Genomic DNA, 112159 nt, shown 5'->3' on the forward strand with positions numbered 1-112159 from the left:
CTGGCTCTGCGACCACAGCCGGTAGCACACGCCGGGCTGCAAGCGCCCTGCGCGCCCCGCACGCTGGGTGGCGGAGGCACGGGAAATGCGCTGGGTGTCGAGGCGGGTCATGCCGCTGGCGGGGTCGAAGCGCGGGACGCGCGCCAGACCGGCGTCCACCACCACACGCACACCGTCGATGGTCAGGCTGGTTTCGGCGATGTTGGTGGCCAGCACCACCTTGCGCTTGCCGGCAGGCGCCGGGTCGATGGCCGCACGCTGGGCGTCGAGGTCCAGCTCGCCATGCAGCGGGCAGAGCAGGATGTCGTCGCGCCCCGCCAGGACCTCGCCCAGTTGCTCGGCCACCCGGCGAATCTCCGCCTGCCCGGGCAGGAACACCAGCAGGCTGCCGGGCTCGTCGGCCAGTGCCTGCTGGACGGTCTGCAGCACCCGGGGTTCGATCCACTCGCCAGCCTGGAACGGCGCCCCCCAGCGGATATCCACCGGGAACATGCGGCCTTCGCTGCGCAGCACCGGGGCATCGCCCAGCAGGCTGGCCAGGCGCTCGCCCTCCAGCGTGGCGGACATCAGCAGCACCTTGAGCGGCGCCTCGCCGCTGTCTTGCGCACGGAACATGGCGCGGCCGTTGAGCGTCAGCGCCAGGGCCAGGTCGGCATCCAGGCTGCGTTCGTGGAACTCGTCGAAGATCACCAGGCCGACGCCTTCCAGCGCCGGATCGTCCTGCAGACGCCGGGCGAGAATACCTTCGGTGACCACCTCGATACGGGTGTTCGGCCCCACCTTGCTGTCCAGGCGGATGCGATACCCCACCGTCTCCCCAACGCGCTCGCCCAGCTCGCTGGCCAGGCGCTCGGCAGCCGCCCGCGCGGCCAGGCGACGCGGTTCGAGCATGACGATGGTCTGCCCGGCCAACCAGGGTGCATCGAGCAGGGCCAGGGGTACGCGGGTGGTCTTGCCGGCGCCGGGCGGGGCCTCCAGCACCACTTCGTGGCGGTCGCTCAGGGCCGCGCGCAAGGCAGGTAACAGGACGTCGATAGGCAGGGTGTTCATCATATCTCCACAGCGAGCCGGCGATTATAGAGCAGCTCGGCATGGCGAACCGCCGGCGCCCTGACCGGTCTCATTGGCAACCGCGTGCACGTCGCGGTTTTGCAATGGCGAACTGCTATAGTTGCGCCACTTTTTCTGGAGGTGCTCATGCGCACGAAATCCCGTGTCATCGCTGGCGTCGTCGCCGCGACCCTGCTGGCTCAACTGACGGCCTGCGGCTCGATCTTCTACCCGGATCGTCGCGGCCAGATCGAGGGCAGGATCGACCCCGTGATCGCCGGCGCCAACGCCATTGGCATCCTGTTCTACGTCATCCCCGGGCTGATCGCCTTCGCCGTGGACTTCGCCACCGGCGCCATCTACCTGCCGGAAGGGCAGACCGCTCAGGTCGACCCGCAACAGCTCAAGCAACTGGTCGGCGCTGACGGCCAGGTCGACCCGCTGGCGCTCAAGGCGCTGATCGAAACCAGCACCGGCCACCAGCTGCCGCTGGACGACCCGCGCCTGATCCAGCACAGCGGCAGCAGCGAACAGCTGGCCGCCTACGGCCTGCGCCCGGCGGCCTGAGTCCATGCACGATCCGCAGCACGCCAGGCTGATGCGCCTGGCCACCCGGGCGGCGCTCGCGGTGGCGCTGACTCTGGTGCTGGCCAAGGCCGTCGCCTGGTGGCTGAGTGGCTCGGTCAGCCTGCTGGCCGGCCTCACCGACTCGCTGCTCGACAGCGCCGCCTCGCTGATCAACCTGGTCGCCGTGCATTTCGCCCTGCGCCCTGCCGACGAGGACCATCGCTACGGTCACGGCAAGGCCGAGGCACTGGCCGGGCTCGGCCAGGCGCTGTTCATCGGCGTCAGCGCCATCCTCATCGGCATGCAGGGCCTCGAGCGCCTGCAGGCGCCGCAACCACTGGAAGCCGAAGGAGCCGGCATCGCCGTGATGCTGCTGGCCCTGGCGCTGACCATCGGCCTGCTGGCCTTCCAGCGCAAGGTGGTGCGCGAAACCGGCTCCACGGCGATCCACGCCGACTCCCTGCACTACCGCTCCGACATCCTGCTCAACGGCAGCATCCTCGTCGCCCTGCTCCTGACCCGCTTCGGCTGGCTGCAGATGGACGCCCTCTTCGCCATCGGCATCGCCCTCTACATCTTCTGGAGCGCCATCAGCATCGTTCGCGGCGCGGTGGCCGTGCTGATGGACGAGGAGCTGCCCGCCGACGTCAGCACGCAGATGCACGAACTGGCATGCGCCGTCCCCGGCGTACTCGGCGCGCATGACCTGCGCACCCGCGTTTCCGGCACGCGCTGGTTCGTCCAGCTGCACCTGGAGCTTCCCGGCGAGATGAGCCTGTCGCAGGCGCATGAGCATTGCGAAGCCGTGGAGAAGGCCATCCACGAGCGCTACCCGCGTGCCGAAGTGCTGGTGCATGCCGACCCGCAGGAAGTGGTCAAGCACTGATCCCCCACCAGCCCCTGCCAGACAGCGGGCAATAAAAAAGGGGCCTCGCGGCCCCCTCGGGAAATCTGTCCGGTGCTGGCGGTGTTGTCGCCGCTTTCGTCGCCCGCCTGGTTGGGCAGTGCGGACCCGGGTGCCGGTGCGATCCGGTAGGACCGTCGGCGCCGACTCACCTGGTTGGGCGATGCCGGTAGGACTTATCGTCCGGGCCGTGAAACTGAGAGAAAGCTTACGCCCATGGCGCCGAAATAAGATTGCTAAGATTGCTTACAAACTTATCGATTGCGCAATTTACAGCTAAAGGAGCACTATTTATCGCAATCCAATAATGAGCCAGTAGAAAAATGGACAAACTCGACCGTTACGACCTGAACATTCTCGCCGAATTGCAGCGCAACGCTGCCCTGTCCAACCAGGAACTCGCCGAACGCATCGGCCTGTCGCCCTCCCCCTGCTCGCGCCGGGTCAAGCAGCTGGAAGACGATGGCTACATCACCGGCCAGGTCGCCCTGCTGGATCGCAAGAAACTCGGCCTGAGCCTGACCGCCTACGTGCTGATCGGCATGGACCGGCATACGCCGGAGCGCTTCGAGCATTTCCAGGAGGAGATCCGCAAGTGCCCCGAGGTGCTGGAGTGCTGCCTGGTCACCGGGATGGATGCCGACTACCAGCTCAAGGTGGTGGTGCCGGACATGGATCACTATCAGAAGCTGCTACTGGGTACGCTGACCCGCATCGACGGGGTGTCCAGCGTGCGCTCGAGCTTCGTGCTGCAGCAGATCCTTTCCAGCACTCAGCTGCCGCTGCAACACCTGCGCGACTGAAGGTCGCAGGGAGTAAAGGATCACGACGCGCTCTGGATCAGGGCGCGTATAATGCCAGCCCCGCGTTTTCCATCCGAATCACGAGGCTCCATGGAAACCGAACAATTCGAAGCGCTGATGATGTACGTCCTGGTGGGCGGACTGATCCTGTTCATGTTCTTCATCATCTGGGACCTGGCCAAGAAGTCCAAGGCCGGCCGCCTGGGTACCGCCATTCTGTTCCTCGGCCTGGGACTGTGCCTGTTCGCCTTCCTGGCCAAGCCGATCATCACCTACATCATCGAGACCGCGCGCGGCATCCACGGCTGACGCCGGCGCCCGCCCCACACAATTTCTCACCGACCCCAAGCCGTCAGCAGAAACGGCCCGTTGTTAACAAGGAGTTCACATGAGCGCCGCCAATCTGGTGATGCAAAGCTATGGACGCTGCTGCGCCAGCCCAGATTTCTTCGACAGCTTCTACCGCCATTTCCTTGCGAGTTCACCACTGATCCGCGAGAAGTTCGTCGACACCGACATGACCGCGCAGAAACAGCTACTGCGCCAAGGCATCCTCAACCTGGTGATGCACGCCCGTGGCATGCCCGACACCAAGTTGCGCGCCCTCGGCGAGTCGCACTCGCGCCAGCATCTGGACATCCGCCCCGAACTCTACGACCTGTGGCTCGACGCATTGCTGTTGACCATCAGCGAACACGACAAGGAATGCGACGCCGACGTGCGTCAGGCCTGGCGTGAAGTGCTGAACAAAGGTATCGCCGTGATCAAGGCCGGTTATTGACTCAGATCATGTTCGCCGGCACCCGGGCGCTGCGACAAAACGCCTGAGTGTCACTCCAGCCTGGCCGCGACCTCGCGCCACTGGCCAGGCTGCAGCCCCTCCAGACGCCAGGGGCCGATGGCCACGCGCACCAGCCGTAGTGTGGGCAGGCCGACAGCGGCAGTCATGCGTCGCACCTGGCGATTGCGCCCTTCGCGAATCACCAACTCCAGCCAGGCGGTCGGCACGCTCTTGCGAAAACGTACCGGCGGGTTGCGCGGCCACAGCTCGGGCTCGGCCAGACGGCGGGCCTCGGCCGGCAGCGTCGGGCCATCGTTGAGCGTCACGCCGCTGCGCAGTTGCTGCAGCTGCTCGTCACTCGGTTCACCCTCCACCTGCACCCAGTAGGTCTTCGGCAGCTTGTGCCTGGGATCGGCGATGCGCGCCTGCAGGCGACCGTCATTGGTCAGCAGCAGCAGGCCCTCGCTGTCTCGATCCAGGCGCCCGGCCGGATACACGCCGGGCAGGTCGACGAAATCCTTCAGCGTGGTGCGCCCCTGGTCGTCGTTGAACTGGGTAAGCACGTCGAACGGCTTGTTCAGCAGCAGCAGGCGCGGTTGCGCGGGCGGCGCCTTGGCCACACGGCGTGGCGCAGCAGGACGAGACTTGGCAGGAGGACGAGGGCGCGACATGCAACGGGCTTCAGCGGAACAGGGTCGTGCAGTGTACCCCACGATAAGCGGCGCTGATGGTGCTTCCACAGCTTGGCACAGCGACTAAGCTGCTGATTCAACTTCAGCACTCAGGAGCCGTCCATGAGCAACAGCGCCGAACTCGCCACCTTCACCGGCTGGGCCGCCACCGCCCCAAAGGCGCCGCTGGAGCGCCTGAGCTACGACCCCGGGCCACTCGGCGCCGAAGAGGTCGAGGTCGCAGTGGAGTACTGCGGCATCTGCCACTCCGACCAGTCGATGATCGACAACGAATGGGGCAATGCCCGCTACCCCTTCATCCCCGGCCATGAAGTGGTCGGCCGCATCGTGCGCCTCGGCGAGCAGGTCCGCGGCCTCGAACTGGGTCAGCGCGTCGGCATCGGCTGGTACAAGGGCAGCTGCATGCACTGCGGCTCCTGCATGGAGGGTTCGCACCAGCTCTGCCGCTCGGTGAAGCCGACCATCGTCGGCAGCCACGGCGGCTTCGCCGACCGCCTGCGTGCGCACTGGGCCTGGGCGGTGCCGCTGCCCGCCGGACTCGACCCGGCGCTGGTCGGGCCGCTGTTCTGCGCCGGCTCCACGGTGTTCAGCCCGCTGCTGGAGTTCGACATCAAGCCCACCGATCGCGTCGGCGTCGTTGGCATCGGCGGCCTTGGCCACCTGGCGCTGCGTTTCCTCAATGCCTGGGGCTGCGAAGTGACGGCCTTCACCTCGTCGCTGAACAAGCAGGACGAGGCCAAGCGCCTGGGCGCTCACAAGGTGGTGGCCTCGACCGACAGCGCGGCGATGAAGGCGATTGCCGGCAGCCTGGACTTTCTCCTGGTCACGGCCAGCGCCGACCTCGACTGGATCGCCCTGCTCGGCACCCTGCGCGGCAAGGGCCGCCTGCACTTCGTCGGCATCGTGCCAAGCGCGATCCCGGTGCATGTGTTCAACCTGATCCCGCAACAGAAGAGCCTGTCCGGCTCGCCGGTGGGCTCGCCATCGAGCATGGCGAGCATGCTCGAGTTCTGCGCCCGCCATCAGATTCTGCCGCAGGTCGAGCACTTCCCCATGAGCCAGGTGAACGCCGCCATCGATCACCTGCGCAGCGGCAAGGCGCGCTACCGCGTGGTACTGGACGCCAGCCGGTGACAGCACGGGCGCAGAGCTGGCATGCTCTGCGCCCTGTTTTTCCCGTGAGCGGCGATCGCCATGCCCCTGACTCTCGACACCCCCACGCCCGATGACCTGCCCACCCTGGTGGAGATCTGGGAGGCGGCGGTACGTGCCACCCATCACTTTCTCCCGGAAAGCGATCTGCAGGTGATCAAGCCGCTGCTGCGCGAGCAGTATTTCCCCGCCGTACAGCTGACCTGCGCCCGCGATGAGGCCGGGCGGATACTTGGCTTCCTCGGTCATGCCGAGGACAGGGTGGAGATGCTCTTCGTCGATCCGCACAGCCACGGCCAGGGCGTGGGCAGACGCCTGATGCAGCATGCCATCGACGCGCTGGGTGCGACCCGGGTCGACGTCAACGAGCAGAATCCGCAGGCCGTTGGCTTCTATCAGCACCTGGGATTCGTGGTCACGGATCGCTCGCGCCTGGATGGCGGCGGCAGGCCGTTCCCGATCCTGCACATGGCCCTCAGCCGATAGGCCAGGCGGCCGAGATCCCCTCCAGCGCCTGCTTGAGCTGCGCCCGGCTGAGCGCAGCGGCAAGGCTCACGCGTACGGCGTGCCCCGGATTGGCCTCGACCGCGAACACCTCGGCGGGCACCACCTCCACGCCCTTCTGCCGACAGGCCTCGGCCAGCGCAACGGGCGGCTCGACGTCCAGCCACAGGTGCGGTGCCACCGCCCTGCCCTGCGGCATGCGCGCCCCCAGCACACGCGCGGCCAGGCGCCAGCGCTGCTGCATCTCGTCGATCTGCCAGGCCAGACGCTGCTCGGCGAGGCCGCTCTCGATCCATTCACAGGCCAGCGCCAGGCTCAGCGGCGCCACCGCCCAGCGCGTGGCCTGGGCTTCGCGATCGATACGCTCGAGCAACTGCGGCGCTCCGGCGATGAAGCCCAGACGCAGGCCCGGCGCCACGCTCTTGGACAGGCTGCTGATCAGCAGGCAGCGCTCGGGCAGTTGCACCGCCAGAGGTGCCTCACTGCCCAGCACGCCGTAGACATCATCCTCGACGAGCCACAGCCCACGCTGCCTGGCCACCTCGGCGATGGCGGCACGGCGCTCGCCATCCAGGCTGGCGCCGGTGGGATTCTGCAGGCAAGGGGTGAGCACCACCACGCGCGCCCCCGTGGCACGCGCCTGGCGGTCGAGGTCATCGGGCAGGACGCCGTGCCGATCCATCGCCACACCGTGCAGCGGCAGGCGCAGCTGGCGGGCAGCAGCCTTGATCCCAGGTGCGGTGTAGCGCTCCACCAGAATCGGCTCACCCGCCTCGCAGAGTGCCAGCAGGGCGGCCGAGACCCCCTGCTGGGCACCGGCACACAGCAGCAGGCCACCGGGTGCCAGCTCCAGGCCGCGTCGGCGCAGCCAGCTGGCGCCCGCCAGGTGCGCGCGCTCGACCAGTGCCGCCGAGGGGTAGGTCTGCAGCATATCCAGCTCGCCACGGGCCGCCAGCGCCGCGAGGCTGGTGGAAAGGTCGCGGTTGTCCGGGTCATGCACCGGGACGTTGGTCGACAGGTCGATCAGGTCCCCGGCTGCGGTCGGCTGCTTGAGACGGAAAAGGCTGGCCTCGCGGCTACCGGTGAGCACGTAGGTGCCTCGGCCGACCTCGCCGGAAACCAGGTGGCGCCGGGCCGCCTCGCGGTAAGCGAGCATCACCGTGCTCGGGTTGATGCCCAGCGTCCAGGCCAGGCGGCGCTGCGGCGGCAGACGCTCGCCAGGCTTGAGTTCGCCACGACCGATCGCCGTGGCGATGGCCTCGACCAATGCCAGGTAGGTGGGTAAGGCGCTGTCTTGCAGATCAGGGAGCCACATTGCTTGCCATGCAATATAAATATTTACCCATACAATGCGCCGCACTAGCATCCGAGTCAACGTCACCCGGAGCCCCTGCCATGTTCGACCTCACCCAACTGCGCCAGAGCGCCCAACTGGTCCACCGCCACATGACTCCCACGCCGCAGCTGAGCTGGCCGCTGCTGTGCGAGCGCAGCGGTTGCGAGGTGTGGGTCAAGCACGAGAACCATGCACCGACCGCGGCCTTCAAGGTGCGCGGCGGCCTGGTCTACATCGACGCACTGCTGCGCCGCGAGCCGCAGGTCCGTGGCCTGGTCACCGCCACCCGCGGCAACCATGGCCAGAGCCTGGCGCTGGCTGCCCGCGCGGCGGGACTGGCGATCCGCATCCTGGTGCCGCACGGCAATGCCCGCGAGAAGAACGCCGCGATGCGCGCCCTCGGCGCAGAAGTGATCGAGCATGGCCGCGACTTCGATGAGGCCCGCGCCGAGGCGGCACGCCTGGCCGAGCGCGACGGCCTGCACTGGGTGCCGTCACTGCACGAGGACCTGGTGCGCGGCGTCGCCACCTACGCCCTGGAACTGCTGGAGGCGGTGCCGAACCTGCGTCGGGTCTACGTGCCCATCGGCCTCGGCTCGGGCATCTGCGGGATGATCCGCACCCGCGACCTGCTCGGCCTCGACACCGAGATCGTCGGCGTGGTCGCCACTGGCGCCGATGCCTACGCGCAGAGCTTCGAACAGGGCTGTCTGGTGCAGACCGAACGCGCCGACACCCTGGCCGACGGCATGGCCTGTCGCCAACCGCAGCAGCTGGCGCTGGACATGATTCGTGCCGGCGCAGCGCGCATCGTGCGGGTCGACGACGACGAGATCCGCGACGCCATCCGCAGCTACCACGAAGACACCCACAACCTCGCCGAAGGCGCTGGTGCCGCCGCCCTGGCCGCGCTGATGCAGGAGCGCGAGCGCAACGCCGGGCAGCGCGTCGCCGTGGTGCTCAGCGGCGCCAACATCGACCGGGCGGTGCTCGCGGAGCTGCTCTGCGACGAGGCCGCCGCAGCCTGAGATCAGAGCTGCGCCAGCGGCTCGGCCGGCTGGCGCGCAGGCAACTGGCGCAGCCAGCGGGAGACGCCCCACTCCGCCGCGACCAGCGCCAGCAACAGGCCAAACTGGATCAGCAGGGCGATGTAGAACGGCTTGAAGACATGACCGATCTGCCGCTTGAGCAGGCCGAGCAGGAAGTCGGCCTGGAACAGTTGCCCGATACGCGCATCCAGCACCTGCGTCAGCACTTTCTCGTCGAGCCCGCTGTAGCGGGCCGTCTTCTCCACGGCCAGCTCGCCAATGGCCTTGCCCAGCAGGCTGGCGCGCAGACGGTCGAGCAGGTCCAGGGCAATCCGCTCGGCGGTCGACGCGTCGGCACGCAGCGCCGCCTCCGCCTGGCGCTCGCTGCGCAGGTAGTCCATCGCCAGTTGATCGAGCAGCGCCTGCACGCTGACATCACGCACCGCCAGCTGGCCCTGCTCGTCCTGGGTTTCGACATAAGCCTGGAAGTCGCTCCAGACCTCGTCGGCCAAGGTCTGCACCAGTGGCGCATAACTGTCGAGGTGGCGGTAGATCTGCTGCTGGCTGCCGTACAGCATCCCGCCCTGGAAACCGAGGAAGCCGCCGGCCAGCGGCAACAGCAGGAAATAGAGCTTGAGCAGCCAGTGGTGCCAGCGCTTGTTGCGTGCCAGCCAGCCCAGGCGCTGCAGCTTGAACGCCAGCAGCAGGCCGGCGCCCGCGCCGAGCAACAGGGCCAGGCCGGTGTAGAGGAAAAGACTGAGAAAACTGAAGGGCTCCCACAACGCGGTGAGCAGCAGACGCGCCTGTTCCATGCGTATTGCCTCGTTCATCCATGATGCGCGTCAGTCTAAGGCAAAGCGCGATGCGGCGTCGCCACTGCGTGGCCGGACTGTGCGCCAGGCCACGCAGGTACTCGTCAGCGGAACGGCGGCTCGTCGAAGCTGCGCAGCTTGCGCGAATGCAGCGAGTCGAGCTGGCTGCGCATCAGCTCCAGCGCGGCAATGCCGATGTGCAGGTGCTGGGTCACGGCGCGCTCGTAGAAGGCGCCAGCCGCACCGGGCAGCTTGATCTCGCTGTGCAGGGGTTTGTCCGATACGCACAGCAGCGTGCCGTAGGGCACCCGCAGGCGGTAGCCTTGCGCGGCGATGGTGCCGCTTTCCATGTCCACCGCCACCGCGCGCGACAGGTTGATCAGCGGTCGTTCCTGGGCCCAGCGCAGCTCCCAGTTGCGGTCGTCGTAGGTCAGCACGGTGCCGGTGCGCAGGCGCTTCTTCAGCTCGTCACCCTGCTCGCCGGTCACCAGCTTGGCCGCCTCCTGCAGCGCCTGCTGCACCTCGGCCAGCGCCGGCAGCGGGATATGCGGCGGCAGTACGCGATCGAGAATGCCGTCGCGGCGCATGTAGGCGTGCGCCAGCACGTAGTCGCCGATGGTCTGCGACTGACGCAGGCCGCCGCAGTGGCCGATCATCAGCCAGCAGTGCGGACGCAGCACGGCGAGGTGATCGGTGATGTTCTTGGCGTTGGACGGGCCGACGCCGATGTTGACCAGGGTCACACCGTGGCCATCCTCGGCCTGCAGGTGATAGGCCGGCATCTGGTAGCGGTGCCAGACCACGTTCTCGATGATCGCCTGCATCTCGCCTTCGGTCATGCCGCGACTGATCACCACGTTGCCCGGCAGCACCATGCGGCTGAAGCGCGAGTTGCCCACCAGCATGTCCAGGCCATGGCGGATGAACTGATCGACGTAGCGGTGATAGTTGGTCAGCAGGATCCACGGCTGCACATGGCGCCAGTCGCTGCCGGTGTAGTGCTGGATGCGCTTGAGGGAAAAGTCGGTGCGCGCCGCATCGAACAGCGCCAACGGCAGCGGGTCGATGTTTTCCCAGTCGTACAGGCCGTCGGCCGTGCCATCGGTGGCGGCGGACAGATCGGTGCTGGGGAACACCCGCGCCAGTTCTGCGGCGGTCACACCACTGCCGGCCAGCTCATCGCCGCCCTCGACCACGTAGGGATAGGGGATGTTCTGCTGGCTGCGGCCGACTTCCACGCGCAGGGTGAAATCGTTCATCAGCGGGCGCAGCTGCTCCAGCAGGTATTTGCGGAACGCTGCCGGCTGGGTCACGGTGATGGCGTAGGTTCCCGGCACCTGCACCTTGGCGTAGGCGCGCACGGTGGTCGGCACCTCGCCCTGGCACAGGTAGGTCAGGCGCAGCTCGGGGTAGCGGAACAGGCAGTGCTCGCTGGCGTCCGGACGGATGCGCTCCTTGAGATAACGCTTGAGCGCCTGGCTCAACGCACCAGTGGCCTCCTGGTGCAGGGCGGCGAGACGGTCCACCGCCTCCTCGGGGGTGTGAACAACGATGAAATCATCTGAGCAGGCTTTCACGATGCATCTTCCTGACTGAACGGACATCCCTATCTTGCCTGCATACGCCGACGAAAACATAGCGCGACGACGCTCGCGGCACGATGCCAGCAGCTAGGCTTGCAGCAATTGCCCAGAGGTCATCCCCATGCTTCGAGCACTCTGCCTGCTGCTGGCCGTCGCCGTGTGTCTCGGCGCCCGCGCCGGCGAACTCGATGGCCACTACCGGACGACGCTCGACGGTCAGCCCGCCGAGCTGATCCTGCACCAGCAGGGTGATCAGGTGGAGGGGCAATATGTGGAGAACCGCAGCCTGCGCCTGACCCTCAGGGGCCACTACGACGGCCAGCTGCTGCGCGCCGAGATCAGCGATCCACGCTCCGGCCTGCTGCTGGCGAACATGAATGCCACCTACGCCAACGCGATGCTCAACGCCTCGATCGCCGCACGCGACCCGCGCAACGGGCAGGTGCTGGAGCGCCAGGCCCTGTTCCAGCGCGAAGCGGCGCAGACCGAGCAGGCGCCTGCCGTCGCCGTCATTCACGACCCGGCACTGATCGGCACCTGGGTGCACGAGAAGATCGTCAACAGCGGCGGCGCCAGCTTCGCCTCGTTCAACAGCGTGATGACGCTGCAGCTGAACCCGGACGGCAGCGTCACGCAATGGAGCCGCTCCGCCGCAGGTGGTGCCGAGTGGAGCTACGACAGCCCGGGCGAGGTGCAGTACAGCGGTCACTGGCGCAGTCAGGACGGCCTGCTGATGGTGCGTCTGAGCGGCGCGCCCGACTATCGCCCGGCGGCCTACTACCGCTTCAGTGACCAGTACCTGGTCACCGAGAGCAATAGCGGCCAGATGATCTGGCAGCGCCGCCGCTGATCAGCGGAATCAGGCCGCCTGGTGCAGGCGCACGTTGAACAGTGGCCCCTGGCTGAAACGCGACAGCGTCTTGGCGGCTGCCAGCACGCCCAGGTCGATCAGCGGCTCGACCAGGATCACGCTCATGTAGGCCAGGCCGAAGCTGCCCACCGCCGCCAGGTTTTCGGCGGAGAAACCATGGCCATAGACGGCCCAGAATGCCACCCAGGCGACGATGCCACCCTGGTAGGCAGTCGACAGCGCCAGCGCCTGCTTGTAGGAGAGGTCCACGTAGGCGGTGCCCGGCGCGACGATGCGCTTGGCCAGCAGGCTGATGCCCCACAGCGGCAGCAGCAGCGTGGTGACGTTCATCCCGTACTGCGGCAGGTCGAAGGGCGCGAAAAACAGCCCTTGCAGCAGCAGGCCGGCGGCCAGGCCGATGGCGGCGGCGCCGGCGCCGAACAGCAGCAACAGGGTCGAGCCGAGGATCAGGTGCACCTCGGACACGCCCACAGCGTGGTGCGGGAAGACCTCGAAGAAGCAGAACACCAGCGCAGTGGTCAGCAGGCTGCGCAGTGCCAGTGCGGCGACGCCGCCGTTGTTGCGGATGCCGTCCAGGGCGAGCTTGGCGGTGAGGCCGAGAGCGCTGACGGCGGTTGCGTAGCTGAGCAGGATCTTGGCGCCTTCGACGACACCGGGTTCGATATGCATTGGGGTTCCTTGGCCGCGCCCACCGCGCGACGATTCGGATGGGAGAAAGGGCAATACGCCCGTGAGCGATGGCAGGTCTCCTGGCTCACGGCTTGCCACTTCACCCGCCTTCCCGACCATCGTCAGTGGCACAAGGGGTGTCGTTCGCCGCTTACAGTTGCGGGGGCAGCCAGGGCCTTGGCGAGAGTCGCCGCACCCTGTTCCCTTTTCATCCGCGTGACGCGTGCGCACGCAGAACCATCGGCCGCCAGATTACTCGCCTGTTGCGCCAAAAAACAGCGCATCAGGCGATCGATGCCTGAACCTCAGGCCAGGTGTGGCGTGCTGCGCGCCAGCAGTGCCTCGACATCGACGCCACGCGGCAAGGTCCCGTAGACCCGCCCTCGCCCTTCCAGACGGCTGGCGATGAAGGCATCGCTCACCAGGCTGTTGCCCGCCTCGAGCAGCAACTTGGCCTGCAGTGCCACGGCCATGTCCTCGGTGAGCTGGCGTGCGCGGTACTGGATGTCGGCGGTGTCACGGAAGTCCGCCTGCAGGCGCTGGATATGCGCCTTGAGGCGGGCATCACCATGGCCGTCACCCAGCTCGGCGAACAGCGCGTCGAGCACGCCGGGCTCCTTGGACAGCGCGCGCAGCACGTCCAGGCATTGCACGTTGCCCGAGCCTTCCCAGATCGAGTTGACCGGCGCTTCGCGGTACAGGCGCGGCATGATGGTTTCCTCGACGTAGCCGGCACCGCCCATGCATTCGCTGGCCTCGTAGATCATTTCCGGGGCGCGCTTGCAGATCCAGTACTTGCCCACGGCGGTGACCAGGCGAGCGAACTTGTCCTCCTGCTCGTCATGCTGATGGTCAAGCGCCCGGCCCATGCGCATGCACAGCGCCAGTGCCGCCTCGCTTTCCAGCGCCAGGTCGGCCAGCACGTTCTGCATCAGCGGCTGCTCGGCGAGCAGCTTGCCGCCGACCTGGCGATGCGCGCAGTGGTGCGCCGCATGGGTCAGGGCCTGGCGCATCAGGCTGCTGGAGCCGACCATGCAGTCGAAGCGGGTCATGGCCACCATCTCGATGATGGTCGGCACGCCGCGCCCCTCCTCACCCAGCATCCAGGCGAAGGCGCCACGGTATTCCACCTCGCTGGAGGCGTTGGCCCAGTTGCCCAGCTTGTTCTTCAGGCGCTGGACGTAGAACTCGTTGCGCGAGCCATCCGGGCGATGGCGCGGCAGGAGGAAGCAGGACAAGCCACGGTCGGTATAGGCCAGGGTCAGAAAGGCGTCGCACATCGGCGCCGAGCAGAACCACTTGTGGCCGACCAGCTCGTAGCCCTGCCCCGGCCCGCCGAGGCCGATGGGATAGGCGCGCGTGGTGTTGGCACGCACGTCGGTGCCGCCCTGTTTCTCGGTCATGGCCATGCCGATGGTGACGCCGCTCTTCTGCTCCATCGGCAGGTTGCGCGGGTCGTACTCGGTCGCGAGGATCTTCGGCAGCCACTGCTCGGCGACGTTGGCCTGCAGGCTGATGGCCGGCACGGCGGCGAAGGTCATGGTCAGCGGACAACCGCTGGCGGCCTCGGCCTGGCTGTGCAGGTAGGTGAGACCGGCACGGGCGACATGGGCGCCAGCCCGGGGATCGGTCCAGGGCAGCGACGGCAGGCCATGCTCGATGGCCGTGCGCATCAGCTCGTGATAGGCCGGGTGGAACTCGATCAGGTCGATGCGGTTGCCATAGCGGTCATGGCTCTTGAACACCGGCTTGTTCTCGTTGGCGAGGAACCCTGCCTGCATCAGCGCGCCACCGGCCAGGGCGCCGTATGCACTCAGGCGCTCGTCTGCCCAGCCGCCGTCGTAGCGCCGAATCCACTCCTGCAGCGGCAGGTCGAGGCGGTAGAGATTGGCGCCGTCCAGGCTCGGTACCTGGTTGAACACCTCGTGGGTTTCCGCGTGCAGGCTGGGTTTCATCGCGTGGGCTCCTCGGCGCCGACGGCGCGCAGACAGAAGGTGGCAAGGCCGGCGCTGACCTGCGCCAGTTCCAGTGTGGGTTGTCCGGCTTCGCGGGCGGCGCGAGCTGGCGGAGACAGCGGTCCGACCAGGGCTTCGGCGATGGCGCCAACCAGGCAGGCTGCCACCAGGCCGATCCGTTCGACGCGAAACTCGCCGACGCGAACGCCCTCTTCGAGCAGCTCGCTGAACAGCTCGGCATAGGCCTCGCGGTAGAGCAGGCGCTGCTCGTCGACTTCCGGGTCGACCGGTTCGGCGATCAGGGCAAAGGCCAGGCGCCGGCTGTGCCAGGCGCGGGCAGCGAACTGCTCGAGGCCGAGGCGCAGACGCTGCGTCGCGCTCCCCGTGCCGCGCAGGGCGCTGGCCAGGGCATCGACCTCGCGCTGACTGGCGCTGGCAAAGACTTCCGCGGCCAGCTCGCCCTTGCTGCGGAAATGGCGGTACAGGCTGCCGGTGGCGATACCGACATCCTCGGCCAGCGCCTGCATGGTCAGCGCGGCAAAACCACCGGCGCTGACCCGCTGCAGGGCACAGGCGAGGATGAGCTGGCGCTGCGCCTGGTCGCGGTCCAGTCGGGCTTCGGTGGTGCGATAGACCATGATCTGAATCCTGATTCACTTGTTGCCAGTGAATCAGGATTCAGACCATGGCTAAAGGGGCGATCCGGCCAAATCTGCGGACGAACCGGGAGTGAGGTGCGGCTCGTCAGCCCGGCAGACAGCAGCGCCTGCCGCGAGGAGAGGAACAGAGCGGGAGCACCCGCCTCACCAGGCGGCGCCGGACAGGACGGGCGCGGGTCAGGACGGCACCCGAGTGTCCCTCAGAGCGGCGCGGAGCCGCCGGAAACCACCGCCGGGCGGCACAGCACCCAGTCGTGCAGCAGCACGCGCAGTTCCTCGAACTTGACCGGCTTGGCCAGGTAGTCGCTCATGCCGGCGGCCAGGCAGCGTTCGCGATCGCCGCTGTGGCTGTGCGCGGTGATCGCCAGCACCGGTACCTCGGCGCAGCCAGGCAGGGCGCGGATCGCCCGGCAGGTGGCGAAGCCGTCCATGACCGGCATCTGGCAATCCAGCAGCACGGCATCCACGGACTCTTCGCGCAGCAGCGTCAAAGCCTCCGCGCCGTTGTCGGCCGTGCGCACGCGGTAGCCGAGCTTGAGCAGCATGCCGCGTGTCACCAGCTGGTTGATCGCGTTGTCCTCGACGATCAGCACCGTGCACTGCTGCGCCTGGCGCTGCAGCGTGCCACTCGACTGGCGCGGCGAACGGGCGACCGGCGTGACAGGCTGCTCGGGCAAGGTCAGCGGCACGTTGAGGCGAAAGCGGCTGCCAACGCCGGGTTGCGACTCGTGGCTGAGGCTGCCGCCGAGCAGGTCGACCAGGTGCCGGCAGATCGCCAGACCAATGCCGAGCCCGCCATATTTGCGGGTCATGGAGCCGTCGAGTTGGTGGAAACGCTGGTAGAGGTCCCCCTCGACATGGGCGAAGCCGATCCCGCTGTCGCTGACCACCACGCTGAGCGGCAGGTTGCTGCCAATGCTGCCGGCCCGGCCGACCTCCAGGGTCACACCGCCCTCGCTGGTGAACTTGATGGCGTTGTCCAGCAGGTAGCCCAGCGCCTGCGCCAGCTTGGCGGCGTCCCCTTCGAGGGTGTCCGGCAGGCTGTCATCCAGCTCCAGGGTGAAACTCAGCCCCTTGTCCTCGGCGCGGGGGGCGTACTGGGCGCACAGCCCGTCGAGCAGCCCGCGCAGGCTGAAGGCGTCGCGCCGGGGGTAGAGCTTGCCGGCCTGCAGTTCGGTGAGGGCGAGGATGTCGTTGACCATGCGCATCATGTCGCGCGCCGAGGCGGCAGCCGTCTTCTGGTACTGCTCCAGTTCGACGTCCATCTTCACCGTCTGCATCAGCTCCAGCGAGCCGATCACGCCATTCATCGGGGTACGCAGCTCATGGGTGACGGTGGCGAGGAATTCGTCCTTGAAGCGGTTGCTGTCCGCCAGCTCCTGGTTCAGCGCCTCCAGCTTGCGCCCGGCTTCCTGCAGGATGCGCGTGCGCTCTTCCTTCATCGCGTTGATGCGGTCGGCCAGCGCCAGCGACAACAGGCCGACCTCCAGCGCAGAGCCGATCTGGCTGGCGTACATGGTGAGAAAGACGTTGGGCACATAGCCCAGCACCATCAGGGTGTTGACGATGCCGCCGACGAGGAAGGCGGTCCAGGCGAAGATGAAGTAGCGCGCCACACGCATGCCGCGCAGCCAGGCCAGGATGCCGGCAGCGAAGATCACCACGGTGAACAGCAGGGCCAGGTAGGTGGCCAGGCGCAGGGCCGTGGCGTAGCTGATGCACAGCGCCAGGATCATGACTGCGGCACCACTGGCCATGAGTACCAGCAGCAGGCGGTCGACCCACGGGCTGTGCTCGGCGGTGTGCAGGAAACTGCGGGCGAACTGACAGCCGAACAGCGCGGCGGAGCCGATCAGAAATGGCGTCGCGGCATTCGCCCACCAGGGGCTGTCGGGCCAGAAGTACTCGATGCCGGCACCGTTGACCGAGATCTGGTACAGGCCGAACGAGGCGATGTAGAGGATGTAGTAGAGGTAGCTGGTGTCGCGCACGCTGAGGAAGATGAACAGGTTGTACACCAGCATCACCAGCAGCACGCCGTAGATGATGCCGAGCACGTAGATGCGCCCGGGCTGCTCTTCCAGATAGGCATTGGGCGACCACAGGGTCAGCGGCGCCTGGATCGAGCCCTGGCTCTCCAGGCGCAGGTAGATGCGCTTGGTCTGCCCCGGTTCGAGGCTCAGCTCGAACAGGTAGTTGTTCTGACGAATCTGCCGGCTGTCGAACGGCAGTGCGTCGCCGGTGCGCTGGGCCAGGGCGAAACTGCCGCTGTCGTCGGGCAGGTAGAGTTCCAGATGGTCGAGCGGCGGGTAGGCCAGCTCCAGCAGCCAGCTGCGCGCGCCCTGCTCCTGCCGGGGCAGGTACTGCAGGTCCAGGCGCAACCAGAACACCGAGCGCGAATAGCCGGCATTGAGCACGGGCTTGTCATGCAGGCGAAAACTGCCCTGCACCGCCTGCGAGGAAACGTCGTCGATGCTGGCATCACCGCGCACGTCTTCGAAGACGTACATGCTCTGCCCCAGCGGCAGGGCACGCACCTGTTCGTCGAAGGTGACAGCGCCCACGAGCGAGGAAAAAACGAGGCTCATGACGAGCGCGAGCAGCCGGGACATACGACTCCACTAACACCTGTCGAACGATATCGGACTCCCATCAGCCCATGATCGATATCGCCACGCAGGGCAGACTTATATTCGAATCGCCCTACTCTAGGGACTGTCGAGGCTATTTGCCAGATTCGGCAGGCAGTTTAAGCAATGTCCCACCGATGGATTCGGCCAGGTACTGCAGGGAAAACACCCCACCGTAGGTCCAGGTCGAGGGCATCGCGGCGAAGCGTCCGCCGCGCACGAAAGGCATCGCCTGCCACAGCGGCGACGCGAACAGTTGCGCCTCCTGGGCGAAGGGCTCGATGTGCAGGACCACGCCGCGCTCGATATGCCCCAGCGTGGTGATGGGCACCTGGGTGATGCCCCAGGGGCTGGGCTCCAGCTGCAGCGCCGGCTGCAGGCCGAGCAGCGTCAGCGCATGCTGCGGCATGGAATTGGGACCGTTGATGAAGGCGGCCGTCGGCGAGGAGAAGCGAATCACCGTCACCGCCGGCAGTTGCCCCGCGAAATGTGTCTGCAGCCGCTCACGCAGCTGCACCAGCTCGGCATCCATCGCCTGCAGGCGGCGCCTGGCCAGCGCCTCACGCCCAAGGACACGCGCCAGGTCGAGGAATGCTTCGCGCTGCGCCTGCTGGTTGTCGTGCTGCTGGCCGAAGCCCGGGTACAGCTGCACTGGCGCGATGCGTTCGAGCAACGGACGGATGTCTTCGAGCTGGGGGGCGATGACGATCAGCTGTGGCTGCAGCTCGGCCAGCAACTCGAGATTCGGCTCCAGACGCGAGCCGGCCGACGGCACGCCATCCGGCAGGGTCGGCCGTACCACCCAGGTGCGATAGTCGCCGGCATCGGCGACGGTCAGCGGCGTGACGTCGAGCATCAGCAGGTGCTCCGCCGCCTCCCAGCTCAGCGCCGCGACCCGCGGCGCATCCTGGGCCCACAGGGGCGTCAGCCAGAGCAGCAGCAGACCGAACAATCCGGCTCTCATGCCAGCCTCCCGCGAATCAGCAGGTACACGAAGTAAGCGCCGCACAGTACCGAGGCGACGATGCCCACCGGAATCTGCAACGGGAAGATCAGCGTGCGCCCGGCCCAGTCCGCCAGCAGCATCAGCACCGCGCCCAGCGCCGCCGCCAGCAGCAGTTGCGGCAGCACCCGCCGCGCCCCGAGCAGCACGGCGATGTGCGGCGCCAGCAGGCCGAGAAAGGCCACCGGCCCGAGCAGGCTGGTGACCAGCGCGCAGAGCAGCGCCACCAGGACCAGCAGCGCCAGGCGCACGCGCGGCACGTCCAGGCCACGGCTGGCCGCCACGCCATCGCCGATCCCGATCAGCGTCAAGGCGCGCTGGAACAGTGCGGCCAGGCCGCCCAGCAACAGCACACCCGCGCTCAGCCACAGCGCCTGCGCGGGCGTGGAGCGGTAGGTGGAGCCGGCCAGCCAGCCCAGCAGCGCGAAGGAGTCCCCCGAGCCCTTGGCCAGCACGAACTGCAGCGCGGCATTGAGCAGCGCACCGAGGGAGATGCCCAGCAGCGCCATCAACGCCGGGGAGTAGCGATGCCGTCGGCCGAGCAGCATCAGCACGATCAGCACCGCCAGGCTGCCGAGGAAGGCCGCCAGCGGGGCCACGGCGCCGAGCACACCGCCGCCGAACAGCATCAGCGCCACCATCACTGCCAGGGTGGCGCCGGCCGACAGCCCGAGGATGTCCGGGCTGGCCAGCGGGTTGCGCAGCAGGCGCTGCAGCAGCAGGCCGGATATCGCCAGGCCCGCCCCCGCCGACGCGGCGGTCAGCACACGCGGCCAGCGCAGCGACCAGACCAGCGCCGACGGCCACTGCAGACGCCAGCCGTCCAGGCCACGGGCCAGCCCCAGTGCCAGCGTCAGCGCCAGCAGGGCGAACGCCGCCACCCACAGCGCGCTGCGCCAGCCGAAGCGCTCGGCCCCGGCCGGCAACTGCAGGCCGTGCGGGTCTTCGGCCGCCAGGTGCCGACGGGCCATCCACAGCAACACCGGCGCCCCGATCAGCGCAGCAGCCGCACCGCTGGGCACCAGCTGGCCGCCGATATGATTGGCCAGCAGCGCCAGTACGTCGGTGGCGAGCAGCAACAAGGCGCCGAGCAAGGTGCTGTAGAGCAGTTCGTCGCGCGCACTGCGGGCGCCGAGCAGGCGCGCCAGGTTGGGCGTGAGCAGGCCGATGAAGCCGATCAGGCCGACCGCCGTGATCGACACCGAGCACAGCCACAGCGCCGCCAGGAACAGCGCCAGCATCACCGGCCACAGCGCCAGACCGCGCGCCTGGGCGGCGTCGCCACCCAGCTGCAGCAGGCTCAGCGGACGCGGCGCCAGGACCAGCACGGGCAGCGCCAGCAACAACTTGGGCCACAGCCATTGCACCCAGTGCCAGTCGATCTGCGCCAGGTCACCCGCGCCCCAGACGAACAGTCCCTGGGTGTACTGGTTGTTGATCAGCACCAGCCCCGCCGCCAGCGCCCCCAGCAGCAGGTTCATCGCCATGCCACCGAGCACCAGCGGCAGGCCGCCGATACCGCTGCGACCGGCGATCAGCAGCACCAGGCCGACGGCCACCAGGGCACCGCCGAGGGCCGCCCACTGCCCCTGCTCGGCGGCGAAGGCGGGCAGCAGCAGCGTGGCCAGGACCAGCCCCAGCCAGGCGCCGGACGAGGCGCCAATGGTCATCGGCGACACCAGGCGATTCTGCGTGATCTGCTGCAACAGGCTGCCGGACAGGCCCAGCGCGGCGCCCGTCAGCAACGCCATGCTCAGCCTGGGCAACGCCGACAGCTGCAACTGGAGGAACGCGAAGCTCTGCGCCGGCGCGCCCAGCAGCGCCCACAGCTCCAGCGGCGCGACCTCGGCCGCCAGCCACAGGTGCACCAGCATCAGCGGCAGCAGCGCGAGCAGTGTCAGAACGTGGCGTGCCGGCGCCGAGACTGCCGCCACGTTCAGGCCACCACGGCAATCTTGCGGGCGCCGCCGGGCTGCTCGATCAGTTCGATGTCGATGTCGTAGAGCTGGCTGAGCAGCGGCCCGTCGAGCAGCTCGTCCGGGCTGCCATCGAAGAAGATGCGTCCCTGCTTCAGCGCGATCACCCGGTCGGCATGCCGTGCGGTGAGGTTGATGTCATGCAGGATGGCGACGATGCCACGACCGCTGTCGCGGTTGAGCTGGCGCAGCAGGCCCATCAGCTCGTACTGGTGGGCCAGGTCCAGCGCCGAGGTCGGCTCGTCGAGCAGCAGCAGCGGCGAATGCTGGGCCAGCAGCATGGCGATCCAGGCCCGCTGCCGCTCGCCACCGGACAGGCCGTCGGCCAGCTGCTCGGCGTAGTGGGCGACATCGGTCTGCGCCAGTGCCTGATCGACCGCCGCATGGTCCTCGGCGCGCCAGCGGCCGAGCAGGCCGCGCCAGGGGAAGCGTCCCAGGCGCACCAGCTCGCGTACGGTCAGCCCGGCGACGTCCGGCAGGTGTTGCGGCAGGAACGCCACGCGCCGGGCGAAGTCACGGGCGGAGAAACGCGCCAGGGGCTGATCATCGAGCTGCAGGCTGCCACGCGTCGGCTCCAGCTGACGCGCCAGCAGGTTCATCAGGGTGGATTTGCCCGAGCCGTTGTGGCCGAGGATCACGGTAAAGCGATCACCCTCGAGGTGCAGCTCGTCCAGGGCCAGGGTCACCCGCTCGCCACGGCGGACTTCGATATCACGCAGCTTCAGCACGACGAGGTCCCCGCCAGGCTGCGCACGGTCACATCGAACAGGGGGTGAAGGTCGGGCATCGCGACGAATCCGGGCGACATGAGATAAAGAGGGGCGAATTTAATCATCGATACGCATATGCATCAAATTATCATTCGCCACTGAAGTCTCACGCCGTGCCGGGCTTGCGCACCAGCAAGGGGAACAGCGCAGCCGTCAGCACCAGGCCGGCCGCCCCCACCCAGAACGGCACGACCTGGCCGTAATGACTGACCAGCAGGCCGGCACCGTAGGCCGAGCCCATGTTGCCCAGGCACTGGAAGATGTTGATCTTGCTGAAATCCACCGCGTAGTGCTCCGGCGAGCTCAGCTCGAACAGCAGCGCATCGAGGCGCACCGTGACCTGATACAGCGCCCAGCCGAACAGCACCCGCCCGAGCAGGATCAGCCACTGGTCGGCGAAGCCCTGGATGAAGGTGGCGACGGCGCCCAGCAGCAGGCCGGCGAGGATGCCGTCACGGGTGTTGCCCTGCCGGGTCGCACGACGTCCCCACCACAGTGCCAGCACGGCCACCGCTCCCGGCAGCGAATAGACGAAGCCAGCGGCCATCTCGCTGTTCCAGTGCGCCACCTGCTGCCAGTAGACGGCGAAGAACGGTCGGGTGATGTAACCCACGCAGTAGAACAGCAGCATCACCACGCACAGCCGGTAGATGGCCGGCAGGCTGCGCGCCGTGTTGCGCACCGGTGCCTCGTCGCTCGCAGGCTGCTCGCCGGGCGCGGGCAGGTAGCCGCGCACCAGGTGCATGCAGATGGCCATCTGGATGAAATCGCCGGCCGCCATCACCAGGAACACGTCGCCGATGTTCATGACCTGCAGGACCAGGCCACCCAGCGCGGCACCGAGAATGGCGCCGAAGTGCACCACCACCGACAGCGTGCCGATGGTCTGCGTGTGGTTGTCCTGCTGCTGCAGGCTCATCACGTAGGGGTACATCAGCAGGTAGCTGCCCTTGAACAGCACCATCACCAGCGACACCACCCAGAACAGCGGCAGCGAGTCGATGAAGTAGCAGGCAGCGGTGAGGCTGCCTGCCATGAACTGCGCGCTGATCAGGATCCGCACCGGGTGCACGCGCTTGGCCAGGCGCGCCCAGAGCGGAAACACCGCCATCACCACCAGGCTGACCACGGCCAGGTAGAGGCCGACGTACTGTTCCGGCGGATTGCCGAAGCGCTCGGCGAAATACTGTGGGTAGAACGGGATGATCAGGTTATCGGTGATCACCGCCAGGGCGGTCATCATGATCAGGCAGGTACGCAGAGGCATCGGCAGCAATCGGGCAAGGCGGCAGGACCGCGCATGATGCCACTTCCAGGCAGGCGAACGCCAATACAGACGAGAATCAGAAAGGCTAACGCCAGGCATGCCGTGCAGCCGTCTGAGCCTGGTTAGTGATAAGCTCGCGCACCATGAAAACGCCAAACTCCCGCCCCGTAGTGCTCTGCATGTCCGGCCACGACCCCAGCGGTGGTGCCGGCCTGCAGGCCGATATCGAAGCCCTGCTCGCCCAGGGTTGCCACGCCGCCCCGACGGTAACCGCGCTGACCGTGCAGGACACGGTCAATGTCAGCGACTTCCGCGTGCTCGACCGCGACTGGGTGCTGGCCCAGGCCCGCGCCGTGATCGCCGACCTGCCGGTCGCGGCAGTCAAGCTGGGCATGCTCGGTTCGGTGGAGATGGTCGATACCGTGCTCGAGGTGATGAGCCAGCTGCCCGGCGTACCGCTGGTCTGCGACCCGGTGCTGCGTGCCGGCGGCGGCGGCTCGCTGGGCAGGGACGACGTCGGCTACGCCATGCGCGAGCGGCTGTTCGCCGTGTCCACCATCGCCACACCGAACCTGCCGGAAGCCCGTATCCTGGCCGAACTGCCAGACGGCAGCGCCGACGCGTGCGCCGACAAGCTGTTGCCCTTCATCGAACACCTGCTGATCACCGGCGGCCACGGCGACGAAGCCGAGGTGCACAACCGCCTGTACAGCCGCGATGGCAGCCGCCACACCTTCACCTGCGCCCGCCTGCCCGGCAGCTACCACGGTTCCGGCTGCACCCTGGCCAGCACGCTCGCGGGCCGCCTGGCCCTGGGCGAGGAACTGGTCAGCGCCGTGCGCAGCGCCCTCGACTACACCTGGCGCACCCTGCGCGACGCCGAACAACCGGGTCACGGCCAGTACGTGCCACGCCGCCTGCCCCTGGACTTCGGCGCATGACCTTGCACGGCCTTTACGCCATCACCGACACCCCGTTGCTGGCCGGCGGCAAGCTGCTGCCCTACGCCGAGGCGGCCTTGCGCGGTGGCGCGCGCCTGCTGCAGTACCGCGACAAGTCCGGCGACGACGCCCGCCGTTTCGATGAGGCCCAGGCGCTGGCCGAGCTGTGCCGGCACCACGGCGCCATGCTGATCATCAACGACGACCTGGAGCTGGCCGCACGCCTGGGCGTGGGCCTGCACCTGGGACAGGGCGACGGTTCGCTGGCTGCGGCACGTGCCCGCCTGGGCGGCGACTGTGTACTCGGCGGCACCTGCCATGCCCAACTGGAGCTGGCCGAGCGCGCCGTAGCCGAGGGCGCCAGCTACATCGCCTTCGGACGTTTCTTCAACTCCAACACCAAACCCGGTGCCCCTGCCGCCACCGTGGAGCTGCTGGATCAGGCCCGTGCGCGCTTCGACCGGCCCATCGTCGCCATTGGCGGCGTGAGCCTGGACACCGCCCCTGGCCTGATCGCCCGTGGTGCCAGCATGGTCGCCGTGATCCACGCCCTGTTCGCTGCGGACTCCGCCTCCGAGGTGGAAGACCGCGCCCGCGCCTTCGCGGCGCTGTTCGATTGACCCTTTTGCAGAGAGAACCCGTCATGTCCCGCTCCGAGATCCTCTTCGCCAACGCCCAGAAGCACATCCCCGGTGGCGTCAATTCGCCGGTACGCGCCTTCCGCAGCGTCGGCGGCACCCCGCTGTTCTTCAAGCATGCCGAAGGCGCGTACGTGGTCGATGAAGACGACAAGCGCTACGTCGACTACGTCGGCTCCTGGGGCCCGATGATCCTCGGCCACAGCCATCCCGAGGTGCTCGACTCGGTCCGTCGCCAGCTCGACCACGGCCTTTCCTACGGCGCACCGACCGCGCTCGAGACCGAGATGGCCGAGCTGGTCTGCGGCCTGGTGCCGTCGATGGAGATGGTGCGCATGGTCAGTTCCGGCACCGAGGCGACCATGAGCGCCATCCGCCTGGCCCGTGGCTACACCGGCCGCGACAGCATCATCAAGTTCGAAGGCTGCTACCACGGTCACTCCGACAGCCTGCTGGTCAAGGCCGGCTCCGGCGCCCTGACCCAGGGCGTGCCGAACTCCGCCGGCGTACCGGCGGCCTTCGCCAAGCACACCCTGACCCTGCCCTTCAACGACATCGACGCCGTGGCCGAGTGCCTGGCCCAGGTCGGCAACGAAGTGGCGTGCATCATCGTCGAGCCGGTGGCTGGCAACATGAACTGCGTACCGCCGGCGCCGGGCTTCCTCCAGGGCCTGCGCGAGCAGTGCGACAAGCACGGCGTGGTGCTGATCTTCGACGAAGTGATGACCGGCTTCCGCGTCGCCCTCGGCGGCGCCCAGGCGCACTACGGCGTCAATCCCGACCTGACCACCTTCGGCAAGATCATCGGCGGCGGCATGCCGGTCGGCTGCTTCGGCGGCAAGCGCGCGATCATGGAATGCATCGCCCCGCTCGGCCCGGTCTACCAGGCTGGCACACTGTCGGGTAACCCGCTGGCCATGGCCGCCGGCCTGACCACCCTCAAGCTGATCAGCCGCCCGGGCTTCCACGCCGAGCTGAGCGACTACACCTCGCGCATGCTCGCCGGCCTGCAGGAGCGCGCCGATGCCGCCGGCATTCCGTTCGTCACCACGCAGGCAGGCGCCATGTTCGGCCTGTACTTCAGCGGCGCCGACGACATCGTCACCTTCGCCGACGTGATGGCCAGCGACAGCGCGCGCTTCAACCGCTTCTTCCACCTCATGCTCGAGGGTGGCGTGTACCTGGCGCCAAGCGCCTTCGAAGCCGGCTTCACCTCGATCGCCCATGGCGACAAGGAACTGGAGATCACCTTCGCTGCGGCCGAACGCGCCTTCGCCGAACTGAAAAAAGCCTGATGCAGTACAGCACCGCCTGCAGCGATGCCCTGCTGGCCATCGCCTGCGCCACGTGCGCCTGGCTCATCGGCCGGGCCCGCGGGCGTCATGGCGAAGGCGATCAGCCGGCACTGTTCTGTGCACTGCTGGGCTTCCTGTTGCCGGCGGCGGCCGCCAGCGTCGGCGTGGTGCGCTACGGCTTCGACCCGAGCTGGCAAGGCGCACACCTGTGGCTGAGCCAGGCCAGTGCCTTCCTCGGTCTGCCACTGCTGGGCGCTGCGGCACTGGCGCTGGGCCGTGGCTGGGCCTGGAGCCGACCGAACTGGGGGCGCATCCTGCTTGGACTGTGCGCCTTCTTCGAGCTGTTCCGCCAGCTCGGCTACCTCGAGGACTACCGCCTGGCGCTGAATCTGCTCACCCTGGTGCTGATTCTCTATGCGGGCGCCATGCAATGGCCGCAGCGCCGCGCACTGCTCGCCGCCGTCGGTGTCGTGGGCCTGTTCCTGCTCGCCGGCATCGGAGTGGGCAGCACGGGCAAGATCGGCCCGCTGCTGCGCGTGGACCTGTTCCACGGGCTGCTCGCACTGGCCTATCCGCTGCTGGCCTGGTTGCTGCTGAGCCTGCCGGGAAGTGCGACGAAACAGGCTTTGTAACAAGCGGGCGGTTTATTCCATAATGCGCCGGTCGACACGCATCGCGTCGACCGGGCATGTCTCCCGCCCTGAACTGCCGAGGTCCCGTTATCCAGATGAACCGCACCGGCCGCACCCTGTCACTGGGCTGCCTGTTGCTTTTCCTCCCGCTGTTTGCATCCGCAGGCGGCAACTCCCTGCTGATTCCCGCAACCGGCAGTTGCGCCCTGAACGCCACCCCCGACGATATGCCCGATGCACTGGCGAGCTGCCAGGAGATGGCGCGTGGCGGCGATATGCAGGCGGCCTTCGAGCTCGGCGAGTACTACTACGATGGCAAGCGCACCCCGCGTGACCTCAAGCAGGCGCTGACCTGGTTCGAGCGGGCGTCGCTGCAGGGCCACGCCGAAGCGCAACTGCGCCTGGGCACCATGTTCTTCCGTGGCGAAGGCGTACCGGCCAACAACGTGCAGGCCTATATCGTCCTGAAGATGGCGTCGGTCAATGGCTCGGACGAAGCCATGGACAGCGCCGACCTGGTATCGGCGCAGATGCGTCGCGACGAGCTGGAAATCGCCAGCCAGGTGCTGGGGCAGATCTTCCGCAGCTACCTGCTGGAACTGCAGACCGCCGAAGGTCGCTCGCCCTTCTCGCCGCTGCCCTAGAAACGCAGCCGCAGGCGGCAAGTCCCAGGTAACAGCCACGCCTACACCGAACCCACTTGCAGCTTATGGCTTGCGGCCTTCTTGCCGTTACTTGTCCGGCATCGGCATGGGGAACGGCATCACGTTGCCGCCACCCTTGGCTTCGCTGATCTTCGCCGTGCCCAGGCGCTCCACCTCGTCGATGCGGATGATCGCGTGCATCGGCACGAAGCTGCGTACCACGCCCTCGAACTGCGCCTTGAGCTTCTCCTCGCTGGGATCGACCACCAGTTGGCTACGCTCGCCGAAGACGAACTCCTCCACCTCCAGAAAGCCCCACAGATCGCTCTGAAAGATCTGCTTGGCATACATCTCGTACACCTGGCCCTGGTTGAGGAAAATCACCTTGTAGATGGGGTCACGCTTGCTCATGGAGACTCGAAGTCAGGAAAAACGGGGCGCGCAGGATAGCACAAGGCCGAAAGTTGCAAGCTAACGCAGCCCGGATGCAATCCGGGGATGCAGTGCCCCAGGACATCCCGCCCCGGATTGCATCCGGGCTACCTGAGCCTCGGGAGTCATTCACCGCTTGTAGCCTGTTGCCTGCCTCTCCCCTATAATGCGCGGTCATTTTTTAACCAACCAGACAGTGCCATGACCAAGAAGCTCTATATCGAAACCCACGGTTGCCAGATGAACGAGTACGACAGCTCGCGCATGGTCGACCTGCTGGGCGAGCATCAGGCCCTGGAGGTTACGGAAAAGCCCGAAGAAGCCGACGTGATCCTGCTCAATACCTGCTCGATCCGTGAGAAGGCCCAGGACAAGGTGTTCTCCCAGCTCGGCCGCTGGCGCGAGCTGAAGCAGGCCAACCCGGACCTGGTGATCGGTGTCGGCGGCTGCGTCGCCAGCCAGGAAGGCGCCGCCATTCGCGACCGCGCGCCCTATGTCGACGTGGTGTTCGGCCCGCAGACCCTGCACCGCCTGCCGGAAATGATCGACGCCGCGCGCGTGACCAAGACCGCCCAGGTGGACATCAGCTTCCCCGAGATCGAGAAGTTCGACCGCCTGCCCGAGCCGCGCGTCGACGGCCCCAGCGCGTTCGTCTCGGTGATGGAAGGCTGCAGCAAGTACTGCACCTTCTGCGTGGTGCCCTACACCCGTGGCGAGGAAGTCAGCCGGCCACTGGCCGACGTGCTGCTGGAGATCACCCAGCTCACCGACAAGGGCGTCAAGGAAGTCACCCTGCTCGGGCAGAACGTCAACGGCTACCGCGGCGAGACGCCGGATGGTCGCATCGCCGACTTCGCCGAACTGCTGCACGCCGTGGCCGCACTCGACGGCATCGAGCGCATCCGCTACACCACCAGCCACCCGCTGGAGTTCTCCGACGCGATCATCCAGGCCCACGCCGAGATTCCGCAGCTGGTCAAATACCTGCACCTGCCGGTGCAGTCCGGCTCCGACCGCATCCTCGCGGCGATGAAGCGCAACCACACCGCGCTGGAGTACAAGTCGCGCATCCGCAAGCTGCGCGCAGCGGTGCCGGACATCCTGATCAGCTCGGACTTCATCGTCGGCTTCCCCGGCGAGACCGAGAAGGATTTCGAGCAGACCATGAAGCTGATCGATGACGTCGGCTTCGACTTCTCCTTCTCCTTCATCTACAGCTCGCGCCCCGGCACGCCGGCCGCCGACCTGCTCGACGACACCCCGGACGAGGTGAAGAAACAGCGCCTGGCCCTGCTCCAGCACCGCATCAGCCAGAACGGTTTCGAGAACAGCCGGCGCATGGTCGGCACGGTGCAGCGCATCCTGGTCAGCGACTACTCGAAGAAGGACCCGGGCATGCTCCAGGGCCGCACCGAGCAGAATCGTATCGTCAATTTCCGTTGCGACAATCCGCGCCTGATCGGCCAGTTCGTCGACGTGCACATCGACGATGCCCTGCCGCACTCGCTGCGTGGCACCCTGCTGGACGCCGAGACCCTCCACTAACGTCGCGTTCGCCCACACTTTGCGTTGTGGGCAGCCAGCGTTATGCTGCCTTCAACTACCCAGCCAAGTGACGATCACGACATCACCTTGAACGCCTCCCTAGAACCCCATCGCTTCACCCTCGAACCCTTCGAGGCCCGCCGTTTCGCCAATCTCTGCGGCCAGTTCGACGAGCACCTGCGCCTGATCGAGGAACGCCTCGGCCTGGAAATCCGCAACCGTGGCAACCAGTTCGAGATGCTCGGCAGCGCCGACAAGACCCTGGCCGCCGAAACCCTGCTGCGCAAGCTGTACCGCGAAACCAAGGCCACCGAGCTGTCGCCGGACCTGGTGCACCTGTACCTGCAGGAGTCCGGGGTCGAGGAGCTGGTCAACCCGAGCAACACCCCGCAGGTGACCCTGCGCACGCGCAAGGGCGTGATCAAGCCACGCGGCGCCAACCAGCAGCGCTACGTCAAGGCGATCCTCGACAACGACATCAACTTCGGCATCGGCCCCGCCGGTACCGGCAAGACCTACCTGGCCGTGGCCTGCGCGGTGGACGCGCTGGAGCGCGAGCAGGTGCGGCGCATCCTGCTGGTGCGCCCGGCGGTGGAAGCCGGCGAGAAGCTCGGCTTCCTGCCCGGCGATCTGGCGCAGAAGATCGACCCCTACCTGCGCCCGCTGTACGACGCCCTGTACGAGATGCTCGGCTTCGACCACGTGGCCAAGCTGATCGAAAAGCAGGTGATCGAGATCGCCCCGCTGGCTTACATGCGCGGGCGCACGCTCAACAATAGCTTCATCATTCTCGACGAAAGTCAGAACACCACCGTCGAGCAGATGAAGATGTTCCTCACCCGTATCGGTTTCGGCTCCACTGCCGTGATCACCGGCGACATCACCCAGGTCGACCTGCCGCGCGGCACCAGGAGTGGCCTGGCGCACGTGATCGAGGTGCTGCGCGACGTCCCCGGCATCAGCTTCACCCACTTCCTGCCCAAGGACGTGGTCCGCCACCCGCTGGTGCAGCGCATCGTCGAGGCCTACGAACGCCACGATGCCCGCCAGCAGAGCAAGACCGAGGGCAAGGATGCTTGAGCTGGATCTGCAGCTGGCCACAGACGGCCAGCATCCTGACGCGGCCCTGCTGCGACGCTGGTGCGAACTGGCGCTGCGCCAGCGCACGGCCGATTCCGAGCTGACCATCCGCCTGGTCGACGAGGCCGAGGGCCGCGAACTCAACCACACCTGGCGACACAAGGACTACGCCACCAACGTATTGTCCTTCCCCGCCGACGTGCCGGAAGGCATTCTCGACATCCCACTGCTGGGCGACCTGGTGATCTGCGTACCGGTGGTCGAGCGCGAAGCGGCCGAACAGGGCAAGACGCCGGAGGCACACTGGGCCCACCTGGTGATCCACGGCTGCCTGCACCTGCTGGGCTATGACCACATCGAGGAAGATGAAGCCCTCGAGATGGAAGATCTGGAACGACAATTGCTCGCCGAACTGGGTCATGCCGACCCGTATGCGGACGACGAATCTCCTATTGATAAGGATCCCGAGTAAAACGCCATGAGCGAAGACCGATCGAGCAACGAGCAGAAGTCCTGGTTCAACAAGCTGACCCAGGCTTTTGCTCATGAGCCGAGAAACCGCCAGGAACTGCTGGAAGTCCTGCGCGATGCCCACCAGAACAAATTGCTCGACAGCGAGGCGCTGACCATCGTCGAAGGCGCCATTCAGGTCGCCGACCTGCAGGTACGCGACATCATGGTGCCGCGCTCGCAGATGATCAGCATCAAGGCCAGCCAGACTCCCCGCGAATTCCTCCCCGCCATCATCGACGCCGCGCACTCGCGCTACCCGGTGATCGGCGAAAGCCTCGACGACGTCATCGGCATCCTGCTGGCCAAGGACCTGCTGCCGCTGATCCTGCAGGGCGAGCAGCCCAGCTTCAACATCAAGGACCTGCTGCGCCCGGCCACCTTCGTGCCCGAGTCCAAGCGCCTCAACGTGCTGCTGCGCGAGTTCCGCGCCAACCACAACCACATGGCCGTGGTGATCGACGAATACGGCGGCGTCGCCGGCCTGGTGACCATCGAGGACGTACTGGAACAGATCGTCGGCGACATCGAGGACGAGCATGACGTCGAAGAGGACGGCTACATCAAGCCACTGCCGTCCGGCGACTACCTGATCAAGGCCCTGACGCCCATCGACAGCTTCAACGAAACCTTCGACAGCGAGTTCTCCGACGACGAGTACGACACCGTCGGCGGCCTGGTGATGAACGCCTTCGGCCACCTGCCCAAGCGCAACGAAGTGACCGAGATCGGCGAGTTCCGCTTCCGCGTGCTCAACGCCGACAGCCGGCGCATCCACCTGCTGCGCCTGACCCCGGTCAGTCGCTGACGACTGCAAGCGGCTGACTGCCGGTCGTCCTGCGCGTCGCGGCGCGCAAGACTCCGACAATCCACCTCAAGCCGCGCTTAGTTGCAGCTTGAGGCTTGCCGCTTGCATCGCCCTCCCCCTACCCTTGCGCCACCCCGCATCCAAGGATCTGCTCATGTTGCAATGGATCACCCGTCCGGGCTGGCCCGGCCACCTGCTCGCCTGTGGCGCCGGCGCCCTGACCACCCTGGCTCTGGCGCCCTTCGATCTCTGGCCGCTGGCCGTGCTGTCCATCGCCCTGTTCTACCTGGGGCTGCGCCAGCTGAGCCCGAAGCAGGCGGCGCTGCGCGGCTGGGCCTACGGCTTCGGTCTGTTCGCCTCCGGCACCAGCTGGGTGTACGTCAGCATCCATGACTACGGCGCCGCCTCGCCTGCCCTGGCCGGCATCCTCACCCTGGGCTTCGTCGCCGGCCTGGGCCTGTTCTTCGCCCTGACCGCCGCACTCTGGGCGCGCTGGCTACGGCGCAGCGAGGCGCCACTGGCCGATGCCCTGGCATTCGCGGCACTGTGGGTCCTTCAGGAAGTGTTTCGCGGCTGGTTCCTCACCGGCTTCCCCTGGCTCTACGCAGGCTACAGCCAGCTCGACGGCCCGCTGAACGGCCTGGTCCCGGTCGGCGGCGTGTGGCTGGCGTCCTTCCTGATCGCGCTCTCCGCCGCCCTGATCGTCAACCTCGAGCGACTGCGCCCGCACAAGCCACGCTACATCGCCGCCCTGGCGCTGCTCATCGCGCCCTGGGTGGCCGGTCTGTCACTGCAGGGGCACAGCTGGACCTACCCCTCCGGCAACAGCCTCAGCGTGGCGGCCGTGCAGGGCAACGTCGAGCAGAACATGAAGTGGGACCCTGCCCAGCTCAATGCACAGCTGGCGCTGTATCGCGACCTCAGCTTCAGCGCGGAGCAGGTGGACCTGCTGGTCTGGCCGGAAACCGCCATCCCGGTCCTCAAGGACCTGGCCCAGGGCTACATCGGCGTGATGGATCGCTTCGCCCGTGATCGCCAGAGCGCGCTGATCACCGGCGTGCCGGTGCGCCAGTCCAACGAACGCGGCGAACAGCGCTACTACAACGCGATCACCAGCCTGGGCGACGCCCAGGGCACCTACCTGAAACAGAAACTGGTGCCGTTCGGCGAATACGTGCCACTGCAGGATCTGCTGCGCGGGCTGATCGCATTCTTCGACCTGCCCATGTCCGACTTCGCCCGCGGGCCGGCCGAGCAGCCACCGCTGCTGGCCAAGGGGTACAGCATCGCGCCGTTCATCTGCTACGAGGTGGTCTATCCGGAATTCGCGGCGGCACTGGCGGCGGACAGCGACATCCTGCTGACGGTGAGCAACGATGCCTGGTTCGGCACCTCCATCGGCCCGTTGCAGCACCTGCAGATGGCGCAGATGCGGGCGCTGGAGGCCGGGCGCTGGATGATCCGCGCCACCAACAACGGCATGACCGTGGTGATCGACCCGCAGGGCCGCATCCAGTTCAGCCTGCCGCAGTTCGAGCGCGGCGTGCTGTACGGCGAGGTCCTGCCGATGCGCGGGCTGACCCCGTACCTGCAATGGCGCATCTGGCCGCTGGCCATTCTCTGCGCCCTGCTGCTCGGCTGGGCGCTGCTGGCCAGCCGCATGGCCAAAACGCTGTAGAGACACTTCGCAGGAGCTCGCTTGCGGGCGATCAGTGCGGTCGAGGTGCTCGCAAGATCGCTGGCAAGCCGGCGCCGGCACACTCAGTCACGACCATGAGCCAGCGGATAGGCGAACAGGCCGATGGCCTCGTTGAGCAGCTGACTGCTCTGCGAGATCACGCGTGACTCGGGCAACCAGCCGCCCATTGGCCGGACGTAACCCGCGCTGAGATAGCCCATGGGCGCAGTGATCACCTCGAAGCCGGCCTGCTCGAAACACCAGCGCGCCCGTGGCATGTGCCAGGCCTGGGTCACCAGCACGACCCGGCGGACGCCCTGCGGCTGCAGCAGCTGCGCACTGAACAGCGCATTCTCCCAGGTGGTACGGCTTTCCTCCTCCAGCCAGCGGATGGTCAGGCCGTAATCGCGCGCCATCGAATCGGCCATCAACGCCGCCTCGCTGGGCGGCTGGCCATAGTGCAGACCACCGCTCGCGGCCAGCGGCAAGCCGGAGGCCCGGGCAAGGCGCGCGGCATAACGCAGACGCTCCAGCGCCATCAATCCCGGCTGGTCGGTACCGCCCCAGCCGGGATCGTTCTGCTCGCGCCCGGCGCCCAGGATGACGATGGCATCGGCGCGCTGCGCCAAGCCTGACCACTGCGCCTCGGCCAGCACGGGTTCACGCTCGAGCAGGCTGGCGCCCCACTGCATGACGGCGGGCAGGCTCATCAGCCAGAGCCCGCCAAAGCCGAACAGGAAGCACAGCGTCGCCAGGCGCGGGAACCTGCGGCGCAGCCACCAGGCGAGCAGGATCGCCAGCAGCAGCACGCCTGGCGGCATCAGCAATTGTTTGAGGATGTAGCGAATCGGCATCAGGCACCTCCGGGGCGCCCAAGCCTAGCAGGTCACTGAGATTCCAAGTGAGACGCACAGCGCTTGCGCGGTCGCGCCCAGGCAGCTGCTAGCGGGGGTTGCCGCTACGAAACAGCTTCGAGCCACAGGCCTGACACGCCTGCGCATCCTGCCCCCGATGCCAGCTCACCGGCGCACCGCAGAGCGCGCAGCACAGTGCCTGGCGGCGTTTCGCCATGGGCTTGAGCCTGCCCAGCGGCCTGCCGCCTGCGGACTTGGCGCTGCGCATGGGTTGCCGCTGGATCAGAGCCAGTTCCTCGGCCGCCGCATGCCAGCCACGCAGCCAGTGCAGGTCGCGGTTGAGGTAGGCACGGATCAATTCCAGTTCGGCCGGACTCAGGCCATCGAGTTCCAGCTCGCGCATCGGCTCGGCATGCAGACGACTGGCCGTGTCGGCCTCCTCCAGCGCCAGGGCGAGACGCTGCAGCAACCGTTCATAGAGACCGGCGCCCCGCTCCGTTTGCCGTGCATCAGCCATCGAACACCTCGCGAGCCCCACCGATTGCGGGCCTTTAACAAAGCTTAGCGAAGGCCATGCAAGCGGCGCGGTGCCGCGACAAACGGCGAGCACGGGACAATCTGGGTTTCCCTCGATAGACGGCGCTCATGTATGCTACGACGTTTTCCGAAAGTCCCTTTCCTTCAGCGCCAGAGCCATGCACGAACAGTACTCGCCCCGTGAAATAGAAGCCGCCGCGCAGTCCCACTGGGACGCGCAGAATTCCTTCGTCGTCAGCGAACAGCCCGGCAAGGACACCTTCTACTGCCTGTCGATGTTCCCTTACCCCAGCGGCAAGCTACACATGGGTCACGTGCGCAACTACACCATCGGTGACGTGATCGCCCGCTACCAGCGCATGCAGGGCAAGAACGTGCTGCAGCCGATGGGCTGGGACGCCTTCGGCATGCCGGCGGAAAACGCCGCGATGAAGAACCAGGTGGCGCCGGCCAAATGGACCTACGAGAACATCGCCTACATGAAGTCCCAGCTCAAGTCGCTGGGCCTGGCCATCGACTGGACGCGCGAAGTCACCACCTGCAAGCCGGACTACTACCGCTGGGAGCAGTGGCTGTTCACCCGCCTGTTCGAGAAGGGCGTGATCTACCGCAAGAACGGCACCGTCAACTGGGACCCGGTCGACCAGACCGTGCTGGCCAACGAGCAGGTCATCGACGGCCGCGGCTGGCGTTCGGGCGCGCTGATCGAGAAGCGCGAAATCCCGATGTACTACTTCAAGATCACCGCTTACGCCGAAGAGCTGCTGAGCAGCCTGGATGAGCTCGATGGCTGGCCCGAGCAGGTCAAGACCATGCAGCGCAACTGGATCGGCAAGAGCTTCGGTGCCGACATCGCCTTCGACTACGACGTCGACAGCATCGGCAGCGCTGGCCAGCTGAAAGTCTACTCGACCCGCCCCGACACCCTGATGGGCGCCACCTACGTGGCCGTGGCCGCCGAGCACCCGCTGGCGCAGCGCGCCGCCGAGAACAGTGCCGAGCTGCAGGCCTTCATCGCCGAGTGCAAGGCCGGCTCCGTGGCCGAGGCCGACATGGCCACCATGGAGAAGAAGGGCCTGGCCACCGGCCAGTTCGTCATCCACCCGCTGACCGGCGACAAGCTGCCGGTGTTCGTCGCCAACTACGTGCTGTGGGGCTATGGCGAAGGCGCGGTCATGGCCGTGCCGGCCCATGACGAGCGCGACTTCGAATTCGCCAACAAGTACGACCTGCCGATCCGTCAGGTGTACGCCGGCGAAGGCAAGGACTACGACGCCAGCACCTGGCAGGACTGGTACGGCGACAAGGCCGGCCTGACCACCATCAACTCCGGCAAGTACGACGGCAAGGACTTCAGCGCCGCCTTCGACGCCATCGTCGGCGACCTGGAAGCCAGCGCGCACGGTGCACGCAAGACCCAGTTCCGCCTGCGCGACTGGGGCATCAGCCGCCAGCGCTACTGGGGCTGCCCAATCCCGATCATCCACTGCGACACCTGCGGTGACGTACCGGTGCCGGAAGACCAGCTGCCCGTCGTGCTGCCCGAAGACGTGGTACCGGACGGCGCCGGCTCGCCTTTGGCGAAGATGCCCGAGTTCTACAGCTGCACCTGCCCGAAATGCGGTGCGCCGGCCAAGCGCGAAACCGACACCATGGACACCTTCGTGGAAAGCTCCTGGTACTTCGCCCGCTACGCCAGCCCGAACTACGAGGGCGGCATGGTCGACCCGGCCGCGGCCAATCACTGGCTGCCGGTGGATCAGTACATCGGCGGTATCGAACACGCCATCCTCCACCTGCTGTACGCGCGCTTCTTCCACAAGCTGATGCGCGACGAAGGCCTGGTCAGCTCCAACGAGCCGTTCAAGAACCTGCTGACCCAGGGCATGGTGGTCGCCGAGACCTACTACCGCACCCTGGAAAACGGCGGCAAGGACTGGTTCAACCCGGCCGATGTCGAGGTCGAGCGTGACGCCAAGGCCAAGGTCATCGGCGCCAAGCTGAAGAGCGACGGCCTGCCGGTGGAAATCGGCGGCACCGAGAAGATGTCCAAGTCGAAGAACAACGGTGTCGACCCGCAGGACATGATCGACCAGTACGGCGCCGACACCTGCCGCCTGTTCATGATGTTCGCCTCGCCGCCCGACCAGAGCTGCGAGTGGTCGGACGCCGGTGTCGAGGGTGCCAACCGCTTCCTGCGCCGCGTCTGGCGCCTGGCCCAGGCCCACGTCAGTGCCGGTTTGCCGGGCCAGCTGGATATCAGCGCCCTGAGCGACGAGCAGAAGGCCGTGCGCCGCGCCATTCACCTGGCGGTCAAGCAGGCCAGCAACGATATCGGCCAGCACCACAAGTTCAACACCGCCGTCGCCCAGGTGATGACCCTGATGAACGTGCTGGAAAAGGCTGCCACCGCGACCGAGCAGGATCGTGCCCTGGTGCAGGAAGGCCTGCAGGTCGTCACCCTGCTGCTGGCGCCGATCACCCCGCATATCAGCCACGAGCTGTGGCAGCGTCTCGGTCACGGCGATGCGGTGATCGATGCCCAGTGGCCGCAGGTCGACGAGGCTGCCCTGGTGCAGGACAGCCTGACCCTGGTGGTGCAGGTCAACGGCAAGCTGCGCGGACAGATCGAGGTGCCGGCCAGCGCCAGCCGCGAGGAGGTCGAGGCCGCCGCCCGCGCCAACGAGAACGTGCTGCGCTTCACCGAAGGCCTGAGCATCCGCAAGGTCATCGTGGTACCGGGCAAGCTGGTCAACATCGTCGCCAACTGATTAAGCTCGGCGCCAGACTTCGGCTGGCGCCCTGATCCGCCAAGGGGATATGAGAATGATGAAACGGAATCTGCTGATCATCGGCCTGGCCGGCCTGCTCAGCGCATGTGGCTTCCAGCTGCGCGGCACTGGCGACGTTCAGTTCGCCCTCAAGGAACTCGACGTCAGCGCACGCAACGCCTACGGCGAGACCGTGCAGGAACTGCGCGAGCTTCTGGAGAACAATGACGTCAACGTCCACCCAGGTGCGCCCTACAAGCTGATTCTCGTCAGAGAGTCCGAGAATCGTCGCACGGCCAGCTTCAGTGGCGGCGCCCGCAGCGCCGAGTACGAGCTGACCATGAAACTGGACTATGAGATCCGTGGCGCACGCAACCTGCTGCTCAGCAACGATCAGGTCGAAGTGCAGAACTACTACATGCAGGATGACAACAACCTGACCGGCTCGGACCAGGAAGCCCTGCAACTGCGCAACGAGCTGCGCCGCGAGCTGATCCAGCAGCTCAGCCTGCGCCTGCAACAGATCACTCCGGCTCAGCTGGACCAGCTGCAGCAGGCCGCCGAAGCCCGCGCCCAGGCAGAAGCCGAGGCGCTGGAAGCCGCGCGCAATGCCCGCGAAAGCCAGGTCGCGCCGCAGCAATCGCCCATCGAACTGCCGGCCCAGTAACGGCCCCGGGGCTGCGCCTGCAGCCCCCTGCCCTCCTGCCTCGATGACCTCAGTGCAATGAAGCTTGCCCCCGCCCAACTCGGCAAACACCTGCAGGGTTCACTCGCCCCTGTCTACGTGATCAGTGGCGACGAGCCGCTGCTCTGCCAGGAGGCTGCTGACGCCATCCGCCAGGCTTGCCGTCAGCAGGGTTTTGGCGAACGCCAGGTGTTCAACGCCGAAGCCAACTTCGACTGGGGCAACCTGCTGCAGGCTGGCGCCAGCCTGTCCCTGTTCGCGGAGAAGCGCCTGCTGGAGCTGCGCCTGCCCTCGGGCAAGCCCGGCGACAAGGGCGCCTCAGCCCTGCTCGAATACCTCGCCCGCCCACCGGAAGATACCGTGCTGCTGCTGAGCCTGCCCAAGCTCGATGGCAGCACGCAGAAAAGCAAATGGGCCAAGGCGCTGATCGACGGCCAGGCCTGCCAGTTCATCCAGATCTGGCCGGTGGATGCCAACCAGCTACCGCAGTGGGTGCGCCAGCGTCTGGCTCAGGCCGGGCTGAGCGCCAGTGCCGACGCGGTGGAAATGATCGCCGCGCGGGTGGAAGGCAACCTGCTGGCGGCTGCACAGGAAGTCGAGAAGCTCAAACTGCTTGCCGAAGGCAACCAGGTGGACGCCGAAACCGTCCAGGCCGCCGTCGCCGACAGCGCGCGCTTCGACGTCTTCGGCCTGATCGACTGCGCACTCGCCGGTGACGCCGCGCATGCCCTGCGCGTGCTCGAAGGGCTGCGCGGCGAAGGCGTCGAGCCCCCGGTGATCCTCTGGGCGCTAGCTCGCGAGATACGCCTGCTCGCCGGCATCGCCCACCAGCACAGCCAGGGCATTCCCCTGGACAAGGCCTTCTCCAGCGCCCGCCCACCGGTCTGGGACAAGCGCCGCCCACTGGTTTCCAAGGCCCTGCAGCGCCACAGCAGCAAGCGCTGGGGCCTGCTGCTGCAACAGGCCCAGCAGATCGACGCGCAGATCAAGGGCCAGGCGCCCGGCGATCCCTGGAGCAACCTGGCGCTGCTGAGCCTGCAACTGGCTGGCCAGCGCCTGAGCCTGTAACCCGGGATACCGCCCTCCTCATCTGGACATTCTCTGTACAGCGGCGCATAGTCCGCGCCGTCTGCATCGGCGCAGACGAGTCAGGAGAAATACAGCATGAGCAAGAAGAACGGCAAACGGCCGAACAAGGCCAAATCCATCGTCGCCCAGCCCCTGTTCCGCTCCCGTCAGGAGCGACCGCTGAAGGGCAAAGGCAGTTACCGCCGCGAAGCCTCCCAGAATTGGGAGGCTTCTTGCTTTATGGGGTTGTTCAGCTCATGGATAGCCCAGCCTGCGGCCCGAGCATGCTAAGGTAACGGCCTGCCTATATGCCCTGAGATAGACATGCCACACCAGTTTCCACGTCGCGCCCTGGCCCTGCTTCCTCTCCTGCTACTGGCCGCCTGCGCCCAGGCTCCAGCCGAAAATCTCCCGACCGCCCTCACCCCGAGCACCGCTCAGACCCGCAGCGAAAGCCTGGTTCCGAGCTTCGCCGACTGGCGCCAGGCACTGCGTAGCGAAGCACTGGCCGCCGGCATCGATGCGGCCTTGTTCGACCGGGTGTTCGCGGACATCACCCCCGACCCGGCGGTACTCAAGGCCGACAGCAGCCAGCCGGAGTTCACCCGCCCGGTGTGGGAGTATCTCGATGGCGCCGTGTCCTCGAGCCGCATCGGTCGCGGCCGCGTCCTGCTGGCGCAACACAACCTGGTCCTGCAGCGCATCGAGCAACAGTACGGTGTCGACGCGCGGATACTGGTGGCCATCTGGGGCCTGGAAAGCAACTTCGGCAACAATATCGGCAGCCACAGCGTGATCCGCTCCCTGGCGACACTGGCCTATGACGGGCGACGCCAGGGCTTCTGGCGCGTCCAGTTGCTGGCCGCCCTGCAGATCCTGCAGAACGGCGACATCTCCGGCGAGCGCATGATCGGCTCCTGGGCCGGCGCCATGGGCCAGACCCAGTTCATGCCGACGACCTACAACCAGCACGCCGTGGACTTCGACAAGGACGGCAAGCGCGACCTGTGGAACTCCTCGACCGATGCCTTGGCCTCGGCCGCACATTACCTGCAGGCCTCCGGCTGGCAGCGCGGGCAGCCCTGGGGGTTCGAGGTCAACCTGCCGGCCGGCTTCGACTATGCCCTGGCCGATCCGGAGCAGCGCCGCACCCTCGCCGAATGGGCCGAGCTGGGCGTACGCCCGCTGTCGGCCACCGGTGCCGCCGCCAACGCGCGTGCCAGCCTGCAACTGCCGGCCGGCCACAGCGGCCCGGCGTTCCTCCTGCTGGACAACTTCCGCAGCATTCTCAAGTACAACAACTCCACCTCCTATGCCCTGGCCATCGGCCTGCTCGCGGACAACCTGCTGCGCCCCAGCGACGTCCAGGGACAGTGGCCCCGAGGCGAACGCCAGCTCGGCCGCAGCGAACGCATCGAGCTGCAGGAACTGCTGGCCAAGGCCGGTTTCGATCCGGGGCCGGCGGACGGCATCATCGGCGCCAACACGCGCAAGGCGATTCGTGCCCTGCAACTGCAGCTGAAATGGCCGGCCGACGGCTATCCCAACACCCAGCTGCTGCAACAGCTGCGCGCACGCTGAGCGCAGCGCCAGCCGTGGCGCGACAGGGCACTTTGTCGACAGACGGCCCCGGCGTCTGCATACAGCTTCTGTGATAGACTGGCGGGCGGCCAAAAGCCACCCGCCCCACGGAGCCTCTACCGGAGCCCAGATTTCCGATGTCCGATACCTCCTCGCCCAAATCCGTCGCCAGTGGCGAAAAATTCCGCACTGCCCAAGGCATCACCGCGATCAAGGATGGTCAGAAGCGCCGTGCCTCGGCCGAACCCCAGGTCTTCGAGCCCAAGCCCAAGTGGCTGCGGGTCAAGGCGCCGGGCGGCAGCCGCTTCGAGGCGGTCAAGCGCAACGTCGGCGAACATCGCCTGAGCACCGTGTGCCAGGAATCGCACTGCCCGAACATGGGCGAGTGCTGGTCCAACGGCACCGCCACCATCATGCTGATGGGCTCGGTGTGCACCCGTGCCTGCCGCTTCTGTGCGGTGGATACCGGTAACCCCAACGGCTGGCTGGATCTGGAAGAACCCCAGAACACGGCCAAGTCGGTCGAGCTCATGGCACTGCGCTACATCGTCCTGACGTCGGTGGACCGTGACGACCTCGACGATGGCGGCGCCGGTCACTACGCGGCCTGCGTGCGGGCGATCAAGGCCAATACCCCGCAGGTGGTGGTCGAAGCCCTGACGCCGGATTTCGATGGCGATCACCAGGCGATCGAACGCGTCGTGGATTCCGGCCTGGAAGTGTTCGCGCAGAACGTCGAGACGGTCAAACGCCTGACGCACGTGGTGCGTGACCCGCGCGCCGGCTACGAGAAGACCCTCAAGGTCCTCGAGCACGCCAAGAAGCACCGCCCGGACGTACTGACCAAGACCAGCCTGATGCTCGGCCTGGGCGAGACCGACGAGGAAGTGCTGGAAACCATGGACGACCTGCGCGCCATCGGCGTGGACATCCTCACCCTCGGCCAGTACCTGCAGCCGACCCGCAACCACCTCAAGGTGCAGCGCTGGGTCAGCCCGGAGGAGTTCAATCGCCTGCGCGACATCGGCCTGGAGAAGGGCTTCATGGAAGTCGCCGCCGGCCCGCTGGTGCGCTCCAGCTACCGCGCCGACCGGGTGTTCGAGAAGAACAACCTGGGCCTGGCCGCTCCCGTTCCGGTACCGGGTCAGCAAGTCGACAGCAGCCTGATTCCGGCGCTCAATCTGAACTGAGCGATCCACACGAAAGAAAAAGGGACGCCGCGGCGTCCCTTTTTCATGCCTGACCGAGCGCTACGCGGCGTAGCCCAGGCGCTTGCGCAGCACCTGTTCCAGTCGCTGCGCGACCTCGTCGAACGCCGGCGGGGTAGCCAGCAGATCGCGCATCTGCACCATCTTCAACCCGGCATAACCACAGGGGTTGATGCGCAGGAACGGCGCCATGTCCATGTCGACGTTCAGCGCCAGGCCGTGGAACGAACAACCACGACTGACCCGCAGGCCCAGTGAGGCGATCTTGTCACCGGCGACGTAGACACCCGGGGCATCGGCCTTGGGCGCGGCCTCGATGGCGTAGCCGGCCAGCAGCTCGACCAGGCTCTGCTCCATCGCCGTGACCAGCTCGCGCACGCCCAGATCGAGGCGGCGCAGGTCGAGCATCAGGTAGGCGACCAGTTGCCCCGGACCATGGTAGGTCACCTGCCCGCCGCGCTCGACCTGCACCACCGGGATATCCCCCGGTGCCAGCAGATGCTCGGCCTTGCCGGCCTGGCCCTGGGTGAACACCTGGGGATGTTGCAGCAGCCAGATCTCATCCGCCGTGTGCTCATCGCGCTCACGGGTCAACTGGCGCATGGCCTCCAGCGTCGGCTGATACTCGACCAGCCCCAGGTGACGCACAACGAGTTCAGGCATGGAGGTCAGAGCACCATGTGCACACGGCCGGTCGCACGCAGGTCGACATGGATCGCCTGCAACTGCTCGACGCTGGTCGCGGTGATCAGCACCTGCACGGAGAGGAAATTGCCGTTGCGGCTGTCGCGCATCACCAGGGTGGACGCATCCAGGTCCGGGGCATGGCGCTGGATGACCTCGATCACCAGATCGGCGAAACCATCGCCTGCGGTGCCGATCACCTTGATCGGGTAGCGCTCGCAGGGGAATTCGATTTTTGGCGGTTGAACGTCGGTATCGGTCATGGCATCAGCGGGCTCGCGGCCCGTCCAGAAAAGGGCCGCCCATGGGGGCGGCCGGAGCTATCAGTTGAACAGGCCGAAGAAGAACAGGCGGATGCTGTCCCACAGGCGACCGAACAGGCCAGCCTCCTCGACCGATTGCAGAGCCACCAGATCGGCGCTGTGCACGACCTCGTCACCCAGCTTGACCTCCACCTTGCCGATCACGTCACCCTGCTGGATCGGGGCGATCAGCTGCGGGTTGAGGGTCATGCTGGCTTGCAGTTTCTCCAGCTGGCCCTTGGGCATGGTCAGCGCCAGGTCCTGGGCAAGACCGGCCTTGACCTGGCTGGCCTGGCCTTTCCAGACGGTGGCCTGGGCCAACTCGGCGCCCTTCTGGTAGAAGGTGCGGCTCTCGAAGAAGCGGAAACCATAGGTCAGCAGCTTCTGGGTTTCGGCGGCACGCGCCTGCTCGCTGGTGGTGCCGAACACGGAGGTGATCATGCGCGCACCGTCACGCACGGCGGAGGACACCAGGCAGTAGCCGGCCTCGTTGGTGTGGCCGGTCTTCAGGCCGTCGACGGTCTTGTCGCGCCACAGCAGCAGGTTGCGGTTGGGCTGCTTGATGTTGTTCCAGAGGAATTCCTTCTGCGAGTAGATCGCATAATGGTCAGCGTCCTCGTTGATGATCGCGCGGGCCAGGATCGCCATGTCGTGGGCACTGGAGTAGTGCTGCGGGTCCGGCAAGCCGGTGGCGTTCATGAAGTGGCTGTTCTTCATGCCGAGGCGCTCGGCGGTGGCGTTCATCATGTCGGCGAAGGCATCTTCGCTGCCGGCGATGTACTCGGCCAGGGCGATGCTGGCGTCGTTGCCGGACTGGATGATGATGCCGTGCAGCAGGTCGTCGACACTGGCCTGGCTGTTGACCGGCAGGAACATGGTCGAACCGCCCGAACCGGCACCACCGGTACGCCAGGCGTGTTCGCTGATGGTGACCATGTCCTTCTCGCCGATCTTGCCGTTGCGAATTTCCAGGGTGGCGATGTAGGCGGTCATCAGTTTGGTCAGGCTGGCGGGCGGCAGGCGCTGGTCACCGTTCTCGCCCACCAGTACCTGGCCGGTGGCGGCATCCATCAGCACATAGGCGCTGGCCGCCAGTTGCGGCGGTGCAGGTACGACCTGCGGGCTGGCCCAGACCAGTGGCGAAACCAACAGGGTCATGAGGAGAAAGGCACGTTGCGCGAAGCTGGTGATGTTCATCCGTCTCTCGAAAATCGTTGCGTGGATTGTGAAACAGCCCCCGAAGGGGCCTTTCCCCGGCCGCCAATCATGACAGCACGTGGGTTAGTCCGGCCAATGCCGGTTTAGTGCCCCTGGGCCCGGAAAGAATTGCGCTTGCGCCTGCCGTGGCCCTGCGGGGTCGAATCAGTCGCCGCGTACCAGCGTCGGTTGGCCGAGGTTGGCGACCCGGACGCTGCTCTGCAGCTGCTCAGCCTCGCCCTGGTTGCTGATCGGCCCCAGGCGAACCCGGTGCAGAATCTGCTGGTCGCGCACCACTGAGCTGATGAACACCGGCACACTGGTGGTCTGGCTCAGCTTGTCCTTGAGCAGCTCCGCAGCGTCCGGATTGGCGAAGGCTCCAACCTGGAGATACAGGCCAGAGGCTCCGAGTGAATCGTTTTTTTTTGCGTCGATCTGCACAGGCACCACGGCCGCTGCGTGCTGCGCAGGAGGCGGTGCGTACTGTTCGACGACCGGAGCGGGCTTGGCCAGCGCTGGCGCGACGGCGGCCTTGGCCGGCTGGTTGTTGGCCAGCACCATCGGCACCGGACGGCCCTGCTGCGCCCACCACTCGTGCGGGTCGATCCCCTCGACCTTGACCCGCGCGGTGCCTTTCTCGGCATAACCGAGCTTCTTCGCCGCGGCAAAGGACAGGTCGATGATGCGGTCGGAGTAGAACGGTCCACGGTCGTTGACCCGCAGGATCACGCTCTTGCCATTCTCCAGGTTGGTGACGCGCACGTAGCTCGGCAGCGGCAGGGTCTTGTGCGCGGCGGTCATGCCGTACAGGTCGTAGGTCTCGCCGTTGGCGGTGGCCTGCCCATGGAACTTGGTGCCGTACCAGGATGCCGGACCGACGGCCTGGTAGCGGCGCGCGTCCTGGATCGGGTAGTACTGCTTGCCGAACACCGTATAGGGCGCCGCCTTGACCGGGCCGTAGTGCGGCATGGGGATCGCATCGGGAATACGCGAGACGTCGACGTCCCACCAGGGCGCGCCGTCCTTGTGCGGACGGTTGAAGTCGTCCGGCCCGGACAGGCCGGCCGATTGCCCCGGCGCGGTGCCTGGCTGCGGCGCTCGATTGGAAGAACAGCTGGCCAACAACAGGGCTGCGCTCATGCACGCAGCCAGTGGCAGCAGTTTGGACAGATTCATCAGTTACCCCGCGCTTCGACCAGCAACTCGGCCAGTTGGTTGACCGCCATGGCGTACATCACGCTGCGATTGTAGCGGGTGATGGTGTAGAAGTTGGGTAAACCGAACCAGTATTCGTCGCCTGCGGCGCCTTCCAGACGAAATGCGGTGACCGGTACGTCCTCGGCAAGCGCGTCCTGGCTGGTCCAGCCCAGCTCGCGCAGCTCGGCGACGTTCTTCACCGGATCGAGCCCCTGGGTCATGCCCTCCTCGACGCGCTCACCCGAGACTTCGACGCGGCTGGCCACCTGGCCACCGGCCTGCCAGCCATGGCGCTTGAAGTAGCTGGCAACGCTGCCGATGGCATCGGTCGGATTGCTCCAGATGTTGATATGGCCGTCGCCATCGAAATCCACCGCGTAGGCGCGGAAGCTGCTCGGCATGAACTGCGGCAGGCCCATCGCGCCGGCATAGGAACCTTTCAGCGAGATCGGATCGACCTGCTCCTCACGGGTCAGCATGAGGAACTCGCGCAGCTCCTTGCGGAAGAACGGTGCACGCGGCGGGTAATCGAAGGCCAGGGTCGACAGCGCGTCCATCACCCGCCAGTTGCCGGTGTTGCCGCCATAGAAGGTTTCCACGCCGATGATGGCGACGATGAACTGCGCCGGCACCCCGTACTCGGCCTCGGCTTTCTCCAGCGCGGCCTGGTTCTGCTTCCAGAAGGCCACGCCCTGGGCGATGCGCTTGTCGGTGATGAAGATCGGCCGGTATTCCTTCCACGGCTTGACCTTCTCGGCGGGCCGCGAGATCGCGTCGAGGATCGCCTGCTTGCGCTCGACCTCGGCGAACAGGCTCACCAGTTGCTCCCCGGCGAAGCCATAATCGCGGGTCATTTCCTCGATGAACTCGGCCACCTGGGGCGAGCCGTCGTAATCGGCCGCGAGCACCTGAGACGTCGCGCCGAGCAGACCTACCATACCGGCCCCGATGAACGTCCGAGCTGCCCAACTGCGCAGTGAATGCATTGAATCCAAACTCCCAATCAAACCTGAGCGATCCACTTTCGATGCGTGTGAATCGCCATCAATATCCCGAAGCCTGACAACAAGGTGACCAGATGGGTTCCGCCGTAGCTAATGAAGGGCAGCGGCACCCCAACCACCGGCAGCAAGCCACTGACCATGCCGATGTTGACGAATACGTAGACGAAGAAGGTCATGGTCAGCGCCCCCGCCAGCAGCTTGCCGAACAGCGTCTGCGCCTGGGCGGTGATCACCAGGCCGCGCGCGAGCAGCAGCAGATACAACAGCAGCAGGATGCAGACGCCCACCAGACCGAACTCTTCGGCAAGCACGGCAATGATAAAGTCCGTGTGACTTTCCGGCAAAAAATCCAGGTGCGACTGGGTGCCCAGCAACCAGCCCTTGCCCAGCACGCCACCGGAACCGATGGCGGCCTTGGACTGGATGATGTTCCAGCCCGAGCCCAGCGGGTCGCTCTCCGGATTGAGGAAGGTCAGCACGCGGCGCTTCTGGTAGTCGTGCATGACGAAGAACCACATGCCTACCGCGATCGGCACCACCGCTGCTGCCGCGCCGATGATCCAGCGCCATTGCAGACCGGCCATGAACACCACGAAGGCACCCGAGGCCAGGATCAGCAGCGAGGTGCCGAGGTCGGGCTGCTTGGCGATCAGAACCACCGGCACGCCGATCATCGCCAGGCTGACGAGCAGATGCTTGAAGCGCGGCGGCAGGTTGTGACGCGCCAGGTACCAGGCGATGGTCATCGGCATGATGATCTTCATCAGCTCCGACGGCTGGAAGCGAATCACCCCGGGGATGTTGATCCAGCGCGTGGCCCCCATCGCGGTATGCCCCATCAGTTCCACCACCAGCAGCAGGCCGACGCCCACCACGTAGGCCAGCGGTACCCAGCGCGCCATGAAGCGCGGGTCGAACTGGGCGATGACCACCACGGCGAGCATGCCGATGCCGAACGAGGACGCCTGCTTGATCAGCAGGTCGATGTTCTTGCCGCTGGCCGAATAGAGGATGAACAGGCTGCCGGTACCGAGGATCAGCAGCAACAGCAACAGCCAGCCATCGATATGCAGGCGCTGCAGCAAGCTGGCGCGGCGGCGCAGCACGTCCTCGTCGGAAAGCGTACGGTCGAAGTTACCGATCATCGTTGACTGTGACCTCAGCACTCTGCGGCGATGCGAATTCGGCCTTGAGCTGGCCGGTCTGCGGGTCCAGCAACCAGGCATCCATGACCTGCTTGAGCACGGGGGCGGCCACACCGGAACCCGACTCACCGTTCTCCACCATCACCGCGACGGCGATCTGCGGGTTCTCCACCGGCGCGAAGCCGATGAACAGGGCGTGGTCGCGATGGCGCTCCTGAATCTTGTTGCGGTCGTAGCGCTCGCCCTGCTTGATCGCCACCACCTGCGCCGTACCGCTCTTGCCGGCGATGCGGTAGACGGCACTGTCGCCGACCTTGCGCGCGGTCCCCCGGGCGCCGTGCAGCACCTCTTCCATGCCATGAATGCTGTAGTCCCAGAACTTGGGGTCACGCAGCTGGATATCCGGCATCGGATTGGGGTCCACCGGCTGCCGTCCATCGATGCTCTTGGCCAGGTGCGGGCGAATCCACTTGCCACGCGTGGCCATCAGCGTGGTGGCCTGGGCCAGCTGCAGCGGCGTGGTCTGCATGTAGCCCTGGCCGATGCCTAGGATCAGCGTCTCGCCGGGATACCAGGGCTGGCGGAAGCGCGCACGCTTCCAGTCGCGCGACGGCATCAGGCCAGCGGTTTCCTCGAACATGTCCAGCGCCACACGCTGACCGATACCGAAGCGGCTCATGTAGTCATGCAGACGGTCGATGCCCATCTTGTGCGCCAGGTCGTAGAAGTAGGTGTCGTTGGAGCGGGCGATGGCCAGGTTGAGATCGATCCAGCCGTCGCCATTGCGGTTCCAGTTGCGGTACTTGTGGCTGTTGTTGGGCAACTGGTAGAAGCCCGGGTCGAACACCCGCGTGGTCGGCGTGATCACGCCGGCATCCAGCCCCGACACCGCGACCATCGGCTTGATGGTCGAGCCCGGCGGATAGAGGCCGCGCAACACCCGGTTGTACAGCGGCTGGTCGATGGAGTCACGCAACTCGCCGTAGGCCTTGAAGCTGATCCCGGTGACGAAGGGGTTGGGGTCGAAGCTCGGCTGGCTGACCATCGCCAGGACCTCGCCGGTCTTCGGCTGGATCGCGACCACCGCCCCGCGACGCCCGCCGAGGGCATTCTCGGCAGCTTCCTGCAGGCGCGAGTCGAGGCTCAGGACGATGTCCTTGCCCGGCTTCGGGTCGATACGGTTGAGCACCCGCAGCACGCGGCCACGGGCATTGGTCTCGACCTCTTCGTAGCCGACCTCGCCGTGCAGCTCCTCTTCGTAGAAGCGCTCGATACCGGTCTTGCCGATATGGTGGGTACCGGCATATTCGGTCGGGTCCAGGCGCTTGAGTTCCTGCTCGTTGATCCGCCCCACGTACCCCACCGAGTGGGCGAAGTGCTCCTGCAGGGGGTAGTGGCGCACCAGCTGCGCGGCGACCTCGACCCCGGGCAGGCGGAACTGGTTGACCGCCACGCGCGCGATCTGCTCCTCGCTCAGCTCGAACAGGATCGGCACCGGCTCGAACGGCCGCCGCCCCTGGCGCACACGACGCTCGAACAGCGCGCGGTCCTCGTCGCTCAGTTCGAGCACCTCGACCACCGTATCCAGCACCTGCAGCCAGTCGCCAGCACGCTCGCGGGTCACCGTCAGGCTGAAGCTGGGCCGGTTGTCGGCGATGATCACGCCGTTGCGGTCATAGATCAGGCCACGGGTCGGCGGAATGGGCTGAACGTGGATGCGGTTGTTTTCCGCCAGGGTGCTGTGATGCTCGTACTGCACGACCTGCAGGTAGTACATGCGCACGACCAGCACGCAGGTCAGGAGGATGATGACCGCACCACCGACGAGCACGCGGCGCTTGACCAGGCGAGCGTCCTTTTCGTGATCCTTGAGGCGAATCGGCTGCGGCATCGGTTACGGCTGACTATTTGTGGTAGGGGTGGCCGGACAGCACGGTCCAGGCCCGATAGATCTGCTCGCCGAGCAGGATACGCACCAGCGGATGCGGCAGGGTCAACGGCGACAGCGACCAGCGCTGCTCGCTGCGCGCGCAGACCTCGGGGGCGAGGCCCTCGGGGCCACCGACCATGAGGTTGACGTTGCGCGCATCGAGGCGCCAGCGATCCAGCTCCGCCGCCAGCTGTTCGGTGCTCCACGGCTTGCCATGGACCTCGAGCGTGACGATACGTTCGCCGGGCTGCACCTTGCTCAGCATGGCCTCGCCCTCCTGACGGATCAGGCGGGCGACATCGGCGTTCTTGCCACGGGTGTTGAGCGGAATCTCCACCAGCTCCAGCGGCAATTCGGCCGGCAGGCGCTTGACGTATTCCTGCCAGCCCTCCTCGACCCAGCGCGGCATGCGCGAACCGACGGCGATCAGCTTGATCCGCATTACTCGGCGCTATGCTGCGCGCGGCTCTGCTCGGCACCCTGCCACAGGCGCTCCAGATCGTAGAACTGACGCGCGGTCGGCAGCATGACGTGAACGACGATGTCGCCCAGGTCGAGCAGCGCCCACTCGCCGCCGTCCAGACCCTCGCTGCCGATCGGGCGCACGCCCTGTTCCTTGACCTTCTCCAGCACGTTCTCCACCAGCGACTTGACCTGACGGCTGGAGCTACCGCTGGCGATCACCATGAAATCGGTGATGCTGGTCTTTTCCTTGACGTCGATCACGGTGATGTCGGTCGCCTTGATCTCTTCCAGCGCCGCCACGGCGATCTTGACCAGCTCGTCGCTGGGCATGTTCTGCTTGCTCATAAATGACTCGTTTGCCTCGTGTAATGGACGCCTGCGCAGGTGCACGGCGTATCAAGCATGCGGCGCACGGTACAGATCGTGCGCCTGGATATAGGCCAGTACCGCATCCGGCAAGAGAAAACGCGCGGAACGGCCGGTTGCCAACAAGTGGCGGATCTGCGTGGCGGAAATCGCCAGCGGAGTCTGCCAGATGAAACTGATTTGCCCGCCTGCGCCCTCCAGGCTCAGCGGGTCGCTGACACTGCGCGCCGCCAGCAGATCGCGCAGCGCCTCCGGCGCCTCGCTGTCGGCATCGGGGCGCTGCAGCACCAGCAGGTGGCTGTGCAGCAGCAACTCCTCCCAGCGGTGCCAGCTGGGCAGGCTGCAGAAGGCGTCCCAGCCCAGCAGCAGAAACAGCTGATCGCTCGGCGCCAGCTCGGCCCGTACCGACTCCAGCGTGTCCACCGTGTACGACGGCTTGTCGCGCTTCAGCTCGCGGTCATCGACCTTGAGCCGCGTCTCGCCGGCCACCGCCAGCTCGACCATGGCCAGGCGCTGCTCCGCCGTCGCCTGTGGCGTATCACGATGCGGCGGCCTGGCACTGGGAATCAAGCGCAGCTCGTCCAGCGCCATGAATTCGGCCACTTCCAGCGCCGCACGCAGATGCCCGATGTGCACCGGGTTGAAGGTACCGCCGAGCAGGCCGATACGTCGGGCGCCGAGTCCGTTCATTTATGTGCGAATGTGTCCGTCGCCGAAGACCACGTACTTCTCGCTGGTCAGGCCTTCCAGGCCGACCGGGCCACGGGCGTGCAGCTTGTCGGTGGAGATGCCGATCTCCGCACCGAGGCCGTACTCGAAGCCATCGGCGAAACGCGTGGAGGCGTTGATCATCACCGAGGCGGAGTCCACCTCGGTGAGGAAGCGCCGCGCATCGCTGAAGTTCTCGGTGATGATCGAGTCGGTGTGCTGCGAGCCATAGTGATTGATGTGCTCGATCGCGGCGCCCAGCGAGTCGACGATGCGAATCGCCAGGATCGGCGCGTTGTACTCGGCGAACCAGTCGTCCTCGCTGGCCTCCAGCACGTCGCTGCCAAGCAGCGCACGCGTCGCGGCATCGCCACGCAGCTCCACGCCCTTGTCGCGGTAGATGGCGGCCAGCGGCGGCAGCACACGGGCAGCAATGCCCTCGTGCACCAGCAGGGTCTCCATGGCGTTGCACGGCGAGTAGCGCTGGGTCTTGGCGTTGTCGCAGACGCGGATGGCCTTGTCGAGATCGGCGGCGATGTCGACATAGACGTGGCAGACACCGTCCAGGTGCTTGATCACCGGCACCTTGGCGTCGCGGCTGATGCGCTCGATCAGGCCCTTGCCACCACGCGGCACGATCACGTCGACGAACGCCGGCATGGTGATCAGCTCACCCACCGCCGCACGGTCAGTGGTCTCCACCACCTGCACGGCTGCCGCCGGCAGCTCGGCCTCGGCCAGACCCTGCTGGATGCAGCGGGCAATCGCCTGGTTGGAGTGAATCGCCTCGGAGCCGCCGCGCAGGATGGTGGCGTTGCCGGACTTCAGGCACAGGCTGGCGGCATCGATGGTCACGTTCGGCCGCGATTCGTAGATGATGCCGATCACGCCCAGCGGCACGCGCATCTTGCCCACCTGGATGCCCGACGGCAGGTAGCGCATACCCTGGATCTCGCCGATCGGGTCCGGCAGCGTGGCGACCTGGCGCAGGCCCTCGATCATGCTGTCGATCACCTTCGGGGTGAGCGCCAGGCGATCGACCATCGCCGGCTCCAGGCCACTGGCACGGGCGGCGGCCAGGTCCAGTTCGTTGGCGGCGGTCAGTTCGGCGCGAGCGGCGTCGAGGGCATTGGCGGCAGCCTGCAGCGCGCGATTCTTCTGCGCGGTGCTGGCACGGGCAAGCACCCTGGATGCCTGGCGGGCGGCCTGGCCCAGGCGGGTCATGTAAGCGTGCACGGACTCGGTCATGGCGGCGGAGGTCTGGCAGTTGGAAAAAGGGGCTGATTATAGCGGGCTCGCGAGGCCACGCCCAGCGGCGTCTGGCAAGCGGTAGACAGCTCGTCCGCGCAGCCCCGGCGGTAACGCCCGCAAGCGCAGGGCACGGGTGCCGGCGGTGCAACGGTGACACCCGGCAGACGGCGCCGCCCGAAGGTTGGGTAAACAAATCGCCCCCCGATGTTTACCTTGCAATCGAGGTTTGCCAGCCCAGGCGAGGCGGCGCGAGTGCCGCCCCAGAAGAACAACAAGAGCCACTGGAGTGCCCCCATGCTGCGTTATCGCACCGACTACAGCGCCACCCTGCTGGCCAGCCCGCCCGACGTCATCGAGATCGCGGGCTGGCGCCTGCACTACCAGGCCTATTCGACCCGCCAGCGCGACACGCGAGCGCCGGTGCTCCTGCTGGGTGGCGCCTTCCAGAGCTTTCGCTCCTTCGCCGCGGAGGTGGACGAGCTGCTCGGCGAACATCCCGTGATACTGCTCGACCTGCCCAGCCAGGGCGGCAACCTGCAGCTGGCCCCCGAGCTGGAGCTGGAACAGCTGGCCGACCTGATCGCCGCTTTCGCCGAACAGCTGCAACTGCCGGCCTTGATGCCCGTTGGCCTGTCCTATGGCTCGGCGCTGGCCGCGCTGTTCGCCGCCCGCCACCCTCGGCGTTGCGCCCGCCTGTTGCTGGCCGGCATCACCGCTTTCGGCCGTCCGGGTGCACGGCGGATGCTGGAGGAAGGCCTGGCCCTGCTCGAAGAGGGTCGCCTGGGCGAATTCGCCCAGGGCGCCCTGACCGGTCTGCTCAATCCTCTGCACCTGCAGGAAACCGGTGTTTCACCGGTCTTTCGCAAGGCGCTGCTGCGGCAGATCCAGCGCCTCTCGCCTCTGGAGGTCGAGCGTTATCGGCAGAACAGCCTGCGCCTGCTGGCCTTCAGCGGCTTCGACAGCCATCCGCAATGCCCGACACTGGTGCTTGCCGGCGAGCATGACCATTTCACCCAGCCCTGGGAGCACGCCCACTTCGCTGCGGCCTGCGGCATGGCCGAGTGCGCCGTGATTCACCAGGCCGACCACCTGGCCCAGTTCGAACGGCGTGAAGCCTGCGCCGCCCTGTATCGCCCCTTCCTCTGCGAACGCCCGCTGCCGGCACGCAGCCCCGGCAGCACGCGCCTGCACGCGGGCCAGCTGCTGAACCTGGAGAAGCGCTGCGAGCCGCGCCGCACGCCACGCCAGCAGCACGCGGAGCTGCAGCATGCCGATGGCCCGCGCTGGGCGATCGAGCTGAGCGAACTGGGCTTCTTCGGCGGCCGCCTGCAGGGCGACCTGCCCGTCGACCTGCCGCAGCGGGGCTGGCGACTGAGCCACGGCGACCTGCCTGAACAGCACCTGATACCGCTGCGCCACGACGAGCAGGGCCTGGCTTTCGTGTTCGCGCATAGCGATGCCGCGGCCAGCCAGGCGCTGGCCGAACGCTTCCACCCCGCACCACAGCCTGCTGCCGCCTGCGCCTGACTCGCGCAGGCGCCCTCCCTACACCTGTGCCTGAATCACCCGCACCAGCCCTGGCAAGCGTGCCGCCGGCAGGCCGAGGCTGCCGGCATCGGCACTGGGATCGAGCACCTGTACCCGGGCGAAGCCGCAGCGCTGGAAGCCCGTGACGATCTCGGCGTGATCGCGGTAATGCAGCGGGTAGCTGCCCCGGGTGAGCCGGCCGATCAGCTCGACGCCCCAGCGCAACTGGCGATAGCGCGGATGCTCACGCAGGTCCGGGTAGAGCTCGGTGAGATAGGTGGCCTCGGGGAAATCGCTCAGCCCTGTCGCCAGGCGGCTCCAGAAGCCTTCGATCAGCTCCAGCGGGAAGTAGTTGACCAGACCCTCGGTGATCACCACCACCGGCTGACTGCGATCGAGACTGGCTAGCAGCGCCGCCAGGGACTGACTGCCGCGCTCGGCCAGGATGTCCACCGCACGCACCTGATGCCGGCCATCCAGCCAGCCCTCACCGTGCAGCAACAGGCGCTTGCGCGCCGCCATCGCCGGCAGGTCCGCCTCGAGGTACTGCAACTCTGGGTAACGCGAGCAGAAGCGCCGGCCACGCGGTGAAAGTCCGCAGGCGATCTCCACCACCTGACGCACGCCCCGCCGCTCTATCGCCTCGGTCAGCTGTGCATCGATCTGCAGATGGCGCTGCAACAGAAAGGCCTCGATATCCAGCCCGAAGCCGGCTCGCGCGCCCCAGGTCACCGGCCACAGCAGCTTGTGCACGAAACGCCCGAATGGCGTGACGAAGGCCGGATCGGCCAGGCGATGGCGATACCAGACGTATCCGGTGTAATGCGCCGAGGGACTGATATGGGCGCTGCTGGCGCGGACACGTTCAGGCATTTTTAAGGCTCTTGTTGTTATGCTCGCGGCCCCAGAGTAGAACGCCACGAGTCCCTGCGACAGATCATGCCCGCCGAACCCACCCTAAGTTTGCCCTGGCCTGGCGCCCGGCCACTGCCCGCTGCCTTCTTCGACCGCGACGCCCAGTTGCTGGCTCGCGAACTGCTCGGCAAGGTGATCCGTCACCGCGTCGGCGAGCAGTGGCTGAGTGCGCGCATCATCGAGACCGAGGCCTACTACCTGGTCGACAAGGGCAGCCACGCCTCGCTCGGCTACACCGAGAAGCGCAAGGCGCTGTTCGAAGGCGGCGGGCACATCTACATGTACTACGCCCGTGGCGGCGACTCGCTGAACTTCAGCGCCTGCGGCCCTGGCAATGCCGTGCTGATCAAGTCCGCACACCCCTGGTTCGACGCCATCAGCGACGCACAGACGCTCGCCACTATGCAGCGCAACAACCCCGACCGCCTCGGCCAGCCACGCCCGCCCGAACGCCTCTGCGCCGGACAGACCCTGCTGTGCAAGACGCTCGGCCTCAAGGTGCCGGAGTGGGATGCGCAGCGTTTCGATCCCCTGCGGCTGTTCGTCGAGGATGTCGGCGAACGTCCGCAGGCGATCATCCAGTGCGCACGCCTGGGCATCCCCCTGGGGCGTGACGAGCACCTGCCCTACCGCTTCGTCGATGCCGCCTTTGCCCGCCACTGCACACGCAACCCGTTGCGCCGGGGCCAGGTCGAAGGCCGCGACTATCGACTGCTGAACGCCGAGGAAGGGCAGCGATGAGCGCCTGGCTGGACAACCTGACCACCTGGCTGGGCGGCCACCCGCAGTGGCTGGGGCTGGCGATCTTCCTCATTGCCCTGCTCGAGTGCCTGGCCCTGGTCGGCATCCTCCTGCCCGGCGTGGTCCTGCTGTTCAGCGTCGCCCTGCTCGCGGGCAGCGGCGTCCTCGGCCTGTGGCAGACGCTGGCGCTGGCCTATGCCGGCGCAGTGTGCGGCGACCTGCTGTCGTACACGCTGGGCCGGCACTTCAAGCACAACATCGGGCGCCTGCCGGTCCTGCGCCGCCACCCGCAATGGGTCCTCCACGCGGAGCTGTACTTCCAGCGCTATGGCGTGGCCAGCCTGCTGGTCGGTCGCTTCATCGGCCCGCTGCGGCCGATGTTGCCGATGGTGGCCGGCATGCTCGACATGCCGCTGCTGCGCTTCGTGCTGGTCAGCCTCGTCGCCGCCGCTGGCTGGGCCGTGGCCTACCTGCTGCCGGGCTGGGCGACCGGCGCCGCGCTGCGCCTGCCGATGGCCGAGGGTTTCTGGAGCGAAGCCGCGTTGCTGCTGGCCGGCATCGGCGTGGTCCTGCTGGCGACGATTCAAGCCAGCCTGGCGGAGAAACCACGCGCCAGCCTGCTGGGCGGCGGCCTCAGTCTGCTGTTGCTGCTGGCCATGGTCATCGGCTGGCCGCATCTGGATGCCCTGGACCAGGGCCTGATGAGCCTGGTCCAGGACCAGCGCCAGGCGCACCTGGACAAGTGGATCGGCACCCTGACACGGCTGGGGGACTTCCATACCCAGCTGGCGGCCGCCATTGTGTTGTGCGCCCTGCTGTTGCTGGCGCGGCGCTGGCGTCACCTGCTGTTCGCCGGCTCCACCCTGCTGCTGACGGCGCTGAGCAACGCGGCGCTCAAGCATGGTTTCGCCCGGGCCCGCCCCGACGTGCTGAGCGAACCCCTGACCAGTTTCAGCTTCCCCAGCGGCCACAGCTCGGCGGCCTTCGCCTTCTTCCTGGTGCTCGGCGTGCTGGCCGGGCGCAGCCAATCGGCGCGCCTGCGGCTCGCCTGGCTGGTGGTGGCCAGTCTGCCGGCCGTGGCGATCGCCTTGTCACGGGTCTACCTGGGTGTGCATTGGCCCAGCGACATCATCGCCGGCGCCCTGCTGGCCTCGACCGTCTGCGGCCTCAGCCTGGCCCTGTGCCAGCGCCAGCAGCCGCTGCCGGCACTCCCGGCGCGTCTGTGGTGGATCGTGCTGCCAGCCTGCCTGGCGGTACTCGGTGGCATGGCCACCTGGCAACTGTCGACGGCGTTGCTGCGCTACGCCTACTGAGGTTCAGGCATCGCCCTGAAGCAGCTCCAGCATGGCGTGCAGCTGCTCCAGGCGCAGGCCGGGATCGTCCAGTTGCAGCAGCTGCAGCTTCTGCCCCGGCTCCAGCGGCAGCAGGTAGGCCAGCTGGTTGGCCAGTTGCTGCTGGCCGCTGACCACGCCGGCCATCTCCAGCCCGGCGACCAGCGGATGCTCGGCCAGTGCCGCATGCAGGGCGGCGAGGTCGGCATGCTCGCCGTGCAGCGGACTGTCCGGCTGCTCCTCCAGCCAGTGCACCTCGGCGACGGTCAGCTGATCGGGCAGGACCTGCGCCCGCTCGACACGAAAGCGCCGCCCGCCCTCGACCCGAATCCCCAGCAGGCCGTTGGTGCGCTGCTGAAAGTCGCGCACCAGCGCCTCGCAGCCGATGGCGGCGAAACGGCTGGCGGCCTCGCCCACCTCCTCGCCCTCGACGATGCAGACCACGCCAAACCCGCTGCCCTGCTTCATGCAGCGGCTGATCATGTCCAGGTAGCGCGCCTCGAATACCTGCAGGTCGAGTACGCAGCCCGGAAACAGCACGGTGTTGAGCGGAAACAGCGGGAGATTCATGGTTTCACAGCCTGTTTTCGACGCCGCGCAGGCGACGTGTGGTCGGTCGTGGGGCAGGCTCTCACAGGAACAGGGCAATCGCCAGCGGTAACAGCACCGCCGTGATCACCCCCATCAGGCTCATGGCCAGGGCCGCGAAAGCACCGCTCTCATCGCTGTCCTGCAGCGCCCGCGCCGTCCCCACCGCATGTGCGGTGATGCCCAGCGCCATGCCCTGCGCCGCAGGATGGTGGACCCGGCACAGGCGCAGGATCGACGGCCCGACGATGGCGCCGATGACCCCGGTGATCATCACGAACACCGCTGCCAGCGCCGCGATACCGCCGATCTGATCAGCCACCAGCATGGCGATCGGCGAGGTCACCGACTTCGGCGCCATGCTCATCAGCATCAGGTGCTCGGCACCGAACAGCCAGGCCAGCCCCGCACCGAGCACGGTGGCGACGGTTCCGGCGAGCAGCAGGGTCAGGACGATCGGCCAGAACAGCTGGCGAATCCGCCGCAGGTTGAGATACAGCGGCACCGCCAGAGCCACGGTGGCCGGGCCGAGCAGCAGGGTCAGCGCGGCCACGCTGTTCCTGTACTCGGCGAAGCTCAGGCCGCAGAGCAGGAGAATGCCGATCACCGTGAGCATGGACACCAGCACCGGCTGCAGGAACACCCAGCGGGTACGTTCGTAGGCCGCCATCGCCAGCTGGTAGGCGCCCAGGGTGATGCCGATGCCGAACAGCGGGTGATGCGTCAGCGCCTGCCAGGCGCCCTGCCAGTCCGGACTCATGCGTCCTCCCGGCGCTGCTGGCGCTCGATGAGTTTCTGCATCAGCCAGCCGGCAAACGCCACCGACAGCAGCAACGACAACAGCAGCGCGCCGACCACCGCCCAGAAATCCGCAGCGATATCGCTGGCGTAAGCCATCACGCCAACGGCCGGCGGCACCAGGATCAGCGGCAGGTACTTCAGCAGGCTGCTGGAGGCGACGCTGAGCGGCTCACCCACTTCGCCACGCAGCAGGAGAAAGACGAACAGCAACAGCATGCCGATGATCGGGCCGGGCAGCATCGGCAGCAGCAGAACGTTGAGGGCGGTGCCGAGCAGTTGACAGAGCACCAGCCAGGAGAGGCCGCGAAGCAGCATGGTTGAGGTCTCCAGAAGACGAGCGATGACCATCACCCCCGACTGAACGAGGGGATTCCGGGCATCCTTTGAGGCATGTCGGCCATTATAGGCGTGATACGCCGTCACTGGCCTCCGTATTGCTTCGTCAGGCAGGCCTATGCCGCGTCATTCAGTGCGCCAAGGCAGGCTTGACCGACTGCAGCCCTCATGATGATCTAGGCCGCAACGGATTCACGCACACAAGAAAAACACCCGCGTCCTCAAGGAGGAACTATGCCGTTCGTACCCGTAGCAGAGCTCAAGGACCAGGTTGGCAAGGAACTCGGCAAATCCGAGTGGCTGACCATCGATCAAGAGCGCATCAACCAGTTCGCCGAGTGCACCGGCGATCACCAGTTCATCCACGTTGATCCGGAAAAGGCCAAGCTGACGCCCTTCGGCACCACCATCGCCCACGGCTTCCTCTCGTTGTCGCTGGTACCGATGCTGATGGAAAAGATCATGATCATGCCGCAAGGCCTGAAGATGGCGGTGAACTACGGCCTCGACAGCGTACGCTTCATCCAGCCGGTCAAGGTCGACTCCAGGGTGCGCCTGGTGGTGACGCTGACCGACGCCAACGAGAAGAACCCCGGCCAGTGGCTGCTCAAGGCACGCGCCGTACTGGAGATCGAAGGCCAGGAGAAACCTGCCTACATCGCCGAACCGCTGACCCTCTGCTTCGTCTGAGCCCCCCGGGCATACCGAGTCGTTGTCGCTTCCGGCGTTCGCCGCCGGAAGCGGCAACCTTGCGACGGCAAAGCGTGCAGTGCAGCAGCGCAAGCATCCGGGCTTGCGGCATACTGCTCGCAACGTACCGACTTGGATGTCCGCGATGAATCCCCCTGCCCTGCGCCTGCTCCCTCTCTGTCTGGCCCTGCTCCTCGCCGGTTGCGACGAAGCGCGTCCGCTGCTGCCCGCCAACGCCACCCTGCCGGATGGCGGCCAGTACCGTGGTGAAATCGTCGATGGCCTGCTGCAGGGCCCCGGGCGCCTGGACTACCGCAACGGCAGCTGGTTCGTCGGCCAGTTCCAGGACGGCATGCTCGAAGGCGACGGCGAATGGCAGGGACCGGGTGGCGAGCACTACCAGGGCGAGTTCCACCAGGGCATGTTCCATGGCCAGGGCACCCTCACCTACAGCGACGGCAGTCGCTATCAGGGCCAGTTCGAGCGCAACCGCTTCAGCGGCGAAGGCGTGTTCGAACAGCACGGGCAGCGCTACCAGGGCGAGTTCCGCAACGACCAGTTCCATGGCCTGGGCAAACTGGAGATGGCCGACGGCAGCAGCTTCCAGGGGCAATTCGTCGACGGCCAGCCCGAGGGTCAGGGCGTGCGCGACGATGCCTATGGCGACCAGTACAGCGGCGTGTTCAGCCAGGGGCAGCTCAATGGCCAGGGCAGCTATCGCAGCGCCGACGGCGACACCTACAGCGGTGGCTTCCACAACGGCGACTTCAACGGCAAGGGCCGCTACCAGAGCGCCAGCGGCGCAGTCTGGGCCGGCGAGTTCATCGACGGCGTGATGCAGGGCCCCGGCGAATACAACGATGGCGACGGCACCCGCTACCTCGGCGACTTCGAGGACTGGCAATACGCCGGTGAAGGCCTGCTCACCCTGGCCGACGGCAGTGTCTACCAGGGGCGCTTCGCCGCCGGGGAATACAATGGCAAGGGCACCCTGACCCAGGCCGATGGCAGCCGCCTGGTCGGCACCTGGCAGCGCGGCCGGCTGATCCGCGACGAACAGGGCAAGGCGCTGCCGGACAGCCTCGAACTGGGCCTGCTGCTGCAGGGACGTCTGCTCGACGAGACCATCGCCGCCATCCCGGCATCCACGCCGGCGCGCGAGCTGTACGCCCTGAGCCTGGCCGGTGACGGCAAGCAGAGCGTGTTCATGCGCGAGGCCGACTACGTCAGCAGCCTGATGCGCGAACGCTTCGGCGCCTTCTCCAGCACCACCCTGGTCAACCACCGCGACCACCTCGCCGACCGCCCACTGGCCACCCGCGAGAACCTGACCCGGGTGGTGCGGACGCTGGCCGAGCGCACTGGCGAGGAAGACCTGATCTTCATCTACCTGACCAGCCACGGCTCGCGCCGTCACGAACTCAGCCTCGACCAGCCACGCCTGCAACTGGCCGACCTGCCGGCCAGCGAGCTCGCCGCGCTGCTGGCGCCGCTCAAGCAGCGCAACAAGGTGGTGGTGATCTCCGCCTGCTACTCCGGCGGCTTCATCCCGCCACTGAAGGACGAGAAGACCCTGGTGATGACCGCGGCACGTGCCGACCGGGTGTCCTTCGGCTGCAGCGAAGAGAACGACTTCACCTATTTCGGCCGCGCCCTGTTCGCCGAGGCCCTGGGCGAGACCGACAATCTCGAACGAGCGTTTGAACTGGCCAAGGAAAGAGTTGCCGAACGTGAGCAGAGCGACGGTTTCGAACCCTCCGAACCGCAGATCTGGGCGCCGCGTGGTGTACTCCAGCACTGGCGCAACCTGCGCCAGAGCCAGGCCGAACGCGCACTCAGTGCCGTGGCCAGCCCTGCAGCGAACGACTAAGCTCAGTTGTAACGAACAAGAGACAAGTGCATGTATCTGACTCCGCAGCACATCCTCATCGCCGGAGCCACCGGGCTCACGGGCGAACACCTGCTCGATCGCCTGCTCAGCGAACCGACGGTAGCCCGCGTGCTGGCGCCAACCCGTCGCCCCCTGGCAGCCCACCCACACCTGGAAAACCCGGTTGGCGAACTGCAGGGCCTGCTGCCGCAACTGTCCGGCCAGGTCGACACTGCGTTCTGCTGCCTGGGCAGCACCATCAAGCAGGCAGGCTCGCAGGACGCCTTTCGCGCCATCGACCATGACCTGATCCTGGCCTTCGCCCGCCGGGCTCGCGAGCTGGGTGCGCGGCACCTGGTGGTGATCAGCGCACTCGGTGCCAACCCGAAATCGTCGGTGTTCTACAACCGCGTCAAGGGCGAGACCGAAGAGGCGCTGAAGGCCATGGGCTGGCCGCAACTGACCATCGCCCGCCCGTCGCTGCTGCTCGGGGCGCGCCATGAATTCCGCCTTGGCGAGCGCCTCGCGGCCCCCCTGCTGCGCTGGCTGCCAGGCAAGTACCGCGGCATCGACGCCTGCGCCCTGGCCCGTGCCTTGTGGCGCCTGGCGCTGGAGGAAGAGGACGGCACCCGCGTGATAGAGTCTGCCGACCTGCGCCGTCTGGGGCGCTGATGCCGTGGATGAAACGATGAAACCGACGAGCCTGATCGAAGCCCTGCAAGACGCCGACATGCTGGAGATCGACGGCCTGTATGCCTGGCAGTTCGACCTCGACACCGAACTGCTGGCACAGATCAGCGCGGGCACGGCCGGCAGCGACAGTTCGGCCAAGCCCCTGCTGCAGGTGCACTGCATCGATGGCCGCGAACGGCGCCTGTGGAAGTTTTCCCTGGCCTCGGTCCAGGCCGCACGCCACAGCGAAGAGGACGACAGTTGGCACCTCGAGAGTGACGGCGTCAGCCATGACCTCAAGTGCTTCGCCGCCTTTCGCGGTGACAACGATGACGATGAGGACGAAGCCTAGGCCATGGGCTTCTACGACCGTCATGTGCTGCCGCAGCTGATCGACTTCGCCTGCGGCATGGGGGCGGTGATGAAAGCCCGCTCGCAGATCGTGCCACTGGCACGGGGCCGGGTGCTGGAGATCGGCATCGGCAGCGGCCTCAACCTGGCGTTCTACGATCCGCAGCGGGTCGAGGTCGTGGTCGGGGTCGACCCCTCTGCCGACATGCAGCGCCTGGCCCGCGAACGGGCCGCGCGCTGCCCTGTCGCGGTGGAGATGATCGCCCTGGAACTGGGGCAGATCCAGGCGGCGGATGCCAGCTTCGACGACATCGTCTGTACCTTCACCCTCTGCACCATTCCCGACGCCGTCGCCGCGCTCAGGGAGATGCGCCGCGTGCTCAAGCCGGAAGGTCGCCTACTGTTCTGCGAACACGGCCTGGCACCCGATCTGCCAGTGGTGCGCTGGCAGCGACGCCTCACGCCGGTGTGGAAACCCCTGGCCGGCGGCTGCCACCTGGACCGTGACATACCGGCGCTGATCCAGGCCGGTGGTTTTCACATCCGCCAGTTGGACAGCGGCTACCTCAAGGGTCCCCGGCCCATGACCCACGTCTATCGCGGCTGGGCAGACTGAGCGCTCAGCTCTCCAGACGCGGCAGGACGATACTGAAACGGCTGCCCGTACCGACCTCGCTCTCGCAGACCAGATGCCCGGCATGCCGCTCGACCACGGCCCGCACCATGGTCAGCCCCAGGCCCAGCCCCTCGCTCGCCTCGACATCGCCCAGCCGCCGGTATGGCAGGGACAGCTGGGACAGGTCCGCGGCCGCGATACCACGCCCCTGGTCGATGACGCTGCAGCAGATCCAGTCGCCTTCGAGCCGCAGCGCCAGCTCGACGCGCGTTCCGGACGGGCTGTACTTGATGGCATTTTCCAGCAGGTTGAACAGCGCGCGGCACAACAGCCCGTGGTCGGCGCTGACCAGCGTCTCGTCGTCGTCCAGCCGGTGCACCAGCTCGATGCCTTTGGCGCGCCCTAGCGGCCAGGCCTGCTCGAAGGCGTCCAGCGCGATCGTCCCGATCAGGGTCGGTTCGAAGCGATAGTCCTCGGACTCGGCACGCGTCAGCTGAACGAAATCCTCGGTCAGGCCCAGCGCCCGCCGGACCTGCCCCTCGATCTGTTGCAGCACGCTGTCGTCACCCGGCGCCGCGCGTTTCTGCAGCTCGAGCAGGGCGAGAATCGCCGAGTGCGGCGCCCGCAGGTCATGCGACAGAAAGCGCAACATGGTGCTGCGCTGCGCCTGCGCCTCGCGCTCGGCGCTCAGGTCGAGCAGGGCCACCAGCCAGCCCAGTGCCAGCGCTCCGCTGGCAGAGCGCATCGCTGCCACCTCCAGGCGCAGGTGCAGACCGGACGGGCTGCGGAATTCCACGCCACCCATGTCACGCAGGTCACCCGCGAGGCCTGGCGGATAGCCAAGCTCGACCAGCAACTCGTTCACCTGCCCGCCCAGACGGGCATCGCCGACGATGTGCCGGGCCCTTGCGCTGCTCAGCAGGATCAGACCCTGCGGATCGCACACCAGTGTCGCCACGGGCAGTTGCTCCAGCCCCTCGGTCATGAAGCGGCGGGTGTCGCGAACCCGCGCCAGCGCACGCTCCAGCGCCATGATGCGTTGCTGCAGCACATCCCCTCCGAGGGCGGCCGCCACGCCCTGCTCGGGTAGCACGCGAGGCTCGGCGTCCAGGCGGGCCAGCTCCCAGCCGAAGTAGGCCAGGACCGCACTCTGCCGCCGCCAGTGCCACAGCAGGTAGGTCAGCAGCAGCCCCAGCAGACTCGCCGCGGGCGACCACCACCAGCCGCTGGACAGCAGCCCCCAGGACAGCGCCAGGCTCGCGGTGGCCATCAGCAGTGTCAGCGCCAGGGCATGACGCAAGCGCGCCAGCAGGAAGGCGATCAGCAGCAACGCCACCGGCAGGCAGGCCATCAACGCCGTGACCCAAGCGGCGGGCTCGACGATGCTGCGCCGTTGCAGCAAACCGTTGAGAATGCTGGCCTGGATCGCCACCCCCGGCGTCACGCCCGCACTACCGGCCACGGGAGTGACGTAGCGGTCGCCCAGACCCGGCGCACTGGCGCCGACCAGTACCACGCGACCGCGCAACAGGCTGTCCGGCACTTCCCCGCGCAGCACGCTCAGATAGGGCACGACGGGGAACTGCCGCGAGAATGGAATGCGGATCCTGTTCTGCCGCTGCCAGCCGGCCAGCAGTTCCCCTTCCGGGCGCCCCGGCAACTCGGCGGCGGCATCCGGCTGCAGATGGGCGAAGGCCTGCAGCGCGAGCAGGGGGCGCGTTCGCCCCGGCGGGCCCTCGTGCAGGTAGACGGAGCGCACCACGCCGTCGCCATCCGCCTCGACATTGATGTGACCGAGGCCGAGCGCGCACTCGCGCAGCGATGAAAAGGGCAGGATCTCACCCGGGGCCTGGCCCTGCCGGGTCCTGCCGTCACGCAGCAGCGGCAGGAGCAGATTGCCTGAGCGACAGACTGCCCTGGCCAGCGGCTCATCCTCTTCAGGACGGGCCGATTCGGTGAAGATCACGTCGAACAACACCAGTTCGGCCCCCGCCTGCTGCAGACGCTCGATCAGGTCGGCATGCACGCCTCTGGGCCAGGGCCAGCGACCGATGGCCGCCAGGCTGCGGTCATCGATCTCCACCAGCAGCAAGCGCGAGTCCTGCGGCACTGCGGTCCAGCCGAGCAAGCGGTCGTAGATCAGGTTGTCGAGCGTGCTCAGTCGCCCCTGCGCGAGAAAGGCGACCAGCGGCAGCAGGATCAGCGCCAGCAATGCCCATTCACGGACGATGCGCCGGAACAGCCGCCCGGACATCGAGAAGGCGCCCGAGCGCCCCGGCTCATGGGGCATTGCGACGCCAGGCCGGCAGATAGAGGATCTGGTAGACCGAGGTCATGCCTTCCAGGCCATTGTCATCGAAGGCGGACAGGCGCACGTGGTAGGTGTCGACCGGCAGCCCGCTGAAGTTGACGCTGGGCGTCTCGGAAAAACGCTCCTGGCGAATGCGCAGGAACTGTTCGTCGCTGGCCAGCTGCACGCGATAGCGGGTGGCGCCGGGCAGCGGCTGCAGCAGCAGTGTCCAGTTGCCCGAACTCATGTCGCGACCGCCCTGCCCCAGCAGACGCGGCGCCGGTAGCAGCTCGACCGGACGCAGCTCGCCCTGTGGCAGCAGGTTCAGCCCCTGACGGGCACCGACCAGCACCGCAGACTGCTCGTCATCGACGCGCCGCGCCGCGACACCCCCTTCGAGCACCTCGGACAGACTGCGCGTTTCCCCCTCCGCAATGCGCACGCGGAAGTGGGTACCACGCACGCCAAGCACCCCGACCGGGGTCAGCACCTGATAGTGCTCGTCGTCCTCCGCCTGCTTGCGCACGTAGGATTCGACCTGGCCCTGGCGCAGCATGATCTGCAGGCGTTCGTGCTCCTCTTCCCAGTGCAGTTCGACCTGGGAGCTGGACGGCAAGACGATGCGCGAACCGTCGCCACTGACCAGGCTGACGAACGTGGAGTCCTCGGTGCGAATACCTTCCTTGTCATCGACCTGCATGCCTTCGCGCAATGCCGTTTCCGCGCCGCGCGCGTCGACTATCCACGCCCGCCCTTCCAGGTACTGGACATAGACAGGCAACTGCGGAGCCAGCGGGCCGACCAGCTCGCCGTCCTCGACAGGCTCGGCCAATGCGTCCACGCCGGCGCACGCCCCCACGACCAGCAATGCCCTGCAGAACCACGCGCCGGCGCTCAAGGCACCACGCAACCCCAGCATCCCCATTTCCCTTGTCACTCAGTCCAACTCCAGGCGATTGCGGCCATTTCTCTTGGCTCTGTACAGGGCCTGATCGGCCCGGCGCAGGGTATCCACGCCCGACTCGCCAGCCGAGAACGACGCCAGACCAGCCGAACAGGTGATACGCAGGCGCCGGCCACGCACATGAAAGGGCGCCGACTCGATGCTCTTGCACAGTTCCGAGAGCACCGCGTAGCCGGCTTCCCGGCCGGTATTGGGCAACAGGATAGCGAACTCCTCGCCACCATATCGCGCCAGAAAGTCGCTGTCGCGCAAACGCGACGCCAGCAACCGGGCGATCAGGCGCAAGGCCTTGTCGCCCGCCGGATGACCGAAGTCATCGTTGATGCGTTTGAAGTGATCCACATCCAGGAATGCCAGTTGCAGGTCGCCGCCGTGGCGCCGGTGACAGGCCAGCGCTTCGCTCAGGCGCAGTTCCCAGGCCCGGCGATTCGGCAGCTTCGTCAGCACATCGGTCAGCGCCTGGCGCTGTTGCTGGTGAGCCAGCCCGTTGAGGCGCTGCAGGCGCTTGCGGTATCCATCGAGTTCGACCTGCAGGCTGACGATGCGCGCCTGCATGATCTGCTCGGTGTGCTGCTGGGCATGCAGCGCCTCCAGCAACTGGCGCAACCGGGCATGCGTCAGCCCATGCGGAGGTGATACGTCCGCACCATGGATCGATGTGATAGTTGCCATCGCCCACCTCCGTTGCGAATTCATTCACGCCCGATCAGGCGGTGACATCCGGCACCCAGGACCGCGCCCAGCAACGGCGCGAGCCAGAACAGCCAGAGTTGCTCGATGGCCCAGCCACCGACATAGAAGGCCACGGCGGTACTGCGCGCCGGGTTCACCGAGGTGTTGGTCACCGGAATGCTGATCAGGTGAATCAGCGTCAGCGCGAGGCCGATGGCCAGCGGCGCAAAGCCGGTGGGCGCTCGCCCGGAGGTGACGCCCAGGATGATCAGCAGGAACATCGCGGTCATCAGCACTTCGCAGATCAGCGCCGCCAGCAGCGGGTAGTCGCCGGGAGAGTGCTCGCCATAGCCATTGGCGGCGAAGCCGGAGCCGACCAGGTCGAAGTCCGAGCTGGCGGCGGCGATCAGGTACAGCGCGCCCCCGGCCAACAGGCCGCCAGCCACCTGCGCCAGCATGTAGGGCAGCACGTCCCTCGACGGGAAACGCCCGGCGGCCCACACACCCAGCGTCACCGCCGGATTGAAGTGCGCACCGGAGACATGCCCCACCGCATAGGCCATGGTCAGCACGCTCAGGCCGAACGCCAGGGAGATACCCAGCAGGCCCACACCGAACCCCGACAGGATGGCCGTACCGCAGCCCCCTATCACCAGCCAGAACGTACCAAGCAGTTCGGCAGCGTATTTATTCATCATCATCACTCCAGCACACACGACATGAACGAGGGGCAGCGCCTCCCTGCGCCCCTCTGGCCAGCCGACGGCAGCCTCCATGGCACGCCGTCCACCGCCAGGAACCCCGACGGCCAGTCCCTGAGCCACGAGGCAAGGTCCATCCCGGACCGGTTCGATGCGGGCTCCCTGCCCGGGCACCCAATCCGGGTGCCCAGACCGTCCCTGGACAGGGTCTTCAGAAGACCCAGCGCGGCCTCACCACCTCCAGCGGGTAGTCGTCGCCGATCAGCAGCAGATGTTCCGGCACCGCAGGACGGGACCAGACCCTCTGCTCGAGATGGCCTACCGGCTGGCGTGGCAACGCCGCTTCTGCCTCGACGAACACCCGGGTACGCGTGGGCGTGACCGACAACAGAGCCAAGCCCCCCAATGCCAACACGACTCCTGTACGCATCAACGCCCCTTTGCCTCCAGACATCCGCCCTCTCCCTGGCGGCCTGATGCAGGCCCCGCAGACAACACCGGGGCCCCTCCCTTTGACGCGGACTCTAGCAAGCACCCCGCGGGATTTGAGGGATCCGTCACATTTCTTCAGAATCAGCGAGAATTCATCGCCAGCCAGGCGATCAGAGCAGCGAAGTAACGGAGGACAGGCCATGCGCGTGGCGATACTGGACGATGAGACGGCTGAACTGCAGCGCCTCGAGCAGACCCTGCAGAGCATGGACGAGTCGCAGCGCGCGCCCTGGCTCACGCACTGTTTCTGTCGCGGTGAAGAGATGCTCCGGCGGCTCAAGCGCGAGCGCTACGACCTGCTCATCCTCGACTGGCAGGTGCCGGACATCAGTGGCCTGCAGATTCTCAAGTGGAGCCGTGAGCACCTGGAAGATTCGCCACCGGTGATCATGATCACCAGCCGCGACAGCGAGCAGGACGTGGTGCGAGCCCTCAACGCCGGTGCCGACGACTACATCTGCAAGCCCTTTCGCCCGCACGAGCTGCGGGCGCGCATCCTCGCGGTGATGCGCCGTCGGGGCGGAGTCCGCCCGGCAGAGGCCGAACGCAGTCAGTTCGGCGACCTGCTGTTCGACGACGCCGAGCTCTGCGTCAGCCGCGCCGGCCAGCCGGTGACGCTGACCGAGCGCGAGTACCGCATTGCGCGTTATCTGTTCAACAACCTTGGCCGCCCGCTATCACGCGAGTACTTCTACGAGCGCTTCTGGCCCCATGAAGAAGTGCATTCCTCGCGCCCGCTGGATACCCACATCTACCGTTTGCGCAACAAGCTGGGCCTGTCGCCCGAACATGGCTGGCAGTTGCTCACCATCTACGGCTATGGCTATCGGCTGGAGCGCGTCGGCGACGAGCAGGCCCACTAGCCCCGCAGCGCCAGCGCATCCAGCAGCCCCGCAGCGATGGCCATGCCCACCAGCTCCGGCAGGGTCTCGGCCTGCATGCGCTTCATCACCCGCGAGCGGTACAGGTCGACGGTCTTCACGCTGATATGCAGCTGCTCGGCCACCTCACGGTTGGTGTAGCCGCGCACCAGCGGCAGCAGCACGTCACGCTCGCGCGGGGTGAGCTGCTCCAGACGCGCCTGCACCTCGGCCAGACGTGAATCGCGGCGCGGTACCGGCGCACGACGCTCCAGCGCCTGCTGCACACTGTCGAGCAGCAGCTGCTCGTTGTAGGGCTTCTCGATGAAATCCACCGCGCCGGCCTTGAACGCACGCACCACGATGGGAACATCGGCATGGCCGCTGACGAAGATCACCGGCAGCTCGATGCCGCGCGCACGCATCTCGTCCTGCACGTTCAGCCCGCCCATCCCCGGCATGCGCACATCCAGCAGCACGCAGGCATTGGCGTTCGCCTCGCAGGCTTCGAGAAAGGCGCGGCCACTGGTGAAGGGCACGCCTTTCAGGCCCACCGACTCCAGCAGCCAGAGCGTCGAGTCGAGCATGCCCTGGTCGTCATCGACCACATAAACCAGTTGTTGCATCCGCGTGCAGCTCCTCTTGTTGTTATGCATTTCATCGCTCGCGGCTAGAAGCCCCTCCCACAGCGTGCAGGCTTCGTGGGAGGGGCCTTAGCCGCGACTGTTCGACAACGACTCGTCGTCTCTGCCCAGCGGCAAGCGGCACTCCAGGCACAGGCCGCCCTCCAGCGGGAATGCCTCCAGCGCACCGCCGAAGCCCTCGACGATGCTGCGACTCATGGACAGGCCGAGACCCAGGCCCTCCGCCTTGCTGGTGTAGAACGGCGTGAACAGCTTGACCAGTTGCTCGTCACTGACTCCCGGCCCCTGGTCGAGCACACGGATCGCCAGGCTGCCGTCCTGCTCGCAGGCCTCCAGACGAATCTGCGAAGCCGCGCCGGCATGCACTTCACGATTGGCTTCGATGGCATTGCGCAGCAGGTTGAGCAGCACCTGTTCGAGCAGCACCCGGTCGGCGAACACCGGCGGCAGATTGTCCGGCAAGGCGTCGCACACCGCCACCTGCGCGGCACCGGCTTCCCAGTGACAGAGGCGCACCGCCTCGCGCGCCACCTCGGCCAGATCGAGCGCCTGCATGCGCCGCTGGCCCTTGCGCAGGAAGGCGCGCAGGCGCTTGATCACCTCCGAGGCGTGGTTGGCGTGCTCGGTGATGCGCGCCAGGCCCTGGGCCACCTTGTCCGTCGCCGCCGGGTCGCCGCCGACGCCCTGCAGGTAGCGCTGGCTGGCGCCGGCGTAGTTGACCACCGCCGCCAGCGGCTGGTTGATCTCATGGGCGATGCCCGAGGCCAGCTCGCCCAGGGTGACCAGCCGCGCGGTGTGCGCCAGCTCGTCCTGGTGGCGACGCTGCTGCGCCTCGCGCAGTTCGCGCTCGGTCATGTCCCGCGCCACCAGCGAGTAGTAGCGCTCATCACCGGCGCCACGATGCGCCAGCAACACCAGCGACACCGGCAGCGAGCCCCCCGCCAGCGGCAGCAGGCGCGCCTCGCAGCTCCACACACCGCCGGCATCGGCGCGGGCCCAGCCCTCGCGTTCGAGCAGCGCCAGATCGGCCTCGGCCAGCAGTTGCGGCAAGGTCGGCAGCGGCTGTTCGGCGGCGATGCCCAGCGCCCGGCGTGCCGAGGGGTTGAGGTGGGTCAGGCGTCCGCCCGGTTCGATGAACAGCACCAGATCGGTATTGGCCTCGACGACCTCGGCCAGACGCCGCTTGTTCTCTTCGGCCTGAATACGTGCGGTGATGTCGCGCGAGACACTGACCACCTCCACCACCGCGCCGGTGTAGGTCTCGCGAATGGCGCGGCTGGCGGTCTCGAACCACAGGTAATGGCCGTCCCGATGGCGAATCCGGTAGGTCATGGTGTGATAGCCATCCTGCTCCAGCGCCTCATAGGCCTGGCGCGCCTGCTGGGTCTGGTCCAGCGGATGCAGCAGGCTGTCCACGCTGCGCCCGCGCAGCTCCTCCGGCCAGTAGCCGAGCAGGGTCCAGCTGGCGGGCGAGGCATCGAGGAACACGCCTTCGGGCGTGTGACGGGAAATCAGGTCCGTGGTGTTCTCGGTGATCAGCCGGTACAGGCGACGCGCACGCGCGGCTTCCCGCTGATCACGCACCTCCTGGGTCGCCTCGCGGCAGCGCGCCAGCACCTGCCGCTCCGCCAGGTCGGGGATGAAACTCCAGATCAGGATGCGCTCGCCATCCTGCGCCTCGACCGCCTCGATGGCCCTGCGCTGCTCCAGGCAGGCACGCACCAGTGGCAGGTGGTTGACCGGCAGCAAGGCCTCGACCTGCGCCAGCGAGCGCTCGCCAAGCAGCGCCTGCAAGGCCTGGTTGAACTCCAGCGGCTGCGCTCGTTCGTCGAGCAGCAGCGCCGGCTGCGGATCGGCCGAGAGCAACGGCGCACTGCGACTCATGCCGCCGGCCAGGCCAACCAGCTGCACCAGCAACTGACGCAGCCAGGGCAACCACTCCAGCCCGGCGCCTTCCTCCACCTGCAGCAGCAACAGCCCCGCACTACCGTCCTCCAGGCTCAGCGCCAGCGCCTGGCCATGGTGGATGGCGGCGCGGCGCAAGCGCCCGGCCAGCCAGCACGGCAGCTGGCGCAATGCGTCCAGGCTCATGCTCGGCTGCGCCAGCAGCGCCTCGAACAGCACCTGGTCGCCAGCAGCCAGGGGGTCGCCTTGCCCCGGCGGCAGGCGCGGGCCGCCGCCCTCCTGCGCATAGGTCCCGCTGGCCGGCTGCCAGGCCAGGTACCAGGCCTGGCGCACCTGCGGGCAACCCAGCACGGCGCGGCGCAGAGCCGCCGCCCGTTCGTTGAGGGACGGCGCCTCGCGCTGAATGCGTAGCCAGGCCTGCAGCGGCACGGCCGCCTGATCGCTCGAAAGACTCATATAGTAGTTATTCTATAAAACCTTGGTACAACTTCCATATAAATTAGAAATGCCCTATAAATTACCGCCAGAAAGATTCGGTAATGCCTGCATCATTACCGGAATAACCAGAGCTAACAATCAGCCAAAGGTGTATCCGCCATGTCGATCTACGAGCAGGGCCTCGGCCGCGCCGCCGTCAACCATGTCGCCCTCAGCCCCCTGAGCTTCATCGAACGTACGGCGGCGGTATACCCGCACTACCCGGCCGTGGTGCATGGCTCGATTCGACGTGACTGGGCCGAGACCTACGCGCGCTGCCGGCGCCTGGCCTCGGCACTGGCCGGACGCGGAATCGGCAAGGGCGACACGGTGGCGGTGATGCTGCCGAACATCCCGGCGATGCTCGAGGCGCATTTCGGCGTGCCGATGATCGGCGCGGTGCTCAACACCCTCAACGTGCGCCTGGATGCCGAAGCCATCTCCTTCATGCTGCAGCATGGCGAAGCCAAGGTGGTGATCGCCGACCGCGAGTTCTTCGATGTGATCCACGCGGCCATCGGCATGCTCGACCATCCGCCGCTGGTGATCGACGTCGACGACCCCGAGTACGGCGAAGGCCAGGCGGTCAGCGACCTGGACTACGAAGCCTTCCTCGCCGAGGGCGACCCGGAGTTCGCCTGGCAATGGCCGACGGACGAGTGGCAGGCCATCAGCCTCAACTACACCTCCGGCACCACCGGAAACCCCAAGGGCGTGGTCTACCACCACCGCGGCGCGTTCCTCAACGCCATGGGCAACCAGATGACCTGGAACATGGGCAACCACCCGGTCTACCTGTGGACCCTGCCGATGTTCCACTGCAACGGCTGGTGCTACCCCTGGACCATCACCGCGCTGGCGGGCGTGCATGTGTTCCTGCGCCGCGTCGACCCGGCGAAGATCCTCACCCTGATCCGCGACGAGCAGGTCAGCCACCTGTGCGGCGCGCCCATCGTGCTCAACGCGCTGGTGAACATGCCCGCGGAGGCCAAGGCGGCCATCGATCATCCGGTCAAGGCCATGGTCGCCGGCGCCGCGCCACCGGCCAAGGTGATCGGCGCGGTGGAAGAGATGGGCATCTCCGTGACCCACGTCTATGGCCTGACCGAGGTCTACGGCCCGGTGACCCTGTGCGCCTGGCACGCCGAGTGGGACGACCTGCCGCTGGAGGAGCGCGCCACCATCAAGGCGCGTCAGGGCGTGCGCTACCCGACCCTGGAAGGCGTCATGGTCGCCGACCCGAAAACCCTCGAGCCGGTCCCGCGTGACGGCCAGACCATCGGCGAGATCTTCATGCGCGGCAACACCGTGATGAAGGGCTACCTGAAGAACCCCAGCGCCACCTCCGAAGCCTTCGAGGGCGGCTGGTTCCACACCGGCGACCTGGGCGTGTGCCACGCCGATGGCTACGTGGAAATCCGCGACCGCCTCAAGGACATCATCATCTCCGGCGGCGAGAACATCTCCACCATCGAGGTCGAGGGCGTGCTCTATCGCCACCCTGCCGTGCTGGAGGCCGCCGTGGTCGCCCGCCCGGACGAGAAATGGGGCGAGACGCCCTGTGCCTTCATCACCCTCAAGACCGGCCAGCAGGCCAGTGACAGCGACATCATGGCCTTCTGCCGCGAGCACCTGGCCGGCTTCAAGGTGCCGAAGACCGTGGTCTTCACGGCACTGCCGAAGACCAGCACCGGGAAGATCCAGAAGTTCGTCCTGCGCGACATGGCCAAGGCGCTCTGACCCTGTGTGGGAGGGGCTTCAGCCGCGAGCGCCTCCCACAGACCGCAGCCTACCGTTTTCACAACAACAAGAACCGGCCCTGGCGGCCGACGGAGAACCCTCATGCAAATCTTCAAGCGCCGTGACGGCGACGAGCAACCGCACTGGCCTGTCGGCCCGTTCAAGGTGCGCCTGCCTTTCGTCCACTACCGCTGGGAAACCGCCGAGATGCTGCAGGCGCTGATCATGTTCGTGGTCAGCCTGGCGATGATCCCGCTGCTGGAAAAGTACCTCGGCCTGCCCTACGACGTGGCGCTGGCCTACGTGGTGGTATGCGGCATCGGCTTCATGCTGCCGGCGCTGCTCGGCGTGCCCTTCGTGCCCGGCTGGATCACCCCCGGCATCCCCGTGGTGCTGCTGTTTCTCGGCAACTACGAACCGGGCCCGGAGGCCATCCGGGCGCTGTTCGCCCTGCAGTTCCTGGTGTTCGTGATCTTCCTCTTCCTCGGCGTCACGCGCCTGGGCAGCACGCTGGTGCGGCTGATCCCCAACTCGATGAAGGGCGGCATCATCATCGGCGCCGGCATCGCCGCCCTGATGGGCGAGATCAGTGCCGGCGGACGCCTGGCCAATACGCCGATATCCCTGGTACTCGGCAGCCTGATCTGCCTGTACCTGATGTTCTCGGTGTCGTTCAAGGGCCTGACCGAGCGCCTGCCGCTGGCGCGCAAGGTGGTCAACTACGGCATGGTGCCCGGGATGCTGATCGCCATCTTCATCGGCATCGCCGTGGGCGAGTACAAGATGCCGGACGTCAGGTGGGGCATCACCGCGCCGGCCTTCGGCGAGATGTGGAACTACCTGCCCTTCAGCGTCGGCTTCCCCGGCCTGGACGTGTTCATGCTGGCCGTTCCCACCGCAGTGATCGCCTACGTGATCGCCTTCGGCGACATCATCGTCGGCCAGTCGCTGATGCAGCGCGCCGATGAACTGCGCACCGATGAAGTGATCGAAAACAACGTCGACCGCGTGCACCTGGTGACCGCCATCCGCAACGCCCTGCACGCCTTCTTCGCGCCCTACCCTGGCCTCGCCGGGCCGTTGTGGACGGCCGTGGCGGCGACCATGGCCGAGCGCTACAAGTACGGACGCAAGGCGATGGACTCGATCTACAGCGGAGCCGGCACCTTCTGGATCACCGGCTTCGCCGCGCTGTTCATGCTGCCGCTGGTCAGCTTCTTCCAGCCGGTGCTGCCGATCGCCCTGTCGCTGACGCTGATCCTCACCGGCTACATCTGCCTGATGGTCGGTTTCGAGCAGCTGAACAACAACACCGAACGCGGTATCGCCGGCACCATGGGTGTGGTGCTCGCCGTCTACGGCGCGGGCTGGGGCCTGGCCGCAGGCGCTGCGCTGTACATTCTGGTCGAGCGCACCCATCTGCTTAAATTCACCAGCGTCAAGGATAAGCCGAGCGAGACCGCTGAAGCCGACTGACGCTTTTTCGTTCCACACGCGCCGCGCTCGTCGCGGCGCCCCTGCTGTCGAGGTTGCACCATGCCCGAATTCAACGCCCCGCTGCGCGACATGCGCTTCGTCCTTCATGACGTGTTCCAGGCGCCGAGCCTGTGGGCGCGCCTGCCGGCCCTGGCGGAAACCGTCGACGCCGACACCGCCGACGCCATCCTCGAAGAGGCAGCCAAGGTCACCGGCACCCTGATCGCCCCGCTCAACCGCAGCGGCGACGAGGAAGGCGCGCAGTGGCAAGCGGGCGAGGTACGCACCCCGGCAGGCTTTCGCGAAGCCTATGCCACCTACACCGAGGGCGGCTGGGTCGGCCTCTCCGGCAACCCCGAGTACGGCGGCATGGGCATGCCCAAGATGCTCGCCGTGGCCTTCGAGGAAATGCTCTACGCCGCCGGCTCCAGCTTCGCCCTGTACTCGGCGCTGAGCTCCGGCGCCTGCCTGGCCATCGACGCCCACGCCAGCGAGGAACTGAAGAGCACCTACCTGCCGCCGATGTACGAAGGCCGCTGGGCCGGCTCCATGTGCCTGACCGAGGCCCATGCCGGTACCGACCTGGGCATCATCCGCACCCGCGCCGAACCCCAGGCCGATGGCAGCTACAAGGTCACCGGCAGCAAGATCTTCATCACCGGCGGCGAGCAGGACCTGACCGAGAACATCATCCATCTGGTGCTGGCCAAGCTGCCGGACGCGCCCGCGGGCCCGAAAGGCATCTCGCTGCTGCTGGTGCCCAAGGTGCTGGTCAACGCCGACGGCAGCCTGGGCGCGCGCAATGCGGTGAGCTGCGGCTCCATCGAGCACAAGATGGGTATCAAGGCCTCGGCCACCTGCGTGATGAACTTCGACGGCGCCACCGGCTACCTGATCGGCGAGGTCAACAAGGGCCTGGCGGCGATGTTCACCATGATGAACTACGAACGCCTGTCCATCGGTATCCAGGGCATCGGCTGCGCCGAGGCCTCCTACCAGTCGGCGGTGGACTATGCCCGCGAGCGCATCCAGAGCCGCGCCGCCACCGGCCCGGTCAATCAGGACAAGGTCGCCGACCCGATCATCGTGCATGCCGACGTGCGCCGCATGCTGCTGACCATGAAGGCGCTCAACGAAGGCGGCCGCGCCTTTGCCTGCTACGTCGGCCAGCAGCTGGACCTGGCCAAGTACGCCGAGGATGCCGGCGAGCGGCAGAACGCCGAAGCCCTGGTCGCGCTGCTCACACCGGTGGCCAAGGCCTTCTTCACCGACACCGGCCTGGAAAGCTGCGTGCATGGCCAGCAGGTGTTCGGCGGCCACGGTTATATCCGCGAGTGGGGCCAGGAACAGCTGGTGCGCGACGTGCGCATCGCGCAGATCTACGAAGGCACCAACGGCATCCAGGCCCTCGACCTGCTCGGGCGCAAGGTGGTGGCCAACGGCGGCGCCGCACTGCGCCTGTTCGCCAGTGAAGTGCGTGCTTTCGCCCACGCCAACGCGTCGTCCCATGGCGAGCGCCTGGTCGAAGCGCTGGAGCGCCTGGAGGCGGTCAGTGGCTGGGTGCTGGAACAGGCCAAGGCCGACCCCAACTCGGTGGGCGCCGCCTCGGTGGAGTATCTGCACCTGTTCGGCTACGTCGCCTACGCCTACATGTGGGCGCGCATGGCCGCCGTGGCGCAGCGCAAGCAGGCCGAGGACGAAGCCTTCTGCAGCGCCAAGCTGGCCACTGCCGAATTCTTCTTCAGCCGCCTGCTGCCGCGCACCCTGAGTCTGGAAGCGAGCATTCGCGCCGGCAGCCAGCCGCTGTACGGCCTGGCCGCCGAGCAATTCTGAAGGTTGAGCGTGTTGCGCGGCCTTGCGCCGCGCTTTTTTATTCAGCAGCGGAGGCAGCACAGGCCTCCGCCGAGGACCCCTTATGCGTGAAGTCGTGATAGTCGCCGCCTGCCGTACCGCCATCGGCAGTTTCCAGGGGGCGCTGAGCCGCATCCCGGCCCCGGAGCTGGGCGCGATGGTGATCCGCGAGCTGCTGGCCCGCAGCGGCGTGGACGAGGCCCAGGTGGACGAGGTCATCCTGGGCCAGGTGCTCACTGCCGGCAGCGGGCAGAACCCCGCGCGGCAGAGCGCCCTGCTCGCCGGTCTGCCACACACGGTGCCGGCCATGACCCTGAACAAGGTCTGCGGCTCCGGCCTCAAGGCGGTGATCCTCGGTGCCCAGGCCATTCGCGGTGGCGACGCCGAGATCATCGTCGCTGGCGGCCAGGAGAACATGAGCCTGGCCCCCTACGTCATGCCCGGCGCCCGCACGGGCCTGCGCATGGGGCATGCGCAACTGCTCGACACCATGATCCAGGATGGCCTGTGGGACGCGTTCAACGACTATCACATGGGCATCACCGCCGAGAACCTGGCCGAGCAGTACGGCATCAGCCGCGCCGAACAGGACGCCTTCGCCCTGCGCTCGCAGCAACGCGCGCAGGCGGCCATCCAGGCCGGGCGCTTCAGCGCCGAGATCGTCCCGGTCGCCGTACCCCGCCGTGGTGCCGAAGCGCTGATCGTCGAGCGTGACGAGCAGCCACGCTCCGACGCCAGCCTGGAGGGCCTGGGCAAATTGCGGGCGGCCTTCAAGAGCGACGGCACGGTGACCGCCGGCAATGCCTCGACCCTCAACGACGGCGCCGCCGCGGTACTGCTGATGAGTGCCGAGAAGGCCGCCGAACTGCGCCTGCCGGTGCTGGCGCGCATCGCCGCCCACGCCAGCGCCGGGGTCGACCCGGCCGTGATGGGCATCGGCCCGGTGTTCGCCAGCTGCAAGGCGCTGGAGCGCGCCGGCTGGAGCCTGGAGCAGCTCGACCTGATCGAGGCCAACGAAGCCTTCGCCGCCCAGGCCATCGCCGTGGGCCGCGAGCTGCACTGGGACAGCGCCAAGGTCAACGTCAACGGCGGCGCCATCGCCCTCGGCCACCCCATCGGCGCCTCGGGTTGCCGTATCCTGGTCAGCCTGGTCCACGAGATGCAGCGCCGCGAGGCACGCCGTGGCCTGGCCACCCTGTGCATCGGCGGCGGCCAGGGCGTGGCCCTGGCTCTCGAACGCTAGAACAAAGGAGCCGGTGGCGGTAAAAAGCGCCATCCACCCTGCGCCTGCATCGCTCGCAGGGTGGCTCAGGCTGCACCGCCCCACCCTGCAATCCCGGACAAGAACAAGAGAATCCCATGCGAACCCTGACGACCCTGACCGGCAACAGCCAGAAACTCGACGGTGGAGCCATGTTCGGCAACGCCCCCAAGGCCCTCTGGCAACGCTGGATGCCCGCCGACGAACTGAATCGCATCGACCTCGGCTGCCGCGCCCTGCTGGTGCAGGAAGAGGAGCGCAACATCCTGGTGGAAACCGGTATCGGCGCCTTCTTCAGCCCGGAGCTGAAACAGCGCTTCGGCGTGCAGGAAGATCGCCACGTGCTGCTCGACAGCCTGGCCGCGCTGGGCCTGAGCGACGCCGACATCGATATCGTGGTGCTCACCCACCTGCACTTCGATCACGCCGGCGGCCTGCTCGCCGCCTGGCAGGACGACCAGCCGCCGCGCCTGCTGTTCCCTCATGCACAGTTCGTCACCGGCCGCCAGCAATGGCAGCGTGCGCGCCAGCCCCATGCGCGTGATCGTGCGTCGTACATCCCGGAGCTGCTGGACCTGCTCGAAGCCAGTGGCCGCCTGCAACTGATCGACGCAGGCGCGACCCACTGCGACCTGCTCGGCGCCGACTGGCGCCTGCACTGGAGCGATGGCCACACCCCGGGCCAGCTGCTGCCGGAGGTCGCCATGCCGGGTGGGCCGGTGGTGTTCCCCGGCGACCTGATTCCCGGCGCGCCCTGGGTTCACCTGCCGATCACCATGGGCTACGACCGCTTTCCCGAAGGCCTGATCGAAGAGAAGGAAGCCCTGCTCGCCGACCTGTTCGGCCGTGGCGGCCGGCTGGTGTTCACCCATGACCCGGACACCGCCATGGGCCGGGTAAGCCGCGATGAAAAAGGCCGTTATGGTCTCGATGAGGCGATAAAAACGGCGCATCTGCTGGCAAACTGACGCCACCGGGCCTTGACGTAGCGGTCATGCAGCGCGAGCATGGCCGCTTGTTTTTCAGCCGTGGTCGCAACCACACCGGCGCCCCAGGGAGGGGTTCGCGCCTGGTCAGCGGAAGACTGGCCGTGGTGCCGTGTCCACCTCGACAGCCCTGGGGAACCGCTTCATGAGCCTGGCCTCTGTACGCGCCTTCTTCGCCGCCAAGGCGCCCGACATTTCGATCATCGAGCTGCAGTCCAGTACCGCCACCGTGGCGCTGGCCGCCGAAGCCCATGGTGTTTCGCCGGGACAGATCGCCAAGACCCTGGCCTTCCGCATCGCCGAACGCGACCTGCTGATCGTCGCCCGTGGCGATGCGCGTATCGACAACCGCAAGATGAAGGAGTGCTTCGGCGCCAAGGCCAAGATGCTCGATGCACAGACCGTGATCGAGCTGACCAGCCATCCGGTCGGCGGCGTCTGCCCGTTCGGCCTGGCCACGCCACTGAGCGTCTATTGCGACCGCTCGCTGCTGGCCTTCGATGAAGTGCTGCCGGCGGCCGGCGCTACCCACAGCGCGGTGCGCATCGCGCCGCGGCGCATGGCCGAGCTGGTCGATGCCGAATGGGTCGATGTCTGCCAGGCGGTGGAAACCGAAGCCTGCTGAACGAAGCTAGAGGCCGCCGCTGACACCCAGGCTCACGCCCAGCGCAGCGGCCAGGGAGAACGGCAGCAGCAGGGTGTCGAGCAGCGCACTGCCCGGCAGATCCAGCCCCGGATAACGTGGCGCCTCGGTTCCGAAGCGTTCCAGCGGGCAACAGCCTCCGTTCAGCGCGTACCAGTCCAGCCGCGTCCCCGCGTACACCACCGGCGCGTCGGCCTTGGCCGCATCCAGCGTACGCAGCGTGGCGCAGCCTTGCATGGCGAGGATCAGCAGCGCCAGGGCGGCGAGGCGCACGTCAGTCGTCCGAGACCATGTGATGTTCGCCCCAGCGCGGCAGCATGTCCTGGGGAATGCCCAGGCAGTTGAGGATGCGCGCGACGACGAAGTCCACCAGATCATCCAGCGTCTGCGGCTGGTGATAGAAGCCCGGCGAGGCCGGCAGGATGGTCACCCCCAGGTTCGACAGCTTGAGCATGTTCTCCAGGTGGATGCTCGAATAGGGCGCCTCGCGCGGCACCAGGATCAACTGGCGGCGCTCCTTCAGCGCCACGTCGGCGGCGCGTTCGATCAGGTTGTTGCAGGCACCGCTGGCAATCGCCGACAGGGTCCCGGTGCTGCACGGCACCACCACCATGGCAGTCGGCGCCCCCGAACCGGATGCTGCCGGCGCCATCCAGTCCTCCTTGCCGTAGACCCGCACCTGCCCCGGCGCAGCACCGGTGTACTCGGTGAGAAACTGCGCCATGGCCTGCGGCTTGCTCGGCAGCGCGACGTCGGTTTCGGTCGCCATCACCAGCTGCGCCGCCTTGGAGATCAGGAAGTGCACTTCACGATCTTCCTGCACCAGGCAGTCGAGCAGGCGCAGGCCGTACTGCGCGCCCGAAGCGCCGGTCATGGCCAGAGTAATGCGTTCAGGACCGCTCATGGATGCTCCACTGGGCGGGTGTGCCCCGCCGGTTCATCTGGGTGGCGGGCTGCCCCGCCCTGTCACCGGGTTATGCGTCTCAGGCCAGGGCCTGCGCCAGCTTGCCGTGCAGGCCGCCAAAACCGCCATTGCTCATGATCACCACCTGGGTGCCCGGTCGCGCCAGCGCCTTCACCCCATCGATGATCGCCTCCAGCGAATCGCACACGCGGGTCGGGTTGCTCGCCCCGGCAACGGTGGCGGCCAGGTCCCAGCCGAGGTTCGCCGGCGCATACCAGAACACCGCGTCCGCCTGCACGGCCGATTCGGCCAGGCCATCACGGTGCGCGCCGAGCTTCATGGAATTGGAACGAGGCTCGATCACCGCGATCACCTGCGTGTCGTTACCCACGCGCTTGCGCAGACCATCCAGGGTGGTGGCGATGGCCGTCGGGTGATGGGCGAAATCGTCGAAGACGGTGATGCCGTTCACCTCGGCGACCTTTTCCATGCGCCGCTTGGCATTGACGAAACGGCCCAGCGCCTCGATGCCGAGGGCCGGCACCACGCCGACATGGCGCGCCGCAGCCAGGACGGCCAGGGCATTGGCGACGTTGTGCTGGCCGGTCAGGTTCCACTCCACGGTGCCTTCGACCTTGCCCGCGAAACTCACCTCGAAGCGCGAACCATCGGCAGCGAGCAGCCGCGCCTGCCACTGGCCGCCCTCCCCGGTGGTCTGCACGGGCGTCCAGCAGCCCATCTCGATGACCCGCGCCAGCGCCGTTTCACTGGCCGGATGGATCACCAGCCCCTCACCCGGCACGGTACGCACCAGATGATGGAACTGCCGCTCGATGGCCGCCAGGTCCGGGAAGATATCCGCGTGGTCGAACTCCAGGTTGTTGAGGATCGCCGTACGCGGACGGTAGTGGACGAACTTGCTGCGCTTGTCGAAGAAGGCGCTGTCGTACTCGTCGGCCTCGACCACGAAGAACGGCGTCCCGCCCAGGCGCGCGGAGATGCCGAAGTTCTGCGGCACGCCACCGATCAGGAAGCCTGGGCTCATGCCGGCATGCTCCAGTACCCAGGCCAGCATGCTCGAACTGCTGGTCTTGCCGTGGGTGCCCGCCACCGCCAGCACCCAGCGCCCCTGCAGCACGTGGTCAGCCAGCCACTGCGGGCCGGAGACGTAAGGCAGGCCCTGGTTCAGCACGTACTCGACGGCGGGGTTACCCCGGCTCATGGCGTTGCCCACCACCACCAGATCGGGTGCCGGCTGCAGGTGCGCCGGATCGTAGCCCTGCAGCAACTCGATGCCCTGGGCTTCGAGCTGGGTGCTCATGGGCGGATAGACATTGGCGTCGGAGCCGGTGACGCGGTGGCCAAGCTCCTTGGCCAGGACGGCCAGCGACCCCATGAAGGTGCCGCAGATGCCGAGAACGTGGATATGCATGGATGACCTCAAGAACGGGCCGCTTCAGCCCGGAAAGCTTGCCGCAGGTTAGCACAGCGCCCAGGCCAACCCCATGCCCGGCGCAGCAGCCGTTTGACCCGCGCGCGCGGAAAAGATCACGGCACCTCGCAGAATTCTGCGCACGGCACGCAGGACAAACGGCGCTTGCCAACCGGCAAGCCTTGGCAGTAGGCTCAACTGGTCTGACCGGTAATACCACAATAATGAATAGCGCTCGCCAGCCATGCCGCCAGAGGCACCGCGAGCGCGCCGAACGGAGACCCCCGCCATGCTACTCAAGCTCTGCTCCCGCTCGATATTTCTGCAAGTCATCATCGGCCTGATCCTCGGCATCCTCGCCGGCGTTGCGCTGCCGGAGCTGTCGGCGCAACTCAAGCCGCTCGGCGATGGCTTCATCAAACTGATCAAGATGCTCATCGCGCTGATCGTCTTCTGCGTCGTGGTCAACGGCATTTCCGGTGCGGGCGACCTGAAGAAGGTCGGCCGTATCGGCCTGAAATCGGTGATCTACTTCGAGGTACTGACCACGGTCGCCCTGGTCATCGGCCTGAGCGTCGCCTACGGCCTGGGTCTTGGCTCGGGCGCCAACATCGACCTGGCCAGCCTGTCCGGCAACGAGGCAGCGGCCCTCAGCTCGGGAACCCACCTGCACGGCCCGGTGGAGTTCATCCTCGGCCTGATTCCCACCTCGGTATTCAGTGCCTTCGCCGAAAACAACATCCTCCAGGTGCTGCTGTTCGCCGTGCTGTTCGGCAGCGCCCTGAACCTGGTGGGCGAGCAGGCGGCCGGGGTGTCGAAACTGATCGGCGAGGTCAGCCACGTGATCTTCCGCATCATGGGCATGATCGTGCGCCTGGCCCCCATCGGGGTGTTCGGCGCGGTGGCCTTCACCACCAGCCGCTACGGCCTGGAGTCCCTGAGCCACCTGGGCGCCCTGGTCGCCGTCTTCTACCTCACCTGCATCCTCTTCGTGGTGCTGGTGCTCGGTAGCGTCCTGCGTGTCTGCGGCCTGCCGCTGCTGCCGTTTCTGCGTTACTTCCGTGAAGAACTGGTGATCGTCTTCGGCACCGCCTCCTCCGATGCCGTGCTGCCTCAGGTGATGCGCAAGCTGGAACGCATGGGCATTCGCAGCTCCACCGTCGGCCTGGTGATCCCCACGGGCTACTCCTTCAACCTGGACGGTTTCTCGATCTATCTCACGCTGGCCGTGGTGTTCATCGCCCATGCCACGGGTACCGCGCTCTCGGCAGGTGATCTGCTGACCATTCTGCTGGTGTCGCTGGTCACCTCCAAGGGCGCCCATGGCATTCCCGGCTCGGCCCTGGTGATCCTCGCAGCCACCCTGACGGCCGTTCCCGCCATCCCCGCAGCCGGGCTGGTGCTGGTACTCTCGGTCGACTGGTTCATGGGCATCGGCCGGGCGTTGACCAACCTCACCGGCAACTGCGTCGCGACCGTCGCCATCGCCCGCTGGGAGAACGACATGGACCTCACTCGGGCCCAGCACTGCATCGCCGAGCATGCACAAGCGCGCAACGCCGAGCCCTCCGGCAGCCCACACACGCCACTGGCTCGCCCCGGCAAGACAGACGCCTGAGAGATGACGGCGGCCCACAGAAGATTTCAACCATAGGGGAAGGCTCAATGTTCGCCTCATCCAAACGAGTCGATTCGATCGTGCAGAAGCTCCTTGAGCCCATAGAGCGCGGACAATGGGCCGTGGGCCAGATGCTGCCAGGACAACGAGAGCTGGCCGAGCAACTCCAGATCAGCCGCCCCAGCCTGCGTGAAGCCATCACCGTGCTGGAAACGCTGGGCGTCCTGCGTTCCCTGCCGGGCAAGGGCGTGCAGGTGCTGGACAGCTCGCCGCAGCAACGCGACGGCGCGGCCCGGCAAGCGATTCCGCGCTCGGCCACCCTGGAGAACGTGCTGCAGCTGCGCTATGCCCTGGAGCCATTCATCGCCGGTCTGGTGGCGCAGTCGATCGACGACAGCGCGCTGAGCCAGCTGCGCCTGCTCGTTCTGGACATGCGCGAAGCGGTGGAGGAACGCAATCCGCAGGCGCTGGGCACGGCCTACTCGGCCTTCCATCGCAAGCTGGTGGCAATCACCTCCAATCCGATCTTCCTCAGCGTGTCCCAGCAGACCGCTGGCGCACTGGAGCAAAGCGACGGCCCGACCCTGCGCGAGCCTGAACACGCCGAGCAGGTTCTCGAAGAGCACGAAACCATCCTGCGCGCCATTCGCCGCCGTGACAGCGAACTGGCCAGCCGCGCCATGCGCCAGCACATCCTCAACGAAGGCAGCCGTCTCGACCTGCAGCTGCAACTGCCAGAAACCTGAACGCGGCTCGTGCCCTCGGAGATCCTCAGCGATGCGAGTCATCACCCCCGGCCCAACGCCCGCGCAGCAGCAGCCTCCACAAGGCATGAGCAGACCGCCGGAACAGACGCTCTACGAGGCACTGCAGGGCGCCATACTGCAACGCCGCCTGGCACCGGCGGCAGCGCTGGACAAGGCGACGCTCGGCCAATTGTTCGGCCTGAGCAGCAACGCCGTGCAGCGAGCGCTGCAACGTCTGGCGCAGGATGGCGCCGTGGAACTGCCAGCCAACCAACCTGCACGGGTGACGCGCCCCTGCGCAAAACGCGCCGGCAAGTTGCTGCAGGCCCGCCTGTCACTCGAGATGCAGATCCTCAGGTTGCTCCCTGCCCGCCTGGAACAGGCTGAACTCGAAAGCCTCTGCGGGCAGGTACAACGCCAGCGTGACTGCCTGCAACGACGCGACCACGCGGGCCTGATCGAAGCCGTGAACGGCGTGCACCTTCAGCTGGCAACGCTGGCGGACAACCCCTGGCTCCGGGATTTTCTCGCCAGGCTCCTGCGCCAGACCGCCCTGCATGTCGCGCTCAGCCGCACCCAGCCCTACGATGCAAGTGCCTGCGATGAGCAGCAGCGACTGATCGAGCGGCTGGCCGAAGGTGACAACGCCGGTGCTGAAACCCTGATGGAGCATCACCTGCGCAACCTGTTCGCCCGCCTGCGCTTCATCCCGCCGCCCACTACCGACCTGCACGCCGCCTTCGCCGGCAGGTTGGCAAGCAGGACCACGGCACGAATCCGACGCTAGGTGCGCAGCCGAACAGAATCAAACGCTTGCTTGGATTGCGCTTTCAACTGGCTTTGAGGCAGCATCGTTCGGGCGACTGGCACAACAGCTGCATCGTCACGCCTGCCCCATCACAGACAGAAGCCGAGGCCCACCATGCGCATCGTCCAAGCCACCCTGGAGCACCTGGACCTGTTGAACCCGCTGTTCGTCAAATACCGCGAGTTCTATAACGAACTGCCGTACCCGGAGTCCTCGCGCAAGTTTCTCGAAAAACGCCTGCGCCGCAAGGAGTCGGTGATCTACCTCGCCCTGGCCGACGAAGAAGACAAGCTGCTCGGCTTCTGCCAGCTGTACCCCAGCTACTCCTCGCTGTCGCTCAAACGCGTGTGGATCCTCAACGACATCTATGTCGCCGAAGACGCTCGCCGCCAGCTGGTAGCCGACCGCCTGCTGCATACCGCCAAGCAGATGGCCAAGGACACCCACGCGGTGCGCATGCGCGTGGCCACCAGCCGTGACAATGAAGTCGCGCAGAAGGTCTACGAGTCCATCGGCTTCGTCGAAGACGAGCAGTTCAAGAACTACGTGCTGCCGATCAACAGCGACTGAGCCTCACCCGCCCAGGCTCAGCAGCAGGCCCAGCAACAGCGGCAGCACGAGCGCAGCCAGGGTCAGCAGCCGCGCTGGCTGCAGCGTGGGCCGCTGCAAGGCCCGGCTGCGGCGCTGCTGCAACGGCTGTTGCAAGGCCAGTTGAAACTCCGACAGCGCCTCGAAGCGCGCCTGCGGCTGCGGGGCCAGTGCCCGCGCCAGCACGCCATCCCAGCCCTGGGGGGCGCGCACGGCAAAGTTGGCCAGGGGCACGTAGCAATGTCCGGGACCAACATCCGCTCGCGCCGCCTCGGGCCATTGCCCGCACAACAGCCAGTACGCCAGCGCCGCCAGCGCGAACTGGTCGGCGCGGCCATCCAGGGCACGCCCGCTGCGCAGTTCCGGCGCCAGCGGCAGCGCATGCTCGGGCAACAGCTGCCGCGCCACGGTGGGCAGAATCGCTGCGGCGCCGGGCAGCAACAGCACCCGGCCGTCATCGCCCAGCAGGATCTGCCTCGGGTTGAGCCACAGCCCCTGCATGCCCCGGCGCTGCAACGAGCGCACGGCGCCGATCAGTTGCGCCAGCACGCTCAGCAGCGTTTGCGCATCGGGCGCCCCCTGAGCGGCCACCCAGTCGACCAGATTGCGCATGCCACGGGGCGGCGCGGCCAGCACCAGGTAGGCCCGCGTGCGGGCACGCAGCGACGACAGCACCTGCGGCAGCGCCTGGTGCGTGCTGCGCCGCAACGCCCACTCACGCTGCCAGAACGCCTCGTCGGCTGCCTCTTCGGCAAACCACAGCAGCGCGTCTCTTCCCGCCTCGTCACGGGCGAGGAACATCCGCCCGGCAGGCCCATAGGCGCAGTCGCGGCGCAGCGTCCAACCGTCGATCCGCTGACCGCACGCCACCTCGGCCAATGCCGGGCAGCTCGCCACGGGTGCCAGCACCGGCCACTCCTCGCCCGCTCCGGCACGCAGCAGCACCGCCGCGCCGGGGGCCTGCAGCAGGGGCTGGAGCAGCTCGCCCGGGGACGCGTCGAGCTGACCGCACAATGCCTGCAGATCGCTGACGTCGAGCAACGGCTGCGGCGCCAGCAACACCCGCTCGTCACGCTGCAGCAGCAGACTGTGCTGCACCAGGGCCAGCTCCGCCTGCCCGCCGAGGGCCTGACCGTCACGCCCGACCAGGGTGCTCGGCGCGCCGCAGCGAACCCGCGTCAGGCCGACGCTGCCCGCCTGCAGAAACTGCAGTTCCTCGCCCTGGATCAACAGCATGCCGGCATGCAGCTCGGCCACGCCCTGCCCGCTCTGGCGCCGGCGGAACAGCTGCAGGTTCAACGCCGCCAGCACCTGGCGCGCGGCCTGGGTCTCGCTCCAGCTTTGCGGGGTGCAGCGGAAATCGGCGAACAAGGCATCGAGGTGGCGCTCCAGGTACTGCACCACATCGGGGCAGTGGCGCGCCCAAAGGAGCATCACCAGCAGCAGCGGCGGGCGCTGCTGCCGGCCCGCCAGCCACATGGCCCGCGTGCGCGCAGCCTGCTGCGGCAAGTCCAGTCCCGCGCCGGACGCCAGACTGACGCCGGGATGTTCGAGCAGTTGCAACGCCATGCCCCGCCCTCCTGTAGCAGCGATGTCACTGCCAGCGTTGCAGCCTTTGTGCCGACTTGTGGCAAAGGCCGCCCGCACTTATGGTGAACGGGTCTTTTCCATGAGCCTGTCTGCATGTGGTCCTTCAAGGCCTGGCGCCGCCGCCGCACCCTCGAACACAACCCCGTCGATCCCGCCCAGTGGGCCGAGGTGCGCAGGCACCTGCCCATTCTCGACGGCCTCGATGAAGAGGAAGAGCAACTGCTGCGCGAACGCGCCGTACTGTTCCTGCACGACAAGCACCTGACCACGCTGTCCGGCCTCGCGCTCGGTCCGGTCGAGCGCCTGCTGCTGGCCGTGCAGGCGCAGCTGCCGTTGCTGCACCTGGGCGAACTGGAGTGGTACCGCGGCTTTCACGAAATTGTGCTGTACCCGGATGATTTCCTCAGCCCGCAGCGCCATCGCGACGCCAGCGGCATCGAGCACGAGTGGGATGACGCCCGCAGCGGCGAGGCCTGGCAACAGGGTCCGGTGATCCTGGCCTGGCCCGGCGTCGTGGCCAGCGGCGGCTGGGAGGGCTACAACCTGGTCATCCACGAGCTGGCGCACAAGCTGGACATGCTCGATGGCACCGCCAACGGCCTGCCGCCCCTGCACCGGGACATGCGCGTGCTCGATTGGGCCAATGCCATGCAGACGGCCTATGAACGGATGAATGCCGAACTGGATGCCGACCCCGAGGCCCACACGGCCATCGACCCCTATGCCGCCGAAGACCCGGCGGAGTTCTTCGCCGTGACCAGCGAATACTTCTTCACCGCCCCGGACCTGCTGGCAGCGGCCTTTCCCGAGGTCTACCGGCAGCTGTCACTGTTCTACCGCCAGGACACCCTGGCCAGGCTGCAGCGCCTGCAGGCGGAACACCCCGACTACAGGGAGGTCGAAAACGCGACCAATGGCTGAGTAGGCCAACGTAGTAACGCCATGCGAATACGCCTATAATGCGCCCCACTTTTTTGGCCCTCCCTGGGAGTTCCCCCATGAGCTACAGCAAGATCCCGGCTGGCAAAGACCTGCCGAACGACATCTACGTCGCCATCGAGATCCCGGCCAATCACGCGCCGATCAAATACGAAATCGACCACGACACCGATTGCCTGATGGTCGACCGTTTCATGGCCACCCCGATGTTCTACCCGGCCAACTACGGTTTCATCCCGCACACCCTGGCTGACGACGGCGACCCCCTCGACGTGCTGGTCGTGACCCCCTACCCGGTCGCTCCGGGTTCGGTGATCCGCGCGCGTCCGGTCGGCGTACTGCACATGAGCGACGAAGCCGGCGGCGACGCCAAGCTGGTTGCCGTACCGCACGACAAACTGACCGTTCTGTACAAGGACGTTCAGGAATACACCGACCTGCCCGCGCTGCTGATCGAACAGATCAAGCACTTCTTCGAGAACTACAAGGATCTCGAGAAGGGCAAGTGGGTCAAGGTAGAAGGCTGGGGCGGCGCTGAAGAAGCCCGCGGCCTGATCAACAAGGCAGTCGCGGCTTATCAAAAATAAGCCCTGACCACCTCCGAAAAGCCGGCCACAAGCCGGCTTTTTTATTGCCTTTCGCTTCAGGCCGACGGTACAAATTCGCTACTTTCAGGCAAAACGGCCATGCGCCGGTATGCTGTAATCGATCACCACACCTGACCCGCCAGGCCCAAGGGACATGATGAACCTGACCGTACGCAATCGAATCATTGGCAGCTTCCTGCTGATCATCGCCATTCTGGCCCTGCTGGCAGGCGCCTCGTATCTGCGCCTGGCGCAGATCGAGAAAGGCACGCAGAGCATGCTCGATGACTCCGTTCCGGGTGCCTACTACATCAACAAGACGCAGAACGAGTGGGCGCGGCACATGCTGGAAACCCGCCGCACCCTGGTCGACCTGGTAACGCGCTCGGACTCGATGGTAATGACCGCCCACCAGGAGGAGTTCGCCAGAATCGAAAGCAGCCTGGTGGAACTGCTCAAGCAGTACCAGCAGACGGTGCGCATGGCCAGCGACCGCGCCCTCATCGAACGCTTCGAGCAGCAGGCCCAGCAGTACCTGCGCCAGCATGTGCAGTTGCGGGAAATGCTGCAGCAGGCCACGCCACAGGAGGCCAGCCAGTTCAGCATCCAGAACGTCTTCCCGGCCTGGGACCAGGCGCAGCAGGTGCTCGACGAGCTGGTCGAGAACAATCGCGTGCAGTCGGACCACGCCGCGCGCTCGATCCGCGATGAAGTGCTCGGCCTGAAGATCGACCTGCTGCTGGCCGTGCTGCTGGCGATCATCGCCTCGGCAGTCTGTGGCTGGCTGCTGGTGCGCGCCATCACCCGCCCGGTCGACCTGATCGTCAACGGCCTGAAGGCGCTGGAAAGCGGCGACCTGTCGATGAAGCTGGAGCTGCATCGACGCGACGAGTTCAATGCCATCGAGCTGGGTTTCAACAGCATGGTGGGCGAGCTGAAGACCCTGGTCGGCAGCGCCCAGCGCTCGGCGGTGCAGATGACCACCTCGGTCACCGAGATCGCCGCCACCTCGCGTCAGCAGCAGGCGACCGCCACCGAGACCGCCGCCACCACCACCGAGATCGGCGCCACCTCACGCGAGATCGCCGCCACCTCGCGCGACCTGGTGCGGACCATGGGCGAGGTGTCCGACAACGCGGAGCAGACCTCGATCCTCGCCGGCACCGGCCAGCTGGGCCTGGCGCGCATGGAGGAAATCATGCACCAGGTGATGGGCGCGGCCGACGTGGTCAACGGCAAGCTGTCGATCCTCAACGAGAAGGCCGGCAACATCACCCAGGTGGTCACCACCATCGTCAAGGTGGCCGACCAGACCAACCTGCTCTCGCTGAATGCCGCCATCGAAGCGGAGAAGGCCGGCGAGTACGGCAAGGGCTTCGCCGTGGTGGCCATCGAGGTGCGCCGCCTGGCGGACCAGACGGCAGTGGCCACCTATGACATCGAGCAGATGGTGCGCGAGATCCAGTCCGCCGTCTCGGCCGGGGTCATGGGCATGGACAAGTTCTCCGAGGAAGTGCGCCGTGGCATCGGCGAGATGACCCAGATGGGTGATCAGCTCAGCCAGATCATCCAGCAGGTCCAGGCCCTGGCACCGCGCATCCAGATGGTCAACGAAGGCATGCAGGCGCAGTCCACCGGGGCCGAGCAGATCAACCAGGCGCTGGTGCAGCTCAGCGAGGCCAGCAGCCAGACCGTCGACTCGCTGCGCCAGGCCGGCGCCGCCATCGACGAGCTCAACCAGGTGGCCAACAACCTGCGTGTTGGCGTCAGTCGCTTCAAGGTCTGAACATGCCGGTTTCCAGCAAGGCCCAGGCCGGCGAACTGCACCTGCAGTTCCAGCTCGGCGACGACCGTTATGCCCTCCCGGCGCAGGAGGTGGTCGAAGTGCTGCCGCTGCGGCGCCTGAAGCAGGTGCCCGAGGCGCCGGCCTGGGTAGCCGGGGTGTTCGAGCATCGCGGCCGGGTCACCCCGGTGATCGACCTCAGTCGCCGGGTGCTGGGCCGCCCCGCCCTGCCCCGCAGCAGCACGCGCGTGGTGCTGGTGCGCTTCGATCCGCAGCTGGGCGAGCGCTCCCCGGTGCTCGGGCTGATACTGGAGCAGGCCACCGATACCCTGCGCCTGCCGGCCGAGGCCTTCAAGGCCAGCGGCCTGGAAGCCAGCCAGCCCGGTTACCTGGGCCCGCTGCAACGCGACGCCCGCGGCATGATCCAGCGCATCGAAGTCGGCGGCCTGCTCGACGACGAGATGCGCGCCCTGCTGTTCCAGCAGCCGGCACAGGGCTGAGGCCATGATCGAGCATATCGAACGCCTGCTGAAGAGCCGCATCGGCCTGGATGCCGAATCGGTGGGGCGCAGCGTGATCGAACGTGCCGTGCGCCAGCGCATGAATCAGCTCGGCCAGGACGACCTGGAAGGCTACTGGACCACGCTCGGCGGCTCGCCGCGCGAGCAGCAGGCCCTGGTCGAGGCCGTGGTGGTGCCGGAGACCTGGTTCTTCCGCTATCCGGAGTCGTTCAACGCACTCGCCAGCCTGGCCCTGGAGCGCCATGCGCAACTGCACGGCGCACGTCCGTTGCGCCTGATCAGCCTGCCCTGTTCCAGCGGCGAAGAGCCCTGCTCGATCGCCATGACGCTGCTCGACAGCGGCCTCATGCCCCAGCAATTCCAGATCGACGCCCTGGACGTCAGTGACAAGGTGCTGGAGCAGGCCCGCGCCGGCCTCTACGGGCGCAATTCATTCCGCGGCGACGCCCTGGACTTTCGCCAGCGCTACTTCCGCGAGCAGCCAGGTGGTGGTTTCCTCCTCGATGAGCGGGTGCGCAACTGCATCAGGCTGCGCACCGGCAACCTGCTCGACAGCAACCTGTTCGCGGGCGAGCCGGCCTATGACTTCATCTTCTGCCGCAACCTGCTGATCTATTTCGACCGTCCCACCCAGGTGCGCGTGCTGGAGCTGCTCAAGCGCCAGCTGCAGGGCGACGGCATGCTGTTCATCGGCCCTGCCGAAGCCAGCCTGGCCAGCCAGAACGGCCTGCAGGCGCTGGGGCGGCAACAGACCTTCGCCTTCCGCCTGGCCCCGGCCAAACCCGCCAGGAGCGTGCCCGGCCGGGGCACCGTCAGCCGCGCGCGCCCGCTCCCGACGCCGCCGATCCGCCCGCAGCCGCCGGCCAGGCCCCGCGCCACGCCCAAGGCCGTGGTCACCGCCGCGCCCCAGGTCGCTGCCGTAGACATCTGGGCCGAGGTCGCCAGCCTGGCCAATGCCGGGCGCACCGACGAAGCGCGCCAGCGCAGCGAGCAGCACCTGCAACAGAGCGGCCCCAGCGCCACCGCCTATTACTGGCTGGGCCTGCTGAGCGATTCGGCAGGCCGCAGCGACCAGGCATGCGCCTACTACCGCAAGGCGATCTATCTCGAACCGCAGCACCGCGAAGCCCTGACGCACCTGGCCGCGCACCTGGAATCCCAGGGTGATCTGGCCGGCGCACAGCGCCTGTACCGACGCGCCCAGAACCCCGAGGTAGGCGAACGTGACTGACCACGACCTGCTCCAGAGCCAACCCGCCGTCGACGACTGCTGGAACCGTATCGGCGTGTTTGGCGACAAGCGCTGCGAGCGCCTGGAGCGCCACATCCACTGCCGTAACTGCGAGGTCTACGGGGCCGCCGCCATCGCCCTGCTCGACCGCTACGGCAGCAGCCTGGAGCGCGACGCTGACGACTACGGCCAGGGCGAGGCGCAGGAACCCGTTGGCGAACAACGCTCACTGCTGATCTTCCGCCTCGGCGAACAATGGCTGGCCATCGCCACCCGCTGCCTGGCCGAGGTGATGCCGGTGTCGCCGATCCACAGCCTGCCGCACCGCAAGAGCACCGGCCTGCTGGGCGTGACCAACGTGCGCGGCACGCTGGTCGCCTGCCTGTCGCTGAGCGAGCTGCTCGATCTCGAAACGGACGACAGCCGACAGAACGGCCAGCGCGTCATCCCGCGCATGCTGATCCTGGAAAGCGGCAGCGGCCCGCTGGTCGTGCCGGTCGACGAAGTCAGCGGCATCCAGAAGATCCCGCTGGCACGCATCAGCAATGCCAAGCAGGATGACAAGCGAACCATCAGCCGCTTCACTGCCGGCGTCCTGCAATGGCGGGGACAGAGCATCACCCTGCTGAACGACGAGCAGTTGCTGCAGAACATGATCGGGAGCCTCGCGTGACACCGGACCAGATGAGGGATGCATCGCTGCTCGACCTGTTCCAGCTGGAGGCCGAGGCGCAGAAGCAGGTACTCGATACCGGCCTGCTGATTCTCGAACGCGACCCGAGCAACGCCGGCCAGCTGGAAGCCTGCATGCGTGCCGCGCACTCGCTCAAGGGCGCCGCGCGCATCGTCGGTCTGGACCATGGCGTGCAGGTCGCGCATGCGATGGAGGACCTGCTGGTCGCCGCCCAGGAGGGCCTGCTGCGTTTGCTGCCGGAGCATATCGACGCCCTGCTGCAGGGGTCCGACCTGCTCCTGCGCATCGGCCAGGCGCAGCAGGATGCCGACCTGGAGGCGCGCGTCGAGACCGTCACCAGCCGCTTGCAGGTGCTGCTTGGCAACGCCGTGCCGACGCTGCGCCCGCCGGCCGCCAGCCCCGAGGCGCAGGAAACGCCTGCCGAGGCGAGCGACGCCGCCGAGCCCGCCAGCGCACCGGCCAGCGCCACGCTCGAACCCGCCGTCCCGGAGGAGCGCACCAGCCGCGTGCTGCGGGTCTCGGCCGAGCGCTTCGACCACCTCATCGACCTCTCCGGCAAGTCGCTGGTGGAGTTCCAGCGCACCAAGCCGCTGAGCGAGTCGCTGCACCGCCTCAAGCGCCAGCAGGAGTCGGCCCGGCGCACCCTGGAAACCCTGCGCGAGCACCTGCTGGGCAGTGACCTGGATGCCACCGCCCAGGCGCTGTTCAACGAGAGCCGCAACCTGCTGATCGAGTGCCAGCAACAGTTGCAGGGCCACCAGGAACTGTTCGACGACTTCGTCTGGCACGGCGGCCAGCGTACCCAGCAGCTGTACGACCTGGCGCTGGCGTCGCGCATGCGCCCCTTCTCCGACGTGCTGACCGGACAGACGCGCATGCTGCGTGACCTGGGCCGCACGCTGGGCAAACAGATCCGCCTGGAGATCGAGGGCGAGAACACCCAGGTCGACCGCGACGTGCTGGAGCGCCTGGAGGCGCCACTGACCCACCTGCTGCGCAACGCCGTCGACCATGGCATCGAGCCGCCCGCCTTGCGCTCGCGCAAAGGCAAGCCGGCAGAGGGCGTGGTGCAGCTGCGCGCACGTCACCATGCCGGCATGCTGGTGCTGGAGGTCAGCGATGACGGCGCCGGCATCGACCTGCAGCGCGTCGCCGAGGCCGTGGTCAAGCGGCGCTTCGCCTCCGCCGAGCAGGTCGAGCAGATGACCGAGGAAGAGTTGCTGGCCTTCCTCTTCCTGCCTGGGTTCAGCATGAGCCAGCAGGTCACCGAAGTGTCCGGTCGCGGTGTCGGCCTCGACGTGGTGCAGCACGAGATTCGCCGCATGCGTGGCAACGTGCGCCTGCTGCAGCAGCCGGACCAGGGCTGCCTGTTCCACCTCGAGCTGCCACTGACGCTGTCGGTGGTGCGCGCCCTGGTGGTGACCATCGGCGGCGAGGCCTACGCCTTCCCGCTGGCCCAGATCGAACGCATGCTGCGCCTGCCGCGCAGCGCCATCGTCCAGCTCGAGGGCCGCCAGCACTTCTGGCTGGAGGACGAGCACGTCGGCCTGATCTCGGCGGCGCAGCTGCTGCAGCGCCAGGAAAAACAGGACGATGACGACAGCATTCCCATCGTCCTGATTCGCGATCGCGAGCAGTACCACGGCCTGGCGGTGGAAGCCTTCCTCGGTGAATTCACCCTGGTGCTGATGCCGCTGGATGCGCGCCTGGGCAAGGTGCGTGACGTGGCCGCCGGCGCGCTGCTGCACGACGGCACGCCGGTGCTGATCCTCGATGTCGATGACCTGCTCAACTCCGTGGGCAAGCTGCTAGGCACCGGCCACCTGGAGCGCGTCGACCATGCCAGCAACGCCCGTCAGACGGTGAGCAAGCGCGTTCTGGTGGTGGACGATTCGCTGACCGTGCGCGAGCTGGAGCGCAAGCTGCTGCTCAGTCGCGGCTACCAGGTCTCGGTGGCGGTCGACGGCATGGACGGCTGGAACGCGTTGCGCGCCGAGCACTTCGACCTGCTGATCACCGATATCGACATGCCACGTATGGACGGCATCGAGCTGGTCACCCAGGTCCGCCAGGACCCCCGCCTGCGCACCCTGCCGGTGATGGTGGTGTCCTACAAGGACCGCGAAGAGGATCGCCGCCGCGGCCTGGAAGCCGGCGCCGATTACTACCTGGCCAAGGCGAGCTTCCACGACGAAGCCCTGCTGGACGCCGTGCAGACCCTGATCGGCGGAGCCCGCGAATGAGGATTGCCATCGCCAACGACATGCCGCTGGCCGTCGAGGCCCTGCGCCGCGCCCTGGCTGCGGAGCCGGAGTACGAGCTGATCTGGGTCGCCAGTGACGGCGAAGAAGCCGTGCGCCGCTGCCACGACGACCTGCCGGACCTGCTGCTGATGGACATGCTGATGCCGGGCATGGACGGCGTGGAAGCGACCCGACGAATCATGCAGGACACGCCCTGCGCCATTCTCATCGTCACCTCCGATGTCGAGCGCAACATGGCGCGGGTGTTCGACGCCATGGGCGTCGGCGCACTCGATGTGGTCGCCGCCCCGTCACTCGGCCCGCAACTGGTGCTCGACGCCGCCAGCGTCCGGCGCAAGATCCACAACATCGCCTGGATGATCGGGCACAAGGCCTCGCGCACGGTCAAGCCGAGCGTCGTGCGCAAGAGCGACAACCGTGGCAAGCGCCTGGTCGCCATCGGCGCCTCGGCGGGTGGGCCGGCGTCGCTGGTGGAGCTGCTGCAGCAGATTCCCGCCGACTTCCCCGCCAGCATCGTGCTGGTCCAGCACGTTGACGAGGTGTTCGCCGCGGGCATGGCCCAGTGGCTCGCCAGCGAGGCGCACATGCCGGTACGCCTGGCCCGGGAAGGCGAAGTCCTGCAAGCGGGCGCCGTGCTGCTGGCCGGCACCAACAATCACCTGTACCTGGCCCCGGAAGGGCACCTGGTCTATCGACCGGAGCCGGTCGATCAGGTCTATCGGCCCTCTATCGATGTATTCTTCGAGAGCGTGGCCAACCACTGGCGCGGCGAGGCCATCGGCGTGCTGCTGACCGGCATGGGCCGTGACGGCGCCAGGGGTCTGAAGCAGATGCGCGAACGCGGCTTTCACACCATCGCCCAGGACCAGGCCAGCAGCGCCGTCTATGGCATGCCCAAGGCCGCCGTGGCACTCGACGCAGCAACGGAAGTGCTGCCCCTGAAACGGATCGCGGCACGCCTGGTCGAGTGCCTGGGCTGAGAATGCCAATTGGCGGCCAGAGTCGCCGCCCCCTTAACGAACACACCGGCGGAGACGCATTTATGCAAGGGCCTCAAGACAATCCGATTCACCATCATGGCCTGCCCGACTATTCGATGATGGTGCTGCTGGTCGATGACCAGGCCATGATCGGCGAGGCCGTGCGGCGTGCGTTGAGCGAAGAGAGCGATATCGACTTCCACTTCTGCTCCGACCCGCAGCAGGCCCTGAGCGTGGCTCAGCAGATCAGGCCGACGGTGATCCTGCAGGACCTGATCATGCCTGGCGTCGACGGCCTCGAACTGCTCTCCCAGTACCGTACCGCTGCGGGCCTGCGCGACGTGCCGATCATCGTCCTGTCGACCAAGGAAGACCCCAAGGTCAAGAGCGCCGCCTTCGCCGCCGGCGCCAACGATTACCTGGTCAAGTTGCCGGACGTCATCGAACTGCTGGCGCGCATTCGCTATCACTCGCGCTCCTACCTGACCCTGCTGCAACGCGACGAAGCCTACCGCGCCCTGCGCGAGAGCCAGCAGCAGCTGCTCGACACCAACCTGGTGCTGCAACGCCTGATCAAGTCCGATGGCCTCACCGCCCTGGCCAACCGCCGCTACTTCGACGAGTACCTGGAGATCGAGTGGAGCCGCGCGCAGCGCGACCAGAGCGAGCTGTCGCTGCTGATGATCGACGTCGACTACTTCAAGGCCTACAACGACCAGCACGGTCACGTGGCCGGCGACGAAGTGCTGCGCCAGGTCGGCGAGACCCTGCGCAGCAGTTGCACTCGCGCCAGCGACCTGGCCGCGCGCTACGGTGGTGAGGAATTCGCCGTGATCATGCCGGGCACCGCCATGGGTGGCGCCCGTCTGCAGGCGGAGAAGATCCGCCGTGCCGTCGAGGCCCTGGGCATCCCCCACGACCTGCCCAAGGCCGGCTCGTCGATCAGCGTCAGCATCGGCGTCGCCACCATCCGCCCCTCGGCGGAGCGCGCCCCGCTGAGCCTGGTGATCAAGGCGGACGAAGGCCTGTACCTGGCCAAGCACAGCGGTCGCAACCAGGTGGCGCAGGCGAGCGACACGACTGAGCGCTGAGGCCTCAGCGGCGGCGGGTCTGCCAGGCTGCCGCCAGGCCGCTCAGGCAGATGATCAGAATGCCGATCAGGGTGGTGCTGTCGGGCGTGTGACCGAACACCAGCATGCCCAGCAGGCCGGCAAAGATGATCTGCGCGTAGCCGAAAGGGGCCAGCAATGCAGGCGCCGCATGCCGGAAGGCATGGGTCAGCAGCAGGTGCGCCCCCATGCCGAAACCGCCCAGCGCCAGCATCATCAGCCCGTGGGTAAGACTAGGAACGTGCCAGAAGAACGGCACCAGCGCACTCATCACCAGGGTGTTGACCAGCCCGGCGAGAAAGTTGCTGGTGGTGGCGCTGTCCACTTCGCTCAGGCGCCGTGTCAGCAGCTGATAGAGGCTGAAACAGAAGGCAGCGCTGAACGGCAGCAGGACGGCGGGAGTGAACAGGTTGCCCCCCGGATGGACGATGACCAGCACGCCGACGAAGCCGACGCTGACCGCCAGCCACTGGCCCAGGCTGACGCGCTCACCGAGCAGCGGCACCGACAGCGCGGTGACCAGCAACGGCGCCAGGAAGATCACCGACGTCGCTTCCGCCAGGGGGATGAACATCAGCCCCGAGGTGAACAGCAGGCTGACGCCCAGCAGGCACAGCGCCCTGAGCACCTGCAGGCCGGGGCGCTTGGTGCGCAGCACGCGCAGCCCCGACTGCGGCAGGAAGATGCCCGCCATCAGCAGCGTATGCACCAGGTAGCGCGCCCAGACGATCAGAATGATCGGGTAGAACCCCGACAGGTACTTGGACATGGCGTCGTGGCTGGCGAACATGAACGTCGCCACGACCATGAGCGCGATCCCCTTGAAGGGGTGATTGGCGCCGGATAGCGGAAGGGAGGTCATTGGATACTCGACGCGCGGCGCGCCGCAAATGATTAGCAAGGCAACTAACTATAGGCCTGATAAAGGTCCCCGGCCAGCACCGTCGAGCACCTGTCCGCCCCGGCGCCACTTTGCGAGCGGACCTTGGTCGTACTTGGCTGACCGTACGGTCAGCCCTATGCTGCACTCTTTTTGTGCGAGCCTGCCCGATGTCCCTGTTCGATCTGCTGCTGTTGGCCCTCGCCGGTTTCGCCGCCGGCGGCATGAACGCCCTGGCGGGCGGTGGTACGTTCTTCTCCTTCCCCGCACTGCTCGCCGCCGGGCTGCCACCGGTGACCGCCAACGCGACCAACGCGGTGGCGCTGTGGCCCGCCAGCCTGGCCGGCGCCTGGGCCGCGCGTGCCTCGCTGCGCCCGCTGGGCTGCTACCTGCTGCCGTTGCTGGGTGCAGGCCTGGCCGGGGGCCTGCTCGGCGGCCTGTTGCTGCTGGCCGGCGGCGACGATGTATTCCGCGTGCTGATCCCCTGGCTGCTGCTGGCCGCCACCGCACTGTTCGCCGCCAGCCCCTGGCTGGGGCGCGCACTGGCGGCGCGGCGCAAGGAGGCCGAGCATCCGCCCCACACGCCGCTGTCGCTGGGGGCGCATATCGGCGTGTCGATCTATGGCGGCTACTTCGGTGCCGGCATGGGCATCCTGCAACTGGCGGCCTTCTCCATCGAGGGGCATCCGCTGGCCCGTGCCAATGCGCTGAAGAATCTGATTTCGGCCGTGATCTACAGCGTCGCCACCCTGACCTTCGTCATCGCCGGCCGCGTCAGCTGGTACGAGCTGGTCATCCTGCTCACCGGCGCCACCCTGGGTGGCTACGCAGGCGGCGCACTGGGCGAGAAACTGCCGCCCGCGCTGCTGCGCAGCTTCGTGATCCTGGTGGGCAGCGGCATGACCCTCTATTACTTCTGGAGCACCTACTTCTCCGCGTGATGAAGCGACTTCTTTGTAGGAGCGGCTTCAGCCGCGATGGCCGGTGGGTGCCTGGACAGCATCGCGGACAAAACGGAATGCCGCCCAGCCGCTCCTACAAGCGCCTATCGATCAGCCTCCTGATTTGCCCGAGAGGCGCGGCTCTGCTAGTGTCGCGCCCGTTCCAGAATCAGCGAGAACCCGCGCCATGGCCCGCAAGAAAGCCGCTCCCGACTTCGAACACTCCCTTGCCGAACTGCAGACGCTGGTCGAGCGCCTGGAGAGCGGCGAGCTGTCGCTGGAGGATTCGCTGACTGCGTTCGAGCAGGGCATTGGCCTGACCCGCGAATGCCAGGCTTCGCTGGCCCAGGCCGAGCAGAAGGTGCAGATCCTCCTCGAACGCGACGGTGAATTGCAGGCCGCGCCGTTCGACACGGACGAACAGGCATGATCACGAGCTACCAGAAGCGCTGCCAGAGCCGCGTCGACGCAGCGCTGGATGAACTGTTCCAGGCCCCGCGCGACGAACTCGAACGCCTCTACCAGGCCATGCGCTACAGCGTCATGAACGGCGGCAAGCGCGTGCGCCCACTGCTGGTCTATGCCGCCTGCGAAGCCCTGCAAGGCGATATCGAACGAGCCGATGGCGCCGCCTGTGCGGTGGAGCTGATCCACGCCTATTCGCTGGTCCACGACGACCTGCCGGCCATGGACGATGACGACCTGCGTCGCGGCCAGCCGACCACCCACAAGGCCTTCGACGAGGCGACCGCCATCCTCGCGGGCGACGGCCTGCAGAGCCTGGCCTTCGAAGTCCTCGCCGACCGCCGCCGCAACCCGCAGGACCCCGAGGTGCGCCTGCAGATGCTCAGTGCCCTGGGCGGTGCTGTCGGGCCAGCCGGCATGGTCGGCGGCCAGGCCATCGACCTCGGTTCGGTTGGACAGAAACTCGACCGCGAGGCGCTGGAAACCATGCACCGACACAAGACCGGCGCCCTGATCGAAGCCAGCGTGCTGCTGGGGGCCCTGGCCAGCGGCAAGGCCGACGACCTCAGCCTCAAGGCCCTGCTGCAATATGCCCGCGCCATCGGCCTGGCCTTCCAGGTGCAGGACGACATCCTCGACGTGGAGAGCGACACCGCCACCCTGGGCAAGACCCAGGGCAAGGACGAGGCCCACGACAAGCCCACCTACCCGGCCCTGCTCGGCCTCGACGCCGCCAAGGACTATGCCCTGGAGCTGCGCGACCAGGCGCTGCACGTGCTGCGCGCCTTCGGCAACAGCGCCGAACCGCTGCGCGAGCTGGCGCGCTACATCGTCGAGCGGCGCAGCTAGGCCGCTCTCGTGAAGGCGGCTGCCGCCGCGATCGCACCATCATTGTCATCTATGACCACATGATCGCCGCATGAGGCTTGCTTTACCCCTGCGCCCAGCCTCCTAAGATGGCTCCATAACGACAAGACGTCTGGAGCCGCCATGCCCTTCCCCGCCCTGCTCATCGCCAACCGTGGCGAGATCGCCATCCGCATTGCCCAGGCCTGTGCCGATCTCGGCATCCGCTCGGTGGCGGTGTTCGCCGAGGACGACGCGGCCGGGCTGCATACGCGCAAGGCCGACCTCGCCGTGGCACTCGAGGGACGCGGGGTGGCCGCTTACCTGGACATGGACCAGCTGATCGCCAGCGCCGTGGCGCAAGGCTGCACGGCGATCCACCCCGGCTACGGTTTTCTCGCCGAGAATGCCGAGTTCGCCCGGCGCTGCCAGGCGGCAGGCCTGACCTTCATCGGCCCGACGGCGGAGACCCTGCAGCTGTTCGGCGACAAGGCGGCGGCCCGCGCGCTTGCCCAGCGCTGCGATGTGGCGCTGGTGCCCGGCCTCAACCACGCCGTCACCCTGGAGCAGGCCGAGGCCTTCTTGCGCGAGCACGGCAGCGTGATGCTCAAGGCCCTGGCCGGTGGCGGCGGACGTGGCATGCGCGCGGTGGATGATCCGACGCAGCTGGCCGACGCCTTCGCCCGCTGCGCGTCGGAAGCCCTGGGCGCCTTCGGCAGCGGCGCGTTGTACGTGGAAAAACGCGTGTGCCGCGCCCGGCATATCGAGGTGCAGGTGCTCGGGGATGGCAGCGGTGCGGTCAGCCACCTGTGGGAGCGCGACTGCAGCCTGCAGCGGCGCCACCAGAAGCTGGTGGAAATCGCTCCCAGCCCGGACCTGGACGCCAGCACCCGCGACGCCATCATCGCCAGCGCCCTGCGCCTGGCTGCCGAAGTGCGCTACCTGGGCATCGGCACCTTCGAGTTCCTCCTCGACCTCGACCAGCCCGGGCACTTCTACTTCATGGAAGCCAACCCGCGCGTGCAGGTGGAGCACACCGTCACCGAGCAGGTCACCGGCATCGACCTGCTGCACAGCCAACTGCACCTGGCCGCCGGCGCAAGCCTGGCCGACCTGGGCCTGCTCGCACCGCCAGCAACCAACGGCTATGCCGTGCAGGTGCGCCTGAATCTGGAGTCGCTGCATGCCGATGGCAGCGCACGCCCGGCTGCCGGCGTGCTCAGCGCCTACCAGCCGCCGTCCGGTCCCGGCCTGCGCATCGATGGCTGCGGCTATGCCGGCCATGCCGTGAGCCCGGCCTACGATTCGCTGGTGGCCAAGCTGATCGCCAGCGCCAGCGACTACCCAGGCGCCCTGCGCCGCGCCTATCGCGGGCTCTGCGAGTTCCGCCTGGAAGGCGTGGCGAGCAACCTGCACCTGCTGCAGAACCTGCTGCAACGCGACGAGGTACGCGCCAATCAGGTCGACACCACCTATGTCGAACGTCATCTGGACACGCTGCTGGCGGCCCGCGAGCAGGCCCATCCGCATCGCTACTTCACCGGCGCCCAGGCCGCCAGCGATGCGCAACCGGAGGTCGATGCCCCGCCCGGCACCCTGGCGCTGCATGCGGCCAGTGCCGGTGTGCTGGTCAGCCTCTCGGTACGCGCCGGCGATGCCATCGCGGTGGGCCAGAACATCGCCGTGCTGGAGGCGATGAAGATGGAATTCGAGGTCAAGGCCGAGCACAGCGGCATCGTCCGCGCACTGGCCGTGACAGAGGGCAGCGCGGTAAGCGGGGGCCAGACGTTGCTGTTCGTCGAACCAGCCGAGGTCGATGGCGGCGCGCTGCACGGCGAGCAGGCCATCGACCTGGCTCACGTCCGCGCCGACCTGGCCGAAGTGCTCGAACGCCATGCCCGCCTGACCGACGCCCGCCGCCCCGAGGCCGTGGCCAAGCGCCGCAGGACTGGCCAGCGCACCGTGCGCGAGAACCTGGCGGACCTGCTCGACGCCGACAGCTTCATCGAATACGGCGCCATGGCCCTCGCCGCCCAGCGCCGCCGGCGTTCGCCCGAAGAGCTGCTGGAACTGAGCCCGGCCGACGGCCTGGTTGCCGGCATCGGCACCGTGGGCGCAGAACGCTTTGGCAGCGAGGCGGCGCGCTGCATGGCCATCGCCTACGACTACACCGTGTTCGCCGGCACCCAGGGGGTGATGAATCACAAGAAGACCGACCGCATGCTGGCGCTGGCCGAACAATGGCGCCTGCCCGTGGTGCTGTTCGCCGAAGGCGGCGGCGGCCGCCCGGGCGATACCGATTTCGTCGGCGTGGCCGGGCTGGACTGCCACACCTTCGTCGCCATGGCCAAGCTCTCCGGCCTGGTGCCGACGGTAGGGGTCGTGTCCGGGCGCTGCTTCGCCGGCAACGCCGCGTTGCTCGGCTGCTGCGACGTGATCATCGCTACGCGCAATGCCAGCATCGGCATGGCCGGCCCGGCGATGATCGAAGGCGGCGGCCTGGGCAGCTTCAAACCCGAGCAGGTCGGCCCGAGCAGCGTGCAGGGTCCCAACGGGGTGATCGACGTGCTGGTGGAGGACGAAGCCGAGGCGGTCGCCGTGGCCAGGCAGTACCTGGGCTACTTCCAGGGAGCGCTGAGCGACTGGCACGCCAGCGACAACCGCGAACTGCGCCACGTGATCCCGGAAAACCGCCTGCGCGTGTACGACATGCGCCAGGTCATCCAACTACTCGCCGACCAGCACAGCGTGCTGGAACTGCGCCGCCAGTTCGCCCCCGGGCTGATCACCGCGCTGATCCGCATCGAAGGCAAGCCCTTCGGCCTGATCGCCAACAACCCCGCGCACCTGGGCGGCGCCATCGATGCCGTGGCCGGCGACAAGGCCGCGCGCTTCCTGCAGCTGTGCGAGGCGCATGACCTGCCCGTGGTATCGCTGTGCGACACCCCCGGTTTCATGGTAGGCCCGGAGGCGGAGAAGCAGGCCACGGTGCGCCATGTCTCGCGCCTGTTTGTCAGCGCCGCCAGCCTCACGGTGCCCTTCTTCACCCTGGTGCTGCGCAAGGGCTACGGCCTTGGTGCCCAGGCCATGGCGGCGGGCAGCTTCCACTCACCGCTGTTCACCGCCGCCTGGCCCAGTGCCGAGTTCGGCGCCATGGGTCTGGAGGGTGCCGTGCGCCTGGGGTTCGCCAAGGAGCTGGCCGCCCAGCCGGACGAGGCCGCACGCCAGGCCCTGTTCGACAAGCTGGTGGCCAAGGCCTACGACAACGGCAAGGCCCTGAACATGGCCAGCTACCTGGAGATCGATGCCGTGATCGATCCGGCCGACAGCCGCGCCTGGCTGCTGCGTGGCCTCAATGCGGCGCCACGCCCACCCCGGCGTGAGGGCAAGAAGCGTCCCTTCATCGACACCTGGTAAACACCCATGCACATCGAACATCGTCTGCTCGCCGTGAACGGCATCGAACTCAGCCTGTACAGCGCCGGTCCCGAGCACGGCCGGCCGGTGTGGCTGCTGCACGGTTTTCCCGAATGCTGGTACGCCTGGCACCCGCAGATCGAGGCGCTGGCCAGTGCCGGCTACCGCGTGTTCGCCCCGGAGATGCGCGGCTATGGCGCCAGCAGCGCGCCGAGCGATCCTGCAGCCTACGACCTGCTCAGCCTGTGCGGCGACATCCAGGCGGCCATGGACCTGCTCGGCCAGCGCGAGGTCGCTGTGGTCGGCCATGACTGGGGCGCGCCGGTGGCCTGGCATCTGGCCCTGCTCGAGCCGCAACGGGTCAGAGCCCTGGGCGCACTGTCGGTGCCCTTCGGCGGCAGGCCGAAACGCCCGGCCATCGAGATGATGCGCGAGGCCTACGCCGGACGCTTCCACTACATCCTCTACTTCCAGCAGCCGGGGCTGGCCGAGGCCGAACTGGACGCGGACATCGGCCGCAGCCTGCGCCTGCTGCTCGGCGGCCTGGGCGATGCCCTGCTGGCAACGGACAAACCGGCCGATGCGCGGCTGTTCGACGGGATGCCGGCCGACATCCCGCTGCCGCCCTGGTGCAGCGAGGCGACGTTCGCCCACTACCTGCGCACCTTCGAACGCCACGGCTTTCGCGGCGCGCTGAACTGGTACCGCAACTTCGAGCGCAACTGGCAACGCACCGAGCATCTGGCCGCACTTCAGGTGACGCAGCCAACGCTGTTCCTGCTCGGCGAACACGACCCGGTCGGCCGTTTCGAGGCACCGACGCTCAAGCGCATGGGCGACAAGGTGCCGCACCTGGAACGCCACGACCTGCCGGGCGCCGGCCACTGGCTGCAGGCCGAGTGCGGCGAGCGGGTGAGCGAACTGCTGCTGGCGTTTCTCGCGCGGCACTACCGCTGACGGCGATCTGGTCAGCGGATTGGGCTGTTTTCCTGGCATCAGGTAAACTGCCGCATCTTTTACACCTATAACGATTCGCCTGATGCCGACCACTTTCCACGAGATCCCCCGCGAGCGCCCGTTGACGCCCTTGCTGGACAGCGCCAATACGCCGGACGAACTGCGTCGCCTGGCCGAAGCGGACCTGGAAACCCTCGCCGACGAGCTGCGCCAGTACCTGCTCTACAGCGTCGGCCAGAGTGGCGGTCACTTCGGTGCCGGCCTCGGCGTGATCGAACTGACCATCGCCCTGCACTACGTCTTCGATACGCCCGACGACCGCCTGGTGTGGGACGTCGGCCATCAGGCCTATCCGCACAAGATCCTCACCGGTCGCCGTGAGCGCATGGGCACGCTGCGCCAGCGTGACGGCCTGGCCGCCTTCCCGCGTCGCAGCGAGAGCGAGTACGACACCTTCGGCGTCGGCCACTCCAGCACCAGCATCAGTGCCGCCCTCGGCATGGCCATCGCCGCCCGCCTGAAGGGCGAGAAGCGCAAGAGCGTGGCGGTGATCGGCGATGGCGCCCTGACCGCCGGCATGGCCTTCGAAGCGCTCAACCATGCCACCGACGTCGGCGCCAACATGCTGGTGATCCTCAACGACAACGACATGTCGATCTCCAAGAACGTCGGCGGCCTGTCCAACTACCTGGCCAAGATCATCTCCAGCCGCACCTACGCCAGCATGCGCGAAGGCAGCAAGAAGATGCTTTCGCGCCTGCCCGGTGCCTGGGAAATCGCGCGCAAGGTCGAGGAGCACGCCAAGGGCATGCTGGTGCCCGGCACCCTGTTCGAGGAGCTGGGCTGGAACTATGTCGGCCCCATCGACGGCCACGACCTGCCGACCCTGCTGGCCACCCTGCGCAACATGCGCGACCTGGACGGCCCGCAGTTCCTCCACGTGGTGACCAAGAAGGGCAAGGGCTTCGCGCCGGCCGAGGCCGACCCGATCGGCTATCACGCCATCACCAAGCTGGAGCCGGTGACACCGCCGGCCGCAGCGCTCTCCAGCCCGAAGCGGCCGAGCGGTCCGAAGTACTCCAACGTGTTCGGCCAGTGGCTGTGCGACATGGCCGAGGCCGATGAGCGCCTGGTCGGCATTACCCCGGCGATGAAGGAAGGCTCCGACCTGGTGGCCTTCAGCGAGCGCTTCCCCGAGCGCTACTTCGATGTCGCCATCGCCGAACAGCATGCCGTGACCCTGGCGGCCGGCATGGCCTGCGAGGGCGCCAAGCCGGTGGTGGCGATCTACTCCACCTTCCTCCAGCGCGCCTATGACCAGCTGATCCATGACGTGGCCGTGCAGCACCTCGACGTGCTGTTCGCCATCGACCGCGCCGGCCTGGTCGGCGAAGACGGCCCGACCCATGCCGGCAGCTTCGACCTGTCGTACCTGCGCTGCATCCCCGGCATGCTGGTGATGACGCCGAGCGACGAGAACGAGATGCGCCGCATGCTCACCACCGGCCACCTGTTCGACGGCCCGGCAGCCGTGCGCTACCCGCGTGGTACCGGCCCCAACGCCCCGCTCGATGCGGGCCTCGAACCGCTGGAAATCGGCAAGGCCGTGGTCCGTCGCCAGGGCAAGCGCGTCGCCCTGCTGGCCTTCGGTGTGCAACTGGCCGAAGCCCTGCGGGTTGGCGAGACGCTGGACGCCAGCGTGGTCGACATGCGCTTCGTCAAACCGCTGGACGAAGCCCTGCTGCGTGAGCTGGCCGACAGCCATGAGCTGCTGGTGACCCTCGAGGAAAACGCCGTGATGGGCGGTGCCGGCAGCGCGGTCAGCGAATTCTTCGCCGCCGAGAACCGCCAGGTGTCGATGCTGCACCTCGGCCTGCCGGACTACTACGTCGAGCATGCCAAGCCCAGCCAGATGCTCGCCGAGTGCGGCCTGGACGATGCCGGCATCGAACGCGCGGTACGCGAACGCCTGAACCTGCTCTGAGCATGAGCCCCGCTCATCGCCGAATGAGCCGGGCTTGCTTGTCATGCCGCTGCGCGCGCACTAAGGTGCGCGCACTTCATGTTCCGCCAGGGTGCGCTGCGCAAGCGGCGTCAGCAAGCCGTTGAAAAAACGCCAACGCAGGTAGTTTTCAACGGTCTGCTGAACGGGAAGTCGGTGCGCTCTCCATGAGCAATCCCGACGCTGCCCCCGCAACGGTAATCGACTGCAAGCATCACGCTTGTCCCTATCCAACCGCCACTGGGAGCCCCCGGGAAGGCGGATAGGGGTCGAGAGCCCGGAGACCGGCCAAGGCGGATCGACTGGTGTTGCGGAGGGCAGCACGGTCAAGCGCCGCCCACGCGCTGGCTGCTGTCCTCCTCGAAAGTCTGCCGACCTTGAGGAAATCATCATGAGAGCGTCTCGCCTGGCCCTGGCCATTGCTGTCCTGCCTGGCCTGTCACTGGCCAGCGAACCCTACGTGGCCGAGCCCCTGGTCATCACCTCGGGCCGCATGCCCGAACCGCAAGCCCAGGCCACGGCGGCCAGCACCGTGTTCGAGCGAGCGGATATCGAGCGTTTGCAGGTCAGCAGCGTTGCAGAGCTGCTGCAGCGCGTTCCCGGTCTTAGCGTCGTCCGCACTGGCGGTACTGGCAGCCAGACGGGCGTGTTTCTGCGCGGCACCAGCACGGCACAAACGCTGGTGCTGGTCGATGGCCAACGCATCGCCGCGGCATCCAGTGGTACCAGCAGCCTGGAGTTTCTCGCCCCCGAGCAGATCGAGCGTATCGAGGTCGTGCGTGGCGCCCGTTCGGCACTCTACGGCTCCGATGCCATCGGTGGGGTGATACAGATTTTCACCCGCAAGGGCGATGACCAGGGGCTCGCCCCTTACGTGCGCCTGGCAGCCGGCAGCGACAGTACCTACCAGCGCAGCCTTGGTCTTTCCGGTGGCGATGAGCGCACCCGCTTTCACCTGGGCGCTGCACTGGACGAGACGGCCGGTATCGACGCGACCCGCGACGGTTTCGGCGCCAATGGCGACGACGATGCCTACCGCAACCGCTCACTGAGCCTGAGTCTGTCGCACCGCTTCGATGACAGCCTGCAGATCGGTTTCAACCTGCTCGACCAGCGTGGCCAGGTGGAGTACGACGATGTCTTCAGCGGCTCGCTGCCGACTACCGACTACCTGCTCAGCAGCGCTTCCGGCTTCATCGACGCACAGCTCAGCGATAGCTGGAGCAGTCGCCTGGAGCTGGGCCACAGCGAAGACAAACGCGATAGCGGCAATGATCAACCGGGTGGCTCAGTCAGCCAGTTCAACACATACCGTGACGCCGCCAACTGGCTGAACACGCTGACACTCACCGAGAACCATCAGTTGCTGCTGGGCTTGGACTGGTACGAGGATCGAGCCCAGGGCACCACGGACTTCGTCGAGGATTCGCGCTGGAACCGCGCAGCCTTCATCCAGCATCGTTATAGCGGGGAAAACTTTTCCACCGAGATCGGCTTGCGCCATGACGACAACCAGCAGTTCGGCGACGAAAACACCTGGAATGCGGCACTGACTCTGCCGCTGGACAACGCCAACGATCTGATTCTGTCGTATAGCGAAGGCTTCCGCGCGCCAACCTTCAATGACCTGTATTACCCGGACTTCTGCTTCGGCAGCATGTGTTTCCCCAGTGCAAACCCCGAGCTCACCCCGGAACGCTCCAAGAGCTACGAACTGCAATGGCGCAGCCGGTACAGCGACACAGGCTCGCTGCAGGCCTCCGTGTACCGAACCGAGATCGAAGATGCCATCGTTCTGGACGAGAACTTCATTCCGCAGAACGTCCAGACTGCCCGGATCAATGGTTTCGAGGCCGCAGTGCAGCAGGAACTGTTCGGCTGGCAAGGCAACCTGGCCCTGGCCCTGATCGACCCGCGCGATCGCGACAGCGGTCATACCCTGCAACGTCGCGCCAAACGCACGCTGACGCTGGATATCGACCGCCGCTTCGGTGACGTGTCGATTGGCGCTGGCTGGCGTGCGCTCAGTGGTCGTTACGACGATGCCGAGAACCAGATCAGGATGAGCGGCTACGGCCTGCTCAGCCTGCGCGCAGCCTGGCAGGCCACCCAGGAACTGGGGCTGAGCCTGAAGCTGGATAACCTGCTGGACCGGGACTACGCAGAAGCCACGTACAGCACGCCCAACGGGCGCTTCGGCTACAACAGTGCCGGACGCACCGCACTGTTCGCCGTAACCTGGACGCCGCAGATCTGATGTCGATGCACTGCTCGCGTAGGGTGGGTTAGCGGCGCCGAACGCCTATCTGGCAAGCGCCGATGAACGGGAGCGCCGCGTAACCCACCAGCGATGGAACGCATGGCAGCGGTGGTGGGTTAGCGCCACATCGAGCGCAACCCACGCCAGCAACATCCACAGGCGGCCAAGCCTCCCTGCGGAAGCACTGCACGTCCCGTGGCACTAACGCGCCCCGGCCATCCGCTCGCACAACTGCTCGATCGCCCCGAGCATCTGCAGACTGGGCCGTTCCAGGCCCTTGTCCGGCACCGTCCATACCTGGCCCTGGCGCACGGCATGCAGCTGCGGCCAGGCCTGCCAGGCGCTCAGTTCGGCATTGCTGCCGCCCAGGATGATGTCCGGATCGCGCGCCAGCACGGCCTCCACGCTGACCTGTGGCGCAGGCTGCGGCAGCTCGGCGAAGAGGTTCCGTGCGCCGCACACCTGCAGCGCATCGCCGATCAACTGTTCGCCACCGATGGTGTACAGCGGCTGATGCCAGATCTGATAGAACACCGCCAGCGGTCGTTCGCGCCGATAGCGCTGACGCAGCGCCGCCAGCCGCTCGCGAAACTCGGCGGCCAGGCGCTCGCCCTGTTCCGCCCGGCCCACCCGCTGGCCAATCTGCACGAAGGCATCACCCAGCAGGTCGAGGCGGGCCGGTTCGATCACCAGCAGCGGGATGTCGAAACGCTGCAACTGCGCCTGCTGTGCCGGCGGCACGCTGCCCGGGGCGATCAGGATCAGGTCGGGGGCGAGCTGCAGCAGGCGCTCGAATTCGAGCTGACCATAACGGCCGACCGTCGGCAGATGGGCCACGCCGGCGGGCTGCTGTTCCCCTTCGAGCACACCGACCAGGCGGTCGCCAGCGCCCAGGTCGAGCATGATTTCGCTGAGCGAAGGCGCCAGGCTGATCACCCGCTCGGCAGCCGGCAGTGGTAGCGCCAGCACGCACAGGGTCAGCAGCAGCGCGCGCATCAGCCCAGTTGGCGGGGAATGCGATAGAGACAGTGCAGCACGATGGACGACAGCGCCAGGAGCATCAGGGGAATCGCCTCGAGCCCGGCGAGTACCGCCAGCGCCGCGATCCAGGCGGGCAACGCGGCAGCGAGCAGCGCGCGCAGGCGCACACGATCCAGCTCCAGCCAGGCAGCCGCTTCGTCATCGCTGTCGAGGGCCTTCTCGGTGGCCACCAGGGCGCGCTTGTAGGCGGCGAACAGCGGCAGGCTGACGAACATCGCGGCCAGGCCGGCGACGAACAGCGGCATGGTCAGCACCGTGGTGCTCCCGCCGCCGAACAGCAGGTTGAACACGACAAGCGGCGCCAGTGCGACGCCCAGCTGACGCCACCAGGCCAGCGCCAGGCGGCGCTTCACCTGGCCTCGGGTCACAGGCTTTCCTCGGTCTCGCCCTGGTGCTGGTTACCCAGCATGTGGCCGAGCTTGCCGGCCTTGGTGGCGAGATAACGCTTGTTGTAGGGGTTGTGCGCGATCTGCAGCGGCACACGGTGATCCACGGCGATGCCCATGTCGCCCAGGGCTTTCACCTTGCGCGGGTTGTTGGTCATCAGCTTGAGGCTCTGGATGCCCAGGTGTTCGAGCATCGGCAGGCAGATCGCGTAGTCGCGCTGGTCGGCACCGAAGCCCAGGCGCTCGTTGGCCTCAACGGTATCGGCGCCACCGTCCTGCAGCTCATAGGCGCGAATCTTGTTCAGCAGGCCGATGCCACGGCCTTCCTGACGCAGATAGAGCAGCACGCCACGACCTTCGTTGGCGATGGCCTGCAATGCCGCCTGCAGCTGAGCCCCGCAGTCGCAGCGCAGGCTGAACAGGGCGTCACCGGTCAAGCATTCGGAATGCAGCCGCCCCAGCACCGGTGCGCCGTCGGCCACTTCGCCGAAGGTCAGGGCGACGTGCTCCTTGCCGGTCGCTTCATCGAGGAAGCCGTGCATGGTGAACACACCGAAGGGGGTGGGCAGTTGGGAGGCGGCGACAAACACGACGGACACCGGATACTCCTAGCAATGAGTACGAAACAGGGCCGGCATTGTATCAGCAGCCCCCGCTGGCAGGTCAGTCAGAATTGCCGATCATCAGTATCGAGAGAAATGATCGACTATCCCGGCGCTGGGCTCAGTGCTTCGACTCCAGCACCAGCATGCCCTGCTCCTCGCGCCAGCCAACCCGTCCGAGGAAGCTCATGCCCAGCAGGGCATCGCTGGGCGCGCTGCCTTCGAGCACCACGGCCTCGACGCCAAGCACCTCGAGATCGCCGACCTTGACCCGGTCGAGCTTCACCCGCCAGCCACGGGTGACGCCGCTGGCGGTGCTGACCTGCATGGGGCGCCCGGAAACCCGGTAATCGATCCCCAGACGCCTGGCATGCGCGTCGTTGAGCGCGACGCTGGTGGCACCGGTATCGACCAGGAACTGCACCGTCTGGCCATTGACCGAGCCCGCCACCCAGTAGTGGCCGCCAATGCCCTTGGCGATGCTCAGGCGCTTGCGCACCGGCTCGGCGAACCCGGCGCTGTATTCGCGGCTGAGCGGATACATGCGCTCGACGCCATCCACGCGCAGCAGCGCGCCCTGCTTGTCGACGTTGACCACCTGGACGCCGCCCGGGCCGGTCTGCCCGACGCGCACCATCTTGCGCTGGCCATCGACGTTGAGCACCGCCGCCCCCGGAAACAGGCCGACCACCTGCACCTGCGAAGCAGCCCAGGCAAGGCCCGAGCACAACAGCACGAGGGCGACAAGACAGTGGCGTAGCAGCATGAGCAGTGGTCTCCCGGCTCAGTCGAATGGGTAAGGTTGATGCCAGTGCGTGAAGATCGGCCGCAGTTCGCCACTGGCGATCAGCGCGGCCATGCGCCGGTCATACAGCTCGGCCAGGGCGTGACCACGCGGTGTGTCGGCAAAGCCGAGGAACAACGGCAGGCGGGTCAGCTCGGTCAGGCGATAACGCTCCGGATGGCTGGCAGCCTTGAGCACGTACTCGGCCTCGGGACG

107 protein-coding genes, 1 pseudogene and 2 riboswitches (2 of these 110 only partly in view) are annotated in these 112159 nt (G+C 67.0%); of the genes and pseudogenes, 60 read left to right on the top strand and 48 right to left on the bottom strand.

The features are described from left to right. Positions 1-1050 carry the 5' portion of an ATP-dependent helicase HrpB gene (gene hrpB, locus EPK82_RS02870; RefSeq protein WP_134675728.1) on the bottom strand. 1485 nt of this gene lie to the left of the window's left edge, so the window shows 1050 of its 2535 coding nt (coding positions 1-1050); the start codon lies at positions 1048-1050; its stop codon lies beyond the left edge, outside the window. Between the two features lie 147 nt (positions 1051-1197). Between hrpB and EPK82_RS02875 the strand changes: the two genes are divergently transcribed. The 5 genes from EPK82_RS02875 to EPK82_RS02895 all read left to right on the top strand — a co-directional run bounded on the left by EPK82_RS02875 (position 1198) and on the right by EPK82_RS02895 (position 4105). Continuing rightward, positions 1198-1617, top strand: a complete 420-nt coding sequence (locus EPK82_RS02875; protein ID WP_047592185.1) for a hypothetical protein — start codon at positions 1198-1200, stop codon at positions 1615-1617. 4 nt (positions 1618-1621) lie between these two features. Continuing rightward, a complete protein-coding gene (locus EPK82_RS02880; protein ID WP_134675729.1) occupies positions 1622-2503 on the top strand; it encodes a cation diffusion facilitator family transporter in 882 nt (293 codons plus the stop codon). 341 nt (positions 2504-2844) lie between these two features. Further along, positions 2845-3324 (top strand): Lrp/AsnC family transcriptional regulator, encoded by a 480-nt coding sequence (locus tag EPK82_RS02885; RefSeq protein WP_037051675.1) that lies wholly within the window; start codon positions 2845-2847, stop codon positions 3322-3324. Between the two features lie 90 nt (positions 3325-3414). After that, on the top strand, positions 3415-3633 hold the full coding sequence (locus tag EPK82_RS02890) for a DUF2788 domain-containing protein (RefSeq protein ID WP_037051671.1): 219 nt from the start codon (positions 3415-3417) through the stop codon (positions 3631-3633). A 79-nt stretch (positions 3634-3712) separates the two neighbouring features. Next, complete coding sequence (locus EPK82_RS02895; RefSeq protein ID WP_037051667.1) at positions 3713-4105, top strand: globin; 393 nt, start codon at positions 3713-3715, stop codon at positions 4103-4105. 50 nt (positions 4106-4155) lie between these two features. Here EPK82_RS02895 and EPK82_RS02900 read toward each other — a convergent pair whose 3' ends face one another. Further along, positions 4156-4776 (bottom strand): pseudouridine synthase, encoded by a 621-nt coding sequence (locus EPK82_RS02900; RefSeq protein WP_218952820.1) that lies wholly within the window; start codon positions 4774-4776, stop codon positions 4156-4158. Between the two features lie 123 nt (positions 4777-4899). On the opposite strand from EPK82_RS02900, the gene ahr reads away from it, so the two are divergent. Together ahr and EPK82_RS02910 are read left to right on the top strand one after the other, a co-directional pair. Further along, positions 4900-5931, top strand: a complete 1032-nt coding sequence (gene ahr, locus EPK82_RS02905) for an NADPH-dependent aldehyde reductase Ahr (protein WP_134675730.1) — start codon at positions 4900-4902, stop codon at positions 5929-5931. 60 nt (positions 5932-5991) lie between these two features. Further along, positions 5992-6435: an acetyltransferase gene (locus EPK82_RS02910; RefSeq protein WP_134675731.1), complete on the top strand. Its 444-nt coding sequence runs from the start codon at positions 5992-5994 to the stop codon at positions 6433-6435. On the opposite strand, the gene EPK82_RS02915 is transcribed toward EPK82_RS02910, so the two are convergent. Then, complete coding sequence (locus tag EPK82_RS02915) at positions 6425-7768, bottom strand: aminotransferase-like domain-containing protein (RefSeq protein WP_134675732.1); 1344 nt, start codon at positions 7766-7768, stop codon at positions 6425-6427. The genes EPK82_RS02910 and EPK82_RS02915 overlap by 11 nt on opposite strands. An 80-nt stretch (positions 7769-7848) precedes the next feature. Here EPK82_RS02915 and EPK82_RS02920 point away from each other — a divergent pair, with 80 nt between their 5' ends. After that, positions 7849-8817, top strand: a complete 969-nt coding sequence (locus tag EPK82_RS02920) for a threonine dehydratase (RefSeq protein ID WP_134675733.1) — start codon at positions 7849-7851, stop codon at positions 8815-8817. Between the two features lie 2 nt (positions 8818-8819). Here EPK82_RS02920 and EPK82_RS02925 read toward each other — a convergent pair whose 3' ends face one another. Continuing rightward, complete coding sequence (locus EPK82_RS02925) at positions 8820-9629, bottom strand: hypothetical protein (RefSeq protein ID WP_134675734.1); 810 nt, start codon at positions 9627-9629, stop codon at positions 8820-8822. A gap of 104 nt (positions 9630-9733) precedes the next feature. Then, on the bottom strand, positions 9734-11206 hold the full coding sequence (gene amn / locus EPK82_RS02930) for an AMP nucleosidase (RefSeq protein WP_047591523.1): 1473 nt from the start codon (positions 11204-11206) through the stop codon (positions 9734-9736). A 127-nt stretch (positions 11207-11333) separates the two neighbouring features. Between amn and EPK82_RS02935 the strand changes: the two genes are divergently transcribed. Next, on the top strand, positions 11334-12062 hold the full coding sequence (locus EPK82_RS02935; protein ID WP_134675735.1) for a hypothetical protein: 729 nt from the start codon (positions 11334-11336) through the stop codon (positions 12060-12062). A gap of 9 nt (positions 12063-12071) precedes the next feature. On the opposite strand, the gene EPK82_RS02940 is transcribed toward EPK82_RS02935, so the two are convergent. From EPK82_RS02940 to EPK82_RS02975, 8 genes are all read right to left on the bottom strand, one after another. Further along, entirely contained in the window at positions 12072-12752 is a 681-nt protein-coding gene (locus EPK82_RS02940; RefSeq protein ID WP_134675736.1) for an energy-coupling factor ABC transporter permease, read from the bottom strand. 53 nt (positions 12753-12805) lie between these two features. Then, positions 12806-13009, bottom strand: a riboswitch (cobalamin riboswitch). Positions 13010-13057: 48 nt separating this feature from the next. Then, positions 13058-14707: an acyl-CoA dehydrogenase family protein gene (locus EPK82_RS02945; protein ID WP_047591529.1), complete on the bottom strand. Its 1650-nt coding sequence runs from the start codon at positions 14705-14707 to the stop codon at positions 13058-13060. Beyond that, positions 14704-15345 (bottom strand): TetR/AcrR family transcriptional regulator, encoded by a 642-nt coding sequence (locus EPK82_RS02950; RefSeq protein WP_134675737.1) that lies wholly within the window; start codon positions 15343-15345, stop codon positions 14704-14706. The genes EPK82_RS02945 and EPK82_RS02950 overlap by 4 nt, the downstream gene beginning before the upstream one ends. A gap of 221 nt (positions 15346-15566) precedes the next feature. Continuing rightward, positions 15567-17954 (bottom strand): hybrid sensor histidine kinase/response regulator, encoded by a 2388-nt coding sequence (locus EPK82_RS02955; protein WP_208651084.1) that lies wholly within the window; start codon positions 17952-17954, stop codon positions 15567-15569. Between the two features lie 136 nt (positions 17955-18090). Next, on the bottom strand, positions 18091-18960 hold the full coding sequence (locus EPK82_RS02960; RefSeq protein WP_134675739.1) for an ABC transporter substrate-binding protein: 870 nt from the start codon (positions 18958-18960) through the stop codon (positions 18091-18093). Further along, entirely contained in the window at positions 18957-20933 is a 1977-nt protein-coding gene (fhuB, locus tag EPK82_RS02965; RefSeq protein WP_134675740.1) for a Fe(3+)-hydroxamate ABC transporter permease FhuB, read from the bottom strand. Before fhuB ends, EPK82_RS02960 begins: the two co-directional genes overlap by 4 nt. Before the next feature lie 2 nt (positions 20934-20935). Then, positions 20936-21703, bottom strand: a complete 768-nt coding sequence (locus EPK82_RS02970) for an ABC transporter ATP-binding protein (protein ID WP_037051625.1) — start codon at positions 21701-21703, stop codon at positions 20936-20938. A gap of 148 nt (positions 21704-21851) precedes the next feature. Continuing rightward, the gene (locus EPK82_RS02975; RefSeq protein ID WP_037051786.1) at positions 21852-23012 is read right to left on the bottom strand and encodes an MFS transporter; all 1161 of its coding nucleotides are present in this window, start codon (positions 23010-23012) and stop codon (positions 21852-21854) included. A 143-nt stretch (positions 23013-23155) separates the two neighbouring features. Here EPK82_RS02975 and EPK82_RS02980 point away from each other — a divergent pair, with 143 nt between their 5' ends. The 5 genes from EPK82_RS02980 (at position 23156) to EPK82_RS03000 (ending at position 27162) form a co-directional block, all read left to right on the top strand. Beyond that, the gene (locus EPK82_RS02980) at positions 23156-23953 is read left to right on the top strand and encodes a hydroxymethylpyrimidine/phosphomethylpyrimidine kinase (RefSeq protein ID WP_037051623.1); all 798 of its coding nucleotides are present in this window, start codon (positions 23156-23158) and stop codon (positions 23951-23953) included. Continuing rightward, positions 23950-24573, top strand: a complete 624-nt coding sequence (gene thiE / locus EPK82_RS02985) for a thiamine phosphate synthase (RefSeq protein WP_134675741.1) — start codon at positions 23950-23952, stop codon at positions 24571-24573. The genes EPK82_RS02980 and thiE overlap by 4 nt, the downstream gene beginning before the upstream one ends. 23 nt (positions 24574-24596) lie before the next feature. Then, positions 24597-25886, top strand: a complete 1290-nt coding sequence (gene hemL, locus EPK82_RS02990) for a glutamate-1-semialdehyde 2,1-aminomutase (RefSeq protein WP_134675742.1) — start codon at positions 24597-24599, stop codon at positions 25884-25886. Continuing rightward, positions 25886-26518 (top strand): hypothetical protein, encoded by a 633-nt coding sequence (locus EPK82_RS02995; RefSeq protein WP_134675743.1) that lies wholly within the window; start codon positions 25886-25888, stop codon positions 26516-26518. The genes hemL and EPK82_RS02995 overlap by 1 nt, the downstream gene beginning before the upstream one ends. A 95-nt stretch (positions 26519-26613) precedes the next feature. Then, positions 26614-27162, top strand: a complete 549-nt coding sequence (locus EPK82_RS03000) for a tetratricopeptide repeat protein (protein WP_037051613.1) — start codon at positions 26614-26616, stop codon at positions 27160-27162. A gap of 87 nt (positions 27163-27249) precedes the next feature. Here the strand turns inward: EPK82_RS03000 and EPK82_RS03005 are convergent, their stop codons facing one another. Continuing rightward, entirely contained in the window at positions 27250-27573 is a 324-nt protein-coding gene (locus EPK82_RS03005) for a DUF1820 family protein (RefSeq protein WP_004424773.1), read from the bottom strand. Between the two features lie 222 nt (positions 27574-27795). Here EPK82_RS03005 and miaB point away from each other — a divergent pair, with 222 nt between their 5' ends. The 5 genes from miaB to lnt all read left to right on the top strand — a co-directional run bounded on the left by miaB (position 27796) and on the right by lnt (position 33215). Further along, positions 27796-29139, top strand: coding sequence for a tRNA (N6-isopentenyl adenosine(37)-C2)-methylthiotransferase MiaB (gene miaB, locus EPK82_RS03010; protein WP_037051608.1), 1344 nt, complete (start codon positions 27796-27798; stop codon positions 29137-29139). An 87-nt stretch (positions 29140-29226) separates the two neighbouring features. Further along, positions 29227-30219 (top strand): PhoH family protein, encoded by a 993-nt coding sequence (locus EPK82_RS03015; protein WP_047584692.1) that lies wholly within the window; start codon positions 29227-29229, stop codon positions 30217-30219. Next, positions 30212-30691: an rRNA maturation RNase YbeY gene (gene ybeY, locus EPK82_RS03020; RefSeq protein ID WP_047584690.1), complete on the top strand. Its 480-nt coding sequence runs from the start codon at positions 30212-30214 to the stop codon at positions 30689-30691. The genes EPK82_RS03015 and ybeY overlap by 8 nt, the downstream gene beginning before the upstream one ends. A 6-nt stretch (positions 30692-30697) precedes the next feature. Next, positions 30698-31537, top strand: a complete 840-nt coding sequence (locus EPK82_RS03025; protein ID WP_047584688.1) for an HlyC/CorC family transporter — start codon at positions 30698-30700, stop codon at positions 31535-31537. Between the two features lie 154 nt (positions 31538-31691). Next, positions 31692-33215: an apolipoprotein N-acyltransferase gene (gene lnt / locus EPK82_RS03030; RefSeq protein ID WP_134675744.1), complete on the top strand. Its 1524-nt coding sequence runs from the start codon at positions 31692-31694 to the stop codon at positions 33213-33215. An 83-nt stretch (positions 33216-33298) separates the two neighbouring features. On the opposite strand, the gene EPK82_RS03035 is transcribed toward lnt, so the two are convergent. Next, positions 33299-34069, bottom strand: a complete 771-nt coding sequence (locus EPK82_RS03035; RefSeq protein WP_134675745.1) for a YdcF family protein — start codon at positions 34067-34069, stop codon at positions 33299-33301. Between the two features lie 88 nt (positions 34070-34157). Beyond that, positions 34158-34586 (bottom strand): hypothetical protein, encoded by a 429-nt coding sequence (locus EPK82_RS03040; protein ID WP_037051595.1) that lies wholly within the window; start codon positions 34584-34586, stop codon positions 34158-34160. A gap of 178 nt (positions 34587-34764) precedes the next feature. Here EPK82_RS03040 and leuS point away from each other — a divergent pair, with 178 nt between their 5' ends. The 6 genes and pseudogenes from leuS to lipA all read left to right on the top strand — a co-directional run bounded on the left by leuS (position 34765) and on the right by lipA (position 41901). Further along, positions 34765-37377: a leucine--tRNA ligase gene (leuS, locus tag EPK82_RS03045; RefSeq protein WP_134675746.1), complete on the top strand. Its 2613-nt coding sequence runs from the start codon at positions 34765-34767 to the stop codon at positions 37375-37377. A gap of 55 nt (positions 37378-37432) precedes the next feature. Next, positions 37433-38044, top strand: coding sequence for an LPS-assembly lipoprotein LptE (locus EPK82_RS03050; RefSeq protein WP_134675747.1), 612 nt, complete (start codon positions 37433-37435; stop codon positions 38042-38044). Positions 38045-38101: 57 nt separating this feature from the next. Continuing rightward, complete coding sequence (gene holA / locus EPK82_RS03055) at positions 38102-39130, top strand: DNA polymerase III subunit delta (RefSeq protein WP_037051587.1); 1029 nt, start codon at positions 38102-38104, stop codon at positions 39128-39130. A gap of 96 nt (positions 39131-39226) precedes the next feature. Next, positions 39227-39373, top strand: a pseudogene (gene arfA / locus EPK82_RS03060) (alternative ribosome rescue factor ArfA); the annotation flags it as partial. 81 nt (positions 39374-39454) lie between these two features. Then, complete coding sequence (locus EPK82_RS03065) at positions 39455-40711, top strand: lytic murein transglycosylase (RefSeq protein WP_134675748.1); 1257 nt, start codon at positions 39455-39457, stop codon at positions 40709-40711. Between the two features lie 137 nt (positions 40712-40848). Next, positions 40849-41901 carry a lipoyl synthase gene (gene lipA, locus EPK82_RS03070; RefSeq protein ID WP_047584674.1) on the top strand — a complete coding sequence of 351 codons (1053 nt, stop codon included), beginning with the start codon at positions 40849-40851 and terminating at the stop codon, positions 41899-41901. Positions 41902-41961: 60 nt separating this feature from the next. Here the strand turns inward: lipA and lipB are convergent, their stop codons facing one another. From lipB to EPK82_RS03125, 11 genes are all read right to left on the bottom strand, one after another. Continuing rightward, the gene (gene lipB, locus EPK82_RS03075; protein ID WP_134675749.1) at positions 41962-42582 is read right to left on the bottom strand and encodes a lipoyl(octanoyl) transferase LipB; all 621 of its coding nucleotides are present in this window, start codon (positions 42580-42582) and stop codon (positions 41962-41964) included. A gap of 5 nt (positions 42583-42587) precedes the next feature. After that, on the bottom strand, positions 42588-42866 hold the full coding sequence (locus EPK82_RS03080) for a DUF493 domain-containing protein (RefSeq protein ID WP_047584670.1): 279 nt from the start codon (positions 42864-42866) through the stop codon (positions 42588-42590). A gap of 60 nt (positions 42867-42926) precedes the next feature. Continuing rightward, a complete protein-coding gene (locus EPK82_RS03085) occupies positions 42927-44102 on the bottom strand; it encodes a D-alanyl-D-alanine carboxypeptidase family protein (protein WP_037051576.1) in 1176 nt (391 codons plus the stop codon). Between the two features lie 165 nt (positions 44103-44267). Beyond that, positions 44268-45278, bottom strand: a complete 1011-nt coding sequence (locus EPK82_RS03090) for a septal ring lytic transglycosylase RlpA family protein (protein ID WP_080756950.1) — start codon at positions 45276-45278, stop codon at positions 44268-44270. Then, positions 45278-46285: a lytic murein transglycosylase B gene (gene mltB / locus EPK82_RS03095; protein WP_134675751.1), complete on the bottom strand. Its 1008-nt coding sequence runs from the start codon at positions 46283-46285 to the stop codon at positions 45278-45280. Before mltB ends, EPK82_RS03090 begins: the two co-directional genes overlap by 1 nt. A gap of 17 nt (positions 46286-46302) precedes the next feature. Further along, positions 46303-47448 carry a rod shape-determining protein RodA gene (rodA, locus tag EPK82_RS03100; protein WP_134675752.1) on the bottom strand — a complete coding sequence of 382 codons (1146 nt, stop codon included), beginning with the start codon at positions 47446-47448 and terminating at the stop codon, positions 46303-46305. Beyond that, the gene (gene mrdA, locus EPK82_RS03105; RefSeq protein WP_134675753.1) at positions 47438-49339 is read right to left on the bottom strand and encodes a penicillin-binding protein 2; all 1902 of its coding nucleotides are present in this window, start codon (positions 49337-49339) and stop codon (positions 47438-47440) included. Before mrdA ends, rodA begins: the two co-directional genes overlap by 11 nt. A 13-nt stretch (positions 49340-49352) precedes the next feature. Continuing rightward, entirely contained in the window at positions 49353-49820 is a 468-nt protein-coding gene (rlmH, locus tag EPK82_RS03110) for a 23S rRNA (pseudouridine(1915)-N(3))-methyltransferase RlmH (protein ID WP_013717179.1), read from the bottom strand. Beyond that, positions 49820-50173: a ribosome silencing factor gene (rsfS, locus tag EPK82_RS03115; protein WP_037051781.1), complete on the bottom strand. Its 354-nt coding sequence runs from the start codon at positions 50171-50173 to the stop codon at positions 49820-49822. Before rsfS ends, rlmH begins: the two co-directional genes overlap by 1 nt. Before the next feature lie 66 nt (positions 50174-50239). Further along, positions 50240-50899, bottom strand: a complete 660-nt coding sequence (gene nadD, locus EPK82_RS03120; RefSeq protein ID WP_037051567.1) for a nicotinate-nucleotide adenylyltransferase — start codon at positions 50897-50899, stop codon at positions 50240-50242. Beyond that, entirely contained in the window at positions 50900-52165 is a 1266-nt protein-coding gene (locus EPK82_RS03125) for a glutamate-5-semialdehyde dehydrogenase (RefSeq protein WP_134675754.1), read from the bottom strand. 300 nt (positions 52166-52465) lie between these two features. Between EPK82_RS03125 and EPK82_RS03130 the strand changes: the two genes are divergently transcribed. Beyond that, positions 52466-53695 (top strand): alpha/beta fold hydrolase, encoded by a 1230-nt coding sequence (locus tag EPK82_RS03130; RefSeq protein ID WP_134675813.1) that lies wholly within the window; start codon positions 52466-52468, stop codon positions 53693-53695. An 18-nt stretch (positions 53696-53713) separates the two neighbouring features. Here EPK82_RS03130 and EPK82_RS03135 read toward each other — a convergent pair whose 3' ends face one another. After that, the gene (locus EPK82_RS03135) at positions 53714-54568 is read right to left on the bottom strand and encodes a class I SAM-dependent methyltransferase (RefSeq protein WP_134675755.1); all 855 of its coding nucleotides are present in this window, start codon (positions 54566-54568) and stop codon (positions 53714-53716) included. 66 nt (positions 54569-54634) lie between these two features. On the opposite strand from EPK82_RS03135, the gene EPK82_RS03140 reads away from it, so the two are divergent. Beyond that, the gene (locus EPK82_RS03140; RefSeq protein ID WP_134675756.1) at positions 54635-55351 is read left to right on the top strand and encodes a DNA-3-methyladenine glycosylase; all 717 of its coding nucleotides are present in this window, start codon (positions 54635-54637) and stop codon (positions 55349-55351) included. Beyond that, complete coding sequence (locus EPK82_RS03145; protein ID WP_134675757.1) at positions 55348-56664, top strand: bifunctional DedA family/phosphatase PAP2 family protein; 1317 nt, start codon at positions 55348-55350, stop codon at positions 56662-56664. Before EPK82_RS03140 ends, EPK82_RS03145 begins: the two co-directional genes overlap by 4 nt. A 3-nt stretch (positions 56665-56667) precedes the next feature. Here the strand turns inward: EPK82_RS03145 and EPK82_RS03150 are convergent, their stop codons facing one another. From EPK82_RS03150 to EPK82_RS03160, 3 genes are all read right to left on the bottom strand, one after another. Further along, positions 56668-57252 (bottom strand): LON peptidase substrate-binding domain-containing protein, encoded by a 585-nt coding sequence (locus EPK82_RS03150; protein WP_037051551.1) that lies wholly within the window; start codon positions 57250-57252, stop codon positions 56668-56670. 61 nt (positions 57253-57313) lie between these two features. Then, positions 57314-58030 (bottom strand): LrgB family protein, encoded by a 717-nt coding sequence (locus EPK82_RS03155; RefSeq protein ID WP_037051549.1) that lies wholly within the window; start codon positions 58028-58030, stop codon positions 57314-57316. After that, complete coding sequence (locus EPK82_RS03160; protein ID WP_037051546.1) at positions 58027-58386, bottom strand: CidA/LrgA family protein; 360 nt, start codon at positions 58384-58386, stop codon at positions 58027-58029. The genes EPK82_RS03155 and EPK82_RS03160 overlap by 4 nt, the downstream gene beginning before the upstream one ends. A gap of 255 nt (positions 58387-58641) precedes the next feature. Here EPK82_RS03160 and EPK82_RS03165 point away from each other — a divergent pair, with 255 nt between their 5' ends. The 5 genes from EPK82_RS03165 (at position 58642) to EPK82_RS03185 (ending at position 62606) form a co-directional block, all read left to right on the top strand. Beyond that, positions 58642-59097 (top strand): MaoC family dehydratase, encoded by a 456-nt coding sequence (locus EPK82_RS03165; RefSeq protein ID WP_037051543.1) that lies wholly within the window; start codon positions 58642-58644, stop codon positions 59095-59097. Positions 59098-59242: 145 nt separating this feature from the next. Further along, on the top strand, positions 59243-60967 hold the full coding sequence (locus tag EPK82_RS03170) for a C13 family peptidase (RefSeq protein ID WP_134675758.1): 1725 nt from the start codon (positions 59243-59245) through the stop codon (positions 60965-60967). A gap of 30 nt (positions 60968-60997) precedes the next feature. After that, a complete protein-coding gene (locus EPK82_RS03175) occupies positions 60998-61639 on the top strand; it encodes an oxidoreductase (protein WP_134675759.1) in 642 nt (213 codons plus the stop codon). 16 nt (positions 61640-61655) lie between these two features. After that, positions 61656-61991: a DUF5629 family protein gene (locus tag EPK82_RS03180; RefSeq protein WP_037051535.1), complete on the top strand. Its 336-nt coding sequence runs from the start codon at positions 61656-61658 to the stop codon at positions 61989-61991. A gap of 3 nt (positions 61992-61994) precedes the next feature. Beyond that, a complete protein-coding gene (locus EPK82_RS03185; protein WP_134675760.1) occupies positions 61995-62606 on the top strand; it encodes a class I SAM-dependent methyltransferase in 612 nt (203 codons plus the stop codon). A gap of 4 nt (positions 62607-62610) precedes the next feature. Here the strand turns inward: EPK82_RS03185 and EPK82_RS03190 are convergent, their stop codons facing one another. The 5 genes from EPK82_RS03190 to EPK82_RS03210 all read right to left on the bottom strand — a co-directional run bounded on the left by EPK82_RS03190 (position 62611) and on the right by EPK82_RS03210 (position 67663). Further along, on the bottom strand, positions 62611-64896 hold the full coding sequence (locus tag EPK82_RS03190) for a CHASE2 domain-containing protein (RefSeq protein ID WP_134675761.1): 2286 nt from the start codon (positions 64894-64896) through the stop codon (positions 62611-62613). After that, entirely contained in the window at positions 64886-65815 is a 930-nt protein-coding gene (locus tag EPK82_RS03195; RefSeq protein ID WP_134675762.1) for a FecR family protein, read from the bottom strand. The genes EPK82_RS03190 and EPK82_RS03195 overlap by 11 nt, the downstream gene beginning before the upstream one ends. Before the next feature lie 18 nt (positions 65816-65833). Further along, positions 65834-66532, bottom strand: a complete 699-nt coding sequence (locus EPK82_RS03200; RefSeq protein WP_244229812.1) for a GGDEF domain-containing protein — start codon at positions 66530-66532, stop codon at positions 65834-65836. 20 nt (positions 66533-66552) lie between these two features. Next, positions 66553-67227, bottom strand: a complete 675-nt coding sequence (gene aqpZ, locus EPK82_RS03205; RefSeq protein ID WP_134675764.1) for an aquaporin Z — start codon at positions 67225-67227, stop codon at positions 66553-66555. A 217-nt stretch (positions 67228-67444) separates the two neighbouring features. Beyond that, positions 67445-67663 carry a hypothetical protein gene (locus tag EPK82_RS03210; protein ID WP_134675765.1) on the bottom strand — a complete coding sequence of 73 codons (219 nt, stop codon included), beginning with the start codon at positions 67661-67663 and terminating at the stop codon, positions 67445-67447. 202 nt (positions 67664-67865) lie between these two features. Between EPK82_RS03210 and EPK82_RS03215 the strand changes: the two genes are divergently transcribed. Beyond that, on the top strand, positions 67866-68588 hold the full coding sequence (locus tag EPK82_RS03215) for a response regulator transcription factor (protein WP_134675766.1): 723 nt from the start codon (positions 67866-67868) through the stop codon (positions 68586-68588). Here the strand turns inward: EPK82_RS03215 and EPK82_RS03220 are convergent. After that, the gene (locus EPK82_RS03220; protein ID WP_134675767.1) at positions 68585-69211 is read right to left on the bottom strand and encodes a response regulator transcription factor; all 627 of its coding nucleotides are present in this window, start codon (positions 69209-69211) and stop codon (positions 68585-68587) included. The two genes, EPK82_RS03215 and EPK82_RS03220, sit on opposite strands and share 4 nt — an antisense overlap. Before the next feature lie 87 nt (positions 69212-69298). Then, the gene (locus tag EPK82_RS03225; protein WP_134675768.1) at positions 69299-71590 is read right to left on the bottom strand and encodes a PAS domain-containing sensor histidine kinase; all 2292 of its coding nucleotides are present in this window, start codon (positions 71588-71590) and stop codon (positions 69299-69301) included. Positions 71591-71731: 141 nt separating this feature from the next. Between EPK82_RS03225 and EPK82_RS03230 the strand changes: the two genes are divergently transcribed. From EPK82_RS03230 to EPK82_RS03255, 6 genes are all read left to right on the top strand, one after another. After that, complete coding sequence (locus EPK82_RS03230; protein ID WP_047591075.1) at positions 71732-73351, top strand: acyl-CoA synthetase; 1620 nt, start codon at positions 71732-71734, stop codon at positions 73349-73351. Positions 73352-73453: 102 nt separating this feature from the next. Beyond that, positions 73454-74827: a solute carrier family 23 protein gene (locus EPK82_RS03235; RefSeq protein ID WP_134675769.1), complete on the top strand. Its 1374-nt coding sequence runs from the start codon at positions 73454-73456 to the stop codon at positions 74825-74827. Between the two features lie 60 nt (positions 74828-74887). Further along, entirely contained in the window at positions 74888-76660 is a 1773-nt protein-coding gene (locus EPK82_RS03240) for an acyl-CoA dehydrogenase C-terminal domain-containing protein (RefSeq protein ID WP_134675770.1), read from the top strand. Positions 76661-76742: 82 nt separating this feature from the next. Further along, positions 76743-77921 carry an acetyl-CoA C-acetyltransferase gene (locus tag EPK82_RS03245; protein ID WP_134675771.1) on the top strand — a complete coding sequence of 393 codons (1179 nt, stop codon included), beginning with the start codon at positions 76743-76745 and terminating at the stop codon, positions 77919-77921. Between the two features lie 116 nt (positions 77922-78037). Then, positions 78038-78907, top strand: coding sequence for an MBL fold metallo-hydrolase (locus tag EPK82_RS03250; protein ID WP_134675772.1), 870 nt, complete (start codon positions 78038-78040; stop codon positions 78905-78907). Positions 78908-79070: 163 nt separating this feature from the next. Next, positions 79071-79550, top strand: coding sequence for a YbaK/EbsC family protein (locus EPK82_RS03255; RefSeq protein ID WP_037051508.1), 480 nt, complete (start codon positions 79071-79073; stop codon positions 79548-79550). Positions 79551-79556: 6 nt separating this feature from the next. On the opposite strand, the gene EPK82_RS24895 is transcribed toward EPK82_RS03255, so the two are convergent. From EPK82_RS24895 to mpl, 3 genes are all read right to left on the bottom strand, one after another. Next, positions 79557-79805 carry a YceK/YidQ family lipoprotein gene (locus EPK82_RS24895; RefSeq protein ID WP_052178375.1) on the bottom strand — a complete coding sequence of 83 codons (249 nt, stop codon included), beginning with the start codon at positions 79803-79805 and terminating at the stop codon, positions 79557-79559. Between the two features lie 37 nt (positions 79806-79842). Then, on the bottom strand, positions 79843-80472 hold the full coding sequence (gene ubiX / locus EPK82_RS03265) for a flavin prenyltransferase UbiX (RefSeq protein WP_037051506.1): 630 nt from the start codon (positions 80470-80472) through the stop codon (positions 79843-79845). A 79-nt stretch (positions 80473-80551) separates the two neighbouring features. Continuing rightward, positions 80552-81904 carry a UDP-N-acetylmuramate:L-alanyl-gamma-D-glutamyl-meso-diaminopimelate ligase gene (gene mpl / locus EPK82_RS03270; protein ID WP_134675774.1) on the bottom strand — a complete coding sequence of 451 codons (1353 nt, stop codon included), beginning with the start codon at positions 81902-81904 and terminating at the stop codon, positions 80552-80554. 244 nt (positions 81905-82148) lie between these two features. Between mpl and EPK82_RS03275 the strand changes: the two genes are divergently transcribed. The 4 genes from EPK82_RS03275 (at position 82149) to EPK82_RS03290 (ending at position 85646) form a co-directional block, all read left to right on the top strand. After that, entirely contained in the window at positions 82149-83522 is a 1374-nt protein-coding gene (locus tag EPK82_RS03275) for a C4-dicarboxylate transporter DctA (protein WP_208651086.1), read from the top strand. Positions 83523-83569: 47 nt separating this feature from the next. Further along, positions 83570-84268, top strand: coding sequence for a FadR/GntR family transcriptional regulator (locus EPK82_RS03280; protein WP_134675776.1), 699 nt, complete (start codon positions 83570-83572; stop codon positions 84266-84268). Positions 84269-84353: 85 nt separating this feature from the next. Continuing rightward, positions 84354-85055 carry a GntR family transcriptional regulator gene (locus EPK82_RS03285; protein WP_244229814.1) on the top strand — a complete coding sequence of 234 codons (702 nt, stop codon included), beginning with the start codon at positions 84354-84356 and terminating at the stop codon, positions 85053-85055. A gap of 135 nt (positions 85056-85190) precedes the next feature. After that, complete coding sequence (locus tag EPK82_RS03290; protein ID WP_037051491.1) at positions 85191-85646, top strand: GNAT family N-acetyltransferase; 456 nt, start codon at positions 85191-85193, stop codon at positions 85644-85646. 3 nt (positions 85647-85649) lie between these two features. On the opposite strand, the gene EPK82_RS03295 is transcribed toward EPK82_RS03290, so the two are convergent. Continuing rightward, positions 85650-87233, bottom strand: coding sequence for a protein kinase family protein (locus tag EPK82_RS03295; protein ID WP_134675778.1), 1584 nt, complete (start codon positions 87231-87233; stop codon positions 85650-85652). Positions 87234-87347: 114 nt separating this feature from the next. Between EPK82_RS03295 and EPK82_RS03300 the strand changes: the two genes are divergently transcribed. The 9 genes from EPK82_RS03300 to EPK82_RS03340 all read left to right on the top strand — a co-directional run bounded on the left by EPK82_RS03300 (position 87348) and on the right by EPK82_RS03340 (position 97344). Continuing rightward, positions 87348-88175, top strand: a complete 828-nt coding sequence (locus EPK82_RS03300; RefSeq protein WP_134675779.1) for a M90 family metallopeptidase — start codon at positions 87348-87350, stop codon at positions 88173-88175. Between the two features lie 77 nt (positions 88176-88252). Beyond that, positions 88253-88780: an inorganic diphosphatase gene (gene ppa, locus EPK82_RS03305; RefSeq protein ID WP_013717208.1), complete on the top strand. Its 528-nt coding sequence runs from the start codon at positions 88253-88255 to the stop codon at positions 88778-88780. Positions 88781-88934: 154 nt separating this feature from the next. Continuing rightward, positions 88935-90566: a methyl-accepting chemotaxis protein gene (locus tag EPK82_RS03310; protein WP_134675780.1), complete on the top strand. Its 1632-nt coding sequence runs from the start codon at positions 88935-88937 to the stop codon at positions 90564-90566. A gap of 2 nt (positions 90567-90568) precedes the next feature. After that, positions 90569-91063: a chemotaxis protein CheW gene (locus EPK82_RS03315; protein ID WP_134675781.1), complete on the top strand. Its 495-nt coding sequence runs from the start codon at positions 90569-90571 to the stop codon at positions 91061-91063. 4 nt (positions 91064-91067) lie between these two features. After that, a complete protein-coding gene (locus tag EPK82_RS03320; protein WP_134675782.1) occupies positions 91068-92315 on the top strand; it encodes a CheR family methyltransferase in 1248 nt (415 codons plus the stop codon). After that, positions 92308-92988, top strand: a complete 681-nt coding sequence (locus EPK82_RS03325; RefSeq protein WP_134675783.1) for a chemotaxis protein CheW — start codon at positions 92308-92310, stop codon at positions 92986-92988. The genes EPK82_RS03320 and EPK82_RS03325 overlap by 8 nt, the downstream gene beginning before the upstream one ends. Beyond that, positions 92985-95252, top strand: coding sequence for a hybrid sensor histidine kinase/response regulator (locus tag EPK82_RS03330; protein WP_134675784.1), 2268 nt, complete (start codon positions 92985-92987; stop codon positions 95250-95252). The genes EPK82_RS03325 and EPK82_RS03330 overlap by 4 nt, the downstream gene beginning before the upstream one ends. Then, positions 95249-96253: a chemotaxis response regulator protein-glutamate methylesterase gene (gene cheB, locus EPK82_RS03335; RefSeq protein WP_134675785.1), complete on the top strand. Its 1005-nt coding sequence runs from the start codon at positions 95249-95251 to the stop codon at positions 96251-96253. Before EPK82_RS03330 ends, cheB begins: the two co-directional genes overlap by 4 nt. A 62-nt stretch (positions 96254-96315) precedes the next feature. Then, positions 96316-97344 (top strand): response regulator, encoded by a 1029-nt coding sequence (locus EPK82_RS03340; RefSeq protein WP_134675786.1) that lies wholly within the window; start codon positions 96316-96318, stop codon positions 97342-97344. Between the two features lie 4 nt (positions 97345-97348). Here the strand turns inward: EPK82_RS03340 and EPK82_RS03345 are convergent, their stop codons facing one another. Further along, positions 97349-98224: a DMT family transporter gene (locus EPK82_RS03345; protein ID WP_134675787.1), complete on the bottom strand. Its 876-nt coding sequence runs from the start codon at positions 98222-98224 to the stop codon at positions 97349-97351. 188 nt (positions 98225-98412) lie between these two features. On the opposite strand from EPK82_RS03345, the gene EPK82_RS03350 reads away from it, so the two are divergent. From EPK82_RS03350 to EPK82_RS03380, 7 genes are all read left to right on the top strand, one after another. Continuing rightward, positions 98413-99183 (top strand): sulfite exporter TauE/SafE family protein, encoded by a 771-nt coding sequence (locus EPK82_RS03350; protein WP_134675788.1) that lies wholly within the window; start codon positions 98413-98415, stop codon positions 99181-99183. 187 nt (positions 99184-99370) lie between these two features. After that, a complete protein-coding gene (locus tag EPK82_RS03355; RefSeq protein WP_037055831.1) occupies positions 99371-99613 on the top strand; it encodes an exodeoxyribonuclease VII small subunit in 243 nt (80 codons plus the stop codon). After that, positions 99610-100497, top strand: coding sequence for a polyprenyl synthetase family protein (locus tag EPK82_RS03360; protein WP_134675789.1), 888 nt, complete (start codon positions 99610-99612; stop codon positions 100495-100497). The genes EPK82_RS03355 and EPK82_RS03360 overlap by 4 nt, the downstream gene beginning before the upstream one ends. A 141-nt stretch (positions 100498-100638) precedes the next feature. Beyond that, on the top strand, positions 100639-103911 hold the full coding sequence (locus EPK82_RS03365) for an acetyl-CoA carboxylase family protein (RefSeq protein ID WP_134675790.1): 3273 nt from the start codon (positions 100639-100641) through the stop codon (positions 103909-103911). Positions 103912-103917: 6 nt separating this feature from the next. Further along, positions 103918-104868 carry an alpha/beta fold hydrolase gene (locus EPK82_RS03370; protein ID WP_134675791.1) on the top strand — a complete coding sequence of 317 codons (951 nt, stop codon included), beginning with the start codon at positions 103918-103920 and terminating at the stop codon, positions 104866-104868. Positions 104869-104950: 82 nt separating this feature from the next. Further along, positions 104951-106852, top strand: a complete 1902-nt coding sequence (gene dxs, locus EPK82_RS03375) for a 1-deoxy-D-xylulose-5-phosphate synthase (protein ID WP_037055825.1) — start codon at positions 104951-104953, stop codon at positions 106850-106852. Positions 106853-106974: 122 nt separating this feature from the next. Further along, positions 106975-107177, top strand: a riboswitch (cobalamin riboswitch). 84 nt (positions 107178-107261) lie between these two features. Next, positions 107262-109127 (top strand): TonB-dependent receptor domain-containing protein, encoded by a 1866-nt coding sequence (locus EPK82_RS03380; protein ID WP_134675792.1) that lies wholly within the window; start codon positions 107262-107264, stop codon positions 109125-109127. Positions 109128-109331: 204 nt separating this feature from the next. On the opposite strand, the gene EPK82_RS03385 is transcribed toward EPK82_RS03380, so the two are convergent. The 5 genes from EPK82_RS03385 to EPK82_RS03405 all read right to left on the bottom strand — a co-directional run. Beyond that, on the bottom strand, positions 109332-110126 hold the full coding sequence (locus EPK82_RS03385; RefSeq protein WP_134675793.1) for a cobalamin-binding protein: 795 nt from the start codon (positions 110124-110126) through the stop codon (positions 109332-109334). Continuing rightward, positions 110126-110539 (bottom strand): hypothetical protein, encoded by a 414-nt coding sequence (locus EPK82_RS03390; RefSeq protein ID WP_037055817.1) that lies wholly within the window; start codon positions 110537-110539, stop codon positions 110126-110128. The genes EPK82_RS03385 and EPK82_RS03390 overlap by 1 nt, the downstream gene beginning before the upstream one ends. After that, positions 110536-111156, bottom strand: a complete 621-nt coding sequence (gene ribA, locus EPK82_RS03395) for a GTP cyclohydrolase II (protein ID WP_037055814.1) — start codon at positions 111154-111156, stop codon at positions 110536-110538. Before ribA ends, EPK82_RS03390 begins: the two co-directional genes overlap by 4 nt. A gap of 124 nt (positions 111157-111280) precedes the next feature. Beyond that, positions 111281-111925 carry a retropepsin-like aspartic protease family protein gene (locus tag EPK82_RS03400; protein WP_134675794.1) on the bottom strand — a complete coding sequence of 215 codons (645 nt, stop codon included), beginning with the start codon at positions 111923-111925 and terminating at the stop codon, positions 111281-111283. A gap of 18 nt (positions 111926-111943) precedes the next feature. Beyond that, on the bottom strand, positions 111944-112159 hold the end of the coding sequence (locus tag EPK82_RS03405) for a substrate-binding periplasmic protein (RefSeq protein WP_037055809.1). 519 nt of this gene lie beyond the right edge of the window; only the last 216 of its 735 coding nucleotides appear in the window; its start codon lies beyond the right edge, outside the window; the stop codon is at positions 111944-111946.

Source organism: Ectopseudomonas khazarica (genome assembly GCF_004521985.1).
Classification (GTDB): domain Bacteria; phylum Pseudomonadota; class Gammaproteobacteria; order Pseudomonadales; family Pseudomonadaceae; genus Aquipseudomonas; species Aquipseudomonas khazarica.

Bases quoted from the DNA above. Each gene is read 5' to 3' on its own strand.
- EPK82_RS02875 (WP_047592185.1), top strand. From the start codon at position 1,198: ATGCGCACGAAATCCCGTGTCATCGCTGGCGTCGTCGCCGCGACCCTG.
- EPK82_RS02880 (WP_134675729.1), top strand. From the start codon at position 1,622: ATGCACGATCCGCAGCACGCCAGGCTGATGCGCCTGGCCACCCGGGCG.
- EPK82_RS02885 (WP_037051675.1), top strand. From the start codon at position 2,845: ATGGACAAACTCGACCGTTACGACCTGAACATTCTCGCCGAATTGCAG.
- EPK82_RS02890 (WP_037051671.1), top strand. From the start codon at position 3,415: ATGGAAACCGAACAATTCGAAGCGCTGATGATGTACGTCCTGGTGGGC.
- EPK82_RS02895 (WP_037051667.1), top strand. From the start codon at position 3,713: ATGAGCGCCGCCAATCTGGTGATGCAAAGCTATGGACGCTGCTGCGCC.
- EPK82_RS02900 (WP_218952820.1), bottom strand. From the start codon at position 4,776: ATGTCGCGCCCTCGTCCTCCTGCCAAGTCTCGTCCTGCTGCGCCACGC.
- ahr (WP_134675730.1), top strand. From the start codon at position 4,900: ATGAGCAACAGCGCCGAACTCGCCACCTTCACCGGCTGGGCCGCCACC.
- EPK82_RS02910 (WP_134675731.1), top strand. From the start codon at position 5,992: ATGCCCCTGACTCTCGACACCCCCACGCCCGATGACCTGCCCACCCTG.
- EPK82_RS02915 (WP_134675732.1), bottom strand. From the start codon at position 7,768: ATGTGGCTCCCTGATCTGCAAGACAGCGCCTTACCCACCTACCTGGCA.
- EPK82_RS02920 (WP_134675733.1), top strand. From the start codon at position 7,849: ATGTTCGACCTCACCCAACTGCGCCAGAGCGCCCAACTGGTCCACCGC.
- EPK82_RS02925 (WP_134675734.1), bottom strand. From the start codon at position 9,629: ATGGAACAGGCGCGTCTGCTGCTCACCGCGTTGTGGGAGCCCTTCAGT.
- EPK82_RS02935 (WP_134675735.1), top strand. From the start codon at position 11,334: ATGCTTCGAGCACTCTGCCTGCTGCTGGCCGTCGCCGTGTGTCTCGGC.
- EPK82_RS02940 (WP_134675736.1), bottom strand. From the start codon at position 12,752: ATGCATATCGAACCCGGTGTCGTCGAAGGCGCCAAGATCCTGCTCAGC.
- EPK82_RS02945 (WP_047591529.1), bottom strand. From the start codon at position 14,707: ATGAAACCCAGCCTGCACGCGGAAACCCACGAGGTGTTCAACCAGGTA.
- EPK82_RS02950 (WP_134675737.1), bottom strand. From the start codon at position 15,345: ATGGTCTATCGCACCACCGAAGCCCGACTGGACCGCGACCAGGCGCAG.
- EPK82_RS02955 (WP_208651084.1), bottom strand. From the start codon at position 17,954: ATGAGCCTCGTTTTTTCCTCGCTCGTGGGCGCTGTCACCTTCGACGAA.
- EPK82_RS02960 (WP_134675739.1), bottom strand. From the start codon at position 18,960: ATGAGAGCCGGATTGTTCGGTCTGCTGCTGCTCTGGCTGACGCCCCTG.
- EPK82_RS02975 (WP_037051786.1), bottom strand. From the start codon at position 23,012: ATGCCTCTGCGTACCTGCCTGATCATGATGACCGCCCTGGCGGTGATC.
- EPK82_RS02980 (WP_037051623.1), top strand. From the start codon at position 23,156: ATGAAAACGCCAAACTCCCGCCCCGTAGTGCTCTGCATGTCCGGCCAC.
- thiE (WP_134675741.1), top strand. From the start codon at position 23,950: ATGACCTTGCACGGCCTTTACGCCATCACCGACACCCCGTTGCTGGCC.
- hemL (WP_134675742.1), top strand. From the start codon at position 24,597: ATGTCCCGCTCCGAGATCCTCTTCGCCAACGCCCAGAAGCACATCCCC.
- EPK82_RS02995 (WP_134675743.1), top strand. From the start codon at position 25,886: ATGCAGTACAGCACCGCCTGCAGCGATGCCCTGCTGGCCATCGCCTGC.
- EPK82_RS03000 (WP_037051613.1), top strand. From the start codon at position 26,614: ATGAACCGCACCGGCCGCACCCTGTCACTGGGCTGCCTGTTGCTTTTC.
- EPK82_RS03005 (WP_004424773.1), bottom strand. From the start codon at position 27,573: ATGAGCAAGCGTGACCCCATCTACAAGGTGATTTTCCTCAACCAGGGC.
- miaB (WP_037051608.1), top strand. From the start codon at position 27,796: ATGACCAAGAAGCTCTATATCGAAACCCACGGTTGCCAGATGAACGAG.
- ybeY (WP_047584690.1), top strand. From the start codon at position 30,212: ATGCTTGAGCTGGATCTGCAGCTGGCCACAGACGGCCAGCATCCTGAC.
- EPK82_RS03025 (WP_047584688.1), top strand. From the start codon at position 30,698: ATGAGCGAAGACCGATCGAGCAACGAGCAGAAGTCCTGGTTCAACAAG.
- lnt (WP_134675744.1), top strand. From the start codon at position 31,692: ATGTTGCAATGGATCACCCGTCCGGGCTGGCCCGGCCACCTGCTCGCC.
- EPK82_RS03035 (WP_134675745.1), bottom strand. From the start codon at position 34,069: ATGCCGATTCGCTACATCCTCAAACAATTGCTGATGCCGCCAGGCGTG.
- EPK82_RS03040 (WP_037051595.1), bottom strand. From the start codon at position 34,586: ATGGCTGATGCACGGCAAACGGAGCGGGGCGCCGGTCTCTATGAACGG.
- leuS (WP_134675746.1), top strand. From the start codon at position 34,765: ATGCACGAACAGTACTCGCCCCGTGAAATAGAAGCCGCCGCGCAGTCC.
- EPK82_RS03050 (WP_134675747.1), top strand. From the start codon at position 37,433: ATGATGAAACGGAATCTGCTGATCATCGGCCTGGCCGGCCTGCTCAGC.
- holA (WP_037051587.1), top strand. From the start codon at position 38,102: ATGAAGCTTGCCCCCGCCCAACTCGGCAAACACCTGCAGGGTTCACTC.
- EPK82_RS03065 (WP_134675748.1), top strand. From the start codon at position 39,455: ATGCCACACCAGTTTCCACGTCGCGCCCTGGCCCTGCTTCCTCTCCTG.
- lipA (WP_047584674.1), top strand. From the start codon at position 40,849: ATGTCCGATACCTCCTCGCCCAAATCCGTCGCCAGTGGCGAAAAATTC.
- lipB (WP_134675749.1), bottom strand. From the start codon at position 42,582: ATGCCTGAACTCGTTGTGCGTCACCTGGGGCTGGTCGAGTATCAGCCG.
- EPK82_RS03080 (WP_047584670.1), bottom strand. From the start codon at position 42,866: ATGACCGATACCGACGTTCAACCGCCAAAAATCGAATTCCCCTGCGAG.
- EPK82_RS03085 (WP_037051576.1), bottom strand. From the start codon at position 44,102: ATGAACATCACCAGCTTCGCGCAACGTGCCTTTCTCCTCATGACCCTG.
- EPK82_RS03090 (WP_080756950.1), bottom strand. From the start codon at position 45,278: ATGAATCTGTCCAAACTGCTGCCACTGGCTGCGTGCATGAGCGCAGCC.
- mltB (WP_134675751.1), bottom strand. From the start codon at position 46,285: ATGCATTCACTGCGCAGTTGGGCAGCTCGGACGTTCATCGGGGCCGGT.
- rodA (WP_134675752.1), bottom strand. From the start codon at position 47,448: ATGATCGGTAACTTCGACCGTACGCTTTCCGACGAGGACGTGCTGCGC.
- mrdA (WP_134675753.1), bottom strand. From the start codon at position 49,339: ATGCCGCAGCCGATTCGCCTCAAGGATCACGAAAAGGACGCTCGCCTG.
- rlmH (WP_013717179.1), bottom strand. From the start codon at position 49,820: ATGCGGATCAAGCTGATCGCCGTCGGTTCGCGCATGCCGCGCTGGGTC.
- rsfS (WP_037051781.1), bottom strand. From the start codon at position 50,173: ATGCCCAGCGACGAGCTGGTCAAGATCGCCGTGGCGGCGCTGGAAGAG.
- nadD (WP_037051567.1), bottom strand. From the start codon at position 50,899: ATGAACGGACTCGGCGCCCGACGTATCGGCCTGCTCGGCGGTACCTTC.
- EPK82_RS03125 (WP_134675754.1), bottom strand. From the start codon at position 52,165: ATGACCGAGTCCGTGCACGCTTACATGACCCGCCTGGGCCAGGCCGCC.
- EPK82_RS03135 (WP_134675755.1), bottom strand. From the start codon at position 54,568: ATGCCTGAACGTGTCCGCGCCAGCAGCGCCCATATCAGTCCCTCGGCG.
- EPK82_RS03140 (WP_134675756.1), top strand. From the start codon at position 54,635: ATGCCCGCCGAACCCACCCTAAGTTTGCCCTGGCCTGGCGCCCGGCCA.
- EPK82_RS03145 (WP_134675757.1), top strand. From the start codon at position 55,348: ATGAGCGCCTGGCTGGACAACCTGACCACCTGGCTGGGCGGCCACCCG.
- EPK82_RS03150 (WP_037051551.1), bottom strand. From the start codon at position 57,252: ATGAATCTCCCGCTGTTTCCGCTCAACACCGTGCTGTTTCCGGGCTGC.
- EPK82_RS03155 (WP_037051549.1), bottom strand. From the start codon at position 58,030: ATGAGTCCGGACTGGCAGGGCGCCTGGCAGGCGCTGACGCATCACCCG.
- EPK82_RS03160 (WP_037051546.1), bottom strand. From the start codon at position 58,386: ATGCTGCTTCGCGGCCTCTCCTGGCTGGTGCTCTGTCAACTGCTCGGC.
- EPK82_RS03165 (WP_037051543.1), top strand. From the start codon at position 58,642: ATGCCGTTCGTACCCGTAGCAGAGCTCAAGGACCAGGTTGGCAAGGAA.
- EPK82_RS03170 (WP_134675758.1), top strand. From the start codon at position 59,243: ATGAATCCCCCTGCCCTGCGCCTGCTCCCTCTCTGTCTGGCCCTGCTC.
- EPK82_RS03175 (WP_134675759.1), top strand. From the start codon at position 60,998: ATGTATCTGACTCCGCAGCACATCCTCATCGCCGGAGCCACCGGGCTC.
- EPK82_RS03180 (WP_037051535.1), top strand. From the start codon at position 61,656: ATGAAACCGACGAGCCTGATCGAAGCCCTGCAAGACGCCGACATGCTG.
- EPK82_RS03185 (WP_134675760.1), top strand. From the start codon at position 61,995: ATGGGCTTCTACGACCGTCATGTGCTGCCGCAGCTGATCGACTTCGCC.
- EPK82_RS03190 (WP_134675761.1), bottom strand. From the start codon at position 64,896: ATGCCCCATGAGCCGGGGCGCTCGGGCGCCTTCTCGATGTCCGGGCGG.
- EPK82_RS03195 (WP_134675762.1), bottom strand. From the start codon at position 65,815: ATGCTGGGGTTGCGTGGTGCCTTGAGCGCCGGCGCGTGGTTCTGCAGG.
- EPK82_RS03200 (WP_244229812.1), bottom strand. From the start codon at position 66,532: ATGGCAACTATCACATCGATCCATGGTGCGGACGTATCACCTCCGCAT.
- aqpZ (WP_134675764.1), bottom strand. From the start codon at position 67,227: ATGAATAAATACGCTGCCGAACTGCTTGGTACGTTCTGGCTGGTGATA.
- EPK82_RS03210 (WP_134675765.1), bottom strand. From the start codon at position 67,663: ATGCGTACAGGAGTCGTGTTGGCATTGGGGGGCTTGGCTCTGTTGTCG.
- EPK82_RS03215 (WP_134675766.1), top strand. From the start codon at position 67,866: ATGCGCGTGGCGATACTGGACGATGAGACGGCTGAACTGCAGCGCCTC.
- EPK82_RS03220 (WP_134675767.1), bottom strand. From the start codon at position 69,211: ATGCAACAACTGGTTTATGTGGTCGATGACGACCAGGGCATGCTCGAC.
- EPK82_RS03225 (WP_134675768.1), bottom strand. From the start codon at position 71,590: ATGAGTCTTTCGAGCGATCAGGCGGCCGTGCCGCTGCAGGCCTGGCTA.
- EPK82_RS03230 (WP_047591075.1), top strand. From the start codon at position 71,732: ATGTCGATCTACGAGCAGGGCCTCGGCCGCGCCGCCGTCAACCATGTC.
- EPK82_RS03235 (WP_134675769.1), top strand. From the start codon at position 73,454: ATGCAAATCTTCAAGCGCCGTGACGGCGACGAGCAACCGCACTGGCCT.
- EPK82_RS03240 (WP_134675770.1), top strand. From the start codon at position 74,888: ATGCCCGAATTCAACGCCCCGCTGCGCGACATGCGCTTCGTCCTTCAT.
- EPK82_RS03245 (WP_134675771.1), top strand. From the start codon at position 76,743: ATGCGTGAAGTCGTGATAGTCGCCGCCTGCCGTACCGCCATCGGCAGT.
- EPK82_RS03250 (WP_134675772.1), top strand. From the start codon at position 78,038: ATGCGAACCCTGACGACCCTGACCGGCAACAGCCAGAAACTCGACGGT.
- EPK82_RS03255 (WP_037051508.1), top strand. From the start codon at position 79,071: ATGAGCCTGGCCTCTGTACGCGCCTTCTTCGCCGCCAAGGCGCCCGAC.
- EPK82_RS24895 (WP_052178375.1), bottom strand. From the start codon at position 79,805: ATGCAAGGCTGCGCCACGCTGCGTACGCTGGATGCGGCCAAGGCCGAC.
- ubiX (WP_037051506.1), bottom strand. From the start codon at position 80,472: ATGAGCGGTCCTGAACGCATTACTCTGGCCATGACCGGCGCTTCGGGC.
- mpl (WP_134675774.1), bottom strand. From the start codon at position 81,904: ATGCATATCCACGTTCTCGGCATCTGCGGCACCTTCATGGGGTCGCTG.
- EPK82_RS03275 (WP_208651086.1), top strand. From the start codon at position 82,149: ATGCCGCCAGAGGCACCGCGAGCGCGCCGAACGGAGACCCCCGCCATG.
- EPK82_RS03280 (WP_134675776.1), top strand. From the start codon at position 83,570: ATGTTCGCCTCATCCAAACGAGTCGATTCGATCGTGCAGAAGCTCCTT.
- EPK82_RS03285 (WP_244229814.1), top strand. From the start codon at position 84,354: ATGAGCAGACCGCCGGAACAGACGCTCTACGAGGCACTGCAGGGCGCC.
- EPK82_RS03290 (WP_037051491.1), top strand. From the start codon at position 85,191: ATGCGCATCGTCCAAGCCACCCTGGAGCACCTGGACCTGTTGAACCCG.
- EPK82_RS03295 (WP_134675778.1), bottom strand. From the start codon at position 87,233: ATGGCGTTGCAACTGCTCGAACATCCCGGCGTCAGTCTGGCGTCCGGC.
- EPK82_RS03300 (WP_134675779.1), top strand. From the start codon at position 87,348: ATGTGGTCCTTCAAGGCCTGGCGCCGCCGCCGCACCCTCGAACACAAC.
- ppa (WP_013717208.1), top strand. From the start codon at position 88,253: ATGAGCTACAGCAAGATCCCGGCTGGCAAAGACCTGCCGAACGACATC.
- EPK82_RS03310 (WP_134675780.1), top strand. From the start codon at position 88,935: ATGATGAACCTGACCGTACGCAATCGAATCATTGGCAGCTTCCTGCTG.
- EPK82_RS03315 (WP_134675781.1), top strand. From the start codon at position 90,569: ATGCCGGTTTCCAGCAAGGCCCAGGCCGGCGAACTGCACCTGCAGTTC.
- EPK82_RS03320 (WP_134675782.1), top strand. From the start codon at position 91,068: ATGATCGAGCATATCGAACGCCTGCTGAAGAGCCGCATCGGCCTGGAT.
- cheB (WP_134675785.1), top strand. From the start codon at position 95,249: ATGAGGATTGCCATCGCCAACGACATGCCGCTGGCCGTCGAGGCCCTG.
- EPK82_RS03340 (WP_134675786.1), top strand. From the start codon at position 96,316: ATGCAAGGGCCTCAAGACAATCCGATTCACCATCATGGCCTGCCCGAC.
- EPK82_RS03345 (WP_134675787.1), bottom strand. From the start codon at position 98,224: ATGACCTCCCTTCCGCTATCCGGCGCCAATCACCCCTTCAAGGGGATC.
- EPK82_RS03350 (WP_134675788.1), top strand. From the start codon at position 98,413: ATGTCCCTGTTCGATCTGCTGCTGTTGGCCCTCGCCGGTTTCGCCGCC.
- EPK82_RS03355 (WP_037055831.1), top strand. From the start codon at position 99,371: ATGGCCCGCAAGAAAGCCGCTCCCGACTTCGAACACTCCCTTGCCGAA.
- EPK82_RS03360 (WP_134675789.1), top strand. From the start codon at position 99,610: ATGATCACGAGCTACCAGAAGCGCTGCCAGAGCCGCGTCGACGCAGCG.
- EPK82_RS03365 (WP_134675790.1), top strand. From the start codon at position 100,639: ATGCCCTTCCCCGCCCTGCTCATCGCCAACCGTGGCGAGATCGCCATC.
- EPK82_RS03370 (WP_134675791.1), top strand. From the start codon at position 103,918: ATGCACATCGAACATCGTCTGCTCGCCGTGAACGGCATCGAACTCAGC.
- dxs (WP_037055825.1), top strand. From the start codon at position 104,951: ATGCCGACCACTTTCCACGAGATCCCCCGCGAGCGCCCGTTGACGCCC.
- EPK82_RS03380 (WP_134675792.1), top strand. From the start codon at position 107,262: ATGAGAGCGTCTCGCCTGGCCCTGGCCATTGCTGTCCTGCCTGGCCTG.
- EPK82_RS03385 (WP_134675793.1), bottom strand. From the start codon at position 110,126: ATGCGCGCGCTGCTGCTGACCCTGTGCGTGCTGGCGCTACCACTGCCG.
- EPK82_RS03400 (WP_134675794.1), bottom strand. From the start codon at position 111,925: ATGCTGCTACGCCACTGTCTTGTCGCCCTCGTGCTGTTGTGCTCGGGC.